This window comes from Vibrio cincinnatiensis (genome assembly GCF_022113815.1).
In the GTDB taxonomy this organism is placed as follows: Bacteria; Pseudomonadota; Gammaproteobacteria; order Enterobacterales; family Vibrionaceae; genus Vibrio; species Vibrio cincinnatiensis_A.
In genome coordinates this window covers 113,179-228,521 of record NZ_SGOM01000005.1, presented here as the reverse complement: position 1 = coordinate 228,521, position 115,343 = coordinate 113,179, and the positions used below count along the sequence as shown (strand labels likewise).

At 45.4% G+C, this 115,343-nt stretch carries 109 protein-coding genes and 1 pseudogene (2 of these 110 only partly in view); 62 read left to right on the top strand and 48 right to left on the bottom strand.

Annotated features, from left to right (window positions below; translation table 11 throughout):
- Positions 1-789, bottom strand: the 5' portion of a protein-coding gene (gene hslO / locus EXA13_RS08940) for an Hsp33 family molecular chaperone HslO (protein ID WP_238132888.1). Its footprint begins 87 nt before the window's first position; the window shows 789 of its 876 coding nt (coding positions 1-789); it begins with the start codon at positions 787-789; its stop codon lies beyond the left edge, outside the window.
- A 34-nt stretch (positions 790-823) separates the two neighbouring features.
- Complete coding sequence (gene hslR, locus EXA13_RS08935) at positions 824-1,210, bottom strand: ribosome-associated heat shock protein Hsp15 (RefSeq protein WP_238132862.1); 387 nt, start codon at positions 1,208-1,210, stop codon at positions 824-826.
- 295 nt (positions 1,211-1,505) lie between these two features.
- Here hslR and gspC point away from each other — a divergent pair, with 295 nt between their 5' ends.
- From gspC to EXA13_RS08875, 12 genes are read left to right on the top strand one after another with little or no spacing between them, the layout of a single operon-like run.
- Complete coding sequence (gspC, locus tag EXA13_RS08930) at positions 1,506-2,387, top strand: type II secretion system protein GspC (protein ID WP_238132887.1); 882 nt, start codon at positions 1,506-1,508, stop codon at positions 2,385-2,387.
- Between the two features lie 35 nt (positions 2,388-2,422).
- Positions 2,423-4,447 carry a type II secretion system secretin GspD gene (gene gspD / locus EXA13_RS08925; protein WP_238132861.1) on the top strand — a complete coding sequence of 675 codons (2,025 nt, stop codon included), beginning with the start codon at positions 2,423-2,425 and terminating at the stop codon, positions 4,445-4,447.
- Complete coding sequence (gene gspE, locus EXA13_RS08920; protein WP_238132860.1) at positions 4,447-5,949, top strand: type II secretion system ATPase GspE; 1,503 nt, start codon at positions 4,447-4,449, stop codon at positions 5,947-5,949. The genes gspD and gspE overlap by 1 nt, the downstream gene beginning before the upstream one ends.
- Positions 5,949-7,169 carry a type II secretion system inner membrane protein GspF gene (gene gspF / locus EXA13_RS08915; RefSeq protein ID WP_238132859.1) on the top strand — a complete coding sequence of 407 codons (1,221 nt, stop codon included), beginning with the start codon at positions 5,949-5,951 and terminating at the stop codon, positions 7,167-7,169. The genes gspE and gspF overlap by 1 nt, the downstream gene beginning before the upstream one ends.
- Positions 7,170-7,204: 35 nt before the next feature.
- Complete coding sequence (gene gspG / locus EXA13_RS08910) at positions 7,205-7,648, top strand: type II secretion system major pseudopilin GspG (protein WP_238132858.1); 444 nt, start codon at positions 7,205-7,207, stop codon at positions 7,646-7,648.
- 40 nt (positions 7,649-7,688) lie between these two features.
- Positions 7,689-8,270 carry a type II secretion system minor pseudopilin GspH gene (gene gspH / locus EXA13_RS08905; RefSeq protein WP_238132857.1) on the top strand — a complete coding sequence of 194 codons (582 nt, stop codon included), beginning with the start codon at positions 7,689-7,691 and terminating at the stop codon, positions 8,268-8,270.
- Positions 8,260-8,613, top strand: a complete 354-nt coding sequence (gene gspI, locus EXA13_RS08900) for a type II secretion system minor pseudopilin GspI (protein ID WP_238132886.1) — start codon at positions 8,260-8,262, stop codon at positions 8,611-8,613. Before gspH ends, gspI begins: the two co-directional genes overlap by 11 nt.
- Positions 8,600-9,241, top strand: a complete 642-nt coding sequence (gene gspJ, locus EXA13_RS08895) for a type II secretion system minor pseudopilin GspJ (RefSeq protein ID WP_238132856.1) — start codon at positions 8,600-8,602, stop codon at positions 9,239-9,241. Before gspI ends, gspJ begins: the two co-directional genes overlap by 14 nt.
- Entirely contained in the window at positions 9,225-10,238 is a 1,014-nt protein-coding gene (gene gspK, locus EXA13_RS08890) for a type II secretion system minor pseudopilin GspK (protein ID WP_238132855.1), read from the top strand. Before gspJ ends, gspK begins: the two co-directional genes overlap by 17 nt.
- Positions 10,207-11,436 (top strand): type II secretion system protein GspL, encoded by a 1,230-nt coding sequence (gene gspL, locus EXA13_RS08885; protein ID WP_238132854.1) that lies wholly within the window; start codon positions 10,207-10,209, stop codon positions 11,434-11,436. Before gspK ends, gspL begins: the two co-directional genes overlap by 32 nt.
- The gene (locus EXA13_RS08880) at positions 11,433-11,927 is read left to right on the top strand and encodes a type II secretion system protein M (RefSeq protein WP_238132853.1); all 495 of its coding nucleotides are present in this window, start codon (positions 11,433-11,435) and stop codon (positions 11,925-11,927) included. The genes gspL and EXA13_RS08880 overlap by 4 nt, the downstream gene beginning before the upstream one ends.
- Position 11,928: 1 nt before the next feature.
- On the top strand, positions 11,929-12,687 hold the full coding sequence (locus tag EXA13_RS08875) for a type II secretion system protein N (protein ID WP_238132852.1): 759 nt from the start codon (positions 11,929-11,931) through the stop codon (positions 12,685-12,687).
- 28 nt (positions 12,688-12,715) lie between these two features.
- On the opposite strand, the gene cysQ is transcribed toward EXA13_RS08875, so the two are convergent.
- From cysQ to EXA13_RS08855, 4 genes are all read right to left on the bottom strand, one after another.
- Positions 12,716-13,543, bottom strand: coding sequence for a 3'(2'),5'-bisphosphate nucleotidase CysQ (gene cysQ / locus EXA13_RS08870; RefSeq protein ID WP_238132851.1), 828 nt, complete (start codon positions 13,541-13,543; stop codon positions 12,716-12,718).
- Between the two features lie 8 nt (positions 13,544-13,551).
- Positions 13,552-14,115 (bottom strand): ADP compounds hydrolase NudE, encoded by a 564-nt coding sequence (nudE, locus tag EXA13_RS08865; protein ID WP_238132850.1) that lies wholly within the window; start codon positions 14,113-14,115, stop codon positions 13,552-13,554.
- Between the two features lie 105 nt (positions 14,116-14,220).
- On the bottom strand, positions 14,221-14,808 hold the full coding sequence (nfuA, locus tag EXA13_RS08860) for a Fe-S biogenesis protein NfuA (protein ID WP_238132849.1): 588 nt from the start codon (positions 14,806-14,808) through the stop codon (positions 14,221-14,223).
- An 81-nt stretch (positions 14,809-14,889) separates the two neighbouring features.
- On the bottom strand, positions 14,890-15,609 hold the full coding sequence (locus EXA13_RS08855) for a phosphoribosyltransferase family protein (RefSeq protein WP_238132848.1): 720 nt from the start codon (positions 15,607-15,609) through the stop codon (positions 14,890-14,892).
- An 86-nt stretch (positions 15,610-15,695) separates the two neighbouring features.
- Here EXA13_RS08855 and bioH point away from each other — a divergent pair, with 86 nt between their 5' ends.
- Both bioH and EXA13_RS08845 read left to right on the top strand, forming a co-directional pair.
- Positions 15,696-16,478, top strand: coding sequence for a pimeloyl-ACP methyl ester esterase BioH (gene bioH, locus EXA13_RS08850; protein ID WP_238132885.1), 783 nt, complete (start codon positions 15,696-15,698; stop codon positions 16,476-16,478).
- Positions 16,479-16,595: 117 nt separating this feature from the next.
- Positions 16,596-17,066, top strand: a complete 471-nt coding sequence (locus EXA13_RS08845) for an ATP-dependent Lon protease (protein ID WP_238132847.1) — start codon at positions 16,596-16,598, stop codon at positions 17,064-17,066.
- 85 nt (positions 17,067-17,151) lie between these two features.
- On the opposite strand, the gene EXA13_RS08840 is transcribed toward EXA13_RS08845, so the two are convergent.
- Both EXA13_RS08840 and EXA13_RS08835 read right to left on the bottom strand, forming a co-directional pair.
- On the bottom strand, positions 17,152-19,461 hold the full coding sequence (locus EXA13_RS08840; RefSeq protein WP_238132846.1) for a Tex family protein: 2,310 nt from the start codon (positions 19,459-19,461) through the stop codon (positions 17,152-17,154).
- A 78-nt stretch (positions 19,462-19,539) separates the two neighbouring features.
- Complete coding sequence (locus tag EXA13_RS08835; RefSeq protein ID WP_238132845.1) at positions 19,540-20,163, bottom strand: hypothetical protein; 624 nt, start codon at positions 20,161-20,163, stop codon at positions 19,540-19,542.
- A gap of 138 nt (positions 20,164-20,301) precedes the next feature.
- Here EXA13_RS08835 and greB point away from each other — a divergent pair, with 138 nt between their 5' ends.
- Both greB and EXA13_RS08825 read left to right on the top strand, forming a co-directional pair.
- Complete coding sequence (greB, locus tag EXA13_RS08830) at positions 20,302-20,793, top strand: transcription elongation factor GreB (RefSeq protein WP_238132844.1); 492 nt, start codon at positions 20,302-20,304, stop codon at positions 20,791-20,793.
- Between the two features lie 23 nt (positions 20,794-20,816).
- The gene (locus EXA13_RS08825) at positions 20,817-21,815 is read left to right on the top strand and encodes a LacI family DNA-binding transcriptional regulator (protein WP_238132843.1); all 999 of its coding nucleotides are present in this window, start codon (positions 20,817-20,819) and stop codon (positions 21,813-21,815) included.
- On the opposite strand, the gene edd is transcribed toward EXA13_RS08825, so the two are convergent.
- Both edd and EXA13_RS08815 read right to left on the bottom strand, forming a co-directional pair.
- Positions 21,816-23,627, bottom strand: coding sequence for a phosphogluconate dehydratase (gene edd / locus EXA13_RS08820; RefSeq protein ID WP_238132842.1), 1,812 nt, complete (start codon positions 23,625-23,627; stop codon positions 21,816-21,818). It abuts the gene before it with no gap.
- 2 nt (positions 23,628-23,629) lie between these two features.
- Positions 23,630-24,145 carry a gluconokinase gene (locus EXA13_RS08815; protein WP_238132841.1) on the bottom strand — a complete coding sequence of 172 codons (516 nt, stop codon included), beginning with the start codon at positions 24,143-24,145 and terminating at the stop codon, positions 23,630-23,632.
- A gap of 158 nt (positions 24,146-24,303) precedes the next feature.
- Between EXA13_RS08815 and EXA13_RS08810 the strand changes: the two genes are divergently transcribed.
- The 4 genes from EXA13_RS08810 (at position 24,304) to envZ (ending at position 28,660) form a co-directional block, all read left to right on the top strand.
- A complete protein-coding gene (locus EXA13_RS08810) occupies positions 24,304-25,677 on the top strand; it encodes a GntP family permease (RefSeq protein WP_238132840.1) in 1,374 nt (457 codons plus the stop codon).
- Between the two features lie 9 nt (positions 25,678-25,686).
- Entirely contained in the window at positions 25,687-26,295 is a 609-nt protein-coding gene (locus tag EXA13_RS08805) for a bifunctional 4-hydroxy-2-oxoglutarate aldolase/2-dehydro-3-deoxy-phosphogluconate aldolase (protein WP_238132839.1), read from the top strand.
- Positions 26,296-26,490: 195 nt separating this feature from the next.
- Positions 26,491-27,213 (top strand): osmolarity response regulator transcription factor OmpR, encoded by a 723-nt coding sequence (gene ompR / locus EXA13_RS08800; protein ID WP_238132838.1) that lies wholly within the window; start codon positions 26,491-26,493, stop codon positions 27,211-27,213.
- Positions 27,214-27,358: 145 nt separating this feature from the next.
- Complete coding sequence (gene envZ / locus EXA13_RS08795; protein ID WP_238132837.1) at positions 27,359-28,660, top strand: two-component system sensor histidine kinase EnvZ; 1,302 nt, start codon at positions 27,359-27,361, stop codon at positions 28,658-28,660.
- A gap of 88 nt (positions 28,661-28,748) precedes the next feature.
- On the opposite strand, the gene EXA13_RS08790 is transcribed toward envZ, so the two are convergent.
- From EXA13_RS08790 to gmk, 7 genes are all read right to left on the bottom strand, one after another.
- A complete protein-coding gene (locus tag EXA13_RS08790; protein WP_238132836.1) occupies positions 28,749-29,306 on the bottom strand; it encodes a hypothetical protein in 558 nt (185 codons plus the stop codon).
- Positions 29,307-29,501: 195 nt separating this feature from the next.
- Positions 29,502-30,899 carry a uracil-xanthine permease family protein gene (locus EXA13_RS08785; protein WP_238132835.1) on the bottom strand — a complete coding sequence of 466 codons (1,398 nt, stop codon included), beginning with the start codon at positions 30,897-30,899 and terminating at the stop codon, positions 29,502-29,504.
- 213 nt (positions 30,900-31,112) lie between these two features.
- Positions 31,113-33,191: an ATP-dependent DNA helicase RecG gene (gene recG, locus EXA13_RS08780; protein WP_238132834.1), complete on the bottom strand. Its 2,079-nt coding sequence runs from the start codon at positions 33,189-33,191 to the stop codon at positions 31,113-31,115.
- A gap of 69 nt (positions 33,192-33,260) precedes the next feature.
- The gene (gene trmH, locus EXA13_RS08775; protein ID WP_238132833.1) at positions 33,261-33,947 is read right to left on the bottom strand and encodes a tRNA (guanosine(18)-2'-O)-methyltransferase TrmH; all 687 of its coding nucleotides are present in this window, start codon (positions 33,945-33,947) and stop codon (positions 33,261-33,263) included.
- A 121-nt stretch (positions 33,948-34,068) separates the two neighbouring features.
- A complete protein-coding gene (gene spoT / locus EXA13_RS08770) occupies positions 34,069-36,189 on the bottom strand; it encodes a bifunctional GTP diphosphokinase/guanosine-3',5'-bis pyrophosphate 3'-pyrophosphohydrolase (RefSeq protein ID WP_238132832.1) in 2,121 nt (706 codons plus the stop codon).
- A gap of 37 nt (positions 36,190-36,226) precedes the next feature.
- Positions 36,227-36,499, bottom strand: a complete 273-nt coding sequence (gene rpoZ / locus EXA13_RS08765) for a DNA-directed RNA polymerase subunit omega (protein ID WP_238132831.1) — start codon at positions 36,497-36,499, stop codon at positions 36,227-36,229.
- 102 nt (positions 36,500-36,601) lie between these two features.
- Positions 36,602-37,225, bottom strand: coding sequence for a guanylate kinase (gene gmk / locus EXA13_RS08760; RefSeq protein ID WP_238132830.1), 624 nt, complete (start codon positions 37,223-37,225; stop codon positions 36,602-36,604).
- Between the two features lie 357 nt (positions 37,226-37,582).
- Here gmk and EXA13_RS08755 point away from each other — a divergent pair, with 357 nt between their 5' ends.
- Complete coding sequence (locus EXA13_RS08755; protein ID WP_238132829.1) at positions 37,583-38,257, top strand: 7-cyano-7-deazaguanine/7-aminomethyl-7-deazaguanine transporter; 675 nt, start codon at positions 37,583-37,585, stop codon at positions 38,255-38,257.
- 63 nt (positions 38,258-38,320) lie between these two features.
- Here the strand turns inward: EXA13_RS08755 and EXA13_RS08750 are convergent, their stop codons facing one another.
- The gene (locus EXA13_RS08750; protein ID WP_238132828.1) at positions 38,321-40,024 is read right to left on the bottom strand and encodes a sodium:solute symporter family protein; all 1,704 of its coding nucleotides are present in this window, start codon (positions 40,022-40,024) and stop codon (positions 38,321-38,323) included.
- Between the two features lie 13 nt (positions 40,025-40,037).
- A complete protein-coding gene (locus tag EXA13_RS08745) occupies positions 40,038-40,304 on the bottom strand; it encodes a DUF4212 domain-containing protein (RefSeq protein WP_238132827.1) in 267 nt (88 codons plus the stop codon).
- 390 nt (positions 40,305-40,694) lie between these two features.
- On the opposite strand from EXA13_RS08745, the gene EXA13_RS08740 reads away from it, so the two are divergent.
- Positions 40,695-42,440, top strand: coding sequence for a potassium/proton antiporter (locus EXA13_RS08740; RefSeq protein WP_238132826.1), 1,746 nt, complete (start codon positions 40,695-40,697; stop codon positions 42,438-42,440).
- Here the strand turns inward: EXA13_RS08740 and EXA13_RS08735 are convergent, their stop codons facing one another.
- Positions 42,441-43,070 (bottom strand): response regulator transcription factor, encoded by a 630-nt coding sequence (locus EXA13_RS08735; RefSeq protein ID WP_238132825.1) that lies wholly within the window; start codon positions 43,068-43,070, stop codon positions 42,441-42,443. It lies immediately after the preceding gene.
- 171 nt (positions 43,071-43,241) lie between these two features.
- Entirely contained in the window at positions 43,242-45,008 is a 1,767-nt protein-coding gene (locus tag EXA13_RS08730; RefSeq protein WP_238132824.1) for a protein-disulfide reductase DsbD, read from the bottom strand.
- A 187-nt stretch (positions 45,009-45,195) separates the two neighbouring features.
- Between EXA13_RS08730 and pdxY the strand changes: the two genes are divergently transcribed.
- Complete coding sequence (gene pdxY, locus EXA13_RS08725; RefSeq protein WP_238132823.1) at positions 45,196-46,068, top strand: pyridoxal kinase PdxY; 873 nt, start codon at positions 45,196-45,198, stop codon at positions 46,066-46,068.
- 83 nt (positions 46,069-46,151) lie between these two features.
- Here pdxY and EXA13_RS08720 read toward each other — a convergent pair.
- Both EXA13_RS08720 and aspA read right to left on the bottom strand, forming a co-directional pair.
- Positions 46,152-47,451: pseudogene (locus EXA13_RS08720) on the bottom strand (anaerobic C4-dicarboxylate transporter family protein).
- A 207-nt stretch (positions 47,452-47,658) separates the two neighbouring features.
- Positions 47,659-49,110, bottom strand: a complete 1,452-nt coding sequence (aspA, locus tag EXA13_RS08715) for an aspartate ammonia-lyase (RefSeq protein ID WP_238132822.1) — start codon at positions 49,108-49,110, stop codon at positions 47,659-47,661.
- A 462-nt stretch (positions 49,111-49,572) separates the two neighbouring features.
- On the opposite strand from aspA, the gene EXA13_RS08710 reads away from it, so the two are divergent.
- Positions 49,573-50,064, top strand: coding sequence for an FxsA family protein (locus tag EXA13_RS08710; RefSeq protein WP_238132821.1), 492 nt, complete (start codon positions 49,573-49,575; stop codon positions 50,062-50,064).
- A 286-nt stretch (positions 50,065-50,350) separates the two neighbouring features.
- Entirely contained in the window at positions 50,351-50,563 is a 213-nt protein-coding gene (locus EXA13_RS08705; RefSeq protein ID WP_078927125.1) for a cold-shock protein, read from the top strand.
- Between the two features lie 102 nt (positions 50,564-50,665).
- Here the strand turns inward: EXA13_RS08705 and EXA13_RS08700 are convergent, their stop codons facing one another.
- Genes EXA13_RS08700 through EXA13_RS08690 form a run of 3 tightly spaced genes read right to left on the bottom strand, consistent with a single transcriptional unit; the run spans position 50,666 to position 53,247 of the window.
- Positions 50,666-51,139 carry a tRNA (cytidine(34)-2'-O)-methyltransferase gene (locus EXA13_RS08700; protein WP_238132820.1) on the bottom strand — a complete coding sequence of 158 codons (474 nt, stop codon included), beginning with the start codon at positions 51,137-51,139 and terminating at the stop codon, positions 50,666-50,668.
- A 42-nt stretch (positions 51,140-51,181) separates the two neighbouring features.
- On the bottom strand, positions 51,182-52,561 hold the full coding sequence (gene cpxA / locus EXA13_RS08695) for an envelope stress sensor histidine kinase CpxA (protein WP_238132819.1): 1,380 nt from the start codon (positions 52,559-52,561) through the stop codon (positions 51,182-51,184).
- Positions 52,561-53,247, bottom strand: coding sequence for a response regulator (locus tag EXA13_RS08690; RefSeq protein ID WP_238132818.1), 687 nt, complete (start codon positions 53,245-53,247; stop codon positions 52,561-52,563). Before EXA13_RS08690 ends, cpxA begins: the two co-directional genes overlap by 1 nt.
- Positions 53,248-53,470: 223 nt before the next feature.
- Here EXA13_RS08690 and EXA13_RS08685 point away from each other — a divergent pair, with 223 nt between their 5' ends.
- The 3 genes from EXA13_RS08685 (at position 53,471) to pfkA (ending at position 56,339) form a co-directional block, all read left to right on the top strand.
- Complete coding sequence (locus tag EXA13_RS08685; protein ID WP_238132884.1) at positions 53,471-54,004, top strand: CpxP family protein; 534 nt, start codon at positions 53,471-53,473, stop codon at positions 54,002-54,004.
- A gap of 202 nt (positions 54,005-54,206) precedes the next feature.
- Positions 54,207-55,115, top strand: coding sequence for a CDF family cation-efflux transporter FieF (gene fieF, locus EXA13_RS08680; protein WP_238132817.1), 909 nt, complete (start codon positions 54,207-54,209; stop codon positions 55,113-55,115).
- 261 nt (positions 55,116-55,376) lie between these two features.
- Positions 55,377-56,339 (top strand): 6-phosphofructokinase, encoded by a 963-nt coding sequence (gene pfkA, locus EXA13_RS08675; RefSeq protein WP_238132816.1) that lies wholly within the window; start codon positions 55,377-55,379, stop codon positions 56,337-56,339.
- Between the two features lie 79 nt (positions 56,340-56,418).
- On the opposite strand, the gene glpX is transcribed toward pfkA, so the two are convergent.
- The gene (gene glpX / locus EXA13_RS08670; RefSeq protein ID WP_238132815.1) at positions 56,419-57,426 is read right to left on the bottom strand and encodes a class II fructose-bisphosphatase; all 1,008 of its coding nucleotides are present in this window, start codon (positions 57,424-57,426) and stop codon (positions 56,419-56,421) included.
- Between the two features lie 313 nt (positions 57,427-57,739).
- Here glpX and zapB point away from each other — a divergent pair, with 313 nt between their 5' ends.
- Positions 57,740-57,982 carry a cell division protein ZapB gene (gene zapB / locus EXA13_RS08665; RefSeq protein ID WP_078927117.1) on the top strand — a complete coding sequence of 81 codons (243 nt, stop codon included), beginning with the start codon at positions 57,740-57,742 and terminating at the stop codon, positions 57,980-57,982.
- Between the two features lie 74 nt (positions 57,983-58,056).
- Here zapB and metF read toward each other — a convergent pair whose 3' ends face one another.
- The 3 genes from metF to EXA13_RS08650 all read right to left on the bottom strand — a co-directional run bounded on the left by metF (position 58,057) and on the right by EXA13_RS08650 (position 62,802).
- On the bottom strand, positions 58,057-58,944 hold the full coding sequence (gene metF, locus EXA13_RS08660) for a methylenetetrahydrofolate reductase (protein ID WP_238132814.1): 888 nt from the start codon (positions 58,942-58,944) through the stop codon (positions 58,057-58,059).
- Between the two features lie 286 nt (positions 58,945-59,230).
- On the bottom strand, positions 59,231-61,642 hold the full coding sequence (locus EXA13_RS08655; protein ID WP_238132883.1) for a bifunctional aspartate kinase/homoserine dehydrogenase II: 2,412 nt from the start codon (positions 61,640-61,642) through the stop codon (positions 59,231-59,233).
- A complete protein-coding gene (locus tag EXA13_RS08650) occupies positions 61,636-62,802 on the bottom strand; it encodes an O-succinylhomoserine (thiol)-lyase (protein ID WP_238132813.1) in 1,167 nt (388 codons plus the stop codon). Before EXA13_RS08650 ends, EXA13_RS08655 begins: the two co-directional genes overlap by 7 nt.
- Before the next feature lie 247 nt (positions 62,803-63,049).
- On the opposite strand from EXA13_RS08650, the gene metJ reads away from it, so the two are divergent.
- Positions 63,050-63,367: a met regulon transcriptional regulator MetJ gene (gene metJ / locus EXA13_RS08645; protein WP_078927113.1), complete on the top strand. Its 318-nt coding sequence runs from the start codon at positions 63,050-63,052 to the stop codon at positions 63,365-63,367.
- A 64-nt stretch (positions 63,368-63,431) separates the two neighbouring features.
- Here metJ and EXA13_RS08640 read toward each other — a convergent pair whose 3' ends face one another.
- On the bottom strand, positions 63,432-64,709 hold the full coding sequence (locus tag EXA13_RS08640) for a malic enzyme-like NAD(P)-binding protein (protein WP_238132812.1): 1,278 nt from the start codon (positions 64,707-64,709) through the stop codon (positions 63,432-63,434).
- Positions 64,710-64,967: 258 nt separating this feature from the next.
- The gene (gene rpmE, locus EXA13_RS08635; RefSeq protein ID WP_078927111.1) at positions 64,968-65,186 is read right to left on the bottom strand and encodes a 50S ribosomal protein L31; all 219 of its coding nucleotides are present in this window, start codon (positions 65,184-65,186) and stop codon (positions 64,968-64,970) included.
- A 244-nt stretch (positions 65,187-65,430) separates the two neighbouring features.
- Here rpmE and priA point away from each other — a divergent pair, with 244 nt between their 5' ends.
- The 7 genes from priA to rraA all read left to right on the top strand — a co-directional run bounded on the left by priA (position 65,431) and on the right by rraA (position 73,330).
- Entirely contained in the window at positions 65,431-67,632 is a 2,202-nt protein-coding gene (gene priA, locus EXA13_RS08630) for a primosomal protein N' (RefSeq protein WP_238132811.1), read from the top strand.
- Positions 67,633-67,889: 257 nt separating this feature from the next.
- Complete coding sequence (gene cytR, locus EXA13_RS08625; RefSeq protein WP_238132810.1) at positions 67,890-68,894, top strand: DNA-binding transcriptional regulator CytR; 1,005 nt, start codon at positions 67,890-67,892, stop codon at positions 68,892-68,894.
- Between the two features lie 123 nt (positions 68,895-69,017).
- The gene (locus tag EXA13_RS08620; protein WP_238132809.1) at positions 69,018-69,560 is read left to right on the top strand and encodes an SPOR domain-containing protein; all 543 of its coding nucleotides are present in this window, start codon (positions 69,018-69,020) and stop codon (positions 69,558-69,560) included.
- Positions 69,561-69,801: 241 nt separating this feature from the next.
- Positions 69,802-70,356, top strand: a complete 555-nt coding sequence (gene hslV / locus EXA13_RS08615) for an ATP-dependent protease subunit HslV (protein WP_238132808.1) — start codon at positions 69,802-69,804, stop codon at positions 70,354-70,356.
- A 38-nt stretch (positions 70,357-70,394) separates the two neighbouring features.
- Complete coding sequence (hslU, locus tag EXA13_RS08610) at positions 70,395-71,726, top strand: HslU--HslV peptidase ATPase subunit (protein WP_238132807.1); 1,332 nt, start codon at positions 70,395-70,397, stop codon at positions 71,724-71,726.
- An 89-nt stretch (positions 71,727-71,815) separates the two neighbouring features.
- Complete coding sequence (locus EXA13_RS08605) at positions 71,816-72,733, top strand: 1,4-dihydroxy-2-naphthoate polyprenyltransferase (RefSeq protein ID WP_238132806.1); 918 nt, start codon at positions 71,816-71,818, stop codon at positions 72,731-72,733.
- Positions 72,734-72,808: 75 nt separating this feature from the next.
- Positions 72,809-73,330, top strand: coding sequence for a ribonuclease E activity regulator RraA (gene rraA, locus EXA13_RS08600; RefSeq protein ID WP_238132805.1), 522 nt, complete (start codon positions 72,809-72,811; stop codon positions 73,328-73,330).
- A gap of 54 nt (positions 73,331-73,384) precedes the next feature.
- Here rraA and EXA13_RS08595 read toward each other — a convergent pair whose 3' ends face one another.
- Both EXA13_RS08595 and tpiA read right to left on the bottom strand, forming a co-directional pair.
- A complete protein-coding gene (locus tag EXA13_RS08595) occupies positions 73,385-74,728 on the bottom strand; it encodes an MATE family efflux transporter (protein WP_238132804.1) in 1,344 nt (447 codons plus the stop codon).
- Positions 74,729-74,898: 170 nt separating this feature from the next.
- Positions 74,899-75,672 carry a triose-phosphate isomerase gene (gene tpiA, locus EXA13_RS08590; protein ID WP_238132803.1) on the bottom strand — a complete coding sequence of 258 codons (774 nt, stop codon included), beginning with the start codon at positions 75,670-75,672 and terminating at the stop codon, positions 74,899-74,901.
- Between the two features lie 220 nt (positions 75,673-75,892).
- Between tpiA and EXA13_RS08585 the strand changes: the two genes are divergently transcribed.
- Both EXA13_RS08585 and EXA13_RS08580 read left to right on the top strand, forming a co-directional pair.
- Positions 75,893-76,240: a 5-carboxymethyl-2-hydroxymuconate Delta-isomerase gene (locus EXA13_RS08585; RefSeq protein ID WP_238132802.1), complete on the top strand. Its 348-nt coding sequence runs from the start codon at positions 75,893-75,895 to the stop codon at positions 76,238-76,240.
- Between the two features lie 46 nt (positions 76,241-76,286).
- Positions 76,287-76,718, top strand: a complete 432-nt coding sequence (locus EXA13_RS08580) for a DUF805 domain-containing protein (protein ID WP_238132801.1) — start codon at positions 76,287-76,289, stop codon at positions 76,716-76,718.
- On the opposite strand, the gene EXA13_RS08575 is transcribed toward EXA13_RS08580, so the two are convergent.
- Positions 76,715-77,053, bottom strand: a complete 339-nt coding sequence (locus tag EXA13_RS08575; protein WP_238132800.1) for a DUF3135 domain-containing protein — start codon at positions 77,051-77,053, stop codon at positions 76,715-76,717. The genes EXA13_RS08580 and EXA13_RS08575 overlap by 4 nt on opposite strands.
- Positions 77,054-77,200: 147 nt before the next feature.
- On the bottom strand, positions 77,201-77,818 hold the full coding sequence (locus EXA13_RS08570; protein ID WP_238104803.1) for a helix-turn-helix transcriptional regulator: 618 nt from the start codon (positions 77,816-77,818) through the stop codon (positions 77,201-77,203).
- Between the two features lie 243 nt (positions 77,819-78,061).
- Between EXA13_RS08570 and EXA13_RS08565 the strand changes: the two genes are divergently transcribed.
- From EXA13_RS08565 to EXA13_RS08555, 3 genes are all read left to right on the top strand, one after another.
- The gene (locus tag EXA13_RS08565) at positions 78,062-78,352 is read left to right on the top strand and encodes a co-chaperone GroES (RefSeq protein ID WP_238104801.1); all 291 of its coding nucleotides are present in this window, start codon (positions 78,062-78,064) and stop codon (positions 78,350-78,352) included.
- 52 nt (positions 78,353-78,404) lie between these two features.
- The gene (gene groL / locus EXA13_RS08560; protein ID WP_238104799.1) at positions 78,405-80,042 is read left to right on the top strand and encodes a chaperonin GroEL; all 1,638 of its coding nucleotides are present in this window, start codon (positions 78,405-78,407) and stop codon (positions 80,040-80,042) included.
- 127 nt (positions 80,043-80,169) lie between these two features.
- Positions 80,170-81,645 (top strand): ATP-binding cassette domain-containing protein, encoded by a 1,476-nt coding sequence (locus tag EXA13_RS08555; RefSeq protein ID WP_238132799.1) that lies wholly within the window; start codon positions 80,170-80,172, stop codon positions 81,643-81,645.
- Between the two features lie 15 nt (positions 81,646-81,660).
- Here the strand turns inward: EXA13_RS08555 and EXA13_RS08550 are convergent, their stop codons facing one another.
- Together EXA13_RS08550 and epmB are read right to left on the bottom strand one after the other, a co-directional pair.
- Entirely contained in the window at positions 81,661-82,134 is a 474-nt protein-coding gene (locus EXA13_RS08550; protein WP_238132798.1) for an MgtC/SapB family protein, read from the bottom strand.
- A 122-nt stretch (positions 82,135-82,256) separates the two neighbouring features.
- Positions 82,257-83,279 (bottom strand): EF-P beta-lysylation protein EpmB, encoded by a 1,023-nt coding sequence (epmB, locus tag EXA13_RS08545; RefSeq protein ID WP_238132797.1) that lies wholly within the window; start codon positions 83,277-83,279, stop codon positions 82,257-82,259.
- A gap of 32 nt (positions 83,280-83,311) precedes the next feature.
- On the opposite strand from epmB, the gene efp reads away from it, so the two are divergent.
- On the top strand, positions 83,312-83,878 hold the full coding sequence (efp, locus tag EXA13_RS08540) for an elongation factor P (protein ID WP_099610518.1): 567 nt from the start codon (positions 83,312-83,314) through the stop codon (positions 83,876-83,878).
- Between the two features lie 102 nt (positions 83,879-83,980).
- Here the strand turns inward: efp and frdD are convergent, their stop codons facing one another.
- The 4 genes from frdD to frdA are packed head-to-tail and all read right to left on the bottom strand — an operon-like array spanning position 83,981 to position 87,285.
- Complete coding sequence (gene frdD / locus EXA13_RS08535; RefSeq protein WP_238132796.1) at positions 83,981-84,343, bottom strand: fumarate reductase subunit FrdD; 363 nt, start codon at positions 84,341-84,343, stop codon at positions 83,981-83,983.
- A 10-nt stretch (positions 84,344-84,353) separates the two neighbouring features.
- A complete protein-coding gene (gene frdC / locus EXA13_RS08530; protein WP_238132795.1) occupies positions 84,354-84,737 on the bottom strand; it encodes a fumarate reductase subunit FrdC in 384 nt (127 codons plus the stop codon).
- Positions 84,738-84,739: 2 nt separating this feature from the next.
- Positions 84,740-85,480, bottom strand: a complete 741-nt coding sequence (locus EXA13_RS08525; protein ID WP_238132794.1) for a succinate dehydrogenase/fumarate reductase iron-sulfur subunit — start codon at positions 85,478-85,480, stop codon at positions 84,740-84,742.
- The gene (gene frdA / locus EXA13_RS08520) at positions 85,480-87,285 is read right to left on the bottom strand and encodes a fumarate reductase (quinol) flavoprotein subunit (RefSeq protein ID WP_238132793.1); all 1,806 of its coding nucleotides are present in this window, start codon (positions 87,283-87,285) and stop codon (positions 85,480-85,482) included. Before frdA ends, EXA13_RS08525 begins: the two co-directional genes overlap by 1 nt.
- A 312-nt stretch (positions 87,286-87,597) precedes the next feature.
- Between frdA and epmA the strand changes: the two genes are divergently transcribed.
- The 5 genes from epmA (at position 87,598) to cysE (ending at position 91,833) form a co-directional block, all read left to right on the top strand.
- Positions 87,598-88,572, top strand: coding sequence for an elongation factor P--(R)-beta-lysine ligase (gene epmA, locus EXA13_RS08515; RefSeq protein ID WP_238132792.1), 975 nt, complete (start codon positions 87,598-87,600; stop codon positions 88,570-88,572).
- 71 nt (positions 88,573-88,643) lie between these two features.
- Positions 88,644-89,078: a rhodanese-like domain-containing protein gene (locus tag EXA13_RS08510; RefSeq protein ID WP_238132791.1), complete on the top strand. Its 435-nt coding sequence runs from the start codon at positions 88,644-88,646 to the stop codon at positions 89,076-89,078.
- Between the two features lie 167 nt (positions 89,079-89,245).
- A complete protein-coding gene (gene secB / locus EXA13_RS08505) occupies positions 89,246-89,716 on the top strand; it encodes a protein-export chaperone SecB (RefSeq protein WP_099610512.1) in 471 nt (156 codons plus the stop codon).
- 156 nt (positions 89,717-89,872) lie between these two features.
- The gene (gpsA, locus tag EXA13_RS08500) at positions 89,873-90,907 is read left to right on the top strand and encodes an NAD(P)H-dependent glycerol-3-phosphate dehydrogenase (protein WP_238132790.1); all 1,035 of its coding nucleotides are present in this window, start codon (positions 89,873-89,875) and stop codon (positions 90,905-90,907) included.
- Positions 90,908-91,011: 104 nt separating this feature from the next.
- A complete protein-coding gene (cysE, locus tag EXA13_RS08495) occupies positions 91,012-91,833 on the top strand; it encodes a serine O-acetyltransferase (RefSeq protein ID WP_238132789.1) in 822 nt (273 codons plus the stop codon).
- 78 nt (positions 91,834-91,911) lie between these two features.
- On the opposite strand, the gene EXA13_RS08490 is transcribed toward cysE, so the two are convergent.
- From EXA13_RS08490 to argE, 3 genes are all read right to left on the bottom strand, one after another.
- A complete protein-coding gene (locus tag EXA13_RS08490) occupies positions 91,912-92,451 on the bottom strand; it encodes a PadR family transcriptional regulator (RefSeq protein WP_238132788.1) in 540 nt (179 codons plus the stop codon).
- Between the two features lie 361 nt (positions 92,452-92,812).
- Positions 92,813-95,446 (bottom strand): phosphoenolpyruvate carboxylase, encoded by a 2,634-nt coding sequence (gene ppc / locus EXA13_RS08485; protein WP_238132787.1) that lies wholly within the window; start codon positions 95,444-95,446, stop codon positions 92,813-92,815.
- 225 nt (positions 95,447-95,671) lie between these two features.
- A complete protein-coding gene (gene argE, locus EXA13_RS08480; protein ID WP_238132786.1) occupies positions 95,672-96,808 on the bottom strand; it encodes an acetylornithine deacetylase in 1,137 nt (378 codons plus the stop codon).
- Positions 96,809-96,965: 157 nt separating this feature from the next.
- Between argE and argC the strand changes: the two genes are divergently transcribed.
- From argC to argH, 4 genes are all read left to right on the top strand, one after another.
- Positions 96,966-97,970 (top strand): N-acetyl-gamma-glutamyl-phosphate reductase, encoded by a 1,005-nt coding sequence (argC, locus tag EXA13_RS08475; protein ID WP_238132785.1) that lies wholly within the window; start codon positions 96,966-96,968, stop codon positions 97,968-97,970.
- Between the two features lie 10 nt (positions 97,971-97,980).
- On the top strand, positions 97,981-98,769 hold the full coding sequence (gene argB / locus EXA13_RS08470; RefSeq protein ID WP_238132784.1) for an acetylglutamate kinase: 789 nt from the start codon (positions 97,981-97,983) through the stop codon (positions 98,767-98,769).
- Between the two features lie 92 nt (positions 98,770-98,861).
- Entirely contained in the window at positions 98,862-100,079 is a 1,218-nt protein-coding gene (locus EXA13_RS08465) for an argininosuccinate synthase (protein WP_238132783.1), read from the top strand.
- A gap of 231 nt (positions 100,080-100,310) precedes the next feature.
- Entirely contained in the window at positions 100,311-102,185 is a 1,875-nt protein-coding gene (gene argH / locus EXA13_RS08460; RefSeq protein WP_238132782.1) for an argininosuccinate lyase, read from the top strand.
- Between the two features lie 139 nt (positions 102,186-102,324).
- Here argH and EXA13_RS08455 read toward each other — a convergent pair whose 3' ends face one another.
- On the bottom strand, positions 102,325-102,579 hold the full coding sequence (locus tag EXA13_RS08455) for a DUF3624 domain-containing protein (protein ID WP_238132781.1): 255 nt from the start codon (positions 102,577-102,579) through the stop codon (positions 102,325-102,327).
- Between the two features lie 96 nt (positions 102,580-102,675).
- Positions 102,676-103,407 (bottom strand): glutathione peroxidase, encoded by a 732-nt coding sequence (locus EXA13_RS08450; RefSeq protein ID WP_238132882.1) that lies wholly within the window; start codon positions 103,405-103,407, stop codon positions 102,676-102,678.
- 145 nt (positions 103,408-103,552) lie between these two features.
- On the opposite strand from EXA13_RS08450, the gene oxyR reads away from it, so the two are divergent.
- Positions 103,553-104,440, top strand: coding sequence for a DNA-binding transcriptional regulator OxyR (gene oxyR, locus EXA13_RS08445; protein ID WP_238132780.1), 888 nt, complete (start codon positions 103,553-103,555; stop codon positions 104,438-104,440).
- A 53-nt stretch (positions 104,441-104,493) separates the two neighbouring features.
- Here the strand turns inward: oxyR and EXA13_RS08440 are convergent, their stop codons facing one another.
- Positions 104,494-106,968, bottom strand: coding sequence for a penicillin-binding protein 1A (locus tag EXA13_RS08440; protein ID WP_238132779.1), 2,475 nt, complete (start codon positions 106,966-106,968; stop codon positions 104,494-104,496).
- A gap of 140 nt (positions 106,969-107,108) precedes the next feature.
- Here EXA13_RS08440 and pilM point away from each other — a divergent pair, with 140 nt between their 5' ends.
- The 9 genes from pilM to EXA13_RS08395 form a co-directional block, all read left to right on the top strand.
- On the top strand, positions 107,109-108,131 hold the full coding sequence (gene pilM, locus EXA13_RS08435) for a type IV pilus assembly protein PilM (RefSeq protein WP_238132778.1): 1,023 nt from the start codon (positions 107,109-107,111) through the stop codon (positions 108,129-108,131).
- On the top strand, positions 108,121-108,714 hold the full coding sequence (locus tag EXA13_RS08430; RefSeq protein ID WP_238132777.1) for a PilN domain-containing protein: 594 nt from the start codon (positions 108,121-108,123) through the stop codon (positions 108,712-108,714). Before pilM ends, EXA13_RS08430 begins: the two co-directional genes overlap by 11 nt.
- On the top strand, positions 108,707-109,297 hold the full coding sequence (locus EXA13_RS08425; protein ID WP_238132776.1) for a type 4a pilus biogenesis protein PilO: 591 nt from the start codon (positions 108,707-108,709) through the stop codon (positions 109,295-109,297). The genes EXA13_RS08430 and EXA13_RS08425 overlap by 8 nt, the downstream gene beginning before the upstream one ends.
- A complete protein-coding gene (locus tag EXA13_RS08420) occupies positions 109,287-109,805 on the top strand; it encodes a pilus assembly protein PilP (protein ID WP_238132881.1) in 519 nt (172 codons plus the stop codon). Before EXA13_RS08425 ends, EXA13_RS08420 begins: the two co-directional genes overlap by 11 nt.
- A 24-nt stretch (positions 109,806-109,829) precedes the next feature.
- The gene (locus EXA13_RS08415; RefSeq protein ID WP_238132775.1) at positions 109,830-111,551 is read left to right on the top strand and encodes a type IV pilus secretin PilQ; all 1,722 of its coding nucleotides are present in this window, start codon (positions 109,830-109,832) and stop codon (positions 111,549-111,551) included.
- Between the two features lie 186 nt (positions 111,552-111,737).
- Positions 111,738-112,256 (top strand): shikimate kinase AroK, encoded by a 519-nt coding sequence (gene aroK / locus EXA13_RS08410; RefSeq protein ID WP_099610495.1) that lies wholly within the window; start codon positions 111,738-111,740, stop codon positions 112,254-112,256.
- A 27-nt stretch (positions 112,257-112,283) separates the two neighbouring features.
- Positions 112,284-113,369, top strand: coding sequence for a 3-dehydroquinate synthase (aroB, locus tag EXA13_RS08405; RefSeq protein ID WP_238132774.1), 1,086 nt, complete (start codon positions 112,284-112,286; stop codon positions 113,367-113,369).
- A 29-nt stretch (positions 113,370-113,398) separates the two neighbouring features.
- A complete protein-coding gene (locus EXA13_RS08400; protein WP_238132773.1) occupies positions 113,399-114,871 on the top strand; it encodes an SPOR domain-containing protein in 1,473 nt (490 codons plus the stop codon).
- Positions 114,872-114,940: 69 nt separating this feature from the next.
- Positions 114,941-115,343, top strand: partial view of a Dam family site-specific DNA-(adenine-N6)-methyltransferase gene (locus EXA13_RS08395; protein WP_238132772.1) — the 5' portion only. The gene runs 419 nt beyond the window's last position; 403 of the gene's 822 nt are visible here — the first part of the coding sequence; its start codon is at positions 114,941-114,943; its stop codon lies off the right edge, out of view.

Sequence of the window (115,343 nt, the reverse complement as noted above, 5' to 3'; positions counted from 1 at the left end):
ATCACAGTGCAGCGCGACAACGCCTTCTTCTGCTAAAATGGTATTAATTTGCTCTCTGTCGATGGTGACAATAGCGGCTGCGCTGCGCTCTCGTGAGCAGCCACATTTGAATTCAACCGCTTGTGGAGTAAACAACTGAACCTTTTCCTGATTATAGAGGCGGTATAAAAGTTCATTGGCTTCTAGGCTAAATAACTCTTCATCTTTAACCGTATTGGTTAGCTGCTCTAGGTGTTCGAAATCATGCTCCGTACCAGTACCATCGGGCATGACTTGTAGCAACATACCTGCAGCATGCGGTTTTCCTGCGTGTTCGCCGGTTCGAATCCATAAGCGAGTTTTTAACTGTTCAGAACGTAAGAAATAGCTTTCTAAAACTTGAGCGAGATTATCGCCTTCTAATCCGACTACGCCTTGATAACGTTCACCTTTTTTCGGTTCAATGGTAATGACTAAATGCCCTTTCCCCATCAATTGATGTAAGTTGGCATTGTCCGCAATCTCTCCTTGCCAGCGAGCAACACCACGTACTTTCTGTTGGTTATCCCCATTGATCACAGCAAGAGATACCGGGCCATCACCTTGCAACTGTAGGGTGATTGAGCCTTCAAATTTTAGCGTTGCCGTCAATAATGTTGTTGCCACCAGTAGTTCACCAAGTAGAGTTTGTATCGGCTGAGGATACTCTTGGCTGGTGATGATCTGTTGGAATACGTCATCCAGTTGGACCAGTTCGCCACGTACCGACAAATCTTCAAATAGGTAGCGATGTAATTGGTTATTGGCCATGGTTTTTGTTGTCATAGGGAGTAATCCGGCTAATTTATTGATGTTTGAACTTGAGAAGATCGCGGCGTTGTTTTTTATCTGGGCGTCGATCCGGACTCGGGTTATGGGCGTTAAGTTTACGAGCCAATGCTTGACGTTCACGTTTAGCGATACTGTCACTGGTTTCTCGATAAAGGGTTTGAGCTTCAGGAGCCCCTCGTCTTTGCTCTGATAATTGTTCCACTATAATGGTTTTTTCTTCATTGCCCTGACGTAAGGTTATGGTTGCTCCAATTTCAACGATTTTACTGGGTTTGCTTCGCTGCCCATTATAGTGGACTTTCCCACCATCAACCATATTTCGCGCGACTGAGCGAGTTTTATAAAATCTTGCGGCCCATAGCCATTTATCCAGCCGAATCGCTGCTGAAGGGGAACTCATCTTGAAAAATTACCTCTAATGGTTCTAATTGCGTGCTGAAACCTTTCTTAACCTGAACGTATCTGAATCAATCAGCCACTTGTCGGCAAGGCAAGTAGAAGGGAGACGCATAGTTCTCAACACAATGGTGACCATTTAGCCATTTTTCAAGTGGAATGCCACACTTATCACAAGAAAATTAAGGCATCTGTCGCACTGGTTATTGTGCTCATGTATATTAACCGATTGAATTTAAAGTTATACCGCGACGTCATTTATATTAATGAAATATCATTAGGAATAGAGTGTGAAACGAATGGACTTTAACCGATGGAACATAAATGGATGTTGGCCTTTGATCTTACGTTGGCAATCGCCAATCAGCCAAGTGCTCACTATCGTCGGAATCGCGCTAGCAGCGTGGTTAGTGGGGCAGAGTCTATGGCTGATTTTACAGCCTAAACCGAGTGTAATGTCATGGACATCAACGAGTGTTTCCTCTGTATCAACGCCTTTTCGTCTCAACATACAGTCGCTGAAAAATAGCGATTTATTTGGCCGTTACGTTGTACAAACTGCCTCTCCAGTCACAACTACAGTAAAAGTAGATGCGCCGCCGACTCGTCTTAACTTAACATTGGTTGGTGTTGTGGCAAGTACAGAACAAGCGCGCAGTTTGGCCGTTATTGCTAACCGAGGTCAGCAGAATACTTATGGGTTGAATGAGGAAGTTGAGGGAACACGGGCGCAATTAAAAGCGGTGTTTGCTGATCGGGTGATCATTGATAATGCAGGGCGAGATGAAACCTTGATGCTGGAAGGCCGAGACTATCAAGCCCCTGTCATTCAAACACCAGACCGCTCAACATCAACGCTAACATCATCAATTGAAGACAAACTGACCTCCATTCGAACCGAAATTAGCCGTAACCCACAAGAAGTTTTTAAATATGTCTCTCTATCGCAGGTTAAACAGGATGATCAGGTCATCGGCTATCGGGTTAGCCCGGGTAAAGATCCTGCGTTATTTGAAGCAGTTGGGTTACAGGCCGGTGATATTGCCATTCAACTGAATGGCTTAGATTTAACCGATCCCAGTGTCATGACTCAGGTATTTGAATCCGTATCGGATCTGACCGAACTTAACCTTACGGTAGAGCGTGATGGACAACCACATGATATCTATATTCAATTTTAATGGCCAAGTGGCAGTAATTAATCAGGGAGTGTTGTGTGAAGCATTGGCTTAATAAAAGTGTATGGCTGCTAGCTGGAAGTTTACTTGCTTCACCCATCGCCTTCGCAAATGAAGCATTTAGTGCCAGTTTTAAAGGTACGGATATTCAAGAATTTATTAATATTGTTGGTCGAAACTTAGAAAAAACCATCATTGTTGATCCATCAGTGCGAGGGAAAATTGATGTTCGCAGCTATGACACATTAAGTGGTGAGCAATATTACAGCTTCTTTTTGAATGTACTGGAAGTTTATGGTTTCGCCGTGGTTGAGATGGATAACGGTGTCCTTAAAGTTATTCGGGCTAAAGATGCCAAAACCTCAGCCATTCCCGTTTTAGGCAGTGATGATCGTGCTAACGGCGACAATGTCATTACACAAGTGGTTGCGGTTAAAAATGTCTCGGTACGAGAATTATCCCCATTGTTGCGTCAATTGATTGATAACGCAGGCGCTGGGAACGTTGTTCACTATGACCCGGCCAATATTATTTTGATCACGGGACGTGCAGCGGTGGTCAATCGCTTAGCCGATATCATTCGTCGAGTGGATCAAGCGGGTGACAAAGATATTGAAATGGTGGAACTGAAAAATGCCTCTGCCTCAGAAATGGTTCGTATTGTTGAAGCGCTGAGCAAAGCGAGTGATTCAAAAAATACCCCAGAATTTTTGCAGCCAAAATTTGTTGCAGATGATCGCACGAATGCGATTCTGATTTCTGGCGATCCTAAAGTGCGTGAACGGTTGAAACGGTTGATCAAACAACTGGATATTGAAATGGCGACCCGAGGCAACAACCGCGTGGTCTATTTAAAATACGCAAAAGCTGAAAATTTAGTCAATGTATTGCAAGGCGTGTCTGAGAATTTACAAGCAGAAAAGCAGAGCGGGCAAAAATCCGGCTCATTGCAAGGCGGAAAAGTGATGATAGCCGCTCATGCGGATACGAACTCAATTGTGATTACGGCACCGCAAGACATTATGAATGCCTTATTAGATGTGATCTCACAATTGGATATCCGCCGAGCTCAAGTGTTAATTGAAGCCTTAATTGTTGAAATGGCGGAAGGCGATGGCATCAATTTAGGCGTTCAGTGGGGCTCACTTAAAGATGGTACCGTCATTCAATACGGTAATACCGGAGCACAAATTGGCCAAGTGATGGTCGGTTTAGAAGAAGCTAAAGATCAGACCACCACTGAATATTATTATGATTCAGATGGTAATCGACGTCCTTACACGAATACAGAATCCGGTGATTACTCAACACTGGCTTCTGCATTGTCGGGTATTAATGGTGCCGCGGTTGGCATTATGATGGGAGACTGGACAGCGCTAATTAGTGCCGTATCAAGCACCTCTAGCACCAATATTCTCTCTTCTCCAAGTATTACCGTGATGGATAACGGTGAAGCCTCATTCATTGTTGGTGAAGAAGTGCCTGTGCTTACGGGCTCTACCGCTGGCTCAAACAATGACAACCCTTTCCAAACCGTAGAACGTAAAGAAGTCGGTATTAAGCTAAAAGTCGTGCCTCAAATCAATGAAGGGGATTCGGTTCAATTATCAATAGAGCAAGAAGTGTCCAATGTCTTGGGGGCCAATGGGGCGGTTGATGTTCGTTTTGCCAAGCGTCAGCTCAATACCTCGGTCATGGTACAAGATGGACAAATGTTGGTGCTTGGAGGCTTAATTGATGAACGTACCGCAGAAAGTGAATCAAAAGTACCACTACTGGGGGATATCCCCTTTTTAGGGCAACTTTTCCGCTCAACCAATACTCAAGTGGAAAAGAAAAACCTGATGGTCTTTATCAAACCGACCATTATCCGTGATGGCATGACCGCCGATGGTATTACCCAACGCAAATATAATTACATTCGTGCCGAGCAACTGTTTAAAGCCGATCAAGGGTTGAAGTTGATGGATAATAGCCATATTCCTGTCCTGCCTGAATTTGGTGAAGAACGTCGTCATGCAGCAGAAATTCAAGCATTTCTTGATCAAATGGATGCTCAATAATGAGTAGTGAGTTATCGGATAAACCACGGCTTCGCCGCTTGCCTTTTAGCTTTGCGAATCGCCATAAGTTAGTGTTGGAATGGGATGCTCAGCAAGAGCAAGCCATTCTTTACTACGTTGCTCCTATTGCATTATTGGCATTGGTTGAAGTGAAACGAGTGTTAAGAAGCCCGTTTGTACTTACGGCGTTGAGCGCAGAGATTTTCGAAGCTAAGTTGACCGAAGTATATCAGCGGGACTCCTCAGAAGCGCGTCAGCTAATGGAAGATATTGGGGCTGATAGTGATGATTTTTTCTCGCTTGCCGAAGAGCTTCCACAAAGTGAAGACCTACTGGAATCAGAAGATGATGCTCCGATCATTAAATTGATTAATGCCATGCTGGGTGAGGCGATTAAAGAAGGCGCATCGGATATTCATATTGAAACCTTTGAAAAAACACTCTCTATTCGCTTCCGGGTTGATGGCGTATTACGAGAAGTCTTATCACCCAGCCGCAAACTGTCTTCGCTATTAGTCTCTCGCGTCAAAGTCATGGCTAAACTCGACATTGCTGAAAAGCGGGTGCCGCAAGATGGTCGAATTTCACTCCGTATTGGGGGCCGTTCAGTCGATGTCCGCGTGTCAACCATGCCTTCCTCTCATGGAGAGCGTGTAGTGATGCGTTTGCTTGATAAAAACGCAACACGGCTTGATCTGCACAGTTTAGGAATGACGGCGCAAAACCAAGCCGACTTCCGTCATTTAATTGAACGTCCTCATGGTATTTTTCTGGTAACGGGCCCAACGGGATCGGGGAAATCAACCACGTTATATGCTGGCCTACAAGAGCTAAACAGCAGTGAACGTAACATTCTTACAGTAGAGGACCCTATTGAGTTTGATATTGATGGCATTGGTCAAACTCAAGTTAATCCGAAAGTAGATATGACGTTTGCTCGCGGATTGAGAGCTATTCTTCGGCAAGACCCAGATGTCGTGATGGTTGGGGAAATTCGTGATCTCGAAACCGCTCAGATCGCGGTTCAAGCCTCATTAACGGGGCACTTAGTGATGTCAACCTTACACACCAATACCGCGATTGGTGCCATTACCCGTTTGCGTGATATGGGTATTGAACCATTTCTTATCTCATCCTCCCTACTTGGGGTACTGGCCCAACGTTTGGTTCGCACGCTATGCCCAGATTGTAAAGAACCTTATGAGGCGAATAAAGAACAGAAGAAATGGTTTAACTTGGGCAAAAAAGAAGCATTGACGTTGTACCGAGCCCATGGGTGTGAAAAATGTAATTTTAAAGGCTACCGCGGGCGAACGGGTATCCACGAACTCATGTTGGTTGACGATGAAGTACAAGCTTTAATTCACCGTGAAGCGGGAGAGCAAGCCATTGAACAGGCAATCCGCAGTAAGACGCCCAGTATCCGTGATGATGGTTTAGATAAAGTTCGCCAAGGCATGACTTCTTTGGAAGAAGTCATGCGAGTGACCAAGGAGTCGTAATGGCGGCATTTGAATACAAGGCCCTGGATACTAAAGGAAGGCAGAAGAAAGGCATCATCGAAGGTGACCATGCTCGTCAGGTGCGTCAGCGCCTAAAAGAGCAGGGGATGATCCCTATCGAAGTGCTGGAAACACAAGCGAAAGCGGCCAAAGCGCGACAAGCCCGTTGGACAAAACCGAGGGGAATCAGCACGCCGGATTTAGCCTTACTTACGCGTCAGCTTTCGACATTAGTGCAATCTGGTATGCCCCTTGAGGAGTGCTTGAAAGCTGTTTCTGAACAATCAGAAAAGCCCAAAATTCGTAACATGTTGGCCGCTGTGAGATCAAAAGTGACTGAGGGATACACGCTAGCCGATAGCTTGGGTGATTACCCTCATGTTTTTGATGATCTTTTTCGCTCTATGGTCGCTGCGGGAGAAAAATCAGGGCATTTAGATGCCATTTTACAACGGTTGGCCGATTATGCTGAGAACCGACAAAAAATGCGTTCAAAGCTAATTCAAGCCTTGTTGTACCCGATTGTTCTAGTTGTCTTTGCGGTTGGGATAGTGGCATTTTTGCTGGCGGCCGTTGTGCCGAAAATTATTGGGCAATTTGTGCAAATGGGCCAAGCATTACCGGCTTCCACCCAGTTTTTGTTGTCAGCCAGTCATTTTATTCAGCAGTGGGGGATAATTTTGTTGCTGCTGATACTGGGACTTATCTCTTTAGCTAAGTGGTTACTTGGTAAGCCGCACATTCGACTCTATTGGCATCAAAAACTGTTGTATTTGCCCCTGATAGGCAAAATTGCACGAGGTTTGAATACCTCACGCTTTGCTCGCACTTTATCAATTTGTACCTCGAGTGCCATTCCCATTCTTGATGGAATGCGTGTTGCGGTTGATGTGATGACGAATCAGTATGTTAAACAGCAAGTGTTATTTGCCGTGGATAATGTTCGAGAAGGGTCAAGCCTACGTAATGCCTTGACTCAGACGAAACTGTTTCCTCCGATGATGCTGCATATGATCGCCAGTGGTGAGCAAAGTGGAGAGCTGGAAAGCATGCTGACACGAGCAGCAGATAACCAAGATGCCAGCTTTGAGTCTACCGTTAATATTGCATTAGGTATCTTTACGCCCGTGTTGATTGCACTGATGGCGGGCTTAGTTCTATTTATTGTGATGGCCACATTAATGCCAATTTTAGAAATGAATAATTTAATGAGCCGTTAGTTGGCGAGTGATGATGAGAGCAAGATGGAGTAATTATGAATAAAAGAGCAAATAGACAATCAGGCTTTACTCTACTGGAAGTGATGGTCGTGGTTGTTATCTTAGGCATTCTTGCCAGTGTCGTGGTTCCTAATTTGTTGGGAAACAAAGATAAAGCCGATCAGCAAAAAGCGATCACCGATATTGTGGCGCTAGAAAATGCATTGGATATGTATCGATTGGATAACAGCCTCTATCCAACCACCGATCAAGGATTAGAGGCTTTAGTGAGCAAACCGTCTAATCCAGAGCCAAGAAATTATCGTGCGGATGGGTATATTCGTCGATTACCGAAAGACCCTTGGGGAAATGATTACCAATATTTAAGCCCGGGTGAACATGGTCGTGTTGATGTTTTTACTTTAGGCGCGGATGGTCAGGAAGGGGGAGAAGGGGCGAATGCCGACATTGGTAACTGGAATTTGCAAGATTTTCAGTAATCATGCATTTCTTGACGGTAAAGGTATTGGGTGATGTTCGATGAGATGGCAGCGCGGTTTTACCCTGCTCGAAATTATGCTGGTGTTAGTTTTACTCTCGCTCAGTGCTGTTGCTGTGATTGCCACCTTACCGGCTAAACAAAGTGATGAAATTGAAAAAAGTGCGCAAAGCCTTTTTCAACGTTTGCAATTACTGAATGAAGAAGCGCTATTAAGTGGTTTGGATTTTGGACTCCGAGTGGACGAAAAAAAACATCGCATTAGTTTTTTGCAATTCAACGAACAGGGGTGGCAACCGATAGATAAAATTGGCTTTGCTGCGCAGTTAGCGTTAGATGAGGGGCTCGGTCTCGAATTTTCGGTTGGCGGAGGCGCTTGGCAGGACAAAGACAGGTTATTTATCCCCAGTTCTTTATTCGATGATCAGATGTTTGCGGAATACAAAGAGCAGCAAGCACCGCCTGAACCTCAAGTGTTTATTTTATCAAGTGGCGAGATAACACCGTTTCATCTCTCCATTTATCCTCTCCAGCAAAATATAGATACAGGCTGGCAGGTCATAGTGGAAGACAACGGACAAATACGTTTACTTGCACCGGGAGAGCCACATGATAAACCATAAACGAGGGTTTACTTTATTAGAGGTGTTGGTTGCTTTAGCCATTTTTTCGACCGCCGCTATCAGTGTGATTCGAGCGGTGACCCAACACGTTAATACAATTAGCTACCTAGAAGAAAAAACTTTTGCGGCTATGGTGGCTGATAATCAGATGGCAAAAGTGCATCTAAATGCAAAGTCGTTAGCCCAACGTGAGGGACGAGAGGAACTAGCAGGAAGAACATGGTATTGGCGAGTGTCTCCGGTCAAAACGTCAAATTCAATCTTGGCGGCATTCGATGTGAGTGTGGCGGCTGAGGCAAAAGGCTCTCCGATTGTAACGGTAAGAAGCTATGTGGCGAAGTAAAGCGAAAACACAGGGCTTTACCTTAATCGAGGTTTTGGTTGCAATGGCGATTTTTGCCAGCCTGAGTGTGGCAGCTTATCAGGTGCTGTATCAAGTTCAGCAAAGTAATCACGTTTCTGCTCAACGAGAAGCTCGGTTGAGTGAGTTGCAGCGGGCAATGATTATCATGGATACGGATTTTCGTCAGATGGCATTGCGATCTTTTCGTAGTCAAGGGGAGTCAGCCTCTGCTCAACTTGTGCAATGGCAGGATTACCTGCTGGATTCAGACACGAAAGGCCTGCGTTTTACACGCCTTGGCTGGCACAACCCTCAGCAGCAATTTCCTCGTGGGGAAGTGTTGAAGGTCGGCTATCGAATAAAAGATCAGGTATTAGAGCGGGTATGGTGGCGCTATCCTGATACGCCAGCGGGACAAGAACCCATCGTTGCACCTCTCTTAAGGGGTGTTGAAACTTGGTCGGTTCGTTTCTATGTCGATGGGCAATGGTCGGAAAAATGGGAAATGGAACACGCTCTGCCTCAAGCGATTTCGGTGGGTTTAACTTTAAAAGATTATGGCGAAGTTGAGCGCGTTTATTTGTTAACGGGTGGTGCGCAGGGAGAGATGAATGATTCGTCATCATAATCAGCGTGGCGTGGCACTCATCATTGTTTTATTGTTATTGGCCGTTATGGTTTCTATTGCGGCAACCATGTCTCAGCGGATGTTCAGCCAGTTTCAACGAGCTAATCATCAAATGGGCTATCAACAAGCCTATTGGTATTCGATCGGGGTTGAAGCTTTGGCGAAAGCGGCGATTGAACAAAGTTATAAAGACAACGACACCATTAACCTGAATCAGCCTTGGGCACAAAGCCAGCGTACTTATCCACTCGATTACGGCCAGGTAACGGGAAGTATTGTTGATAAGCAGGCGTGTTTTAATATCAATGTTTTTTCTGGATTGGCGCTCAGTAGTAATAATACGCCTCCTTATGTTTATCGAGTTTGGCGCGCCTTGTTGGACGAGCTGGAGGTTGAGAATTACCAAGCAGAAACGATTGCCGATGCGACGTGGGATTTCATTGATGCAGATGATCGGGTTAATCGGGCCAATGGGGCTGAAGATGCATTATATGAATCCATGACTCCAGCTTATTTGGCTCCGAATGGGTTATTAGTCGATAGCAGTGAGCTTCGGGCCGTTTATCAAATGGGGGGCAAAACGATGAGTTTACTCGCACCTTATGTCTGTGCGTTGCCCAACCAAGATTGGCGGTTAAATATCAATACTCTTGCACCAGAGCAAGCAAAGTTACTGGTTGCAATGTTTAGCCCATATTTAAATGAATCGAATGCTAAAGCCGTGTTAGAGTCTCGTCCCTTTGATGGTTGGGACAGTGTTGCAAGCTTTTTGGCTGAATCACAAATTGCGGCAGTCGAGAAGGCTCGTCGAGAAGAAGCTCGAGCTTACTTAAGTGTGGATAGTCAATATTTTGAATTGGATGCACAGGTCAAGGTGGATACGTCACAGGTACGAATTCGCAGCCTGTTTTATAGTCGTAATAAAAAGGATGCAACGGTGATACGCCGTCGCTATGGAGGAGTCAGTGAGCGAGAGCTTAATCGTTCGGCTGAGTAGTCAACAAAATGCGACAATCCCTTGGTTTGTCTGGTCTTCCTCACAACAGGAAGTGCTAGACCATGGAGAGCTGGCCAGTTGGCAACAACTTGAACAGTTGGCCCCGCATGCGGCACAGCGTTCAACCACTGTCTTATTAGCCAGCAGTGATGTGCTGTTAACTGAAGTCATGATTCCATCAGGAGCCAGTCGCCAATTTTCGTCTATCTTACCGTATTTACTGGAAGATGAATTAGCTCAGGATGTGGATGAGCTGCATTTCTCCGTATTGGATAGGCAGGGCGATCATGCTTTTGTCGCAGTCATGGATCGAGTTTGGCTACAATCGATGCTGGATCATCTTGAACGATGCAGCCTAGCGGTAAAACGTGTGGTTCCTGATGTGTTTGCCATACCGGTTAATCATGAAGGATTGAGTGCGCTGCAGATGGGGCAGCATTGGCTGATTCGTAAAGGCGAGCATGCTGGTGTTAGCGTCGAACAAGAGTGGTTAACGTGGTTTTGTCGTACTGATTGGGTGAAGGGGCCGGATAAGTCTCTTTCTCTTATCGCTTATACGCCGTTACCTGATTTGCCTTTATCTGAAGAGCAGGTATGGGGAGAAAGTCTCGAAAAACCCTTAGCTTCACAGCTTTGCGAAGAAATCTTTCGTCATAAAATCAATGTGTTGACCGGAAGCTTTAAGCCTAAATCCTCGTGGATGAAATATTGGTTTATTTGGCGTAAAGCTGTCGTGGCGGCCATTCTCTTACTGATCATTCTTGTTGTCAGTCAAGGGTTACATGTTCATCAAGATAGTGTCACCGCACAGGCTTATCGCAGCGAAAGCGAACGTATTTTTAGAACTATCTTCCCAGATAAACAACGTATCCCTACGGTGAGCTATTTAAAACGACAAATGAGTGATGAATTAAAGGCTCTGTCGGGCGGCTCACAAGAGGAAGTCGTACTTCACTGGCTTAACTTGTTACCTGGCAGTATTGGGCAGGTGAAAGCGATGGAAATTCAAAGCTTACGTTTTGATGCTAATCGTGGGGAACTGCGTATTGAAGTCAGCGGCCCAGATTTTCAAACTTTTGAGCAGGCGAGAGTAAAGTTAGCGCAAGATTTTACGGTTGAACAGGGGCCATTAAATAAGAATGCTGATCGAGTATTGGGTTCCTTTGTACTTAAAGCTGTGGCAGGGCGTAAAGAATGAAACAGAGACTAATGACTCTGGCATTATGGTGGCAGAGCATCAGCCAGCGTGAGCAGCGATTAGTGCTGATTGGCGGTGGTGCTGTATTGCTGGGTTTACTTTATTGGGGAGTGCTTGCTCCATTGAATCAGCAGAGTGAAGCCGCAAAAGTGCGGATGAGTACGGAAAAACAACTGCTTCAGTGGGTAGAAAAGACGGCGGATCAGATTGTCAGCTTGCGCCAGAAGGGGGGTGTGGTTCGCTCAACTCAACCGTTGAATCAGGTGATAGCATCATCCACCGGGCAATTTAAGATTGAACTGATCAGAGTGCAGCCGCGTGATGATAGGATGCAAGTTTGGATTCAACCGCTTCCTTTTTCTCAATTGGTGGCATGGCTGGCGTATTTAAAAGAGCGGCAAGGTATTGATGTTGAATTTATGGATCTCGAACGAGGAAAAACCTCGGGTATGGTTGATGTCAAACGTTTGCAGTTCAAACGGGTAGGATGAGATGAAACCGATAGTGGGTTATATCAGCGTATTTATATTGGTTATGTTAATCAGTGCGGTCGTGCATTTACCTGCCCAGGTCGTTTTTTCGTACCTTCCGTTCCCCTCTCACTTATCAGTACAAGGTGTGAGTGGAACGATGTGGAATGGCAGTGCCAAGCAGGTGCGTTGGCAACAGACAAATTGGGGAGAACTACAGTGGCAATGGGAATGGTCAGCCATATTAAAGGCTAAAGCGCAGCTTAATGTTCGTTTTGGCCGAGGAAGCGATCAACGCCTACAAGGTAAAGGCGTGGTGGGATATGACTTTTCGGGCCCATTTGCTCAGAATATGGTGTTTTCTTTACCTGCTGAGCAGGTACAACCTTACTTAAGGCTCCCTGTTCCCGTGACGTTACAAGGGCAAATAGAGCTCACGTTACGAGATTACCGCTATCAATCTCCTTGGTGCGCTCAAGCGGAAGGGATGTTGGCTTGGACTCAAAGTGAAGTTGGGACTCCGTTGGGTAAATTGTCGCTGGGGCCAGTTATGGCAGATTTGTCCTGTCAACAAAATGTATTGACGATACACGGTAGTCAACAGAATACGCAGATGAGCAGTGAATTCTCGGCGGAGGTACAAGCGGATCAGCGTTTCAGTACTCAAGCTTGGTTTAAACCGGGCGTAGATTTTCCTACAAGCTTGGGACAACAGTTGAAATATTTACCGACTCCTGATGGGTTAGGTCGCTATTCATTTAATCAGCAAGGGCGTTTCTAGTAGGGCAGGGCGAGATGCCCTGCTTCAGTCAATTTTTACCCGTTAAGATTTCATGCCAAGGTAAATCCGCATCCCCCAGAACAATGAAATTGGGGTTTTCTAGTGTATCCCGTTCATTATAAGAGAGAGGGTCGAGCTGAGTATCGAGAATACGCCCTCCGGCTTCTTCCACAATACATTGGGTGGCGGCGGTATCCCATTCACCGGTTGGGCCCAGCCTTAGGTAACAGTCAACGGCCCCTTCTGCCACTAAGCAGGCTTTGAGTGCCGCTGAACCAAGGGGGACTAACTCATAGTTCCATCGTGCACTTAAACGTTGCGTAATACGATTAATATCTTGTCGGCGGCTAATCGCAATAGCGATAGATTGACCGGGAAGTTCATGTTTGTGGCTATGAATTCGTAAGCTTTCTGACATGTCTGGAATTTTCCATGCCCCTTTTCCTTTGTAGGCATAATAGGTCACACCAGACACTGGCCCATAGACTACACCCATGACGGGTTGATGATGTTCAACCAAAGCTATAACGGTGGCAAAGTCACCACTGCGTGCAATGAATTCTTGAGTGCCATCTAAGGGATCGACCAACCAGTATCGTTGCCAAGTTTCACGGGTAGTTAAACTGATGTCAGCCGCTTCTTCTGATAATACTGGGATGTCGGGGGTGAGTTCTTTTAACCGTTCAGTCACAAGCTTGTGTGCCGCAAGATCGGCGCTTGTAACAGGGGTATTATCCATTTTCGTGAACGCTTCATAGGATTTATTTTCATAAATATCCAGAATCAGCTGCCCAGCAGAGCGCGCAATGCTGATCACTTCAGGTAATAAATGGGCAAGATCTTTGACAGTTGGCATACTCTTTCCTATCGCTGAATGTGAGAGGCCGATAAACAACGGAGAGTAAGCAGCAGAGCACTAATACTGCGAGCTTCACTAAAATCGAGATGAGTCAGCAAATCTTCTGCTTGAGCTAAAGGCCAGCGAACGACTTCTAATGGTTCCGGTTCGTCACCCTCTAACTGTTCTGAGTATAGCCCCTGAGCAATAAAAAGGGTCATTCGGCTGGAAAAATAAGACGGTGCTAGTACGACTTCTTTCAATGGTGTGAGTTGGGTCGCTCCCATACCGATTTCTTCTTTTAATTCTCGGATGGCGGCTTGCTCTGGAGATTCTCCAGGATCTATTAAACCTTTGGGAAAGCCGAGTTCATACTGCTCTGTCCCGACGGCGTATTCCCGCACTAATAAAATATCGCCTTGTTCAGTAATTGGAACCATCATAACGGCATTACGCCCACTGGGTTTCATGCGCTCATAGGTTCGTTCTTCCCCGTTTGAGAAGCGGAGATCAAGCGCCTCTATCGAAAAAAGCTGAGATTGAGCAACGGTACGCTGCGTCAAAATTTCCGGTGGGGTTTTAGAGGGCATCGACGAACTCCTTCATAGACAAATCTTTCTTAATATATGAGAAAAAAAGGTCTGTGAGAATAAAAAAAGCTGATGCTAGGCATCAGCTTATCGGCAAAACCAGCATTAGTAATAAGAGTGCTCACCCCGGTCATGTTCAGTGGAATCGCGTACTGCCGTTAGCTCCCCTTCAAATTGAGCGAGAAGTTCTTTTTCGATCCCTTCTTTTAACGTGACATCAACCATTGAACAGCCGTTACAGCCGCCACCAAATTGCACTAAAGCAATGCCATCATCGGTAATGTCGATTAGGCTGACATGCCCGCCATGTCCGGCTAGTTGAGGGTTAACTTGTGTCTGAATTGCATATTCAACACGGGCCATAAGAGGAGCATCATCGGCCACTTTACGCATTTTAGCGTTAGGGGCTTTAAGCGTGAGTTGCGACCCCATTTTGTCGGTCACAAAGTCAATTTCTGCCTCTTCAAGAAAGGGAAGACTGAGTTCATCAACATAAGCGGAAAAACCGGTAAAGGTGATTTCTGTATCCGTAGCTTCTACGGCTTCTGGTGGGCAGTAAGAGACACCACATTCTGCATTCTGTGTTCCTGGATTAACCACAAACACCCGAATATTCGTTCCTTCAGGCTGCTGAGCCAGAAGTTTAGCGAAGTGGGACTGGGCAGATTCTGTAATAGTAATAGTATTTGACACGACGAATACCTGAGTAATTTTGTAGGCTATTTAGTCACCATTCTACTCCTGTCACGCAGAGGATCCAGCCCTTTTTTATCATTAAGGGAGTATGGGAGTGCTCGGTTCAGGAGTGCGGCATAGACAGTAAATATCAATCCTTTCGATGCCGACTTCAAGTAGTAAATGACATAATTGTCGCATGGTGCTGCCTGTGGTGACCACATCATCGACAATCGCAATATGCGAATATTCTGGGATCTGTTTGAGCTGAAATACCCCCATTAAATTACGTTCTCGTTGCTGTTTGCTCAATGATTGTTGGGCCGGTGTTGCTAGCCGACGAGTAAAGATCGTTGGAGAAAAATGACTACCAAGTTGTTTTGCCATTTCTTGTGCCAATAACTCACTTTGATTAAACCCTCTGTACCATTGCCGACGCCAGTGAAGAGGAACAGAGGTGATTAAGGGAGCGGGGTGTTGTATTTGCTGGGCAAGACGGATGGCGAGATGATGAGCTTGCCAGAATTGGCGTTGATATTTGAACTGGTGAATGGTGTGGCTGAGTGGGAATTGATAGTCACCAATGCAAAATAGCTGTTGCCAAGGAGGGGGGGAATGTAAACAGTGGCCGCATGGCTCGGTAGCTGTTAAGCAGGGAAGCCCACAGCGGGAGCAGCGCTGGATGGGAGCAAACCAAGCTTGGCAAGCGGAGCAGACACCATATTGCGCTTGATGATCTAAAGGAAGGTGGCATAAAGTACAGGCTGGAGCTAACCATGCTCTCATTTTTTGGAGCGGAGCGATGAAATAAGGGGACATGTTTGGCCTCAAAGGGGATTGACCTATCTCTATTTTGCCGTTTTAGTGGATGAACAAGGCTGGTTTTGGTAGGAGAAAAGGTGAACATGACAACAGATCTCTATTGGCAAGTAAAAGGTGAAGGACCGGATCTGGTGCTGGTTCATGGCTGGGGAATGAATGGAGCGGTGTGGGAGCAAACCTGTGAGCAATTACAGGCCAATTTTCGAGTGCATATGGTTGATCTCCCTGGTTACGGATACAGTGCAGAGCTTCATGCCGATGATTTAGCTCAGATAGCGCAAGCATTAATAAGGCAAGCACCTCGACAAGCGGTTTGGTTAGGCTGGTCGTTAGGGGGATTGGTCGCGACTTATATGGCGCTGAATTATCCGGATTATGTCGTCAAGCTGATCACCGTCGCCTCTTCTCCTAAATTTTCGGCAGCAGAGCAAGAACATCCCATGTGGCGTGGTATTAAACCTCATGTGCTCACGGCTTTTACGGAACAATTATTAATCGATTTCCACCCCACCGTGGAACGCTTTTTGGCTTTACAAGCGATGGGAAGTCCTTCAGCACGACAAGACATTAAGCGATTAAAGCAAGCCGTTTTATCTCGCCCCGCGCCCAATCCCGCCGCGTTATTGGCTGGATTAAAGATTTTGGCGCAGACAGATTTGCGCTCTCAGTTAGCCCATCTTTCGATTCCTACTTTGCGATTATATGGACGATTAGATGGCTTAGTACCCGTAAAGATTGCACAAGAATTAAACGACTTGATGCCAGAAAGTGGCGTGCATATTTTTCCGCTCTCAGCCCACGCCCCATTTTTGACCGAGCTGAATGATTTCTGTCAGCAAATCATTCATTTTGCAAATAGAGTGTAAATTTTGTTTCCAACCCGTAAATTAGCCCTAAATTTTTTCTTTAACTGGCCGATAATTAAGCTAACCCGAAAGCGTTGAAGCGCGTGAGGGACGGGCGATGCTGAGGAGGTTTCGGCTATGATCGTGTCACCAACTAATGTTAGTGTGCCACTTATCGCCCCATCAGTGAATGTGCAAACAGAGCAAGCGTCTCGAGACAATCGTATTCGCGCGCCTGTGACGGCAACCGTAGAGCTGACCAAATCTCAGGCCGAACGTAAAATCAAAGCAGATGATAAGCGACGTAAACAATCGGCTTGGGACCCTGCTGAACATCCTGGCTATGAGAAGGAAAGTGAACAAGAGACCACTGAGTTATTGCGTGAGGAATCGCGTAGTGAGTTAGATCGCTTGTTTGATTTGTTAGCCTTAGCTTCTTATAGCGAAGAGCAAGGTAAAGGCTATGCGATGCGCTTTCGATTGCCAAAGCGAATCATTGATGCTGCGATAGCTGAGGGCAGAATGGCTCGTCGGCGTACTGTGATCAAGTTCTATTACGGACACGCTGTCGCACCGAATACGCCATCAGATGTGATAGCGGTCTTGTAGTTATCATCACAAAGTGATGATAAAAGACAAAAATCCCCACAGACGCTGGTCTGTGGGGATTTTCTTTTGAGCTTTTTGTCCGTGATTATTTTTTCGCTTTTGCAAAAGCGGCAGCAAAAGCCCCACTCATTGCGCCACCTTGATGATTCTCTTCATTGCGACGTGCCGTTTTTTCTGGGCGAGGTGATGAAGGGCGGGCAGAACGTGGAGCATGTTGTCCGGGTTCATCGGCTAAGCGCATAGAGAGGGCAATTCGCTTACGTTGTGCATCGACTTCCATCACTTTCACTTTGACGATATCACCCGCTTTCACCACTTCTCTAGGATCAGAGACAAATCGATCCGTTAGGGCTGAAATATGAACCAATCCATCTTGATGGACGCCAATATCCACAAATGCACCAAAGTTGGCGACATTGGAGACGACACCTTCGAGCACCATCCCAATTTCTAGATCCGCCACACTGTTGACGCCGTCTGCAAAGGTCGCAGTTTTAAACTCAGGACGAGGATCTCGTCCCGGTTTATCCAACTCTTTAATGATATCGGTAATGGTAGGCACACCGAAAAGCTCGTTGGTGTAATCTACGGCTCGCAGGGAACGGAGGAACTCACTATTCCCAATGAGCGATTTGATCGCTTGACGATTTTTCTCGGCAATGGCTTTTACAACCGGATAGGCTTCAGGGTGCACAGCGGAAGCATCTAGTGGATTTTTTCCATCCATAATGCGTAAGAATCCAGCGCATTGTTCAAAGGCTTTAGGCCCAAGGCGAGGTACTTTCTTCAAGGTGCTACGGCTATCAAAGCGACCATTGTCATCACGATAATCGACAATATTTTGGGCTAAGGTGGCTGATAACCCTGCTACACGAGTTAATAGTGCTGCCGACGCCGTATTGACATCGACACCAACAGCGTTCACACAATCTTCTACTACGGCATCGAGGCGTTTTGCCAACAATGCTTGACTCACATCATGTTGATATTGACCTACCCCAATGGATTTAGGATCAATTTTAACTAGCTCAGCTAAGGGATCTTGCAGACGGCGAGCAATGGAGACGGCACCTCGTAGTGAGACATCCATATTAGGGAATTCTTTTGCCGCCAGTTCTGAGGCTGAGTAAACCGAGGCTCCCGCTTCACTGACCATGATTTTTTGAACGTTGAGATTTCCACGTTTGATTAAATCAGCGGCAAAGCTGTCGGTTTCTCGTGAAGCGGTCCCATTGCCGATGGCGATCAAATCAACATGATGTTTTTTGACCAATGTGGCAACCGTTTGCATGGCGCGATCGTATTGATTTTGTGGTTGATGAGGATAAATGGTGTCGGTAGCGAGCACTTTTCCTGTTGCATCAACAACGGTGACTTTACAGCCTGTACGTAGCCCAGGATCGAGACCAAGCGTTGCTCTTGGGCCAGCAGGCGCAGCCATTAATAGGTCTTTAAGGTTGGTGGCAAAAACATCAATGGCTTCGATTTCCGCTCGCTCTTTCATCGCCCCCATCAATTCGGTTTCCATATGCATAGAAACTTTAATTCGCCATGCCCAACTGATCACTTGTTTACGCCAAGAATCAGCCAGTGCTTGGCTAAGAGGTAAGCCATAATGCTCTGCAATCAGTGTTTCACAATAGGAGTGGCGGAGTGTTTCTTCTTGTTCTGGGTCAGCATTGAGGCTTAGCGTTAAAAAACCTTCATTGCGACCGCGCAGCATGGCTAATGCTCGATGGGAAGGCACTTTGCTGATCGGCTCTTGATGCGCAAAATAATCTTTAAACTTTTCTCCCTCTTGCTCTTTACCACTGACAACCAATGAAACAATTTCTGCGTGACGTTGAAGGTATTGACGTATTTTGGCCAGTAGGTCAGCATCTTCGGCAATTCGCTCCATAATGATGGCGCGAGCGCCATCTAGGGCAGCTTTGGTGTCGGTGATGCCTTTATCGGGATCGAGGTAGTGGTTTGCTTCTTGCTCAGGATCAACATCGGCTTTTTGCCATAAGCGGTCTGCCAGAGGTTCAAGCCCAGCTTCAATGGCAATTTGGCCTTTAGTTCGGCGCTTGGGTTTGTAGGGTAGATAGAGATCTTCTAGGCGAGTTTTACTATCTGCAGAGAGAATCGCTTGTTCTAATTGGGCCGTTAATTTGCCTTGTTCTTGAATGGATTTAAGGATGGATTGACGACGATCATCCATCTCACGTAGGTAAGTCAGGCGGCTATCTAAATGACGCAGTTGTGTGTCATCTAAACCGCCCGTCACCTCTTTACGGTAACGGGCGATAAAGGGAACGGTATTACCATCGTCAATTAGGGTTACAGCGGCGATCACTTGCTCGGAGCGAACACTCAACTCCTCGGCAATCTGTTGGCAGATAGCTTGGCTCATCCGTAGTCTCTCTGTTTATCAATTATGTACAGATTGTACGTAGCCAGTCATCTGCTGCAATGCCTTTTCGGTGATTGGTTAGTTTTGAGAACGATTTTTAACAAAACTCAGACATGCTGAGTAAAAAATGAGAGCATAACCCAGTAACTCTAACCCTTCTTGGAGCGCATTTTTAAAGCCATGTTCGTAGGCTGAGCCAACAATTCGAGTCCAGAATAGGCTGCCACTACCAAACACACGACTAAATACTAATAGCACTAAGATGCCAATTAACAAAAAGGGGTAAGATTTTGTGTGAGTAAAGTTTGCCATTGCTTGTAACACGGTACCTTGGCAACGCAATTTGGCATAACCTATTGCAAGTAGAGCGCAAAGCAACGCAGGAATAACCCAGAATCCATGCCAGATAAGGTCAAATAATTGATCCAGTTCTCGGATCACAATGCATAAGAAAAAGCCTGCAACAAGGGTATAGAAGCCACGTTCTTGTGGTTGTTTGTACGCTAGTTGAGCAAATAGTAATGCACTGAGTAAAGCAAACAGTTCTTGGGTAATCTCAGTGGCTCCAATCTCTGGTACTCCGTGCTGAAATATGTTGAGATCGATAAAAACCATCACAGGGCCGGTCAGCACGAGAAGCATCAATAATAGCGCTTCTAAACTGCGACGCTGGAGGGTTTGCCAAGCAGTAGGCGTTGTCATGGTGATTATCCTAGTTGTGGGAAAGATAGTGGCCTGTCATTATATGAACGGTGTTTTTAATTTCAAGTTTTTGTGTGATATTCATCACGCGAATGAATTGTTTTGAACTGTTTAATTATCTTGTTATTGAGGTAGATATTGAAAACCAAACTCATCACTCGTGCTGGGTACAATCAGCTTAAGCAAGAGCACGATCATTTGTGGCACGAGAAGCGTCCGGAAATTACTAAAATAGTGACTTGGGCGGCCAGCCTTGGCGATCGTTCAGAAAATGCGGATTACACGTTTAATAAGCGTTTATTGCGCCAAATTGATCGTCGAGTGCGTTATTTACGTAAGCTGTTGCCAGAATTGACCATTGTTGACTATTCCCCTCAGCAAGAAGGACGGGTATTTTTTGGAGCTTGGGTTGAAATAGAGAATGAAGCGGGAGAGAGAAAAACTCTGCGTATTGTTGGACCAGAAGAGATTTATGGTGAGGCAAAAGGGTATATTTCGATTGATTCTCCGATGGCGCGAGCGCTATTAAAAAAGCAAGTGGATGAAGAAGTCACCGTAAAAACCCCAACTGGTGATAAACTCTGGTTTATTAATGCTATTCGTTATGAGAAAGAGCCGGCTAGCCAATAATATGGCTGGGGGCTAGGAACTGTATGCAAAAGAAAACGAGACCCACCTTGCAAGATATTGCCGATCAGGTTGGTATTACTAAGATGACCGTATCGCGTTATTTGCGAGACCCCAGCTCGGTTGCCGAAAAAACGCAAGAGAAAATCGCACAAGTGATTGAACGGCTGGGTTATATTCATAATCGAGTTCCGTCCATTATGTCCAAGTCTTCCAGTCGGGCGATTGGTATTATTCTTCCTTCACTGTCGAATCAGGTCTTTGCTCATTTGGTGCAGGGGGTGGAAGAAGTCACTCAAGCGGCGGGGTACGATACCTTAATTGCGCATACGGGGTATAACGCGCAAGCGGAGGAAGAAAAAATTGCCGCCTTTCTTTCTTATCGGGTGGATGCGTTGATTTTAACGGAGACCAACCATACTGAACGCACTTTGCAGATGCTTAAATCAGCGGGTATTCCGGTGGTGGAGACAATGGAGATCCCAACCCAGCCGATTGATATGGCCGTCGGGCTTAATCATGAACAGATCTCCTATGAAGTGATACAGCAAATGATAGCGCGTGGTCGACGGAGAATTATCTACCTCGGAGCGCGGCTGGATACACGGACAAAACTTCGGATGCAAGGCTATCAGCGAGCGATGGAGGAGGCGGGGTTATTACCAATCCAAGTTTCCACAGGAGAACACTCGAGCTTTACCTTGGGTGGCGAATTACTGCAACAAGCGCTACAGCAATACCCCGATATGGATGCAATTTTCTGCACCAATGATGATGTGGCGATAGGTGCCATGATGTATTGTTCGCATCATGGTATTGCGGTGCCTCACCAAATTGCGGTAGTGGGATATAATGCGTTGGATATAGGTCAGGCGATTATTCCTAAATTAACCAGTGTGGAAACGCCTCGTTTTGAGATTGGTAAAAAAAGTGCCGAGCTATTGCTAGCGGCACTTTCTGGTCAAACGGTTGAACCCAAAGTCTATGATTTAGGTTATCGACTGACTCCTGGTGAAAGCTGGTAATCAAGGCTTGAGCGGAGCAAAGAGGAAGGTGGCTCCTTGATCGGCGGGGGTCACGTGTTGACGGGCAATCGTAAACAGTTCACGCCCCCAGCTCTGTTGCTCTTGCTCAGTGGGTGGAACCATGGGTTCGCGCCCAGCTAACGTTTCCAAGCAGATCAACTCCCCATGCTGAGCATCTAACCGTAATCGATCACCATCACGGAGCAGCCCTATTGCGCCGCCACGTAACGCTTCTGGAGAGACATGTATCGCTGCCGGAATTTTTCCTGAAGCGCCAGATAAACGTCCATCGGTCACTAACGCAACTTTATAGCCGGCTTTTTGTACGTTGCCGAGAATCGGCATTAATTTATGCAGCTCTGGCATACCATTGGCGGCTGGTCCACTATAACGGACGACAACGATGCAGTCTTGATTCAGCTTTCCGGCCTGATAAGCCGCTTCGACATCATGTTGTGAGTCAAATACTTTGGCTGGTGCTTCAATGTAGTGATGCTCGGCTTTGACGGCTGAAATCTTAATTACCGCTTGTCCAAGATTTCCTTTCAGTACTTTGATTCCACCGCTGGTTTGGAACCGTTGCTTTTGCGCCGCGATCACTTGTGGGTCTTGGCTATCTTGGCACGCTTGCCAGCGTAGCTGTCCATCAATCAGAGTCGGGCGTGTTAATTGATCACTAAATTGACCAAAGGCAGGCGTTGCATCAGTGTGTAATAGATGCCGTTCATGTAAACGAGTCAGGAGCATGGGAACGCCGCCTGCCTGTTCGAAGGCATTGATGTCTGCACTGCCGTTCGGGTAAACATTGGCAAGTAGGGGAACCACTTGAGATAAATCACTGATGTCTTGCCAAGTCAGAATCAAGCCAGCTGCACGGGCGAGTGCTACTAAATGAATCGTATGGTTAGTGCTACCGCCAGAAGCTAATAGAGCAACCAAACCGTTGACTAAGCTTTTTGCTGTTACGACATGACTGAGTGGACGATAATTGGGGGTTCCCGGAGCCATTGTCGCAATCATTTTGGCGGCATATTCGGTTAATGCATGGCGCAGCGGAGTATTGGGTGCCACAAATGCTGACCCAGGGAGCATTAATCCCATCGCTTCAAAGACTAATTGGTTGGTATTGGCGGTGCCATAAAAGGTGCAGGTACCCGGTGAGTGATAAGAGCTGCACTCCATGTTAAGTAAGGCTTCTCGGCCGACTTGCCCTGCACTGTATTTTTGCCGAATATCAACTTTCTCTTCATTGCTGATCCCGGTTGACATCGGACCCGCAGGAATAAAAGCGGTGGGAAGGTGAGCGTAACTGAGCGCTCCCATCAATTGTCCCGGAGCGATTTTGTCACAGATCCCAAGGATAAGCGTGCCATCAAACATATTGTGGCTGAGTGACATTGCAGTCGCTTGAGCAATCAGATCTCGGGAAAATAGCGACATATCCATGCCCGGTTGACCTTGGGTAACGCCATCACACATGGCTGGTACGCCGCCGGCTACTTGCGCGGTATGCCCACTCGGCTGTAACGCGGCTTTAATTTGTTCGGGATAGTCTTGATAGACTTGATGAGCACTGAGCATGTCATTATAGGCTGTGATGATCGCCACGTTGGATTTGGTTAGATCAAGAATATGAGACTTTTCACTTTGACAGGAAGCGGCAATGGCATGTGCTAAGTTGCCACAGGATAGACTGGCTTTACCTTTTCCTTTTGCTCGTTGCTGCTCAGTGCGAGCTAAAAATTCTCGACGTAATGTTTGGCTTCGAGCGGTGATTCGGCCTGTGACGTCTAAAACCGTTTTATCCATCATGCTCATGCCTCCTGCTGTTTTAGCGCCGTGATCGCCTGCTCGACGACACGGTCAATATCACTAGCAATACTGATGGTAAAAACATCGGTTTCTTCTGCACTAGGGCGCTGTAAGGTAGCAAATTGACTCTCTAACATGTCAGTTTTCATAAAATGCCCCTTGCGTGCTCGCATACGCTCGATGATGAGGGCTTTATCGCCGTCGAGAAAAAGGAAGGTGACATTTTGATTCCCATCTCGAATCTGATCTCGATACGCTTTTTTGAGTGCTGAACAGACAATAATGCCTTGTTCACTTTTGTTTTCTAAGCTGAATGCCGCATCTCGGATGCGTTCTAGCCAAGGGGCTCGGTCATGATCATTCAAAGGCTCTCCTCGGCGCATTTTTTCAATATTTGCGCGAGGATGCAGATCATCGCCATCAATAAATTTTGCGCCAAGGCGTTGGGCGATCAATGCGCCAATTGTACTTTTTCCGCAACCACTGACGCCCATCACAATAATGCTGTTACCCGTCATAGCGACTCCTTAGTGAGAGATCTGAGCCAGATCTCAATTTTGAACTTTGCCGTAAGAATTGGCTTTATCTTAGTGCTGTTATCGGTAACATGTTACCCGTAACTTATAGATTTGTGAACTGAGACACAAACATCCTATCCTTGATAAAGGTGAACAAAATGGAACAACTCGCACATAGCCCTACCTATCTATTATTGATAGCTGTCTGCGCCATCCTTGCTTTGTTGGTGCTGATCATGAAGTTAAAAGTCCACGCCTTTGCGTCACTTACTTTGGTGAGCTTTGGTACAGCCTTAGCAACGGGTATTCCTGCTGAAAAAGTCGTTCCCAATATGATGTCAGGCTTTGGTGGCACTTTAGCCTCCGTTGCTTTACTGGTTGGCCTCGGTGCCATGATTGGGAAAATTTTAGAAGTCACGGGCGGGGCGAAAGTTTTGGCCGATACTTTAATTGGCCGATTTGGAGAGCAACGCGCTCCATTGGCATTAGGGGTTGCCTCATTGATGTTTGGTTTTCCGATCTTCTTTGATGCGGGCTTAATCGTGATGATGCCGATTTTATTTAGTGTTGCGAAACGATTCGGTGGCTCACCACTTAAGTATGCTTTACCTGCTGCAGGGGCTTTTGCCGTTATGCATGCTTTTGTTCCACCTCATCCAGGCCCCGTAGCGGCTTCTGAACTACTTGGTGCCGATATTGGTTTATTGCTGGTCGTTGGGCTGTTGGTGGCGATTCCTACTTGGTATTTAGGTGCCTATTTGTTTGGCTTATATTGCGGCGAAAAATTCAACATCCCACTTTCAAAAGCTTTTTTAAACACAGAAGTGATGTTTAAAGATAAATCGGACTTGCCGAAATTCTCGACCGTGTTGATGATTTTGGTTCTGCCTGTGTTATTAATCTTCATGGATACAGGCCTTAATACCTTGGCCGTGGCAGGGATGATTGATGGTCAACATCCTGTTGTCGAATTTTTGCGTATGCTGGGTAAAACACCGATAGCCCTTCTCATTACTTTATTAGTCTGTCTATTTACCTTTGCAGGTAAATATGGCATGAGCAAATTGGAGAAATTGTGTACGGATGCTTTGGCACCGATTTGTGCCGTGATCTTGGTGACAGGGGCAGGTGGAATGTTTGGTGGTGTGCTGCGCTCAAGCGGTATTGGTCAAGCATTGGCAGATGTTCTTGCCCATACGGGGATGCCTGTGATTGTGGCTGCCTTTGTTATCTCGACCTGTTTGCGTGTTGCGCAAGGTTCTGCAACGGTGGCTCTGACAACGACAGCCGCACTGATGGCTCCCATTGTATCGCAAACCACGGGTTTGTCTGAATTAGATTTGTGTTTTATCGTGATTGCGATTGCCGGTGGGGCAACCGTACTGTCACACTTTAACGATTCAGGATTCTGGCTCGTCTCTCGCCTACTTGAGATGGATGAGAAAACCACGCTCAAAACGTGGACGGTAATGGAAACTTTGCTTGGAACTATCGCGTTTATTATTGTCGCGACCCTGAGCTTTATTTTGTAAGGTTTATCTATGACAACACTAGAACAACGTTTAGCTGAGATAAAAATTGTCCCAGTCATTGCAATTAATGATGCCAAACAGGCACTTCCATTGGCCAAAGTCTTGGTGGAGAACGGCTTGCCTTGTGCTGAAGTCACTTTTCGTACCGAAGCGGCGGAAGAGTCTATTCGACTGATGCGCGAAGCCTATCCTGAGATGTTAATTGGGGCCGGAACCGTCCTAACAACAGAACAGGTAGACAAAGCGCAGCAAGCAGGAGCGGATTTTATTGTTAGCCCTGGGTTTAACCCCACTACAGTGAAATATTGCCAACAACGGGGCATTGCTATTGTTCCGGGAGTGAATAACCCTAGCTTAGTTGAGCAAGCGATGGAAATGGGGCTGAAAACATTAAAATTCTTCCCAGCAGAGCCGTCAGGAGGAATGGCGATGTTGAAATCACTGGCTGCTGTATATCCGATACAGTTCATGCCTACCGGAGGAATCAATCCGAGTAATGTTCAAGATTACCTAGCCTTAAAATCGGTCATTGCTTGTGGAGGAACTTGGATGGTGCCGACGGAGTTAATGGATAAAGGCGACTGGGATTCCTTAGCGAAACTGATACGCGCATTATAATGTGAAAAGCCAGCCGCAAAGGTTGGCTTTTTTGTATTGCTAGGAGCTTGATACTGCCTTCCTAGATAATCTACGTTATGATATTGATAAGTAATAAATGCTAACAATTCTTTGAATTGTTCACGCAGGAACAGTGTTACATTTTGATGGACTAACCTGTTTGGGTGTCATCTCTTTTTCGTGGGATCTGTGAACATGCAAGAAAACTATAAAATCTTAGTGGTTGATGATGATGCGCGATTACGCGCACTGCTGGAACGTTACTTATCCGAGCAAGGTTTCCAAGTCCGTAGTGTTGCGAACAGTGAACAGATGGATCGCTTACTTACGCGTGAAACGTTTCACTTGATGGTATTAGACCTAATGCTGCCAGGCGAAGATGGTCTATCGATTTGTCGCCGCTTGAGACATGCCAACAATTCAATCCCAATTTTGATGCTCACAGCAAAAGGGGATGAGATTGATCGTATTGTTGGATTAGAAGTGGGGGCTGATGATTACTTGCCAAAACCGTTTAATCCTCGTGAATTATTGGCTCGAATTAAAGCTGTCTTGCGTCGTCAAGTGGTTGAAGCACCGGGTGCTCCTAGTGCTGATGACACTGTGGTCGAATTTGGTGAGTTTCGGTTGAATTTAGGGACTCGGGAAATGTTTCATGGTGAAGAACCCATGCCTTTAACTTCGGGGGAGTTTGCCGTTCTTAAAGCTTTGGTCACCAATGCTCGAGAGCCGCTGTCTCGAGATAAATTGATGAATATGGCTCGTGGTCGAGAATATTCTGCCATGGAACGGTCGATTGATGTACAGATCTCTCGCTTAAGAAGAATGCTGGAAGTCGACCCTAGTAAACCACGCTATATTCAAACGGTATGGGGCTTAGGTTACGTATTTGTGCCGGATGGGAAAGTGGCCAACTAGTTTATTGGCAAGCCAGTTAAGGGATTGGGTAACTGGCTTTCTCCACAGCAATCTCTATCTTCATCTCTTATCATGAACCAGCAATGCCCATCGTTTGGGTATACAATCTTCATTTCTGTTTCATCCCATTGATCGTAGGTGTCTCATGCGTATTCGCAGCTCCTTTACCCAAACTATTCTGCTTTTTTTTACTCTGTTGATTGCCAGCCAAGCCTACTCTTATTATGCATTAATCAACTACGCCATTATTCCGAGTTTGCAGCAGTTTAATAAAATTCTCAGTCATGAAATCAGCTTGATGTTGGATGATTCATTCACTCATGTAGAGAATGAGCTCGATACCTCAATGCGTTTACGGGTGCTCGAAAAGCTGGGTGTTGAGTTATTTCGTGACGATGGCCCCGCGGGAGATGAATTTCAGCGAGCGATCAATATTGATTTGATGAGCGAGGAGATGACCGAAGAACTCGGCTCTGTCACAGAAGTGCGCATGGGGGTTGGGGAGGAAAGTTATCTCTTATGGATGAAGATCGAATTACTGCCGGGAAAAATATTACGTATTCCCCTTTCCGAGTTGCGAGAAGAGGATTTTGCACCGTTATTTCGTAACAGTATTGTGATGGCAATTTTAATCTTGGTGGGTGGGTGGTTATTTATTCGCTTACAAAATCGTCCGTTGAGTACGTTAGAAAAAGCGGCCTTATCGGTCGGTCGTGGTGAAATCCCACCGCCCATTCCTGAAAAAGGCGCGAGTGAGATTCGGGCGGTAACTCGCGCTTTCAACCAAATGTCTCAAGGCATTCAAGCGTTAGAGGAAGATCGCGCACTACTAATGGCTGGCATTAGTCATGATTTACGAACACCATTGACCCGTATTCGCTTAGCAACAGAAATGATGTCTCCTGAAGATAGCTACTTAGCTGAGGGAATTATCGGTGATACCGAAGAGTGCAATGAAATTATTAGCCAGTTTATGGATTATTTAAAACCAGTCGATAAGCAAGCGTTTCAAGATGTAGATTTAAATGAAATAGCACGCGATGTAGCTTCTTCTGAAGGTGGGTATGAAGTTCAGATTGAAGCTCAACTACCACAATCGATAGAGCCGGTTTTTGGCAATCCTATTGCGATTAAGCGAGCGGTGAGTAATTTGGTGGTCAATGCGCTTCGCTATGGCAATGGTTGGGTAAAAGTTAGTACTGGAATCACTGCTGATAAGAAAATGGCGTGGGTTTGCGTCGAAGATAATGGCCCTGGGATAGAGCCGAGCCAAGTTAATAAAGTGTTTGAACCTTTTATCCGTGGGGATACGGCACGTGGAAGTGAAGGGACCGGGCTAGGGCTTGCTATCGTTAAACGGATTGTGAGCCAGCATCATGGTTCTGTTGTGCTCAATAATCGTGCAGAAGGCGGATTGAAAATTCAAATCAGTTTTCCAACAAGATAACGGTACTTTCCTACTGGATGTGGGAATGTCTATCTGCTTTCCGTCGTTTTGATAACTACCATTCCCGTGTAGACGCAATGCTGTTCGATTAAGAATACTCCTTCTTCTTTCGGCTACTCTTTAAAGGATATTTATTGGGCCTTATCTTGACCGACCGTTCATAATTTGGGCGGTCTGGTTTGGGGAGAGTTAAATCTTTCAGGTCATCAGTTAAATCTTTGAGTCGTGCTGGTATCGACTGTAAGTTTCTCGTCTGACATATCGCTGTATAGTCATACAAAACCACCTTAAAACCGAGTTTAAAGCTAATTCTCAGGGGGCTGACTTTCGCTTCCTTAGCCGCTAGTGCCATTTCGTAGCGGATCAGGTTATAGGCAAGCAACAACCCATATAACTCCTGATAAACTAAAGTGATTTTCTTGCTTCTTAGGGCGATGGCTTTACGAAGCATCGTACATTTTATTTCACGATACCCAAGTTCAACACGAAATTGAGTCCCGTCAATGGCATAGACTCTGAGACCTTCCCATTTACCCACCTCAACCTGTCCGCTCCAATGACTGGCACTTTGATGGAATAACCACGGTACAGGCTCAACACCCAACCGTTTACGAGCTTCGGTGAGAGAGCTTTTAGCTGATAGCAAAGCGTTGTTTAATTGCTTGGAATTTAAGGATCGTTCAAGTTATTCATTCTCCTTAAACGATCAGCATTGCGTGTAGACGGGAATCTAGCATAAAGTACAAAAGGTAGAATGGATCCCCACTTTCGTGGGGATAACTCGCAATAAGAGCGAGTCGTAATAAGACAATAGCGAGTATTGGTATTCTCTTTACCCTTATTACTTTTCCAAAACTTGCTCGGTGGTTTCTTCTTCATTCATTGAGCGATGTTCTGGTAATAGTAAATTCAGAAGAATTGCAGTAATGCCTCCAGCAGCAACGCCAGAGGAGAAAATACTCTTAATAAACTCCGGCATAAACTGAAGAATCTCGGGTTTTTGTGCAATCCCTAGTCCCATTGAAAAGGAGAGCGCCATAATTAAAATGGCTCGTCTGTCTAGCTCAACACGAGAAATGATTCTTACCCCTGCAGCGGCAATGGTGCCAAACATGACGATGGTTGCCCCGCCAAGTACAGGTTCCGGAATCAACTGTACGAAACTCGCCACGCCGGGGAATAAGCCAAGCAGGACCAGCATGCCAGCAATAAAGTATCCCACATAACGGCTGGCCACACCGGTCAGTAAAATGACCCCATTATTTTGACTGAAGGTTGAATTGGGGAAGCTATTAAACACGGCGGCCAGCGCAGAGTTCAGGCCATCCGCCAATACACCACCCTTAATCCGTTTCATATAAACGGGGCCTTTAACGGGTTCACCAGAGACTTCTGAAGTGGCGGTAATGTCTCCAATGGCTTCTAAAGCCGTGATAAGGAAAATCAGTACCAGAGGAATAAATAAAGACCAGTCAAAGCTCAAACCATATTGCATCGGGATTGGAAGCGCGATCAAACCGCTTTGCGGTTTTTGGCTGGTATCCACCATTCCCATCAAATAGGCCATCACATACCCCACCACCATGGCAATCACAATCGAGGCAACACGAATGTATGGGTTACGGGCGCGATTTAGGATCACGATCAGGGCTAAGACAGTTCCGGCTAGTGCCAATTTATCTAAGCTACCGAACGTTCCATCATTTAATGCAGCGTAGCCTCCGCCCATAGAAACAAGGCCGACTTGCACTAAGGTTAAGCCAATTAAGGTCACCACAATTCCGGATACCAACGGGGTAATAATGCGTTGTGCAAATTCAAGGACGCGAGAGAGTAAGATTTCGGCAAAGGAGGCAACTAGAATGGTGCCAAAAATGGCTGCCATCATGGTGGAAATATCCGCTCCCCCTGCCTTTAACGCTAAACCTGCACCAATAATGGGGCCTAAGAAGTTAAAACTGGTACCTTGAATAGAGAGTAAACCTGAGCCAATCGGACCGAAGGTTCGGATCTGAATAAAAGAAGATAGACCAGAAGCAAACAGCGACATACTGATGATGGTATTGGTTTGATCGGCTGGCACTCCTAGTGATTGACAGATGATCAACGATGGTGTGATAACCGCAACAAACATCGCGAGTAAGTGCTGCAATGCTGCAAAGAGTGTTTGTGGCAAGGGGGGGCGATCGTTTAATTGATAGATTAAATCCGGTTGACGTGAAGCGTGTGGCTTACTCATGTTGATTTCCTAATAATGTCTGGCTGAGTGCGCTGAATGGGCAGTAACCGTCGAGTTGAGTATTGACCTGTGATTGCTGTTAATCAGGCTCAACTCTGAATGCTGATAACCATAAGGTTATTTTGGGCGGCGATTATAGAGGTTTTTATCAAAAAAGCAAACGATTGCTCTTGGGCCGGGGAACACTTTGGCTATAAAGAGAAAGGTGGAATGTTAGGCTTTGGCATAAACGTCGCGTTCTCCTAACCAACGCTCAATGATCGCTTTAGCATTAATGGGGTAGTGATCGTGAATATGACGGGCAAGACGTTGAACTTCTGGTATCAGTCGTTGATCGCGGACTAAGTCTGCAATTTTAAAATCAGCTAAACCAGTTTGTTTGGTGCCAAGCAGTTCGCCGGGGCCTCGGATTTCTAAGTCACGTTGTGCGATGACAAATCCATCATTACTTTCTCGCAATACCCCAAGGCGTTTCTGGGCGGTTTTTGAGAGTGGCGCATGGTAGAGCAAAACGCAGTGACTGGCGACAGATCCTCGCCCGACTCGGCCGCGTAGCTGATGCAGTTGTGCCAAACCTAAACGTTCAGGGTTTTCAATGATCATTAAGCTGGCATTGGGAACATCGACCCCGACCTCGATAACCGTGGTGGCAACCAACAGGTGCAGTTGGTTATCTTTAAAGGCCTGCATCACTTGCTGCTTTTCTGTGGGCTTCATTCGCCCATGCACTAGCCCTATGTTAAGTTCGGGTAATTGTTGTTGTAACTCTTGTGCGGTGTCAGCGGCTGCTTGGGCTTCTAACACTTCTGATTCGTCGATTAAGGTACAAACCCAATACGCTTGCTTCTGTTCATTGAGGCAAGCGTGGCGAACTCGCTCAATGATGTCTGCTCGTTTGGTATCAGGAATCGCCACCGTTTGAATAGGGGTTCGACCAGGAGGCAGTTCATCAATGACAGAGGTTTCTAAATCCGCATAAGCCGTCATGGCTAAGGTGCGTGGAATCGGTGTCGCTGTCATGATCAGTTGATGTGGATAAGTGCCTTGCTTGGCCCCTTTTTCTCGCAGCTCAAGACGCTGGTGGACGCCAAAACGGTGTTGTTCATCAATAATGACTAAGGCGAGGTGATGGAACTCGACCTGCTCTTGAAAGAGCGCGTGCGTACCCACCACCATTTTTGCTTCGCCACTAGCAATACGGGCCAGTTCTGCTTGTTTTGCCTTGCCTTTGAGTTTCCCCGCCAGCCAACCAACAGCAATTCCCATCGATTCAAACCACTGACTAAAGTTAATAGCATGTTGTTCTGCTAGCAGTTCGGTAGGAGCCATGAGTGCAACTTGATAGCCGTGTTCAATGGCTCTGACCGCTGCTAAGGCCGCGACTAAGGTTTTTCCTGAACCGACATCCCCTTGAACTAAGCGCATCATTGGATGCGGTTTAGCGAGATCAGCTTCTATTTCACTGACGACCCGAGACTGAGCTTGTGTTGGGCTAAACGGCAGCTGTGCCAATAGTTGATGTTTTAATTGATGACATTCCGCCAAGGGAAGGGCGACATCCTGTTGTCCTTTACTGCGTACCGCTAGCATGGATAAATTTTGTGCTAATAACTCTTCCATAATCAGACGAAGCTGGGCAGGGTGGCGTCCCTCATCAAAGAGTGTGAGATCGATATCAGCCGAAGGTCGATGAACGGTGTGCAACGCTTGGGCGAGAGTCAGTTGATTGGGGTATAAACCCGAAGGTAATAGGTCGTTAACAGCCGCTTTATCGAGCAAACTTAACGCTTGTTCAGTAAGATTGCGCAGCGTGGTTTGTCGTAACCCTTCCGTCGTGGGGTATACAGGGGTTAAGTGAGTTTCTGTTACGCTCTCTTGAGTGGAGGCAAAAAATTGGTAGTCGGGATGGATAATTTCTAATCCCTGATTACCTCGCTTGATTTCACCGTAGACATAAATTGGCTTACCTTCAGCAAAGTTATTTTTCATCGCTGCCGTAAAGTTAAAGAAGCGTAAGGTTAGCGTGCCATTTCCATCACTGATTTTGACCGTGAGCATCTTCCGTCGACCAAAGTGGGTATCCACCGCCATCACTTTGCCTTGTACTGCCGCCCATAAGCCGGGATGGAGTTTGATGATGGGATAAATACGGGTGCGATCTTCATAACGCAGTGGTAAATGGAAAAGCAGATCCTGTACTGTGTTTAATCCAACTTTAGCCAATTTTTCAGCGACTTTAGCGCCGACACCAGAGAGTGACGTTAACGGAATTGCTGAAAGAAGTTGCGACATAAGATCAACCACAGAGTTAGGCTCAATGGGCTTTATTCAACCATTGAGCTGTGTATTTGTACAGGAAAATTATCCGCGTTGCATCGCGTTCCACCAATTTGAGTCGGCGATAATCTCCCCTTGTTCATCTAAAGTGGGATAGGGTAGCCCTTTGCGCTTGGCCACTTTCGCTAATACTGGATGGCCTCGTTCAAATAAAATGCGCTGAATGGTTTGCTCTGGGAGTAGGCTTTGCTTACGTTGATACATTCCGGCTTGTTGCCGTTGCCGTTGGGCTTCATACAAAATGAGCGCGCAGGCGACGGAGACGTTGAGCGACTGCACCATCCCGACCATGGGAATAACAATATCTTGATCGGCTAAGGCTAAGGCTTGTTGAGAAATGCCCGTTTTTTCACTCCCGACAATGATGGCGGTGGGTTGGGTATAGTCAATTTCTCGAAAATCCACAGCATGCTCAGACAGATTGGTGACTAGCACTTGCATACCTTGCGCTTTTAGATGAGTAACGGCCTCTTGAGTACTATTGTGGGTTTCTACTTCCACCCAATTACGAGCACCGGCTGAAGTATGGGTGAGAGTTCGCATTTGTTCATTAGGCCAGATGGCGTGAATCTGATGTAGCCCTACCGCATCTGCGGTTCGAATGACCGCAGAAACATTATTCGGTTTATGGACCTCTTCCAAACAGACGGTTAAATCGGGTTGGCGCGCTTTAAGCACTTCTTGAATACGTTGGTAACGGTCTAAATTCATAGCAAGTTTGCGTCATCTCTCTTCTCTGAATCAAAGTGAGCTTAACTACTTAAGTGGCACTTTGACACATGGGTCAATAAAAAAGCCCTTGCGTTAGTCAAGGGCTCAATCCGTAGTATGGTTAGTATTTTCTGCGCCGTACTTTGAGCGTATTAGGCATCACACGAATTTTTCGCATAATCCCTGCTAAATGAACGCGATCTTTGGTGGTGAGTAATACTGTGACCGTATATAAGCGCCCATCTCGCTCTTCCGTCGATAGGCCATGAATGTTGGAACCAGTATTCGAGATCACATTCGTCAAATCTGCCAAGGCACCTTGCCGGTTGTTCATATCTACTCTTAACTCGGTAATGAACTCTTGATCGTAATCTTTCGTCCACTCAACCGCCATATACTTATCGGGTTCTTTCTGATACCCGCGAACATTAGGGCAGGTTTCTCTGTGCACAACTAATCCACGGCCAGGGGAGACATGAGCAATAATAGAATCATCAGGAATCGGATGGCAGCAGTTGGCAAAGGTTAATAAAATGCCTTCTGCACCACGGATAGGCAGTTTTTTCTTCGGTGAACCATCTTTATTGGTGCTCTCTGTCAATTCATCCGCATCGCCTAATAAGCGACGCGCAATGACAATGCTCATTAACTCACCTAACCCGATGGCAGCGAGCAAGTCATTCTCACTCGTGAGTTTAAGTTCAGTTAAAACATACTCGATATTTTCTTGACTAATATCACTCAGAGAAAGATCACCTAAAGCGTGATTGAGTAATCGACGACCTAACGTGACCGATTCTTCTCTACGCATGGTTTTTAACACTTGGCGAATTTTAGTTCTGGCTCTTGAGGTTACTACATAGTTGAGCCAAGCGGCATTTGGCCTTGCCCCTGGTGCGCTGATGATTTCGACCGTTTGACCATTTTTTAGTGACTTACTAAGAGGGTAAGGTGTGCGATCTACGCGAGCGCCAACGCAAGTATTCCCAACATCGGTATGGACGGCATACGCAAAGTCGACCGCTGTCGCTCCAACGGGTAGCTCGACAATACGTCCTTTGGGAGTGAAAACGTAGATCTCATCAGGGAAGAGATCAGATTTTACGTTTTCAATAAATTCAAAGGAGTTGCCCGCACTTTGTTGCAGTTCCAACAAACTTTGCATCCAACGCTGAGCTTTGACTTGTGCCGTTGTACTGCCGCGCTCCCCGTTAGTTTTATAAGACCAGTGTGCCGCGACCCCTTTGTCAGCCATTTGATCCATATCTTCGGTACGGATCTGAACTTCAACCGGAACGCCATGTGGCCCAACCATTGAAGTATGTAGAGATTGATAGCCATTGGCCTTAGGGACTGCAATATAATCTTTGACTCGATTCGGGCGAGGCTTATACAAACTATGTACTTGGCCTAATACTCGATAACAAGTATCTGCGCTATCCACGATGACCCGAAATGCATAAATATCCATAATGGTATGAAAACGCTGTTCTTTGGTTTTCATCTTGTTGTAGATGGAGTAGAGGTTTTTTTCTCGTCCAACGACTCGTGCAGGCAGCCCAACATCATGCAGGCGACCTTCGATTTCACTATGGATCCGTTGAATCATTTCTTTACGGTTGCCCCGTGCCGCTTTGACCACTTCTTTTAGAACGCGATAGCGGTTGGGATACAAGGCTTCAAACCCCAGCTCTTCCAGCTCAGTTTTGATATTATGGATGCCCAATCGGTGTGCCAGCGGTGCGTAGATTTCTAACGTTTCCCGAGCAATCCGACGCTTTTTATCAGGGCGTAATGCCCCTAAGGTACGCATATTATGCGTACGGTCAGAGAGTTTGATCAGAATAACGCGGATGTCTTGCACCATGGCAAGTACCATTTTGCGAAAGTTTTCCGCTTGTGCTTCTTTACGATCACGAAATTTAAGCTTATCCAGCTTCGAAACACCATCGACCAATTCAGCAACGGCTGTGCCAAATTTGATTTCTAGTTCTTCTTTTGTCGCTGGCGTGTCTTCAATAACATCATGGAGGAGGGCAGCTTGTAGCGTTTCTAAATCCAAACGCATTTCCGCCAGAATTCGAGCGACGGCAACGGGGTGGATAATATAAGGTTCCCCGCTTGAGCGGGTTTGCCCTTCGTGGGCATCTCTTGCCACGATATAAGATTGGCGCAGAGCCTCTATTTGAGGCTCTGTGAGATATTCCTGGGCAACATCTTTGAGGCTATCGAATAGATACAAATTTCAGGCCCGAATGTTGAGTCATTCTGATACAGAATTAGCGGTTGTGCACGATGCTGCTGACTGCGGCTAATTCTGCTGCTTCTTGCTCTTGTTGCTCTTGGCGTTCACGAGCATCCAGTACGTCTTTCGTGATAAGGCCTTCTTCGATTTCGCGTAGAGCGATAACCGTAGTCTTATCGTTCTCTTCTGGCACTAGAGAGTCTTTACCGCCAGTTTGCATTTGACGAGCGCGGCGAGCCGCAATCAGAACTAAGTCGAAACGGTTGCCAACTTTTTCAACAGCGTCTTGAACAGTTACGCGTGCCATGAGAACTCCAAATAGTTAACTAAAATATGATTGACGAGAAAGTATACAACCTAACGCTAATAGATACTAGCGACAGGCGATGACCAATTTATTATTACGGAATTAGTCCGCTAAAAGAGCGGTGAGCATACTGCTATATTTAGCAGCTTGCTTATCTTGCTTCAATCTTTCCGCACGCAAGATGGCTTTAAAATCGACCAACGCGGCATCGAAATCGTCATTGATAATGACATAATCGTATTCGCGGTAGTGGGATATTTCTGAACGAGCTTCACTCATTCGTTTGGCAATAACCGCCTCACTATCTTGACCGCGAGTGTTTAGCCTACGTTCTAATTCTTCTTTTGAAGGTGGAAGAATAAATACACTTCTTGCTTGTGGCATCTGTTCTCTGATTTGACGAGCACCTTGCCAATCGATATCTAGGAAAACATCAATACCTTTGCTGAGCATTTCTTCAATCCACACTCGAGACGTTCCATAGTAGTTGCCAAATACTTCGGCATACTCAAGAAATTCGCCTTTTTCAATCAGTGTTTCAAAATGGGCTTTTTCTACAAAATGGTAGTGTACACCGTCTTGCTCACCAGGGCGCATATTGCGTGTGGTGTGGGAGATCGAAACCTTCATTGCGTAAGTGGGATTTTGTTCCAATAACGCCGCGATCAGGCTCGATTTTCCTGCGCCACTTGGTGCAGAGACAATATAAAGAGTACCTTTACCCATTTGTTTGATTCCACTTTTGGTTGGGAGATAAGTGAAAAACTACGCTTCCACTACGCTAAAGTTAGCACTGACCAAGTTACATTGACACAGAAAGTGGTTATTTTGGTCAGAAAAATGGAGGCGAAGGTTAGCATGATCTTCAGGATCTTCTCAAGTAAAAGCTGAGAATAACCCCGTGTCTTTCTGAAGTAAGGGTCAAACGTTTGCGTTAAGTTAAGGGCTTGCAGGGCGTTTTAGTTAAGGTATAATCGCCGCCCTTGATGGGAAATGCTCTCGATTTCCTGTGCGATTAATGAGTGACAGCTTCGGCTGCGATTTGGGTTCCCTCACCCCCAAACCAAACTAAAAAGGTTCAATATGAGTCATTTTACCCCTGCGCAGCAGCGCAAAGCCCTTACTTATTTAGTTCTTTTTCATTTAGTCATTATTGCTTCTAGTAATTACTTAGTACAAATCCCTTTTACGATTGCCGGTTTTCATACCACGTGGGGCGCATTTACTTTTCCATTCATTTTTTTAGCGACTGATTTGACGGTGCGAATCTTTGGTGCGGGGTTGGCTCGGAAAATTATTTTTTGGGTGATGCTGCCTGCTTTAGTGGTTTCTTATCTGCTTTCCGTGGTTTTTTTTGAAGGGCAGTTTCAAGGTCTTGCGCCACTGAGCGATTTCAACTTGTTTGTCGCTCGAATTGCAGCCGCCAGTTTTATGGCTTATTTATTAGGCCAGATCATGGATGTTCATGTGTTTAACCGTTTACGGCAGATGAAGCAGTGGTGGGTAGCGCCGACCGCTTCTACTTTATTTGGTAATGCACTAGATACGGTGGCTTTCTTTGCTATTGCTTTTTATCAAAGTCCAGATCCATTTATGGCGCAACACTGGACAGAAATCGCACTGGTTGATTACAGCTTTAAACTGATCATCAGCTTAGGTTTATTTGTGCCTATGTATGGGGTGCTGTTGAATTATCTGATTGGTAAACTGACCTTAGTTAACCCAGCATTATCATCGCAGCAAGTGCCCACTAACTAAAAACGAAAGAATCAAAAAGCCCAGAGGATTTCTGGGCTTTTGGGTTGCGAAACAACGAGATCCTTAATGGTTATGTGCTGCACCCGCACCTTTAGGATAACGAATGGACTCTACCATTTCTTGCACATCATCAGGAACTTCAGCAGTAAATTTATTAACCACAATCGCTACGACGAAGTTTAAACACATGCCGAGTGTACCAATCCCTTCGGGACTGATCCCAAACCACCAATTATCCGGCGAGCTAGCGGCTGGGTTGATAAATTTGAAGTAGATAATGTAAGCCGCGGTAAAGATGACACCGACGACCATGCCACTCACAGCACCTTCTTTGTTCATCTTTTTATAGAAAATGCCTAAGATAATCGCAGGAAAGAAGGAGGCCGCCGCTAACCCAAAGGCGAAGGCCACGACTTCAGCTACAAAGCCGGGAGGATTAATGCCAAGATAGCCCGCTCCCACAATCGCTACTGCTGAGGCAAGCCGAGCAGCCAGCAGTTCTTGTTTATCCGTCATGTTGGGCTTAAAGCCTTTTTTAAGCAGATCATGAGAGATGGCGGTTGAAATCACAAGCAAAAGTCCTGCGGCGGTGGAAAGGGCCGCGGCGAGGCCACCAGCGGCAAGCAGTGCCACTACCCAGTTTGGTAATTGCGCCAGTTCAGGTGAGGCTAACACAATGATGTCTCGGTTGATTTGCATCTCATTGCGCTCATCACCAGAGTAAAACATTTTGCCATCACCATTTTTATCTTGCCAATTGACTAGGCCCGTACTTTCCCAGTTTTGATACCAACTGGGTGCTTCAGCCGCAGCCACGCCTTGCATGTCAGGGCCATTAATCGTGTCTATCATGTTGACCCGAGCAAATGCGGCAACTGCGGGAGCGGTGGTGTATAAAAAGGAGATAAACAGCAGTGCCCAACCTGCAGAAATGCGAGCATCGGACACTTTAGGCACGGTAAAAAAGCGAATGATAACGTGTGGAAGCCCTGCCGTTCCGACCATCAGTGCCGCACAGATAAAGAACACATCCACCATGCTCTTGGTGCCATCAGTATAGGCCGTAAAGCCTAGTTCTTGGGTTAATCCATCTAAGCGAGTGAGTAAGTACTCATCACTACCTGAAAGGGTTGAGCCAAAGCCGATCTGTGGTACAGGATTACCCGTCATCATCAGGGAGGTGAAAATAGCGGGCACCATGAAGGCAAAAATGAGAACACAATATTGAGCGACTTGCGTGTAGGTAATGCCTTTCATGCCTCCCATGACAGCATAGAAAAAGACAATCGCCATACCGATAATAATGCCTAGGTTAATATCAACTTCTAAAAATCGAGCAAAAACGACCCCAACTCCCCGCATCTGTCCGGCGACGTAGGTGAAAGAGACAAAAATAGCGCAGAAGACTGCAACCATTCGAGCGGTGCGGGAGTAGTAGCGATCCCCGATAAAGTCAGGGACAGTAAATTTGCCAAATTTACGTAAATAGGGTGCTAAGCACAGGGCCAGTAAGACATAACCGCCAGTCCAGCCGAGTAAGTAAACCGTACCATCATAACCGACAAACGAGATGATGCCTGCCATAGAAATGAAAGAAGCCGCTGACATCCAGTCGGCTGCAGTTGCCATGCCATTGGCAACTGGGTGAACGCCACCACCCGCTACATAAAACTCACTGGTTGAGCCTGCTCGTGCCCAGACGGCAATCCCAATGTAGAGCGCGAAAGTGATACCGACCAGAATAAAGGTCCAAGTTTGAATATCCATATGATCCGCCTTTTTAGTCTTCCTGAACTTGGTATTTTTTATCAAGCGCATTCATACGCCAGACGTAGATGAAGATTAAGGCGACAAAGGTGTAAATTGCGCCTTGCTGTGCAAACCAAAATCCCAATTTAAAACCGCCGAATTGAATATTGTTCAGTGCTTCGACGAATAGAACGCCAGCCCCGTAAGACACGGCAAACCATATAGCCAGTAACGAGCCCATAATGGTTAAGTTTTCTTTCCAGTAGGCTTGTGCGTGTTTCGTTGATTCGAACGCCATGACCTTCTCCTTTGCTATTACGATGAAGTGTTAATGAGTTGTTATCAATTGTAGGTTAGCAGCCTTTGGTCAAGGGATCTGTGCAACTTTAGTCTGGCACTTTTCAAATTTATTTTATTTATTTTCAATTAGTTGATGGTATTTATTGGTTTTGTTTCTTGTTATTGAGTTGTTAATTTAGCCGAAAGTATAATAAATCTGTTCAATGGATAACTGAGCAGACCACTGCTTGAGTGTCAGGTATTGGCAAGGGGAATGAAGGAAGGTAAGAAATTGTTTACATAAAGTTTTCGTTAAGATGCCATGAATTAGTGCACAATACATCGTTAAATCATATTAACATGTTTACTAACATAGTTAGGGTGTGATCAATAAGAATAGGGAGGATGAGTGGACGCAATAACAATTAATAGCTTTTTTCTGGTTGGTGCCTTGCTGATCGCATTAAGTGTGTTGCTAAGCCCCGTTTCTTCTAAATTGGGCATCCCTATCTTATTAGTCTTTCTGGCGGTCGGCATGCTCGCTGGGGAAGATGGGGTTGGTGGTATTATTTTTGATAACTACTCCCTCGCCTACTTAGTTAGTAACCTTGCCCTTGCCATTATTTTACTTGATGGGGGAATGCGTACCCGTGTTGCCAGTTTTCGTGTTGCATTTTGGCCTTCGGTATCGTTAGCGACATTGGGAGTCGCCCTGACTACGTTATTAACGGGGCTAATGGCTACTTGGCTGTTTGATTTAACCCTATTACAAGGTGTGTTAGTTGGAGCCATTGTCGGATCTACTGATGCTGCGGCAGTTTTCTCCTTATTAAAAGGGCGTAGCTTAAACGAGCGGGTTGGGTCTACGCTGGAAATTGAGTCGGGGACCAATGACCCGATGGCTGTGTTTTTAACGGTTACCTTGATCAGTGTATTGGGTAATCAAGGCTTGGAGCTAAGTGCTGGCTTTTTAGCCTTCAGCTTTTTGCAGCAATTTGGTCTTGGTGCACTGTTGGGATTGGTTGGGGGTTGGTTACTCTGGAAATTGATTAACCAGACTCAATTGCCGGAAGGGTTGTATTCTATTTTGACCGTCAGTGGCGGGTTAATTATTTTTGCGCTTTCCAATACCTTGGGGGGCAGCGGCATCCTTTCGATCTATTTGGTGGGGTTGTTATTGGGTAACCGCCCAACCCGTAGTCGTCATTCGATTTTGAACGTGCTTGATGGTATGACATGGCTGGCACAAATCGGAATGTTCTTAGTTCTTGGCTTATTGGTAACACCGTCAAATTTGATGGATATTATGTTGCCGGGATTAGCATTAGCGTTTGGTATGATCTTCTTTGCCCGGCCACTATCCGTCTGGATTGGGTTATTACCCTTTAAAAGTTTTACCTCTCGTGAGAAATGGTTTGTTTCTTGGGTTGGGTTAAGAGGAGCTGTACCGATTATTCTCGCTGTCTTTCCTATGATGGCTGGGTTACCTGAAGCCCAGATCTATTTCAATTTGGCTTTTTTCGTCGTTATGGTTTCGCTGGTGGTGCAAGGTGGGACACTAACAAAAGCGATGAGTTTAGCGAAGGTAGAACTGCCTCCGAAGCCTGAGCCTATTTATCGTACGGGTGTGGAAGCTTTTCCAACCAGTGAATGGGAGCTTTTTGTTTATACGTTAAAGCAAGATAAGTGGTGTATTGGTGAGCCGTTGCGGAATTTATTTATGCCAGAAGGGACTCGGATCGCTGCCGTTTTTCGTCAGCAGCAACTGTTACACCCATCAGGGAGTACTCAGTTGCAAGAAGGGGATATTCTATGTGTTTTAGGTCAAGAAAAAGATCTTCAGGCTTTGAGCCAGCTGTTTAGTGAAGCACCGGAAAAAGCCTCTTTAGCTCGTTTCTTTGGTGACTTCTTCTTGGATATTGAAGCAAAGTTAGTCGATATAGCCCCACTTTATGGGTTAGATCTTGGAGAGGTTGATCGAGAGATGACCCTGAAAGAATTAGTCACGGAACATTTAGGTGCAACGCCTGTGTTAGGTGACCAGTTTGAGTGGTATGGCTTGCACTGGATCGTCGCCGATGTGGTCGACTGGCAGGTCACTAAGGTTGGGTTACGCTTACCGCCGGAAGAGTCAGAGGGAGATTTGGATTTTTAACTACTCATGAACTTGTTTTAACAAAATGACGGCTTGAGTTCGGTTTTTAACACCTAACTTACGGAAAATCGCTGTCATATGCGCTTTGATGGTCGCCTCTGAAACATTGAGTTCATAGGCGATCTGCTTATTGAGTAGCCCATCGGATAACATACCTAAAACTTTATATTGTTGTGGCGTTAACGCTGCAATTTTCTCTGCTAAATCATCACAAGCGGCATGATTGGCAATGAGCCCTTCTGGAAAATAAGGGTCGCCATTGAGCACTTGATTGAGTGCACTGATTAAGGTTTTCATATCGCTGGATTTAGGAATAAAGCCGAAAGCACCATGGGTTTTCACTTGTGACACAATGGTGGGTTCTTCATTGGCAGAGATCACCACAATGGGCAATTCTGGATATTCTGAACGCAGTTGGATTAGCCCCGACATTCCATTCGCTCCTGGCATTTTTAAATCCAGTAAGAGTAAGTCTGGCTCGGTGTGTTTATTCAATAAACTGAGCAAGGCATCGAGCGAATCCGCTTCCAGAAGGTTGGCCCCACTGACCGCCATATGCACCGATTGAAATAACGCATTACGAAATAGCGGATGATCGTCAGCAATGATGATGGTGTAGGTTGAGTCCATAATGTTAAGCACTTTTGAATATTTGGTTATGGAAATTATTGCCCTCTTTAACCACAGGGACAATCGCTAGACATGAAAACTCTGAACTGTATCCCTCTTTTTCGTGATTCTTTGCAAAACAACCGCGCCAAACGAGTCAGACCTAGTGTGGCGCTGAATGTATCTGTACCGTTAACGTTGGAATTGTTGGAGATGAGCGAGAAAACGTTCTTCAGGCATAAAGCCACTGATCCGTGCTTGAGGGAGGCTTTGGCCTTGAGCATCCCAAAAATCAATCGTCGGTAAGCCCAATACTTGTCGATGTTGCAATAACTCAATATCTTGTGGTCGATTTTTCGTCACATCCGCTTGCAGTAGTACAAAGGACTGTAGCTCGGCTTTAACCGTGGGTTGATGGAAGGTATATTTCTCAAATTCTTTGCACGCCACGCACCAATCAGCATAAAAATCTAACATCACTGGTTTTCCGGCTGCTTTGGCCAATGTCAGCTGCGTTTCTAACTCTTCAATATTATGGATTCGTTGAAACAAGGGGGCGGCTTGTTGTACTGGGTACTTTTCAGGACTCAACCAGTGGTTGAATAAGGGTTGAGCGGAAGCCAACAAGCCTAGAATGGCAATAATGCCAAGCAAACTTTGCTTCCATCCGGCAAAAGGCAGGTGATTTTTGATGTGATACAACCAGCCGAAGGCCGACAAACCAAGTAAAGACCACAACAGAGTGGACCAAAAAGAGGGAAGGATTCGTTCTAGTAAGAAAATCGGAGCGGCTAGCAAGACAAAGCCAAATAATACTTTGACCCGATTCATCCATTCGCCAGCTTTGGGAAGCAGTCTATTTCCAAACACCGCCACCAGTATGAGTGGGATCCCCATTCCCAGTGCTAAGGCATAAAGAGCAAAAGCGCCAGTGAGTTGATCACCACTTTGTGCTACGTACAGTAAGGCGCCCGACAGAGGTGCGGTGGTACAAGGTGAACAGACTAAGCCAGAAATAATACCCATAACAAAGACGCCACCTAGGCGTCCACCTTGTTGTTGCTGGCTAAATTGGCTGAGTTTGGTTTGTACTGCGTTAGGAAGCTGTAGGTGATATAAGCCAAACATGGAAAGTGCGAGCGCAATAAAGAGCAGGCTTAAACCAATGAGAACGTAAGGGTGTTGGAGGGCAGCCTGAAACTGTAAACCAGCAGAGGCAACCAGTAACCCGAGTAAGGTATAAGTCACGGCCATCCCTTGCACATAAATAAAGCTTAATAGCAGGGCGCGGCGGTGAGACAGTGCTCCACCACCGAGTACAAGGCTGGTGAGAATGGGATACATTGGTAGAACACAAGGCGTAAAGGCAAGCCCAACTCCGAGCAGCAAGAAAAGCAAGATAGTCCAACGGCTTTGAGCCAATTGGTCAGTCAGTGAGCGGGGAGAAGAGGGCGAGGTTATGCTTTGTAAAGGTGGTTTATTGGTATCACGGATGCTTGAGTTTTGATTGTCAAAGGGCTCGACTCGAATGATGCGTGTTTCTGGTGGGTAACAAAAACCCGCTTTGGCGCAACCTTGATACTCAACAATTAATTGTGCGCCGGGTTGATAGCCGCTTAATGGTAACACCAGAGAGAGTGGCGAGTCATAAATGGTCACATCGCCAAAAAATTCATCCTGATAAGGCTGGCCTGCGGGTAAGGTGTACTCTCCCAACTGTGCTTTTTCTACATGAATAGTCAATCGATCTTGATATAAGTAATAGCCCTCTTTCACCTGCCAATCGAGAAAAAGCTGATCATTTTGTTGAAAGAAAGCGAACGGAAAAGCGCTATCGACCGAGACAAAGCGGTTTTGAGTATTCAAGTCGAAGTTATTCTTGGTATCAAATGCAGCGAACAGAGAGGAACTCGCCACCGTCGTTAAGATTAATAACAGAGAAAGATATAGACGCATCATTCACACACGTTGAGTAAACCGAAAGCGCTACTATATACGAGGTCTGGTTGAAGATACAGCGAGGGGGTTGGCTTAATATTTTCTTACAAATAAGTTAGAAAATAACCGATAGTCAGATACACTAGTCGTTTTGCGATTTTACGCTGGTCGCTGTCTTTGAACTATTGATAATAAAAGGTTAGGAACGATGCAAGGTATCCTCACTATCCAGTCACACGTCTCTTTTGGCCATGCGGGTAACAGCAGTGCTGTGTTCCCAATGCAACGGATGGGGTTTGAAGTGTGGCCAATTCACACGGTACAGTTTTCTAACCATACGCAGTATCCACAAGGATGGACCGGGCGAGCTTTCACTGCGGATGATATTCGTGAGTTGGTGCGTGGGTTAGCCAATATCGGTGCATTAGAAAAATGCCAAGCGGTACTGACTGGCTACCAAGGCAGTGCGGAACAATGTTTAGCAGTAGAAGAAACCGTCGTGCAGGTTAAACAAGCCAATGTGGACGCTTTATATATTTGTGATCCGGTGATGTCTGCACCAGACAAAGGGTGCATTGTCGCTCCTGGGATTAGTGAATATCTATTGACTCGTTTGATGCCGATGGCCGATGTGATCGTTCCAAATCAGTTTGAACTTAGCCAGTTTGCTGAGATGGAGATTCAAACGTTAGACGATGCACTGCTTGCTTGCCAACGTGCTTTGGCTAAGGGGCCGAAAATGGTGTTAGTGAAACACTTATACTGTTTGTCAGATACAGAATTTCACATGCTGTTAGCTACGCAAAATGGGGTATTCTTAGCCAAACGACCTCAATTTGAGTTTGCTAAATCTCCGGTGGGAGTTGGGGATTTGATCTCAGCGGTGTTTACCGCCGGCTTGCTCAAAGGCTGGAGTCCAAAACAGGCTTTTCAACACTGCCATGATGCTTGCTATGGCGTCTTGGCTGCCACTTATCAGGCAGAAGAATGGGAACTGCAAACCATTGCTGCGCAGCAAGAATTCATGCAACCTAGCCTGCATTTACCTTTAGAAGAGATAAAACAGGTAAATGCCGCTTAAGGTTTGAGTAGACGAATAGGCGAGTGATAAAAAAGCCGCGAGGATTCACCCTCGCGGCTTTTTTTACCAGCGTTAAACGCTCATTAGAGTAGAATATTGGAAAGCAGTAGACCGAAACCAATACTAAACACCATGCTCAATAAGCCCGGCAGCATAAAGCTGTGGTTAAAGATGTACTTACCAATCCGAGTGGTGCCGGTCCGGTCAAAGTCTATGGAAGCAATGATGGGGCCGTAGTTCGGAATAAAGAAGTAACCGTTAACTGCCACAAAGACGGCAATAATAATAGCTGGTGGCAGGCCAAGCGTAATCGCAACTGGTACTAATACGGCGGTGGTTGCACCTTGGCTGTTTACCATCACAGAAAGAGCAAACAGTGCGAAGGCAAACGTCCATGGCGCGACTTCAACCAAGCCTGATACGGCTTCTTTGACCATATCGCTGTGACCAGCAATAAAGGTGTCACCTAACCAAGCAATACCGAAAATAGCGACAATAGCGCGCATACCAGCATGGAATAATGGCATTACCATCAGGTTTACAGGTTAAGATGATCAGAGCGGCAATCGACAACATAACGATTTCAATCGTATGAGCCATACCCATAGGCGAACCATCGAAATGAGGACGTAGGCTTGGAATCGCCCCCATAAATACAACGATAATGGCGCCAAATAGGAAGAGAGAAACCGATTTTTTCGCTTGTGGTGTGATCTCGATATCTTCTACTTTCACCTCTTGTTCCATTTCTGCACGGAATTCAGGATCTTGTAGACGGCGTTGATATTCAGGATCGTCTTTTAGCTCTTTGCCTATCTTATTAACAAAAATACAGGCACAAGCCAAACCAAGGAAAGTACTTGGAATGGTCACCATCAGTACATCACCTAAGGTAATGCCTTGTGGTTCTAAAAAGGCAACCAGCGCTACCACAGCTGCGGCAATAGGGCTTGCTACAATCGCAAACTGAGAGGCAATGACCGCCATACCTAGTGGACGCTCAGGGCGAATACCACTACGACGGCTGACTTCTGCAATAACGGGTAATACCGAATATGCCACATGCCCAGTGCCAGCCATCATCGTGAAGAAGTAGGTGACTAAAGGAGCGATAAAGGTAATTTGGCGAGGGTTTTTGCGCAAAATATTGCTGGCAATTTTGATTAAATAATCAAGGCCACCGGCAGCTTGCATAGAGGCAGCAGCAGCAACAACCGCCATGATCATTAACATAACATCGATAGGTGGGCTGGTTGGGTGCATACCGAAACCGAAGCTCAGTATCGCAAGGCCAATCCCCCCCATGACACCCAGTCCGATACCACCAATCCTTGCACCAATTAGGATACATCCTAATACGATAAGGAACTCAATTATGAACATCTTATACTCCTAAAGATTATGAATAATTCCTACTCCCTGCTATGACTAATGGCTGAGCGAGCTCATCACATTAGCCAAAGGGAAACTCATTAACGACAGAAAACAAAAAAACGATTATGCCATGACATAGAATAAGTTTTTTCCATTTTTTGACCGTCAGAAAGTAAGAAGGCTCTGTGAGTCAGAGCCTTCGGGTATAGCTTTCGATTATTCGTAGCGTTTTGCTTTATATTGAGGATGCATGAGGTTCTCTACCGAGAAGATATCATCCAATTCTTCTGCGCTGAGTAGCCCACGTTCAAGAACCACTTCCCGAACACTCTTACCTGTTTCGGCACAGATCTTACCGACGATATCGCCTTCATGGTGACCGATATAAGGGTTGAGATAAGTCACAATGCCGATAGAGTTGAAGACATAGTTCTCACAGATTTCTTTATTCACGGTGATGCCATCGACACACTTGTCGCGTAAGTTAACGCAAGCGTTAGAAAGCAAAGAAATGGATTCAAACATCGCTTGTGCAATCACAGGTTCCATGACGTTCAATTGTAGTTGACCTGCCTCTGCGGCATAAGTGATCGTATTGTCGTTACCAAACACTTTAAAGCACACTTGGTTAACGACTTCAGGAATCACAGGGTTCACTTTTGCCGGCATGATAGAAGAACCCGCTTGCAACTCTGGCAAGTTGATTTCATTTAAACCTGCACGAGGGCCGGAAGAAAGCAGACGTAAATCATTACAGATTTTAGACAGTTTCATGGCAAGGCGTTTAAGCGCACCATGTGTCATTACATACGCACCACAGTCAGATGTTGCTTCGATTAAGTCTTCAGCAGGAACCACGTCAAGACCGGTTACTTCTGCTAAGTGTTTTACTGCGGCCACTTGGTAACCTGGTGCGGTGTTTAGCCCGGTACCAATTGCTGTAGCGCCAAGGTTCACTTCCAGGAGCAATTTTGATGTGTATTGTAGCGCACGAATTTCTTCATTAAGCGTTACAGCCCAAGCGTGGAATTCTTGACCAACCGTCATAGGTACGGCGTCTTGTAATTGGGTGCGGCCCATTTTGAGTACATCTTTGTACTCTACGGCTTTGAGTTCGAAAGCACCTTTAATATATTCAACAGATTCAATCAGTTTAAGTACGCTGTTATAAACGGCAATACGGAAGCCTGTTGGATAAGCACAGTTGGTTGACTGGCTTTTATTGACGTGGTCATTAGGGTTAATGAATTCGTATTGGCCCTTTTCTTTACCCATTAATTCCAGTGCGACGTTAGCGATCACTTCGTTGGTATTCATGTTAACAGAAGTGCCAGCGCCACCTTGGAAGACGTCAGATGGGAATTGATCCATGCATTTTCCGGTGTCTAAAATGAGATCACACGCTTGGATGATGTAGTTCGCTACCTCTTTTGGAATAACCCCTAACTCTTTGTTTGCTAATGTTGCCGCTTTTTTGGTCATGACCATGCCACGCACAAATTCAGGGACATCAGAAATCGTCACATTAGAAATGTTGAAGTTCTCAATCGCACGTAGTGTGTGGATACCATAGTAAGCGTCCGCAGGAACATGACGTTGACCTAGTAGATCTTCTTCGATTCGAGTTGCTTTAGGGGTAGTGATAGAGGCATCGGATAGGGTAGCCATAACAGGATCCTTAAGATAATAATTCTAACTTTAGATTGATAATGCTTAGCCACTTCTGCCTTAAGAATCCATTCATCAGAATTTGGGGCTGAAAAATCTGTCCTGACTTCTTCGGGCATAATACTTGAGTGGTATATAAAAAATAGGAACTGGATCACTTTTTCTGCTAATTGAGTGAAAAGATTTACCGGATATCAATCGGTGATCTCAGTCTGTGTATGAAAGGGAAGGCATGTTCGCTAATCGACTGAAAATATGAATGATTCGTCTTAATGATTGCCAGATCTTTTTTAAAGTGATAGGGGAAGTATAAGGAGAATAAGATGGAACAGTTGCAGTCCTTCTTTCATCACGTTACCGTTGTAAGTTCTCCCATTATATTGATCAATGATGGAAGGGTCTCTTTATTTACCTGTAGCGCTAAGCCGTTTAGGTACCGAGTGTTTTAGTTAAGGAGCGGTTGTGTTTCCTATTTTGCTGGTTGCATTTATTACTTTACCGATTATTGAAATCGCCGTATTTATTCAATTGGGTAGCATTATTGGGCTGTGGCCGACCATTGCTTTTGTGCTGTTAACGGCGATTGTGGGAGCCTCATTGGTCCGTAGTCAGGGAATCTTAACCTTGGCGGTGGTGCAACGGCGAATGCAACAAGGTGAACTTCCAGCACAACAGATTATGGAAGGGGTGATGCTTGCGGTGGCTGGGGTATTGCTGCTCACGCCGGGTTTTGTGACGGATACATTGGGTTTGGTCATGCTGTTACCAGCACCGCGTGCACGATTAGCGACGTATTTGATGAGCAAGGTGGTTGTCAATACGAGAAGTGGAGGCTCTTTTTCTCATTCGGATACTTCTTTTTACCACCATACCCAGCAGGGCAAGACCTTTGAAGGTGAGTTCCAACGTAAAGATGACGATGACGATGATTCTTCGCCACGGCTTCATGAGTGAGTACGCTTATCTACGGTAGAGAAGTAGAAGATGTATCACGGAGAATTATTTTTCAGTTTCGGAAGAAAACATTTGCTTATTACTTCATAACCGCCTATAGTGATCTGGCTCTATAGTTAAGAGTTATTAATGAAATCAAAAGTAAAAGTAAATTCTTAGTATCCCATCGTAAAAGTTGTTGTCCTAATATTTCCCTTACCTGATTCGTTACATTAAATAATTCATGCTAAAGCGAATTGGCGCATCAGCGCATCATTCAATGAATTTTATAAATAAGGGACAAATTATGTCTAACAAAGCAACTGGCACAGTAAAATGGTTTAACGAAACTAAAGGTTTTGGTTTCCTATCTCAAGACAACGGCGGCGCAGATGTATTCGTACATTTCAATGCTATCGCTTCTGAAGGTTTTAAAACTCTTATCGAAGGCCAAAAAGTATCTTTCATCGTTGAAAATGGTCAAAAAGGTTTACAAGCTGCTCAAGTTGTAACTCTATAATAGACTGATACTTATCAGAATATATAAAAGGTCGCTTAGGCGACCTTTTTGCTTTTCTCGTCTGTCTCTATTTTGTGTATGAGCGTTGATTGCCGAGGTGTATTATTGAGCGCCGGTAAACCCCATTTGTCGCCATGCTTCAAAAGCAATGATCGCCACAGCGTTAGATAAATTGAGGCTTCGAGCTTCAGGCATCATCGGAATGCGAATTCGCTGAGCCATCGGTAGGTTCTCAATGAGATCGGCAGGTAATCCTCGCGTTTCTGGACCAAATAGTAATACATCCCCTGCTTGAAATTGTGCATCAACATGATGCCCGGTGGTTTTTGTCGTACAAGCAAAAATACGATAATTGCCCCGCGTGGCGAGATAATCGAGAAATGCCTGATAGTTTTTATGGCGTGTAACTCGCGCTAAATCATGGTAGTCCAAGCCCGCACGGCGAACTTTTTTTTCTTCCAAATCGAAACCTAAAGGTTCAATCAGGTGCAAGTTCGCCCCACAGTTGGCCGATAAGCGGATGATGTTACCGGTATTGGGAGCAATTTCTGGTTCATAAAGAGCAATATCAAACATAGTGCGCTACTTATTTTTGTGGAGTCGGCAAGTATACCTGACTCAAGGTTGGATCGGTAATGTCACTTGAACTTTCAGCCCACCTAATGAGCTCCGGCTGGCGATAACTTGGCCACTGTGTTGACGAATGGCACTTTCTGTAATGGCGAGCCCTAATCCGGTGCCTCCGCTGTGCCGATCGCGAGCGGTTGAGACTCGATAGAAAGGTCGGAATATTTCATTTAATTCATTATCGGGAACACCTGGGCCATTATCTTCGACTGTTATAGTGACGTGCTGAGGCGTTGTCATAAAGTGCACTTCAATGTGATCAGTACTATAAGATATGGCATTGCGAACAATATTTTCCAAAGCACTCATCAATAATTTGGGACTGCCGGAAATGAACCGCTCTGGGATGGGATCTCGAGAGAGGGTCTTGTGCATTTGTTCGGCTTCAAATTGTGCATCGTCTAAGATTTCTTCCCATAAACTGCTTAATGGTTGAACCTCTCGGTTTAGGTGACTATTGGTTTGCATGCGAGACAGTTCAAGCAGTTCGCCTATCATTCGTTCCAGTCGCTGCGCTTCGGTATCAATGCGTTCTAATTCACTGCTTTGCCCTTGTTTTCGGCTCGCTAACGCATTGGCCATTCTTAGGCGAGTTAACGGTGAACGCAATTCATGAGAAATATCCGAGAGCAGTCGTTGTTGGCCTGAAATGATGAGATTGACGGCTTCCACCATCTGGTTAAAACTGCGCCCAGCTTGGCGAAACTCAGTGGTCCCTCTTTCTAACTCAGGATCAACAACAAACTCCCCCCTTGCCACTCGCTGTGCCGCTGAAGCAAACCGTTGTGCTGGTTGACTTAATGCCCAAGCGAGCCAGAGTAATAATGGAGTGCTGACCAGCATCACGGACAGTAAAAGATGCAGGGGCTTATCAAATAAGCGCAGTAAGAAAGGTGGTGGCTCATCCCAACGTAAACCGATATACAATAATAAATTTTGTTGGGCGAGTTGAATCGGCACGGGGCCTGAAATCATATAACGTCCATATAAGCGCTGTTGAGGCTGATCAATCGATTCAATGCTGGTGGTGAAATTTCTTAGCGCTTTGAGTTTAAAATCTTCATGCCGTTTGGTGGTGAGGATATTGCCTTCTTGATCTGCAATAAAAATGCGAGGGCGTGTGTCATTGTGCATGCTTCCCATCGATTCAAGCTGAGCAATGATTCGAGATAACTGAGTTTGGTTGCGAAATCTATCTTCAATACTCTGTTTATAGGCGAGCATTCGTTGATGGCTGCTGGCCGGTAAATCTCTCGATTTTCTGGGGTCGAGATGAGGTAAAGAGAGGACCGCGATAATGACCAGTAACATGGTTAGCCAGAAAATTGCAAAAATACGTCCGTATAAATTGTTGATTTTGGGAAGACGCATTAATCCTCCTGAACCATTAAGTAGCCTCGGCCACGTAATGTTTTAATTCGAGGTTTATTATCGGTGCGCTCAGGCAGCTTTTTTCGTAAATTTGAGACATGCATATCGATGGCTCGGTCAAAGGCTGCGAGTCGTTTACCTAATACATCTAGGCTGAGGCCTTCTTTGGTTAAGGTTTCCCCAGGGTTTTGCACAAAGTGAGCCAGCAGGGCAAACTCGGTACTGGTTAAGTCTAACAGTTGCCCTTGGCAATAGGCTTCTTGTTTACCGGGGTAGAGCTGTATATCTTGGCACTCAATGACATCAGACGATTTATTGGTGAACGGGGTTTGTGTGCGACGTAAAATAGCACGGATACGGGCCAGTAGCTCTCTATCACTAAAGGGTTTAGGAAGGTAATCGTCGGCCCCCAGTTCTAAACCGATCACCCGATCGATCTCTTCACCTTTTGCCGTAAGCATGAGAACCGGAGTTTGCCATTGCTCACGCAGTCTTTTCAGGGTTTCCATTCCATTTAATTTAGGCATCATGACATCAAGTAAAATTAGATCGACACTCTCATCGAGGGCTTCAAGCCCAGATAATCCATCATTGGCTTCTGATACCTCAAACCCTTCATAGCTCAGTACTTCGTTGAGCAAACTCGTCAGTTCTGTATCGTCATCAATCAGAAGAATATGTGCCATAACCGCCTCTTTATTGGTCTTGGATTAGCGATAGTTTACTGTGAAAGTAAAGAAAGCAGCAGCAGAGAGTTCACTCTTTACGATTCTTTACGCTCTCTAAACACCACTTTACCTATCAGGGTCTATTCTACACTTAAGTACTGCATAGGCAGATTTTCTTATCGTGACAGACTTGAAGTGATAGAAGAGGCTGGGCGGTAACCTTCAAAGAGAGGAAATGATGATGAACATGACAAAAAAAATGGTGTTAGCGGCAGTTGTCTTACCTTTAACTCTTGGTAGTGCGAGTGTTTTTGCCTATGGCGGCAAAGGAAAACCGAACCACGATGGCATGTGTGGTATGCATAATGAACGAGCGATGACAAGAGAGTTGAAGTTAACGCCAGAACAACAGAGCCAAATGAAAGCGCTGCGTGAGCAAAATCGTCAAACAATGCAAGAGAAACGTAAATCTGGCCCTCGTGATGAAATGCGTTCGATACGTGAACAAGAACGTAACTTGATGCTGGCCCCAGACTTTGATCAAGCAGCCGCGACGGAATTGGCAAAACAGATGGTCGATATGCACGTTGAGCGTCGGGTTGAAATGATGAAAAACCGCCATCAAATGATGAGTATCCTGACCGATGAGCAGAAAGAAAAATTACAAACATTGCAGCAAGAATGTATGGATGAAAACTGGCAGAAAGGCCCAAGAGGAAACGGTGAGGGTCCTCGTGGAAATAATGACGGTTCAAAAGGTAAAGGCCGTTCTTAATTGAGATAACGTTGAGTTAACATAAACAAAGGCAGCACACTAAGTGCTGCCTTTGTTTATTGTATGCGGGTACTCAAGTGCATCTCTACCGTTTTTTGGCCTTATCATACGGTTGGTTTTATTCTTGTGGAGTGGGAAACCTGCTGTTTACATGACTTAATGTGTATAATTACTCTTTTGTATTTTGTGACGGTGAGAAGCGATGAAACAGGAATACGCACGTTTAGTAACACTCGCTGCCTGGACGGCAACTATTGTTGCTAGTTTCCTATTGCTGGTGAAAATTGCCGCGTGGTGGGTCACAGGCTCAGTCAGTTTATTGGCATCCGTCGTTGATTCTTTGCTCGATATTGCTGCTTCAGTGGTTAATTTAATCGTTGTTCGTTATGCCCTGCAACCCGCTGATCGAGAACATGCCTTTGGACACGGTAAAGCGGAGTCATTGGCGGCATTAGCTCAAGCAATGTTTATCTCTGGCTCGGCCTGCTTTTTAATTTTGAATGGTGTTGAGCGTTTTTTCCGTCCCCACGAGTTACAGTCACCGGAATACGGTATCTATGTCAGCTTGTTTGCCATGTTGGTCACTTTTGCATTAGTGATGTTTCAGCGCTATGTGGTGAAAAAAACGGCAAGCCAAGCCATTGCGGCAGATTCACTTCACTATCAAACCGATCTATATATGAACGCGGCCATCATTGTGGCATTAGGGTTAAGCTGGTTTGGGTTCAAACAAGCGGATGCTATTTTTGCCATCGGTATCGGTATTTACATTCTTTATAGCGCTTTTCATATGGCGTATCAGGCAGTGCAAACCTTATTGGATAGAAAGCTACCCGATGAGGAACTGGCTCAGATTCAAGCCATTTCTTTATCGGTCGAAGGGGTATTAGGAGTGCATCAACTGCGTACTCGAATGGCGGGTCCGGTGCGATTTATTCAACTGCATCTAGAGCTAGAAGATCAAATTCCCTTGATTGAGGCTCACCATATTTCCGATCAAGTAGAAGACAAACTACGTAAAACTTTTCCCGGTGCCGATGTCTTGATCCATCAAGATCCTTATTCTGTGGTGTTTGGCGTGGAGAAAAAGCAGAAACATCATGCTTGGTGAGGAAAGGTTGTCAGAGTTTGACTATCTTTTAGTCAATTAAACTAAAAAACACGATCCTGATGTGAATCAACAAAGCTATTCCGCAAAGCTGTAATACTCTTACAGAAGTAGTAAAGTTACAAAATAGGCTCAAATAACAGTAGTATTCCTGCTTGGGCAAGGTAACATAACGCACAGTTTAAACAGATTTTGTTGCTCTTCTTGTCGTTAGTGAGCAACGTTAAAAATGAGTATTAAATTCTCAAAAAATCGAGGGTGAGCATGATTAAGAATATCGGTGTTTTGACAAGTGGTGGTGATGCACCAGGCATGAATGCTGCAATTCGCGGCGTTGTTCGTACCGCATTAGGTGCCGGCTTGGGTGTTTACGGTATTTATGATGGTTATCTAGGTTTATACCAAGATAATATCAAACAACTAGACCGCTACAGTGTTTCAGATGTGATCAATAAAGGGGGAACATTTCTTGGTTCAGCTCGTTTCCCTGAGTTTCGTGATGAAGAAGTTCGTAAAAAAGCCATTGAGAATCTAAAGAAACACAACATCGATGCTCTTGTCGTGATCGGTGGTGATGGCTCTTATATGGGAGCAAAAAAGCTGACTGAAATGGGTTTCCCATGTGTGGGTGTACCGGGCACGATCGATAACGATATTGCTGGTACGGATTACACGATTGGTTACCTTTCTGCGATCAATACCGTTATTGATGCGATTGACCGTCTACGTGATACCTCTTCTTCTCACCAGCGCATTTCGATTGTAGAAATCATGGGTCGCCATTGTGGTGATCTGACACTGATGTCTGCGATTGCTGGTGGGTGTGAGTATGTGATTACGCCTGAAACAGGTCTAGATATGGATCAACTGATCTCCAACATTCAAGATGGGATCACTAAAGGTAAAAAACACGCGATCATTGCGCTCACAGAGCTAATGACTGATGCCAGTCAGTTGGCGAAAGAAATTGAAAAAGCGACAGGCCGTGAGACTCGTGCAACGGTTCTAGGCCATATTCAACGTGGTGGTCGCCCAACCGCATTTGACCGTATTCTTGCTTCTCGCATGGGGAACTACGCGGTTCATTTATTGTTAGAAGGGCATGGCGGTCGTTGTGTCGGTATTCAAAAAGAAGAACTGGTTCACCACGATATCATTGAAGCGATTGAAACGATGAAACGCCCAGTGCGCCAAGATCTATTCAAAGTTGCAGAAGAGTTGTTCTAATTAACACTCTTTATGTGTGATGAATCTAAAAAGACCGCCGCAGCGGTCTTTTTTATGGCTGTTGGCCAATCCAGTCATACTACAAAATGATTTCTCGTACTTCTGGATCTTTTCGCTCTAGATAGTGCGTGGATTTAATTCGACGAATCGTGCGACAGCGGCCACGAATCAGTAAGGTTTCGGTTGTTGCAATATTACCTTGACGAGTGATCCCTTCCAGCAGATCTCCTTTCGTGATCCCTGTGGCTGCAAAAATAACATTATCACTGCGTGCCATTTCTTCTAAACACAGAACCTTATTCGCCTCAACGCCCATTTCTTGGCAGCGAGCCAGTTCTTTTGCACCCCAAATACGGTTATCTTCCGTTTCGCCTTTGACTTGGTGGCGAGGTAGAAGACGGCCATGCATATCACCGTCTAAAGCACGGATAGCCGCCGCAGAGACAACCCCTTCTGGTGCGCCACCGATACAGTACATTGCATCGACTTCGCTATCTGGCATACAAGTGAGGATAGAAGCGGCCACATCACCATCTGGCACGGCAAACACTCGAACTCCCATGTTTTGCATGTCACTGATCACTTGGTCATGACGAGGTTTTGCTAAGGTTATGACGGTCAACTGGTTGAGTGGTTTATTCAGTGCACTGGCAATATTGGTTAGGTTTTCAGCCAATGGTTTATTTAAGTCAATACAACCTTTCGCACCAGGACCAACAACCAGCTTTTCCATATACATATCAGGGGCTTTTAAGAAGCTGTCTTTTTCTCCAGCGGCCAGTACCGCTAGAGCATTGGATTGCCCCATAGCCGTCATTCGTGTACCTTCAATGGGATCAACCGCAATGTCAACTTCATCACCACCTAGCCCGACTTTCTCTCCGATATACAGCATTGGGGCTTCATCAATTTCACCTTCCCCAATCACAATTTCACCTTTTATTTCGGTTTTATTCAGTAAGGCCCGCATGACCTCAACGGCGGCCCCATCGGCGGTATTTTTATCACCACGGCCAAGCCATTTATAGCCGGCTAAAGCCGCACCTTCGGTTACTCGAGAAAAGGCCATTGCTAAATCGCGTTTCATGATCACTCCAAGCAGAGATTAGAAAGAGGGGAAAAATTTGCGCGAATTTTAGCATACTAATAAGAAAACGTTTGCTATTTACGAGGGCCGAGAGTTGCATTGGATCAAAATCAAGTACAAAAAAGCCTTGGATCTTGGTCTTTTTTTGTCAGTGAAAGGGAGGAATCTTCGCATCTTATAAAATTATGGCTTTTTTTTAACCAAATGGTGAGAAAGATCGAATATAGTGAGTGTTTCTCTGCGCTTGGCTGAGTAGAATGGAGCGATAAAGTGAAGATCGTTCACTCAACTGAATCAATAAAGGGTAAGTACCATGTCTTTTGAAGTACTAGAGCAACTAGAAGCAAAAATTCAAACGGCGGTTGATACAATCGCCTTACTGCAAATGGAAGTTGAAGAGCTAAAAGAAGAAAAACAAAAATTAGCGGAAGAAGCGAATGAGCTAAAATCAAGCCGCGAAGCTCTAGAACAGAAAGCGCAGCAAATGGAACAAGAACATGCACAGTGGCAAGAGCGCATTCGCAGCCTATTGGGTAAAATGGAAGAGGTTGAGTAAGGTCACTTTGACTTTAACAGACTGAATCAATAAAAAACGCCGCATCTAAGAGCGGCGTTTTTTATATCGAGAATTTATAGAGTAGGGCGAACGCCTAGCGTGTGGCAAAGTGCATAAGTCATTTCAGCTCGATTGAGAGTATAGAAATGGAAATCTTTCACTCCTTCACGGCTCAAAATACGGATCATATCGATCGCTTGGCTAGCCCCTACCAATTGACGAGTGACGGGGTCATCATCCAAACCATCAAATTGTTTCGCCATCCACTGCGGTACTTTGACATGGTTTTGTGCAGCAAAGCGAGAGGCTTGCTTAAAATTCGAAACCGGTAAAATACCCGGTACAATTTCTACATCAATGCCAGCGGCGACACAGCGATCTCTAAATCGTAAATAGCTTTCTACATCAAAGAAGAACTGAGTGATGGCTCGGTTTGCTCCTGCTTCGACTTTTCGTTTTAGGTTGAGAAGATCGGCTTGGGCACTTTTGGCTTCAGGGTGCACTTCTGGAAAGGCTGCAACTGAAATATCAAAATCATGGCGAGATTTGAGCAGAGTAACCAGATCTGAGGCATACATTTCGGGTTTACCTCCTCCAGGAGGAATGTCACCTCGAAGAGCAACAATGCTTTGGATGCCATTGTGCCAATAATCATCAGCAATGGAAATGAGCTCATCTCGGTTAGCATCAATGCAGGTGAGGTGAGGTGCAGCAATGAGCCCGGTTTGCTCTTTAATTGCTTTGATAATGGAATGGGTACGATCTCGCTCGCCAGAGTTGGCACCATAAGTCACAGAGACAAATTTCGGTTTCAGGTTTTTTAGTCGATGAACAGAGTTCCACAAGGTCTCTTCCATTTGAGGCGTGCTGGGTGGAAAAAATTCAAAAGAGACATTGATATCTGAAACTTCAGCAATACTCTGATTTAAAGAGTCGATATGACTGGCGTGCGTGTATCCCATTTTTCTCTCCCTGTACCAATGCCTTAACGCGAACATTGATAAATTTACGTATAGACGTCCATATGTCTGTAGGATGTATTGAATTGATTTTAATGTCAACATTAGCATCATGAAGATTATTCATCTTGATCGTGAGGTTATTTCAAGCTGAGTGAATGTGTTATTCGATAATTCATGAATGCATGGTGAACCTAACTTAGCGTGGAATTACGGGTTTGTCTCTGTTTGTTAAAAGAAAAAGCTCACTATGATTCGTGAGCTTGAAAGTGATCGTGTTGTGGGGGGGCTAGAGCAAGCTTGCCAGTAAATTGATATCTGATTGAATGGCCCCAGCAGTAACTTCTCGTCCGGCCCCTGGGCCTCGAATTACCAGCGGGTTATCTCGATACCATTTACTTTCAATCGCAAAGATGTTGTCACAAGGCAGCAGGTTGGCTAAAGGATGTTCGCGTTCTAAAGCTTCGACGCCAACCGTGGCTTTGCCATTTTTCTCTAGCCTTGCTACATAACGCAGTACTTTCTCTTCTCGCTGCGCACGAGCGAGACGTTTGGCTAGGTTTTGGTTGAGTTGCTGGCTTTGATCTAAAAAATCATCCAGTGATAAAGGGTGTAGGTCGTCTGGAACTAAGGATTCTACTTTGACTTGTTGAGGTTCAATGTCTAGCCCAGATTCTCGCGCTAAGATCACTAATTTACGCATCACATCCGAACCGTCGAGATCATGACGAGGATCGGGCTCTGTTAGCCCTTGTTGCCATGCAAGGTCGACTAATTCATTGAAAGGAATAGAGCCATCATATTGCTGAAATAACCAAGAGAGGGTGCCTGAAAAAATCCCCGAGAGTGCGGTGATTTCATCCCCACTTTCTCTTAGATCTCGTACGGTATGATTGATCGGCAAGCCCGCCCCTACCGTCGCATTATAGAGCCAATGGCGGCCAATTTTGCTAAAGGCTTCTTTGACTTGCTGGTAGTATTCACTACTGGCTGAACCAGCGATTTTATTGGCGGAGATCAGGTGCAGCCCTTGTTGAGCTATCTCCAAGTATCGATAAGCAAGTTCTTCACTTGCGGTCACATCCAACACGATGACTTCATCATAGCCAGATAAGTGACCTAGCTGCATTAACCACGTTTTTCCATCATTAGGTTGGGCTTCATCTTGGTAATAATCATGGACTTTGCTGGCATCTATCCCTTGTTCATTAAACCAATAGGTTTGACTGTCAATAACTGCAACGAGCTCAAAATTCATACCGTAGCGTTTTTCCAGCTCGGTTTTTTGTTCTGCAAACAGCTTTAACCAGCTTGAACCAATATTGCCTTTACCACATAAAGCAATTGCAACGCGTTTCTGTGCTTGGAACAGTTGAGTATGCAGTTCAATCACGCGTTGATTCAATGGGGTACTGCGTAATATGGCGACCAAGCTGAGTTCCGATTCTGCCGCACTGATAAACTCGACGGGCGCATTTTTTAGCTGTTGATAAAAACCAAAGCTGTGCTGGGCATTACGGGTTACACCAGCTCCGACTGCGGCCAGTAAGCTATAACCTTCTTTGAGCCGGCTTTCGGTTGCTAAAGCGGAGTCTTGTAAATAGGTAAAGACTTCACTGGCCATTTCTCGGGTATAGGCAAGGCGCAATTGGTGTTGGTCGGCTTGAATGTCAAAAGCCAGAGGTTCGAGCTGAGCGCGTTGTAGGCGTGCTTGTATATCTTGTTGTAGGCGTTGGAAGCCTTGTCCTGAGGGTAATTGTAATTCAATCAGTAATACATCATCTAATGATGTAATAATTTTTGCCCCTCGTCCTGAAGCCAAAATACGTTCAATATGGGTTGATCCCGATTCCGGCTGATAGCTGCAGCGTAAGTATAAGTCCATTGTGCTTTGTGCGACGGGCTGTAAGGTTCGACTATGCAAAACAGGAGCAGCAAGGCGAGCCAGTTCATTGGCTTCATCTAAGCGTAGCAGTGGCAGTAGGCAGGCATCTTCAACCATTCGTGGATCGGCACTGTAGACTCCCGCCACATCACTCCAAATCGTTACGCGGGAAACGTTCGCTAAAGCACCGATGACCGTTGCGGAGTAGTCGGAGCCATTTCTCCCTAGCAATACAGTGTCGCCTTGATCATTTTGTGCCATGAATCCGGTGATCACGATACGTTGCTGCGCATGTTGTGCTAACGCTTCTTTAAGCAATGGGTAGGAGCGAGCTCGGTCAACTTCGGGTTGTGGACCGCTTTCTGCACGTAGGAATGCGCGGGCATCTTGGGCAACGGCGGGAAGCTGCTGCTGATTTAATAAAGCGGCTAATAATCGTGCAGACCACACTTCACCATGGCCAAGCACGGCGGCTCGTTCTGTGCTGGAAAGAGGGGCAGACAACTCACCCAGTACTGAGCACTCATGATGAAGTTTTTCCAACAAGGTGATAGCCAAATCATCCTGTAATAAGTCTTCAATCAGCTTGCTTTGGTATTGACGTAACGATTGCAATAATTCATGAGCGATGCGGCCATCGGTTTCTAGATGTTCTAAAAAGGCGATCAGTCGATTGGTGGTTTTTCCTGCGGCTGAGACAACAATCAGATCTTCGGCTTGTGAATACGTTTTAAGAATACTGATGACTCTTTGGTAACAAGCCGCATCGGCAAGGCTGCTTCCTCCAAATTTATGCAGTTGTCTCTCCATTAACAGCTCTCCTGTACTTGCTTAAAGGCTTGATCCAGATCCGCAATTAAATCTGCCACATCTTCTAAGCCAACCGATAAACGTAATAATTGTTCTGAAACGCCTGCTTTTGCTAATGCTTCTTCACCCATCGCTCGATGAGTCATCGAGGCGGGATGACAGACTAAGCTTTCCACTCCACCCAATGATTCGGCTAATGAGAAAAGAGAAAGGTGACCCACGAAAGCTTTGAGTTGTTCAAATGAGCCTGCAAACTCAAAACTGAGCATAGAACCAAAGCCGGTTTGCTGCCTCTTGGCGATAGCGTGGCCTGGATGAGAGGTTAAACTGGGATGATAAATGGTGGCGACGAAAGGTTGGCTTTGTAAATAAGCCAAAATATGTTGGGCACTCTCTTCATGCACCCGCATTCTTGCTGCCAAAGTGCGTAATCCACGCAGTGTCATGTAACTATCGAACGGTGTACCAGTGGAACCGAGGCAGTTACCCCACCAAGCGAGTTCTTCTGCGTGTTTGCTCGTTTTACTGATAATCACGCCACCGATGACATCCGAGTGACCGTTGAGGTATTTGGTTGTGGAGTGAATCACGAAATCCGCCCCTAAAGTTAGGGGTTTTTGGTAAATCGGTGTGAGGAAGGTATTGTCGACCGCGACTAAGGTACCCACTGCTTGGGCTTGCTGGCAAATGTTGGCAATGTCGACAACTCGGACCAATGGGTTGGACGGTGTTTCGATTAGCAGCAGTTTAGGGTTGAGCGCTAATGCATCAGTCAAAGCTTTCGGATCGGATTGGTCGATGAATAATACCTTAAAATCCCCTTTTTTTGCTCGAGAATTGAGTAATCGATAGGTGCCGCCATAGCAATCATGTGGTGCAATAATCCATTCTTGCGGGGTAAGAAAGGTGGAGATCCACAGGTTAATAGCGGATGTGCCGCAGTTGGTTACAATGGCATCTTCCCCGCATTCTAATTCAGATAAGGCCTGTTCAAGCAGCCCTCGGTTTGGGTTACCTGAGCGTGTATAGTCATAGGTTGGCACTTCACCAAATGCAGGAAAGCCATAGTTGGTTGATAAATAAATGGGGGGAACAACGGCGTGGTATTGAGTGTCTGATTCAATACCGGTTCGAACCGCAATGGTGGCTGACTTGCGAAGGGTCATAACTGTTTCCTTTCCTGATAAGCGTCCGATACGAGTGTAAGTACGTTAATTCACGCAACTTATCTCATAGTTGTGGTTATGAATAACGTTATTTTTTTATCCTAGCGATAAGGTTTACACTTTACTTATCAAAAAATGAGACGTCAATACTTCTGGATGTCTATATGTCTTTGCTTATGGCAGTAAATCCCGCTAAAATTAGGGTCTTTGATTATTTAGATTCGAATGCAAACAACGAAGGTGCGCAATGGCAGACTGGAATGGCGAATATATTAGCCCGTATGCGGAGCATGGGAAAAAGAGTGAACAGGTAAAAAAAATCACGGTATCAATTCCACTAAAAGTACTGAAAGTACTGACTGATGAACGTACTCGTCGTCAAATCAATAACTTACGCCATGCAACCAACAGTGAGTTATTGTGTGAAGCCTTTTTGCACGCCTACACCGGTCAGCCGTTACCAACTGATGAAGACTTACGAAAAGATCGCCCAGATGATATTCCCACCGAAGCGAAAGCATTAATGACCGCGATGGGAATTGAATTCGAAGCCTATGACGAATAAGCACCAATAAAAAAACCTAGCAGCGCTAGGTTTTTTTATTCTGGTCAGAAGGTCCAGTTCAGTTTTAGCCTTGCATATAGTTTTCTGGCATGTCGATACGAGCAACCCCAGAATCGACGGCAGCTTGTGCAACCGCTCTTGCTACGCGAGACAATAGGCGTGGATCCATTGGTTTAGGAATGATGTATTCTGCGCTAAAGCTGAGTTTTTCTACCCCCGCCGCTTGTAGTACGGCCTCTGGCACGGGCTCTTTTGCCAATTGACGAATTGCTTCAACCGCTGCTAGTTTCATCTCATCATTAATTTCGCTGGCTCTTACATCCAAAGCTCCCCGGAAAATAAACGGGAAGCAGAGTACGTTATTCACTTGGTTTGGATAATCACTGCGGCCTGTTCCCATGATCAAATCATGACGAACTTGATGCGCTAATTCTGGTTTAATTTCTGGGTCAGGGTTAGAACACGCAAAAATTACGGGTTTGTCTGCCATCAGTTTCAAGGCGTCAGGAGGCAGTAAATTTGGGCCTGAGACTCCAAGGAATAAATCAGCACCAGCAATGACATCTTCAAGCGTACGTTTATCGGTGTTGTTGGCAAATAAGGCTTTATATTCATTGAGATCATCTCGACGGGTATGAATCACCCCTTTGCGATCCAGCATATAAATTTTTTCGCGCATAGCGCCACATTTAATCAGCAGCTCCATACAGGCAACTGCTGCTGCACCTGCGCCTAAGCAGACAATAATGCAGTCTTTGAGCTCTTTTCCTTGCAGCTCAATGGCGTTGAGCATACCTGCGGCGGTCACAATCGCAGTACCGTGTTGGTCATCATGAAAAACAGGTACATCACAACGTTCGATCAGGCGACGTTCGATTTCAAAGCAGTCTGGCGCTTTTATGTCTTCTAAATTGATACCACCAAAAGAATCTGCAATATTCGCAACAGTATCGACAAATTCATCAATGGTGCGGTGTTTTACTTCAATATCAATTGAATCTAGGTTAGCAAACCGTTTAAACAGAAGCGCTTTCCCTTCCATAACCGGTTTAGAGGCCATTGGACCGAGGTTACCTAAACCAAGGATGGCCGTTCCATTTGAGATAACGGCAACCATATTGCCTTTCCCGGTGTATTTGTAGACGTTGTCAGCATTTTGTGCAATTTCACGTACAGGTTCGGCAACACCTGGACTGTAAGCCAGTGCAAGGTCAGCAGCGGAATCAGCCGGCTTTGTTAAAGCAATTGCAATTTTCCCCGGAGTGGGTAACGCGTGATAATCAAGGGCACTTTGGCGGAATGCTTCTTCCGGAGAAAGGTCTTGGTGATGGTCTTCTGGCATAGGGGCGGTTCTCTTATTGTTTTGTTAACGAACAACTCATTCTAAAGGATGTCAGGCAAACTGCCTAGGCGGGATTGTATTCAAAGTGAACAAAGGGAGCGTCATTTAATCTGATAAGACCAGCTTACTCGCTATATTCTTTGGGTAGTAAGTCAATCTGTGGTGACTGAAAGGGCGAAAGAGGAAAAGAGGGAGTGAATCCATACAAACAAAAAGGACGCCGTAGCGTCCTTTGGTAATCTTTGCTTAAAGCAGGAATTACTTCTTGCTTGATAGTGCGCCGAAACGTTTGTTGAAGCGATCAACACGGCCACCAGTATCAACGATACGTTGTTTACCAGTATAGAATGGGTGGCATTTGTCACAAACGTCAAGGTAGATGCTTTCTTTACCAAGAGTTGATTGGAAAGTGAAAGCGTTGCCGCAAGAGCAAGTTGCGCTAACTTCTTTGTATTCTGGGTGGATACCAGCTTTCATGGGATAACCTCAAATGTAGGCCGTGTCGCTATCCGAATCTTTGCCGGACACCACACGTAATGTTAATGATACTGTTCAGATGCCAGTAAGATACCAAGCATCTTTAAGGCGCGATATAGTAATGAATCCTCGCTGTAGGATCAACAGGTTTCGGCGCTATTTTCACCACTTTTGTTAGTCGAATTTCTTTGCGTCATCCAGTAGACTGTGCTTTCTGCTCCTTTTTGACGGCTGACGGATAGTTATGCGCCCAACCATTGCTCGTGTTGCTTTGCCTGTTCCTCTTGATAAGCAATTCGACTACTTGATTCCCTCTCACCTCTTTCCATTGATTGGAGGGCGAGTGTTGGTGCCTTTTGGTCGTCAAACGTTAGTGGGCATTGTCACCGCGTTGGTGTCCGAGTCGGATTTTCCGCTGACGCAGCTCAAATCGATTCAATCGGTATTAGATACTCAACCACTTTGGCCAGATAAGCTGTACGCGTTACTTCAGTGGTGCAGCCAGTTCTACCAATATCCTCTTGGTGAAACGTTAGCTAATGCGCTGCCGAGTGCTTTGCGTAAAGGAAAGGTGGCCGAGTTTGCGGTTAGCAAAGAGTGGCGCTTAACTGAATTGGGGCGAAACCAATTCATGCAGGGGTTTGGTCGTGCGGTCAAGCAAGCGCAAGTGATGAATTTGCTGCAAGTCGGTCCTTTGTCTCATCAAATGTTGCTAGATGAAGGGGTGAGTAGTAGCACGCTCAATGCTCTACGGGACAAGCAGTGGATTGAAGTTAAAGAGCAAGCACCACAATGTGAGCCTTGGCCTGAACAAATTGAAGCGAACGTTGATAAACCGAAGTTAAATCAAGAACAGGCGATTGCTATTGCCACGGTCAATAGCCAGGCGGGGTTTGCTTGTTATCTTTTACAAGGCGTAACGGGTTCTGGAAAAACGGAAGTTTATCTTAATCTAATAAAACCGGTCTTGGAGCAGGGCAAACAAGCACTAGTCCTTGTTCCTGAAATCGGGTTAACTCCGCAAACGATCCAACGTTTTCGTGAGCGTTTTACGGTTCCGGTTGTAGTGATTCACTCTGGGCTGAATGACACTGAGCGCCTTAATGCATGGCTGGCTGCGCGAGATAAAGCCGCAGGGATCATCATTGGTACGCGTTCTGCGTTGCTGACGCCTTTTTCGGAACTCGGCATTATTATCGTCGATGAAGAGCATGATACCTCTTATAAACAGCAAGATAGCTTACGCTACCATGCGCGAGATGTCGCGGTCATGCGGGCAAACCTTGAGCAAGTGGCCATTGTTTTAGGCAGTGCTACCCCAGCCTTAGAAACATTGCATAATGCATTAATTGGTAAATACCACCACCTACAATTGACCCAGCGGGCTGGAGTGGCACTACCAACGAAAAACCGAGTGTTGGACATTAAAGGTGAGTATCTAGAAAGTGGTTTATCTGCGCCTTTGATTGCCGAAATGCGTCGTCATTTATCGCAAGGGAATCAGGTATTGCTGTTTTTGAATCGGCGTGGATTTTCCCCCGCACTCATGTGTCATGAATGCGGCTGGATTGCTGACTGCCAGCGTTGCGACGCTTACTATACTTATCATCAATACAGTAACGAAATTCGTTGCCACCACTGTGGTTCGCAAAGAGCGGCTATTCAGCAATGTCAACAGTGTGGTTCTACTCATCTTGTCACCGTTGGGGTGGGTACTGAGCAGCTTGAGCAGCAGCTAGCTCAAGTTTTTCCTGACTATCAAACCATTCGCATTGATAGAGACAGTACGCGCCGCAAAGGCAGTCTAGAGTCAGCTTTAACGGCCATTCGTGATAATCAGTATCAAATATTGATCGGGACTCAGATGTTGGCTAAAGGTCACCATTTCCCTAACGTTACTTTAGTGGCTCTACTGGATGTCGATGGTTCACTATACAGTAGCGATTTTCGTGCTGCTGAACGTTTAGCTCAGCTATTTATTCAAGTTGCTGGTCGTGCTGGTCGTGCCAGTAAACCTGGAGAAGTGGTGTTACAAACGCATCATCCAGAGCATCGCTTGTTGCAAGCTTTGCTGCATAAAGGGTATGACGATTTTGCGCATACCGCCTTAGCTGAGCGGCAAATGGCTCAACTTCCCCCTTACACCTATTTAACGCTATTTCGTGCAGAAGCGAACCAATCCGCTATGGTTGAAACTTTTCTAAGGCAAGTGCGAGAAACATTGCAAGTCCATCCACTGTTTGCACAAGGTGCGGCCGTGTTGGGGCCCACTCCTGCACCATTGGCCAAGCGAGCGGGGAAATATCGTTGGCAGTTGCTTTTACAAACGCCAACGCGCAGCATGATGCAACGTTTGTTGACCAGCTCAAAATCCGCCATTCAGTTATTGCCCTTAGCCAGCAAAGTGCGTTGGAGCATGGATATTGAGCCTCAGGATTTAAGTTGAGAAATGTGATGCGTGTGGTTGGGGGGAGAAACTGAAAACTCCTTGTTCGTGATAATGGTCACACTTGCAATGCAAATTTTGTTAATTAAGCCGTAACTTTCTCTACAGAAAACAATACACTATCAACATGATAGCGTTAGTGAATCGTTTTCGTAAGGCAGACTAAAGCTGAATCGATGACATTGTTGGTCGCTTGTGCCGGATCAACAGCGAGACGCTGACCCAAAGATAAAGAATAAAGAGAGGATAAACTTAACATGGCGACAATGAAGGATGTTGCCCAGCTTGCAGGTGTTTCTACCGCAACGGTTTCTCGTGCGTTGATGAATCCTGAAAAAGTCTCTACTTCGACCCGAAAACGGGTGGAAGAGGCGGTTTTAGAAGCTGGCTATTCCCCCAATTCTTTAGCACGTAATTTACGACGTAATGAATCCAAAACCATTGTGGCGATTGTTCCTGATATTTGTGACCCGTATTATACCGAGATCATCCGTGGTATTGAAGATGCGGCTATGGAACATGGTTACCTCGTGTTATTAGGGGACAGTGGTCAACAGCGAAAACGCGAAAGTTCCTTTGTCAATTTAGTGTTCACGAAGCAAGTGGATGGCATGTTATTGCTAGGTGCTGACTTACCGTTTGATGTCAGTAAATCAGAACAGAAGAATTTGCCACCCATGGTGATGGCGTGTGAATATGCCCCTGAACTTGAATTGCCGACCGTACACATTGATAACCTGACCTCTGCATTTGAAGCGGTTAACTATTTAACTCAAATGGGGCATAAGCGTATCGCTCAGATCAGTGGCCCAGAAGGTGCCGTTTTGTGCGAATTTCGTCAGCAAGGTTATCAGCAAGCACTACGTCGAGCGGGCTTGACAAAAAATCCAACCTACCATGTTGTGGGCGATTTTTCCTTTGACTCTGGTGCAAAAGCCGTGCGTCAACTACTGGCTTTATCTGAGCCACCTACGGCTATTTTCTGTCATAACGATGCGATGGCGATTGGTGCCATGCAGGAAGCCAAACGGTTAGGGTTGCGTGTTCCACAAGATTTATCGGTAGTGGGATTTGATGATATCCAGTTTGCACAATATTGCGATCCACCATTAACCACCATCTCACAGCCGCGGTATGAAATTGGCCGTCAAGCCATGTTAATGATGTTAGAACTACTGCGTGGGCATGATGTAAGAGCGGGCTCTCGCTTGCTAGAAACCCATTTAGTGGTTCGAGACAGTGCTGCGCCTCCGAGAATGTGATAATAGAGATTTTCCTTAATACTTGGAGAGTATGATTTGCTCGCTTGCTGACGTTTTGGTGCTGTTATCTGTACGCAAACTACATTAACATGTGGGCCAAATTGTCAACGTTTGAATTTGTCTGTGGCTAATAAAGATTATGTAAGACGTGGTCGTAGTCCCAAAAAGCCGACCAAGAAAACAGCACCCCGCCGTAAACCTTGGCGCAGTGGGTTACTGGCACTCATCTTATTGAGTGGGTTTATCTATGGTTTGTATCGGTTAAGCTTGGAGCCTGAGCCGCCTGCACCGAAAAGTACCAGTGTGTCGAAAAGCAAACCGAAGGTAACACCGACCGAAACCATTCCTCCTCCACCTACCGAGAAATGGGATTATGTTGAGTCGTTACCGAATCGTGAGATCGAAGTCATTGCCAAAGAGCAAGAGATTTCAGATATTCCATACATTATGCAGTGTGGCGCTTATAAAACAATGCATCAAGCGGAAGCGCGTAAATTGGATATCGCTTTTCAAGGCCTGACCAGTAAAATTCGGAAGAAAGAAGACAGCAGTTGGTATCGAGTCGTTTTAGGTCCTTATACCTTTAAGCGTGAGGCTGAACGCGATCGACATAAATTACAGCGTGCTAAAATCGAACCTTGTGCTATTTGGAAAGAACGTCAATAAAATCAATAAGTGTGAGAAGGCAAAGCCGTAGGGTGATGCCTTCTTTGCTTTTATCTACCCCCCAGCGTTTGTGGTACTTAGCGGTCATTTAATCTTACTGGGATTCAGTCATCATTCATTATAAGCCATCGTTAAGCGGGGGATCTCATTACGAGAAGCAAGGTTTTTCCCTTGAAATGTTTTCTCCTTATCCTCATATACTCTCTAACATCCTAGTGAAAAGCATAAAAGAGGTCCTCACGTGACTACCATCGTATCTGTACGTCGTAATAATAAAGTGGTGATTGCCGGAGACGGGCAAGTCTCACTGGGCAATACCGTCATGAAAGGCAATGCGCGTAAAGTCCGTCGACTATACAACAATAAAGTTCTTGCGGGGTTCGCTGGTGGCACTGCGGATGCTTTTACTTTATTTGAGCGCTTTGAAAGCAAATTACAAATGCATCAAGGGCACTTGACCAAAGCCGCGGTAGAACTGGCGAAAGATTGGCGAAGTGATCGCGCTTTACGCCGCCTAGAGGCGATTTTGGCCGTTGCGGATGAAACCGCATCATTGATTATTACTGGTAATGGGGATGTGGTTCAGCCTGAACACGATTTGATCGCCATTGGTTCTGGGGGTAACTTTGCTCAGGCTGCCGCGATCGCTTTGCTAGAAAATACAGAGCTAGATGCGAGAGACATTGCTGAGAAGGCCCTTAATATTGCCGGTGATATCTGTGTATTTACCAACCATCAGCACACCATTGAAGAGCTGGAAATCCCTCAAGCGTTGATCGCTCAGGAAAACCAATAACTCGGTGCCTACCGAAAGCGAATGTTAAGGAATCGATCATGTCAGAAATGACTCCTCGTGAGATTGTTCACGAATTAAACCGTCATATTATCGGTCAAGAGAAAGCCAAACGCGCGGTAGCCATTGCTCTGCGTAACCGTTGGCGTCGTATGCAGCTTGATGAAAGCTTACGTGTCGAAGTGACGCCCAAAAATATTTTGATGATTGGCCCAACAGGGGTCGGTAAAACGGAAATAGCTCGCCGTTTAGCGAAGCTGGCGAATGCTCCTTTTATTAAAGTTGAAGCGACTAAATTCACCGAAGTGGGGTATGTTGGTAAGGAAGTTGAAACCATCATCCGTGATTTAACCGATGTTGCCGTAAAACTGACTCATCAACAAGCTATGGAAAAGGTCAAATTCCGAGCGGAAGAGTTGGCAGAAGAGCGGATTCTCGATGCGTTATTGCCCCCAGCTCGTGATGCTTGGGGTCAATCAGAGCAAAGTGAAGAGTCCTCTTCTACTCGCCAAGTTTTTCGAAAGAAACTGCGTGAAGGCAAGCTGGATGATAAAGAGATTGAAATCAACGTAGCGGTGCCACAAATGGGGGTTGAGATCATGGCTCCTCCCGGTATGGAAGAAATGACCAACCAGCTACAAGGTTTATTTCAAAACCTCGCGGGTGATACCAAGAAAAAACGCAAGCTGAAAATTAAAGATGCATTGAAGGCGTTAGTGGAAGAAGAAGCGGCGAAGTTGGTGAATCAAGAAGAGTTAAAAGATCAAGCCATCTACAATGTGGAAAACAATGGCATCGTCTTTATTGATGAAATCGACAAAATTTGTAAACGCGGTGAAAGTTCTGGCCCTGATGTTTCTCGTGAAGGGGTGCAGCGTGATCTTCTTCCGTTGATTGAAGGCAGTACCGTTTCGACCAAGCATGGTATGGTCAAAACCGATCATATCTTATTTATCGCTTCGGGGGCTTTCCAAGTAGCCAAACCTTCAGACCTGATTCCTGAATTACAAGGGCGTCTTCCGATTCGAGTTGAGTTAGAAGCACTATCTAGTGATGACTTCAAACGTATTTTGACTGAACCCAAAGCGTCCTTAACTGAGCAATACATTGCGTTGATGAAAACGGAAAATGTGCAAATTGCCTTTACCGAAGATGGTATTAAACAAATTGCAGACGCCGCATGGCAAGTGAATGAAAGTACTGAAAATATTGGTGCCCGCCGCTTGCATACTGTGATGGAACGTTTAATGGATGAGATCTCTTATGACGCGACAGAAAAGTCGGGAAGTGAGTTCACGATTGACGCCGCTTATGTTCGCAGTCGTTTAAGCGAATTGGTCGAAGATGAAGATTTAAGCCGCTTTATCTTGTAATTTCTCAGCCCACCTTGATCTGGTGGGCTTTTTTATCCGCCCCATTTACGCGTATACTGGGCCTCCATGTTCAGTTATATTTTATCGTTATGAATAACTCTTTACGTATTTGGGTGGATGCTGCAAGGCCAAAAACACTTCCTCTCGCGCTGGTTTCTATCTTTACTGGCACTGCTTTGGCTTTTTCATCTGGGCATTTTTCGGTGCCAGTTACCCTGTTGGCGTTATTAACGGCGACTTTACTGCAAATTTTGTCGAATTTAGCCAATGATTATGGTGATGCGGTAAAAGGGACGGATAACGAAAAACGTCTGGGGCCGATACGGGCGATTCAGTCGGGAGCGGTCTCTCTGAGCGATATGAAACAGGCGATGGTGATCAATATTGTATTGACGATTCTTGCTGGTTTAGCGTTGGTATTTTATTCCCTAGACAGTTTACACAGTATTCTTGCTTTTATCGGCTTAGGTATTTTAGCTATGTTGGCGGCGGTGGCTTACACTGTTGGTAATAAACCGTATGGCTACGTTGGGTTGGGTGACCTCTCGGTATTCCTCTTTTTTGGTTTACTTGGGGTTTCTGGCAGTTATTTTCTGCATACTGGTCACATTGAGTGGAGCCTCTTTTTGCCATCACTTGGCTGTGGTTTATTAGCCGTAGCAGTACTCAATGTGAATAATATGCGCGATATTGAAAATGATGCCGAATGTGGTAAACGTACGATTCCGGTTCGTTTGGGGCAACAACGCGCTAAAACATATCATTTCTTACTGCTGTCGGGGGCGATGTTCTCGTTTGCCAGTTATCTATTGATGCAAGATAAGCCGCTTTGGATAAGCCTACCATTCCTATTAAGTGTCATTGTTGTTCTGCAACATGGCCGTGCGGTATGGGCAACAAATAAACCCGCACAGATTGCACCGATGCTTCCGGTTGTAGTGAAATGTTCTTTGATCACCAACCTTTTATTTGTTGGAGTGGTGATCGCTCAAACTCTCACGAGTTAATTTGCGTTCTGTCATTGCATTGACTTACTGACACTATATACTCGTGGGATAACGGTTCGTTAAGAGAGTAAAGCTATGGAATACAACACCTCTGCGCTATGCGATATCTATCTCGATCAGGTTGATGTGGTAGAACCCATGTTTAGCAATTTTGGAGGCTGCGCATCCTTCGCTGGACAAGTCACTACCATTAAATGTTTTGAAGACAACGGCTTAATCCGTGAGGTTTTGGAGCAAGACGGTGTTGGACGTATTCTATTGATTGATGGTGGTGGTTCTTTACGCCGAGCATTGATTGATGCTGAGTTGGCTGCCATAGCTGAAGAAAACGAATGGGAAGGCATTGTCGTTTACGGCAGTGTGCGTGAAGTAGATGAACTCGAAGAGATGAGTATTGGCATTCAGGCATTAGCTTCTATTCCTGTTGGGGCAACGTCTCTTGGCATTGGTGAAGTGGATGTGGCGGTGAACTTTGCTGGTGTCACTTTCCTACCTGAAGATTATCTGTATGCGGATAACACGGGGATTATTCTTTCACCTGAACCACTCAATGTTGATTTAGACGTGGATACGGAAGAAGAGTTAACCGAGCATTAATTTCCTTTCGGAGATTTGATAAAAGCCGATCGTTTACATCGGCTTTTTTTGTAGCTATGGCGTAGCCATCAAACATCGATGTCGCAACCACAGCGCATATAAGTATCCGAATACCCCTCCACTGATATTGCCAAGAGCAATACCAATAAATAATCCTTCTACGCCATACCAATATGAGCCAAGCCACGCTGAGGGCAAAGTGAAAATAAATAGGCGCATAAAACTCCACTGAAAAGCTTTAATCGGTAAGTGCAGTGCATTGAGTGCTGAAACCAGCATCATGACAATACCTTGGAAGCCATAGCTAATCGGCACGACTAATAAATAGTGCCAGAGTAAATCGCGAACGGCTTGTTCTTGAGAAAATAACGCCGCCAAGGGAATGCTGAGCGGCACCATCATCATAAAGATCATCAGTTGAAATAGAATGGAAAAGCGCATGCCAATGAACAAGCCTGCAAAGCTACGTTTAGGTTGTTTAGCGCCCAAGTTTTGCGCCATAAATGGAGTTAAGGCTGAAGTGAGAGACATCAACACTAACAGTAGAATTGACTCAATACGTTGAGCTGCACCAAAAGCCGCCACAGCTGTAGTGCCGTGTTGAGAAAGAATGATCATCAAGAGTGCCCCACTGATTGGGGTCATCGCACTGGAAAAAGCCGCTGGAGTTGCAATGCGTAAAATTTGCCGCCAATCTTGGGAGATCAGTGCCAATTTTGGCAAAATTAGCAATTTTTCTCGCTTAATTAATACGTATAGCGAACAGAATAACGCACCAAGCCATGAACAGGCACTGGCAATCGCCGCTCCTTGAATTCCCAATGCGGGGATAGCACCATAGCCAAAAATGAGTAGCGGATCTAACCCCCCATTAATGATTCCCGCTAATAACATGATCTTGGCTGGAGTTTTGGTATCTCCGGTTGCTCGGATAGCACTACTACCTGCCATGGGGATGACTAATAACGGAATCGTGAAATACCAGACTTGCATATACTGTTTAATGAGCGGCACAAGTTCAGCCTGTGCGCCGAGCAATGGGAAAAGTTCATCTATCGTTGCCACACCCAGTATTGCCGCCAACATGACTAAGCTTACGGCTAACAATAGCCCGTGGCTGCTGAGTCGAGCAGCTTGCTGAGTTTCCCCTCGGCCTAAGGCTCGTCCAATACAGGTTGATAAACCGACACCTATTCCCATGGTGATGCAGTTCAAGCCGAATGTCACAGGAAAGGTATAACTGATGGCCGCTAAAGATTGAGTACCGAGTAGGGAGATAAAAAAGGTATCCACGAGGTTAAACATGAGCACCGCTACCATGCCAACCGTCATAGGAAGCGTCATCTGACGTAATACTTGAGGGATAGGAGCGGATAATAAGCCGTGTTTATCATGCATAGCGGACAACAAGGTAAAGAATGAAGGGATAAGGATACTTGATCTTATTAAAGGGGACTAGGGCGAAACCCTCTTTCATACTTTCTACACCAGAGGCTCTTTGGGAAGGTGGATAGGGGAAAATAATAAGGCCAGCAATGCTGGCCTTATTCACCATAACCTAAAGCGGTTTATGCGTTTTTCATTTTTGCTGCTGCTTTAGCGATAGCTGCAAAGCTTTTCGCATCAAGAGACGCACCACCAACCAATGCACCATCGATGTCTGGTTGTGAGAAATACGCTTCAGCGTTTTCAGGTTTTACGCTGCCGCCGTATTGAATGATCACTTGTTCTGCTACTGCGGCATCTTTGGTTGCGATAAGGGCACGGATAGACGCGTGAATGCGTTGTGCATCGTCTGCGGTTGCTGCTTTACCTGTACCGATTGCCCAAATTGGTTCATAAGCGATGATCGCACCATTGAATGCTTCAACACCACATGCGTCGATGACAGCATTGATTTGGCGAGCACATACGGCTTCGGTTTCACCCGCTTCGTTTTGCGCTTCGGTTTCACCAATACAGAAAACAGGGGTTAGGCCATTTTCTTTTAGGAACGCAAATTTTTTCGCAACGAATTCATCAGATTCATTGTGGTAATCACGACGCTCTGAGTGGCCAATGATGATGTGAGAAGCACCGAAATCTTTCAGCATTGCAGGAGACATATCGCCCGTGAATGCACCACTGTTGTTAAGATCAGTATTTTGTGCACCAAGAATCATCTTGTTGCCACCTTCTTTAATTAGGCGCTCAGCAAGATCTAAGTAAAGTGCTGGTGGGGCAATGGCCACATCAACACCAGTGACACCTTCTAATTCAGCATTAAGACCGGTGAGCAGCTCAGTCACCATTGCTTTGCTACCGTTAAGTTTCCAGTTACCCATCACTACAGGACGACGCATAGGAATATCTCCAATTTCAATTGATAAAAAAAATCGACTGGCGAAGAATATAACAGATAAAACAGCGCAGATCATGATTATGGTCATGACTTTCTGGGATCCTATTTTCTCTGCCGTTAAGGCTATGCCGTGATTCATTAGACAGAAACTTAATGCAAGGCTCTGACTTTGTGCTTCACTTGGGTATAGTGAAGGTTGGCGAATAAACAAGGAGTCAGTCATGCCTAATCTTGTATTGGAATATTCGAACTCGGTGGAAGAGAGAGTGAATATTCAAGGTTTATTAGAAGATCTACATCAAGTCACGCTACAGAGTGGGTTATTTGAAGCATCTTCAGTTAAATCTCGTACTTTACGTTGCCATCATTGGCTTATTGGTGATCAGGGAAACAGTGCCGATTTTATTCACCTTAACGTTGAATTACTGGATGGCCGAACGGAGTCGCAAAAACAGCGATTGGCGCAGCAACTGATCCAGGTGCTCTCAGAGCAAGCTAGCCAAGTCTATTCTTTAACAGTGAATATTCGTGACATGGATAGCGCATGTTTTCAAAAAGAGACTCATTAAATCATGGGGAATCCCCTCGTCTTATCAAGCGTAGGTAACAAAAGCGATGTCATTACAACAACTCCTTTTTTCTTTTCAGGGGCGAATCAACCGCCAAACTTTTTGGGTTTGGAATGCGTGTTACTACTTGTTTATCGCTATTTTTATCTTAATGGCTAACCGTTGGTTTCCTAACTGGGCTCCGTCGTTATTACCTGTGGTTATGTTAGTTATCTTACTACCCGATCTGGCGGTCACCGCTAAACGCTGGCATGACCGAGATAAATCCAGTTGGTGGTTACTGCTCAACCTGCCTCTAGTTTTTGGGCGTATGAGTGTACCAGTGGGAGAAGCAAGCCTTGCTAGCTCACCGAACGGGTTTGACAGTTTGATTGCTTTCGCTGCGCTCAGTTGCGGGAGTTGGATCTTGGTGGAATGTGGTTTTCTGGTGGGGACTCAAGGGGATAACCGATTTGGTAAAGATCCCTTATTGCGTTAGCACCAGTGGGAGTGCCTAGGGCGAAATGGAATAATCTCTGCGTTGAGTTTATTGTTTGCATCGCCTTCCAATACGTCACGAAATCGAACCATTTGCAGCCGTAGCTCCCGCATTAAAATAACATTGGCGTGGGTTGGATTCTTACAGTGACTAAGGACTCGATCAATATGGCTTTGTTGTGCACGCAGCCTATCTTGCATTGTAGAAGATGAAGCATCAATCAATGCATTACATAAGCTTTGTTTCAATTGAATAAAAGCTTGAGAATCGTGTTGAGCCAGTGAAACCAGCTCATCAAATGAAGGTAGCTCTTGTGAGGTATCAGGGGGAGTCATCCATCTCTCCTTGTATAGATAACATAATTCGTTCGGGGAACATCGAATGTGAGTATAGATGAGATAGAGAGATGAAACTGGAAGGAGTATCGATATTCTTAATATTGAGAAGTACGTCAATAATGGGTCATACATTGATAGGCTGTATTAATGAGGGGTAATTCGGTAGGCACAGCGATGTTGCCCTGCAATGATGTGTTCACTACGCTCAATCGTACACTCATCACCCAATAAACGCTGAAAAATATGAAGTTCAGATTGACACAAAGCCGGGCATCGTTTCGCGGCTTTGCAGATAGGGCAGTGATTTTCAAACAGCATAAATCCCCATTCCGTGACTTCAAGCTCAGCCATATACCCCTCTTGCTCGCGCAAAGCGACCAAGGTTGTTAATTTACTGGTTAACGAATGACAGGCTTGCAGAGCGAATTGGTAATTAGAGAATGTCTGAGCTTCACGCTCAGCGGTGACTTTAGCTAATCCTTCTTGGCCAAATAAGTGCTCAACGGCTTCAATCACTTGAATGGTTAATTCACCGTGGCGATCTGCAAATTGATTATGACCTTTTTGGGTGAGTGACCAGTGTCGAGTCGGGCGGCCAATTTTTACTTTAACATCATGAAAAGCAAGAATGCCGTCTTGCTCTAAGCTTTGTAAGTGCTGACGAGCGCCCATCGTTGTGATCCCCAAATCGTTGGCGAGCTGCTTGGCTGTGACCGCACCTTCACGCTTGATGGTATGTAATATCCGCTCGATGGTCTTCATAATCTTCCTCTTTATACTGTGACTATTATGGATAAACCGCTTAATAAAGCAAAGAATTTACAATCTTGTTACGGAATGGGTTCGGCATACTCAAGAGAATTTCCAGACAAATTTGTTAATTAGATCACATTTTTTTTGCGTTTCCCCCTTGGGTTATGGGGTTCTCTCCCCCACATATCACTCACAAGCTGGTCAATCAGCGTTTTATTAACCAAACGGAAATCTATTCAGGAGAGAGGACCGATGAATATTCGTCCATTACATGATCGAGTTATCGTTGAACGCCAAGAAGTTGAATCAAAATCTGCTGGTGGCATTGTTCTCACTGGTTCTGCGGCTGAGAAATCCACTCGCGGTACCGTACTTGCCGTAGGCAAAGGTCGCATTCTTGAAAATGGCACCGTACTGCCTTTGGATGTAAAAGTCGGTGATACGGTAATTTTTGCTGAAGGTTACGGCACTAAGACCGAAAAAATCGACGGCAAAGAAGTTCTCATTTTGTCTGAGAACGACATTTTGGCAATCGTTGAGTAATTGCTCACAGCAAAACTAACCGATCAAAAACGAATTCTAGAGGAAATACAAAATGGCTGCTAAAGACGTAAAATTTGGTAATGACGCTCGAGTAAAAATGCTGGAAGGGGTTAACGTTCTAGCGGATGCAGTAAAAGTGACATTGGGCCCTAAAGGTCGCAACGTTGTATTAGATAAATCTTTTGGTGCTCCTGTGATCACTAAAGATGGCGTTTCTGTGGCTCGTGAAATTGAACTGGAAGATAAATTCCAGAACATGGGTGCACAAATGGTTAAAGAAGTGGCTTCACAAGCGAATGATGCGGCGGGTGATGGTACGACAACAGCAACGGTTTTAGCTCAATCTATTGTCAATGAAGGCCTAAAAGCGGTAGCGGCGGGCATGAACCCAATGGACCTAAAACGGGGTATTGATAAAGCCGTCGTGGCAGCAGTGGAAGAGTTAAAAACACTCTCTGTACCATGTGCTGACACCAAAGCAATTGCCCAAGTCGGTACTATCTCTGCAAACTCAGATTCAAGTGTGGGTAACATCATTGCTGAAGCGATGGAAAAAGTAGGCCGTGATGGCGTCATTACGGTTGAAGAAGGTCAAGCACTACAAGACGAGCTAGACGTTGTTGAAGGTATGCAGTTCGACCGTGGTTACTTATCTCCTTACTTCATTAACAACCAAGAAGCTGGAAGTGTGGATCTAGAAAATCCATTCATCCTATTGGTGGACAAAAAAGTTTCTAACATCCGTGAACTGCTGCCTGTACTAGAAGGCGTAGCCAAAGCCTCTCGTCCATTGCTGATCGTTGCTGAAGATGTGGAAGGTGAAGCTTTAGCGACACTGGTTGTCAACAACATGCGTGGTATCGTAAAAGTTGCGGCAGTGAAAGCTCCCGGTTTTGGTGACCGCCGTAAAGCCATGTTACAAGATATCGCAGTCTTAACTGGCGGTACTGTGATCTCTGAAGAGATCGGTCTGGAGCTAGAAAAAGCCGCTCTAGAAGATCTTGGTCAAGCGAAACGTGTCACGATCACCAAAGAAAATACCACCATTATCGATGGTGCTGGTGAAGAAGAGGCGATTAAAGGTCGTGTGACGCAAATTCGTCAACAAATCGAAGAAGCAACGTCTGATTACGATAAAGAAAAACTGCAAGAGCGTGTGGCGAAACTGGCTGGCGGTGTTGCTGTTATCAAAGTCGGCGCAGCAACTGAAGTTGAAATGAAAGAGAAAAAAGATCGCGTAGAAGATGCATTGCATGCAACGCGTGCTGCGGTTGAAGAAGGTGTTGTTGCGGGTGGTGGTGTAGCATTAATCCGTGCAGCCTCCAAACTGACTGAGCTAACGGGCGATAACGAAGAGCAAAACGTCGGTATTCGTGTTGCATTACGTGCGATGGAAGCTCCGATTCGTCAAATTGCGAAAAACGCTGGTGATGAAGATTCTGTCGTGGCTAACAACGTAAAAGCGGGTGAAGGTAACTACGGTTATAACGCGGCTACGGGTGAATACGGCGACATGATCGATATGGGTATTTTGGATCCAACCAAAGTGACTCGTAGCGCGCTACAATTTGCGGCATCGATTGCTGGCTTGATGATCACAACAGAAGCGATGGTCACTGACCTACCAAAGAAAGATGCGCCAGCGATGCCTGATATGGGCGGAATGGGTGGCATGGGCGGCATGATGTGATGCGGGCTTAGTCTCTATCTCTTAAAAAACCGGGGTTTTTACTCCGGTTTTTTTATGGCAAAAAAATGGCTAGCCAAGTGGACTTAAGTTTTGCACACTAAATTGACGTTTCTAAGGAAGGAATAGTATGCATATTCAAAAACTTAAACATCACACCGTCTCGGTGGATGTGAGTATTGACCAGTGGACATTGGCGGCAGGGCAACATTGGGGCGTCTTTTCTACTCACAGTCATGCGGCCTCTTTACTCGTTAAGATACTCAGTGGGGAGATCACGCCACAACAGGGAGAAATGACGGAGCTTCCGGAGGGGGTCGCTTGTGTTTCTCTTCATGAGCAACAGCGTTTACTGGATTTTGAGTTAGAGAACGATGAAACGGATTTTATGGATCAGATTGATTATGGTTCAACCGTAGAAGAGTTACTGGTGGATGCGGGATGTGCGCGTGATGATCTTGATGAATTACTGGCTAAAACAGATTTGTTGGCAATTCGTCGACGGGGTTTTCGTCAATTATCAACCGGAGAAACTCGTCGTGTGATGTTAGCACGGGCCATAGCAGGCAAACCGCAGTTACTGATTTTGGACGAACCCTATTCAGGTTTGGATGCTGCACATCGAATTCAGCTTACGGCGTTGCTCACTGAACTCGCTCAATCCTTGTCACTGTTGATCGTTACTTCTCGTGAGGAAGAACTGCCACCATTTATTACTCATGTTGCTCTTTTTGACGAAAAAACATTGTCGCAAACGTTGACTCGTGAAGCTTGGTTGTCTCATCCGGTGATGGCACAGATGAAAGCATTGTCACAGGAGAAAAGTGAGGCAATGTTAGCCTTGCTTCATGCTCATCAAGCTCCTCATCCATACCCTAATCCTTTGGTTATGATGAAGGATGTTTCTGTGAAATATGTTGATGCTTCGATTTTTCATGGCGTCACTTGGCAAATTGAGCTGGGGCAGCATTGGCAGATTCGTGGCCCTAATGGGTGTGGTAAAAGCACCTTACTGGGATTAATTTTGGGAGATCATCCACAATGTTACAGTAACGATATCACTGTACTTGGTATGAAACGGGGGAGTGGTGAAAGTATTTGGGATGTGAAACGGCATATTGGCGTGGTTTCATCGGCTTTGCATCTCCAATATCGGGTTAACTGTAGCGCATTGGAAGTGCTAGTGTCGGGTTTTTATGACTCAATTGGTCTTTATCAACAACCCAGTAAAAAAGAAATTTTGTTGGCGCGTGAGTGGTTGAGTATTCTGGAGATGAGTGAGTTTGAAAAGGTCGGTTTCCGTCAACTGGATTATGGTCAGCAGCGATTATTGTTGATCGGGCGTGCGTTAATTAAACAGCCCGCATTATTGATTCTTGATGAGCCTTATCAAGGACTTGACTATCTTAATCGTAAGTTGATCTTCCATGCTCTTAATCGAATTGCCTCTAGCCAATTGAGTCAGTTGTTGTACGTGACTCACTATGATGAAGATCGGTTGGATGCCATTCATCACTTTATTGATTTTGTTGGGCCGGATGAACATGGTTATCAGGTCCAGATACATCAAACATCGCCAGCAAGGACGTATGAGAGGCGTCAATAAAGACGCGCTCTTCCTTTAGTGACGACGACGTAACCTCTGATGAACGCCTCGACGTAGGCTTTGAAAGGTATTTTCGACTTTATCTACCCCATAGAGCACGCTTAATGCTAACAAGGTGATGACGACCGATTGTCTCCAATAACCTAGGCCAATCATTAATCCTAGCGCTGCCAGTACCCAGATCACTGCCGCAGAGGTGACGCCATGAATTTTTCCATCTTGAGTCATCATGACACCAGCACCTAAAAAACCGACACCAGTAATGATTTGTCCTAGTACACGTGCTTGATCCAGTGTGTTTGGCGAAAGAGAAACGGCCATCGCCATAAAACAGTAAGTACCGGAAATGATTAAGATAGACGTTCGAATGCCGACGGGTTTTCCTCGGGTTTGTCGTTCTACCCCAACCAGTAACCCATTAAGCGCACAGCAAAAGAGAGCCGGCCAATGAAAAGGGCCAAGGTCTAATAATACATCTAAGTTCACCACGTTCTTCTCCGGAAAATCAATCGGCAAGCGAGCAGTATGCCTTAGCCATTGACGATGTAAATGGCGAATACCATAAGGGTAGATAAAAGATTTTTAGCGTGACGATAGGTCAAAACAGGGTGTCACTCTAGGTGTAAGTCCAACGGTGTCTTACTGGGTCGGCCACCGATTTCACGGGTCAGTTTCGGTACCAGATAACCGGAAACTTGCTCTATAACGCCTGACATAATGGCTCTTGCTTGTTCATCGCTGACGTAGAAATGAGCCGCGCCTTGCACTTTATCCAGTACGTGTAAGTAGTAAGGCAGAATGCCAGCATCAAACAGTGCTTCACTCAAGGCAACCTGAGCTTCAATAGAATCGTTCACTCCTTTAAGGAGTACACCTTGATTGAGCAAAGTGACGTGCGCTGCGCGTAATCGAGCCAGTTGCTGTGTGAGTTCCCCATTAATTTCATTAGCGTGGTTGATGTGCGTGACCAGTAATACTTGCAAAGAGCTATTGGTGAACAGGGCCACCAGTTCATCGGTAATTCGAGCTGGAATCACGACGGGCAAGCGGGAATGGATCCGAAGTCGTTTAATATGGGGAATAGCGGCAATACGTTCGAGCAGCCAAGCAAGTTCGTGATCTTTAGCCATTAAAGGATCGCCGCCAGAGAGGATGACTTCATTCAATTGGGGGTGTTGAGCAATGTAATCTAAGCTTTGTTGCCAAGCATGCTTATTGCCTTTGTTCTCTTGGTAAGGGAAGTGGCGCCGAAAACAGTAGCGGCAGTTAATCGCACAACCGCCTTTGACGATCAGTAAGCAACGGTTACGGTATTTATGTAACAGGCCTGGAATTGGATTTTTTTGTTCTGCTAAAGGATCGGTTGAGTAGCCTTCATGTACCTCAAACTCGGCACTGAGCGGTAACACTTGACGCAGTAGAGGATCGTGTGGGTTGCCCTTCTCCATTCGCTCAACAAAACTGAGCGGCACCCGCTGGGCAAATAAGTCACGAGCTTGGAAGCCGGCTTGCCAAGGGGTGGGATCAATGTCAAGCTGTGTGAGTAATTGACCCGGATCAGATATCCCATTTGCTAGCTGTTGTAGCCAGTTTTGCTCAACAGATTGGACTTTTCGGGTTATTATGTGCGGCATTGAATTTAACTCGAAGAATGTAAGAGGAAATAATGGCTACTGTTAGCACGAATGAATTTAAAGGCGGTCTCAAAATTATGCTTGATAACGAGCCTTGTGTCATTCTCGAAAACGAGTTTGTTAAACCAGGTAAAGGTCAAGCGTTCAACCGAGTACGAATCCGTAAACTACTTTCTGGCAAAGTACTCGAGAAAACCTTTAAGTCAGGTGATAGCGTAGAAGTTGCAGATGTTATCGATATCGATCTTGATTATCTGTACAACGATGGTGAATTCTATCACTTTATGAACAACGAAACCTTTGAGCAAATTGCAGCAGACCTTAAAGCGGTTGGTGATAATGCTAAGTGGTTGGTTGAAAATACAACCTGTACATTGACCTTGTGGAATGGTAACCCAATTTCAGTGACACCACCAAACTTCGTTGAATTGGAAGTGACGGAAACCGATCCTGGTCTGAAAGGGGATACGCAAGGAACAGGCGGTAAACCCGCTACATTATCAACCGGTGCTGTGGTTCGTGTTCCGCTCTTTATTGCGATTGGCGAAGTGATCAAAGTAGACACTCGTAGCAGTGAATACGTTAGCCGCGTAAAATAAGGTAATCAGCCTCTATAACTTATAGGGGCTTGATAGATTGAAGACATAGTAAAAAGAGCCAGCATACGCTGGCTCTTTTATTTTCTATCCATAACGCTTGGGTTAAATCAGGAAGATAAACACCACGGATAAGATAGAAATTAATGCTGCAAATGCATAGCATGCAATTTTACCCGCAAGCCCAGTATGGAATTTCAGGTCATGCATACCATGGTGCAAACGGTGCATCGCATGCCACATCGGTAATGAGAGGGTAGCAATGATAAACAGTGCGCCAATAATACTGGTGGCAAATTCAGCTACTCGCTCGTAGCTCATAGCTTCTGCATCAATAATCCCCAGAGGGGCAAGAATGCCAAGCACGAGAATGGTGATAGGGGTAATCATGGCAAACCAAGTGCCGCCAGCCCCAAATAGGCTCCACCATACAGGTTCATCTGAACGTTTTGGATTGGTATTAATCACAATAAGCTCCTTACACCACAATGAGAACGATCAGTGAAATAATGGCCACTGCCGCCCACTGAGTCAAAACGATGATTCTTTTATCCAGCAATTTACCTTTGATACGAATAGGCACCACTTGTGGCATCATGCTGAAGAAGGTTTGGGCATGGAATAGGCTACCCGCTAGCGCAACAATATTGATGGCGATAACCAGTGGGTTTGCCATAAAGGCAAGCCAGCTATTCCAAGCTTCTGGCCCTTTGACCAGCGCGCCCAAGCCTACGGTTAAAAATAGCGTAAATAGAATGAGCGGAAGTACCGTCGCTTCACGCACCATGTAGAAACGGTAGAAGGGGTGATCTTTCCACCAAGTACGTTTCATTTCACGAACATAAGGTTTACGGTTACTCATCCTCAAGCCTCCTGTGGTTTCAGCATAGCAATGACGAAGTCCATTGAAGACTCAACTTTACCTTGGTTAACCGCCGCTGCTGGGTCAACGTGTTTCGGACACACTTCAGAGCAGTAGCCCACAAAAGTACAACCCCAAGCACCATTTTCACCGTTGATTAGCTTCATGCGTTCAGCTTTACCATTATCACGGCTATCAAGGTTGTAACGGTGTGCCAATGTTAATGCTGCAGGGCCGATGAACTCAGGGTTTAAGCCAAACTGAGGACAAGCGGCATAGCACAAACCACAGTTAATACAGCCAGCAAATTGCTTATAACGAGCCATCTGTTCTGGCGTTTGTAGGTTGGTACCATCTTCTGGTTTACGGTCATTACCGATAATGTAAGGTTTGATGGCTTCTAGACGTTCGATAAACGGAGTCATATCGACAATCAAATCTTTTTCGATCGGGAAGTTGGCCAATGGCTCAATTTTCACGCCATCAGGATAGTCGCGTAAGAAGCTCTTACAAGCCAATTTTGGTACGCCATTCACCATAATGCCGCAAGAGCCACAAATTGCCATTCGGCATGACCAGCGATAAGAAAGATCTTTATCTAGGTGATCTTTTACATAGCCAAGCGCATCCAGCACTGACATGGTGTCATCAAATGGGACTTCAAATGCTTGTAGACGCGGCTCGGCATCTTTTGCTGGGTCATAGCGTAGAATTTCTACTTTCTGAATTCGATTCGCTGACATTATTTTTGCTCCTCTGCGCTTTGCTTCGCCTCTGCTGCCGCCGCTTGTTCTGCTGCTTCACCGTACAAACGCGCTTTAGGTTGCGACTTAGTAATGGTGACAGGGCTGTAATCGATCTTCGGCGCCTGATCTTCTTGATAGAAAGCCAATGAGTGTTTTAGGAAGTTCACATCATCACGCTCAGTACAGCCTTCGTCTAGACGCTGGTGAGCACCACGAGACTCTTTACGTAACAGCGCCGAGTGCGCCATGGCTTCCGCAACTTCTAGGCCATAGCCAACTTCGATAGCGTAGAGTAGGTCGGTGTTGAATACTTTGCCTTTATCTTTGATGCTGATACGCTTATAACGCTCTTTCAGCTCGGCCAGTTTGGCAATCGTGGTTTCCATTAAGTCTTGCTGACGGTAGATACCACACCCCGCTTCCATGGTGTGACCCATTTCAGTTCGGATGGTGGCCCAGTTTTCATCGCCTTCTTGGTTCATCAGAGCGTTAAGACGGGCTTCTACCGCTTTCACTTGTTCTGCGATAGCTTGATCATTCCAGCCTTTGAATGCTTCGGCACGTTGTACGGCATGTTCACCCGCCACACGGCCAAAGACCACAAATTCTGCCAATGAGTTTGAACCTAAACGGTTGGCACCATGCAAGCCAACAGATGCACACTCACCCACAGCAAAAAGACCCTGGATACGAGTTTCACATTGACCATTGGTTTCAATGCCCCCCATGGTGTAATGCACGGTTGGGCGAATTGGAATCGGCTCTTTGGCTGGATCGACGTTGACATAAGCTTTCGCCAGTTCACAGATGAACGGCAGACGCTCTTGCAGATACTCTTCACCTAGATGGCGCAGATCAAGGTGTACCACATCACCCAGTGGGTGTTTAATGGTGTTACCTTTTTGTTGTTCATGCCAGAAAGCTTGTGACACTTTGTCTCGTGGGCCAAGTTCCATGTATTTGTTTTTTGGCTGGCCAACAGGGGTTTCAGGGCCCATGCCATAATCTTGCAGATAACGGTAACCATTTTTGTTGACGATGATACCGCCTTCACCTCGACAACCTTCAGTCATCAAGATGCCTGTACCTGGTAAGCCAGTGGGGTGATATTGAACAAATTCCATATCACGTAGCGGTACGCCATGACGATAAGCCATTGCCATACCATCGCCTGTTACAATACCACCGTTGGTATTACAGTGATAAACACGCCCCGCACCACCAGTTGCAAGCACAACGGATTTAGCTTTGATCGTGACCAGTTCACCTTCTGCCATATGAATAGCGATCAGGCCTTGAACTTCACCTTCTACCACCAACAAATCCACCACAAAGTACTCATCAAAACGGTTGATTTGTGGGTACTTCATTGAAGTTTGGAATAGAGTATGTAGCATATGGAAGCCAGTTTTATCGGCAGCAAACCAAGTTCGCTCGACTTTCATACCACCAAAACGGCGTACGTTGACTTCCCCGTTGTCTTTACGACTCCAAGGACAGCCCCATTGCTCCATTTGGATCATTTCACGTGTTGAATTCGCAACGAAATATTCTACGACATCCTGTTCACACAACCAGTCACCACCACCAACGGTATCGTTGAAGTGGTTATCTAAGCTGTCTTCTTCCTTGATAACTGCTGCGGAGCCACCTTCGGCAGCGACCGTATGAGAACGCATTGGATAAACTTTGGAAATAAGCGCGACTTCCAAGTTTGGGTTTGCTTCAGCCGCTGCAATAGCAGTACGAAGACCAGCGCCACCAGCGCCGATGACTGCGATATCTGTGGTAATAGTTTGCACAGTTATCCTCCAGTGTAGTGATTATTATGGGGATCAGTTGTTGTCCCTGATTATGATGTGCAGCGTGATTCGATTCGAAGAGGCTCTTCTGTCTGTTCTCGCTACTTGTACCAAAGTGGTAGTGGCTAGTTTAGAAGAGGAGGGGTAAGAAAAAATTGATTTTGTTAGGCTTTTGCTCCGGTAATGCAAGGACAAGCATACTTATTATTCTTTGTGTGATGTAAATCACAAAAATACCCTTTGGTGAGTTAGTTGGGTTTTCCTTTTTAAGCGAGTAAAATGCCCCTTCCTGAGAATTAGCCGATCGTATTTATGAACCAGTCATCATGGATGCCTAGCGCATCAATTCAACAACTTCAGCAGCGTGCGCGTTTATTGCAGGGGATTCGTCAGTTTTTTGCTGAGCGAGAGGTGTTAGAGGTTGAAACTCCGGCTATCAGCCATGCGACAGTGACGGACATTCATTTGCAAACGTTTCAAACCGAGTTTGTGGGCCCAGGTTATGCGCAAGGGAAAAAACTCTACTTAATGACCAGCCCTGAATTTCATATGAAGCGGTTGTTGGCGGCAGGAAGTGGTTCCATTTATCAATTGGGTAAGGCCTTTCGAAATGAAGAAAATGGCCGTTACCATAACCCAGAATTTACTATGCTTGAGTGGTATCGAGTCGGCTTTGATCATCATAACTTAATGGATGAGGTCGATGCGCTATTGCAAACGGTTCTTTCGATTTCAAGTGCAGACCGAATCACCTATCAGCAGGCGTTTCAACGAGTGTTATCGGTATGCCCGTTAGAAAGTACCATGACGGAACTTAAGCAAGCCGCTGAGAGGTTGGGGTTGAGTGATATTGCGCAGCCAGAGCAAGATAGAGATACTTTATTACAGTTGCTGTTTAGTATCGGGATTGAACCGCATATTGGTCAGCAGGTGCCGATTTTTGTCTACGATTTCCCAGCATCACAGGCAGCGTTAGCCAAAGTTAACAGTCAAGATCCTCGTGTGGCGGATCGCTTTGAAGTTTATTTTAAAGGGATCGAGTTAGCGAATGGGTTTCATGAATTGGATAACCCGCAAGAGCAGCGCTCACGTTTTGAACAAGATAATGCAAAGCGCCTTGCGATGGGCTTGGTTGAGCAGCCGATTGATGAGCATTTAATTGCAGCATTAGAGGCTGGTTTACCAGCTTGTTCGGGGGTTGCTTTGGGAATTGATCGACTGATCATGCTGGCTTTAGACGAAGATCATATCGATAAGGTCACGGCTTTTCCGTTTCCTCGTGCTTAGCGCTCGCGTCAGGCTAGCAACCTCGTTATACTTCATCACTATTTTGAACCACCATTGCAAGAGCACAGGATATGCAAGAGTACATACAGTTTTTCCAACAGAACATGATTTTATCTCTCGCTTGGGTAGGCGTTTTAGTTGCATTGATTCTTAATATTTATAAGTCATCAACGGCAGCTTTTAAAGAAATTAGCCCCTCTCAAGTGACTCACTTGATGAACCGTGAGAACGGTATTGTGATCGATATTCGAACAAAAGATGAGTTCAAACAGGGCCATATTACCGATGCGGTTCACATTTTACCGTCGGAAATTAAAGCGGGGAACTTCGCTGGGATTGAAAAACATAAAGCTGACCCCATCATTGTGGTATGTAAAACAGGCCATACAGCGCGTGAGATTGCTGCCGTGCTAGTTAAAGCTGGTTTTGACAATGTTAGCCTGTTAAAGAATGGGTTAGTCGCCTGGAGCGACGCGAAGTTACCTCTTGTTCGCGGTAAGAAATAGCTCTTATCGTGGGGCTCTGCTGGCGCTGATAAATAAATCAGCGCCGATTCGTTCGAGTTGTGATGTTTGCCACGTATTCGGTTTTTCATCTAGTGATTTCATTCACACTCGTTTAGTCTCAGGGCATTAACTTTATATCCGAATTGATCAGTATTAAGGACGAAATCATGGCTGAAGCCGCACAACAACAAGCACCACAACAAAATTTTGCCATTCAACGCATTTTTCTAAAAGATGTGTCTTTTGAAGCGCCAAATTCACCCACTATGTTCCAAAAAGAGTGGAACCCTGATGTGAAGTTGGACCTTGATACTCAAAGCCGCGAACTGGGCGAAGGCGTATATGAAGTCGTGTTACGCTTGACCGTTACTGTGAAAAATGCAGAAGAGACCGCTTTCCTGTGTGAAGTTCAGCAAGGTGGTATTTTTACTGCAGAACAGATGGAAGCGGGTCAATTGGCTCATTGTTTGGGGGCGTTCTGTCCTAACATTCTGTTCCCTTATGCGCGTGAAACCATTTCTAGCCTGGTGGTGAAAGGTACTTTCCCACAATTAAACTTGGCTCCGGTCAACTTTGATGCGCTCTTTATGAACTACCTACAGCAGCAAGCCGCTAGCGAGACGCCAAGCGAGGCGTAATCCATTACGGCTTTTTGCCCAATGTAAGGTAAAATACAATGCACAGAGCAGCTCATTGAGTAATGCGATGTGCATTTTTATTTCTTCCAGAATCAAGTGACGTTTCCTGTTTATCGATTTTGGCAACAACACGATGGCTATCTATCAGGCGGAAAGATGACAGATCCAAAGACAAATAATGTCTACGCAAAAGCAATTAGCATGACGGTGATCGGTGCCGGTTCTTACGGAACCTCTCTGGCTATTTCTTTGGCTCGTAATGGAGCAAATATCGTGCTATGGGGGCATGAACCTGAACACATGGCGCGCTTACAAGCCGATAGAGCAAACCATGAATTTTTACCAGGAATCGATTTCCCGCCCAGCTTAATCGTGGAGTCCGACCTTGCTAAAGCCGTACAAGCTAGCCGAGATCTGTTAGTGGTTGTACCCAGTCATGTCTTTGGTATTGTCTTACATAGCTTGCAACCTCACTTGCGTGAAGATAGTCGAATTTGTTGGGCAACCAAAGGGTTAGAACCCGAAACGGGACGATTACTACAAGAAGTGGCTTATGAAGTGGTAGGACGCAAGATGCCTCTGGCCGTTTTGTCGGGGCCAACCTTTGCTAAAGAGCTAGCGATGGGAATGCCAACGGCGATTTCAGTTGCTTCTCCTGATGCGCAGTTTGTGGAAGATTTACAGGAAAAAATCCACTGTAGTAAAACATTCCGTGTTTATGCAAATAGTGACTTTATCGGCATGCAGCTTGGTGGCGCAGTCAAAAATGTGATCGCCATTGGTGCGGGGATGTCAGATGGTATTGGATTTGGCGCGAATGCGCGCACCGCTTTGATTACCCGAGGTTTAGCTGAAATGTGTCGGTTAGGCGCTGCATTGGGTGCACAAGCCGAAACCTTTATGGGAATGGCTGGATTAGGTGACTTAGTGTTAACCTGTACCGACAATCAGTCTCGAAATCGGCGTTTTGGCCTGGCGTTGGGGCAAGGAAAAGAAGTGGAAACCGCTCAGCAAGAGATTGGTCAGGTGGTGGAAGGCTACCGCAATACGAAAGAAGTGTGGTTGTTGGCTCAGCGAATGGGTGTTGAAATGCCCATCGTTGAACAAATTTATCAAGTATTGTATCAAGGAAAAGATGCTCGCTTAGCGGCGCAAGATTTGCTTGCCCGAGATAAAAAAGCAGAGCGATAACCCTAGGGAATGCCTGTCGACAGGTGGTGGATGAATTAAAAGCGAAGTAAACAGCAGCGATGAATGAGAACCTCATACTGCTGCTTCGCAAAGGCAGAATAAACATGAAACATTGCGCACAAGTCAAAGTTTGGCAAACCATTATCAAAGAAGCGCGTGAGCAATCTGAGCAAGAGCCAATGCTGGCGAGTTTTTATCATGCGACGATCATCAAACATGACAGTTTACCTGCCGCATTAAGTTATATTTTGGCGAATAAGCTGAGTACGGCATCGATGCCTGCGATGGCGGTGCGTGAGGTGGTTGAAGAAGCTTTTGCTTCAGATCCTAAAATTGCTGAGTCTGCGGCTTGCGATATATGCGCAACGGTCAATCGAGACCCAGCGGTTTCCATGTATTCTATGCCGTTGCTTTATCTAAAGGGCTACCATGCACTACAAGGTTATCGAGTGGCGAATTGGTTATGGAAGCAGGGGCGAATTGCGTTAGCGACCTATTTACAAAATCAAATATCTGTCGCTTGTCAGGTGGACATTCACCCTGCCGCGAAGATTGGTCGTGGCATCATGCTTGACCATGCCACGGGTATCGTTATTGGTGAAACGGCAGTGGTGGGGAATGATGTGTCTATTTTGCAAGACGTGACCTTAGGGGGAACGGGTAAAGAAGGCGGTGATCGCCATCCCAAAATCCGTGAAGGGGTCATGATTGGTGCGGGGGCCAAAATACTTGGTAATATCGAGGTCGGGGAAGGGGCAAAAATCGGCTCTTGTTCAGTGGTGTTACAACCAGTTCCAGCTCATACAACGGTGGCAGGTGTGCCCGCTCGAATCGTTGGACGACCTAAAACCGATAAACCCTCATTAGATATGGATCAGCAGTTTAATGGGCGATCACAGACCTTTATGGGTGGTGATGGAATTTAAGCATCAATGCTAGGTTATGGAATACCAAAAAAAAGATGATGTCTTTACGACATCATCTTTTTTTCTTTAGGCTTGACTTCAGGCCATGTGCTCAAATTCATCAATCACTTCTTCTGCCCAACGAATCCAAGCTTGGCGAGTAAGTAAATTGCGGCGTAGCGTTAAACGTTCTAAGCGTTGCTGCTTATCCATTTCGGTTGGGTTAGCATAGTAAGCGGCTTCAATTTCTTGATAATGAGCCACTAATTTGCGTGACTCTTCAACCAATTCACGCAATTGAGTTAGATAAGGCGTGGCAGACTGCACCGAGCAGGCCATGAGTTTTGCGCTAAATTCATCTCTAACGGTTGGGTGTGCGGTAGGTTGATCAAACCATTCGCCTAATGCTGCTCGGCCTGCCTCTGTAATGGAATAAACTTTACGATCAGGTTTACCTTCTTGAGGCTCTAGCACACAAGTCACTAAACCTTGTTGACCCATTTTGTTCAGCTCACGATAAACTTGTTGGTGGCTGGCTTTCCAGAAATAGCCGATGCTAGCAGAAAACTCTTTAGTAATATCGTACCCAGTGGCATCACGAGTACTAAGAACGGTGAGTATAACGTGTGGTAATGACATATCTTCAATCCAAATGGTTAATAAACTTCGCAAATAGACTTAACCATCTCGTGAGCTTCTATTGGCACACTGTGACGTAAGGCATCAGTCTTTTCCCAGTAATCCATACTGGGGTTGTGTCACCTTTAAAGCCGTTTATCACCTAAAATTGATATGTCTTTGCATATCTGACTGCGATTTGGAATATTTAAAAGAATATCGCAAGAGCGCAGTAGTATATCTAAATAATAAGCATAAAGTAGAATAAAAAATCATTTACTTCAAAAAAACTGATATTATTCTCAATAAAATATAGCTATAAAAATAAAAGGCCACAATGATGCGGCCTTTTGGTAAAAGTTAGCGTTTTATGCTGGTTAGGTTAACCTGTGTTACGCATCCCAGCAGCAATCCCTGCGATGGTGACCATGAGGGCTTCTTCTAACTCAGGATCAGACGTTTCAGACTGACGAGTTCGATACAAGAGCTCGGCTTGCAGCATGTTGAGTGGCTCAACATAGATATTACGCAGGCGGATTGATTCGTGTCCCCACGGATCACTTTGCATCAAGTTCTCATTATTTTCGACGTTTAAGACGGCTTTAATGTCTTTTTGTAGCTGAGCGCGTAATCGCTCACCCAGTGGGCGCAAAGAAGCTTCGACCAGACGTTCATCGTAGTAGCGAGAAATATCAATGTTACACTTGGTGTACACCATTTCCAGCATCCCTAAACGTGTGGAGAAGAATGGCCACTCACGGCACATTTCTTCTAGCAAGGCTTGATGGCCTTTATCGATGGAGTACTGAATCGCTTCACCTGCACCAAGCCAAGCGGGTAACACCAAACGGTTTTGGCTCCATGAGAAGATCCATGGAATGGCACGCAAGCTTTCTACACCACCGCTTGGGTTTCGTTTTGCTGGACGAGAGCCGAGTGGTAGTTTGCCAAGCTCTTGTTCTGGTGTCGCTTGACGGAAGTATGGAACAAAGTCTGGCTCACCGCGAACCACTGCTCGGTAGGCTTCGCAAGAGACTTCAGATAACACTTCCATCAGATCGCGCCATTCCTGTTTTGGCTCGGGAGGCGGTAGTAGATTTGCCTCTAAAATGGCACTGGCATAGAGGTTAAAGCTATTTACCGCGACTTCAGGTAAGCCAAGTTTAAAGCGGATCATTTCCCCTTGTTCGGTAACACGTAGCCCACCTTGTAAACTTTTCGGTGGCTGAGAAAGTAGTGCGGCATGAGCTGGAGCACCACCACGGCCAATGGTACCGCCACGTCCGTGGAAGAGTGTCAGTTCAACACCTTCTTCTTCAGCGACTTTCACTAAGGCTTCCATTGCGCTGTACTGAGCCCAGCCAGCTGACATGACGCCGGCATCTTTTGCTGAGTCAGAATAGCCGATCATTACCATTTGATGGTTTTGGATAAAGCCACGGTAAAGGTCAATGCTCATTAATTGTTTAATGACGCTTTCTGCATTGTTTAAATCTTCTAAAGTTTCAAACAGTGGGCAGACATCCATGCGGTATGGGCAGCCGGATTCTTGTAGTAGTAAGTGGACGGCTAAGACATCAGAGGCGGTTCTTGCCATCGATATCACATAAGCACCAAAGGCATCACGCGGTTGAGCTGCGATGATTTTACAGGTATCTAATACTTCTTTTACTGGTTCGGATGGTTCCCAGTCGAGAGGTAATAGTGGCCGCTTAGAACTTAATTCATTGGTTAAGAAAGCGATTTTATCTTGTTCGCTCCATTGATCATAATCACCAATGCCCAAGTAGCGAGTTAATTCAGATAATACATCCGAGTGACGAGTGCTTTCTTGACGAATATCGAGACGAACTAAATGTACACCGAATGCTTTGACTCGGCGAAGGGTATCAAGCAAGGAACCATCGGCAATGACACCCATTCCACATTCGTGTAGTGAGCGGTAACAAGCATAGAGAGGATCCCAAAGCTGGCTGATATCTTGTAATGGTGCTTTGACCGCAAGCTTCTGACCATGAATTTTACTATCTAAAATCGCCAGAGTGTCTTGTAGCAGTGAACGAATGCCTTTGAGTACCGCACGATAAGGTTCGTGAACATCTTCGCCTGCCAATGCGCGCAAGGCGTCATTGCATTTGGTCATAGAAAGCTCACTGATTAACTCATTGATATCCGAAAGATATAAATCAGCCGCTTTCCAACGAGAGAGCAGTAACACTTCACGAGTTATGGTGTGGGTAACAAATGGGTTTCCATCTCGGTCTCCCCCCATCCACGATGAGAAGTGAACAGGGCGAGCATCAATCGGAAGCCCTTCACCTAAGTAACCTTTTACGCTTTCATCCAACTCACGTAAAAACTCAGGAACCGCTTGCCACAATGAGTTTTCAACCACAGCAAAGCCCCATTTCGCTTCATCAAGCGGAGTTGGGCGTTGTTTGCGAATCACATCTGAATGCCAACCTTGGGCGATAAGTTGTTCTAATCGACGTTCAGTTTTATGGCGCTCTTTCTCAGAAAGATCGGTCAGTTCTAGTTCAGACAGGCATTCGTTGATTTTGACCAAGTTGTTAATCATGGTACGGCGAGTGATTTCTGTCGGGTGAGCGGTTAGCACCAATTCAATATTGAGATCACGGATCGCTTGTGCGCTGTCTAATTTACTGACGCTGTTATCGGCTAATTTTGCGAATAAACTTTGCAGTGCATCAGGTTCATTTGAGTGCTCACCACCATGACGAGAAATAGTATGGTATTGATCGGCAATATTGGTGAGGTTGAGGAATTGGTTAAATGCTCGAGCAACCGGAGTCAGTTGGTCGTTATTGAGATTTTTGATTTCTTCGATGAGCTGTTCTCGGTCAGCTTGATTGCCTGCACGAGCCGATTTCGATAATTGTCGGATGGTTTCTACTTTTTCTAAAATAACGTCACCATCGGCATCTTGGATTGTTTGGCCCAATAGTCGGCCCAACATGCTCACGTTACTTTTCAGTGCGGCGTACTTTTCGTTCATTGTCATCCTGCCTTGTAAAAAAATTACATCCAATGTTCTTCTGTTTAATTACACAATCTAGCGAAGTTTGTCCAGTATAGTCAAACAAAGTAGACTAAGATTTCATTTATCGCAGCGGAATAAATAGTGGACGATGTGTAATAAAATGTCAGATATTGTTGAAATTTTCTTACAATAACCCCTGATGGGTAATTCATCGCTCAGGGGCTATATGGATTCTAGATATTAAAAGCAGTATTTCCGCATCGCTTGGCAAAGGATATGAATCGTAGGTTCGATAAATTCAAAAGCTAAAAACTCATCTGGCTGGTGAGCTTGATCGATGGAACCTGGACCTAATACTAAGGTTGGGCATACCTGCTGTAAAAATGGCGCTTCAGTGCAGTAATTTACGGTTTGAGCTGGTTGCTGACAAAGTTCACTGACACCATGAATAAAGGGGTGATCATGTGGGCATTCATAACCAGGGATAGCATCATGCAACGGTTCGATAGCAATACGGCCGGGCCATTTCTCTTGCACTTCTTTTAGGGCCCCACGAAGTAAATTATCTAACCCATCTAAACTGATGCCAGGCAGTGGGCGAACATCATAATGGAGCTCACAACAACCACAAATTCGGTTTGGGCTATCACCACCATGAATATGACCAAGATTTAAGGTGGGATGTGGAATCTCAAAGCCAGGGTGGTGATACTCTTTTATCAATTTATCGCGCAGTTTCATCAACGCAAACATCACCTCATACATGATCTCTATCGCATTGACCCCTAACGCCGGGTTGGAAGAGTGACCCGATTGGCCTGTTACTCGAATTGCATTTGCCACATGGCCTTTATGCCCATAAACCGGAATTAAACTGGTGGGTTCACCAATAATGCAGTAATCGGGTTGGCAAGTGGTGTGCTGAGTAAAATGGCGAGCTCCCAGCATGGTGGTTTCTTCATCACAGGTGGCCAATACGTATAACGGTTTTTTCTGCTGGCTCCAATCGAGTGTTTTCACGGCCTCAAAAATAAAAGCAAAGAATCCTTTCATATCGGCGGTCCCTAGACCGTAAAAACGATTATTGGATTCTGTTAGCGCATGAGGATTAAAATTCCAACGTCCTTCATCAAAAGGAACAGTATCACTGTGGCCAGAAAGTAATAACCCTCCATCACCATCCCCTTTTTTACCGAGCAAGTTGTATTTGCCAGGGGCAATTTCACTGACCTCTACCTTAAAACCGAGCGTAGTTAGCCAATCAGCCAGTTTGGTGATGACCGATTCGTTACCTTGATCCCACTTTGGATCGGTGGAGCTAATCGATGAGGTTGAAATGAGACCTTCATAGACCTCAAGGAAACTGGGTAATGGCATATTATCTTTGCTCCTACTATTGACAGAATAACGCTGAGAATGTAAAACACATATTAAATCACTTTTAATGAATAAAAAACCAGTTAAGGTGGTGTTTGTTTAAATTAATAATCACTTTCTTAATATGGCTTTTTACCCTAATGTTGGATGTGTTGAGATGCTAAAAACGACAATCATCGGTGCAAGCGGTTATACCGGAGCGGAGCTCGCTCTTATGGTAAAAAAACACCCAAAGCTCACGCTATCAGGTTTATATGTTTCCGCCAATAGTGTTGATGCAGGAAAGTCCATCAGCCAGTTGCATGGCAAACTAGCAGGCTTGCTGGATATGCCTGTACAGCCTTTGGTGGATGTCGAACACGTCGCTCAATCATGTGATGTTGTTTTTTTAGCGACGGCTCATGAAGTTAGCCACGATCTTGCGCCACTCTTTCTGGCACAAGGTTGTCAGGTTTTTGATTTATCTGGTGCTTATCGGGTTCAGGATGAAGCTTTCTATACACAATTTTATGGGTTTAAACATCAGCATCATGCATGGTTAGAGAAAGCCGCTTATGGCTTGGCAGAATGGAATGCCTCTGCGATTGCTGAAAGCCAGTTAGTCGCGGTAGCGGGATGTTATCCCACCGCTTCTCAGTTGGCGGTGAAACCTTTACTGGTTGAAGGGCTTATAGATGAAACTCAGTGGCCTGTGATTAATGCCGTGAGTGGGGTTTCTGGTGCTGGTCGTAAAGCCAGCATGACTAACAGTTTTTGTGAAGTGAGTTTGCAACCTTATGGCGTTTTTACTCACCGTCATCAACCTGAAATTGCCGCTCATCTGGGCTGTGATGTGATATTCACTCCGCATTTAGGAAACTTTAAACGGGGGATCTTGGCGACGATTACGATGAAGTTAGCTCAAGGGGTCAACGAATCACAGGTCGCGCAAGCCTTTATGAAGGCTTACCAAGAGAAACCAGCCGTTCGTTTACACAGTACCACATTGCCTCGTATTCAAGATGTGGAATTAACCCCTTTTTGTGATATTGGTTGGAAGGTCAGTGGTGAGCATATTATTGTGGTTTCCGCGATCGATAACTTGTTGAAAGGGGCGTCAAGCCAAGCGATGCAGTGCTTAAATCTTCATTACGGTTTTGATGAACTCACCGCTTTAGTGTAAGGGATTAAACATGACGGATAAGCAAAATCCACTGGTCGTTAAATTAGGCGGCGCAGCACTCTCTTGTGCTAAGACATTAAGTCAGTTATTTGGTGCCATCGCTCAGTATCAGACACAAGCCCAGAGGCCAATCGTAATTGTTCATGGTGGTGGTTACTTAGTGGATGAGCTGATGGACAAGCTGCAACTCAAAACCGTGAAAAAAGACGGCCTAAGAGTGACGCCTTATGATCAGATTCCTGTGATTACTGGTGCACTTGCTGGAACGGCCAATAAAATGTTGCAAGGGCAAGCAATCAAAGATGGGCTTAATGCCGTTGGCCTGTGTTTAGCCGATGGGGGATTATGCCATATTGAACAACTTGACCCAGAACTAGGGGCGGTAGGGCAGGCCACGCCAGGTAATCCCTCAGTGGTTCAAGCCTTGTTAGCGGTTGGAGTGGTACCGATCATCAGTTCGATTGGTTTGACTGACGATGGCGAGATGATGAACGTCAATGCAGATCAAGCCGCGGTAGCAGTCGCGGGAGCATTGGATGCGGAATTGGTGTTGCTCTCTGATGTGAGTGGTGTGCTAGATGGAAAAGGGCATGTACTCGCAAGCCTTGACGAGCAACAAGCAGATGCTTTGATTGTTGGAAAAGTGATTACTGATGGCATGATCGTTAAAGTCAAAGCAGCGCTGGGCGCGGCGAATGATCTTGGTCGCCCTATTGAAGTGGCGAGTTGGCGATACCCTGAAAAATTGAGTAAGTTGTTTGCTGGAGAGAGTATCGGAACCCGCTTCCTACCTCGATAGCGGATCGATTTAATCGTAAAAACATAGTGAATTAATGGACGTCACCCTGAGCACTGACCGCCAAGCGCAGCGCCAGGATTTGGAGAAATAAAATGAGTAAAGTACAAGTAAAAAAAGTGGTTGTTGCATATTCTGGCGGTCTAGATACCTCAGTCATTATCCCATGGCTTAAAGAAAACTATGGTTGTGAAGTGGTCGCTTTTGTGGCGGATGTGGGGCAAGGTGCAGAAGAACTGGTTGGCATTGAAGAAAAAGCCATCGCCTCTGGTGCTTCTGAATGTTATGTGGTGGATCTCAAAGATGAACTTGTTAAAGACTACATCTACCCAACCTTAAAAACAGGGGCTTACTATGAAGGTAAATACCTACTTGGCACCTCCATGGCACGTCCTGTTATTGCGAAAGCACAAGTAGAAATTGCACGTAAAGTGGGTGCGGATGCACTGGCGCATGGTTGTACTGGTAAGGGGAATGACCAAGTTCGTTTTGAAGGTGCTTTTGCGGCATTGGCTCCTGATTTACATGTGATTGCGCCATGGCGTGAGTGGGATCTCGTCAGTCGGGAAGCGTGTCTTGATTACCTTGCTGAGCGTAATATTCCTTGTGCTGCTTCACTCACCAAAATTTATTCGCGTGATGCAAACGCATGGCATATCTCAACCGAGGGTGGCGTGTTAGAAAGTACATGGAATGCGCCGAACGAAGACTGCTGGGTGTGGACGGTTGATCCTGAGCAAGCACCGAATGAGGCTGAATATGTAACTCTCAAAGTCGAAAAAGGGGAAGTCGTTGCGGTTGATGGACAAACACTTTCTCCTTACCAAGCTTTGGTTTGCTTAAATGAAAAAGGAGCGAAACACGGAGTTGGACGTATTGATATCGTAGAAAACCGTTTAGTGGGAATGAAGTCTCGTGGTTGTTATGAAACCCCAGGAGGCACCATTATGATGGAAGCACTACGTGCGGTTGAGCAGTTAGTCCTAGATAAAACCTCTTTTGAATTCCGTGAGGAACTCGGTATTAAAGCTTCGCATCTTGTTTATGATGGTCGTTGGTTTACTCCATTACGTCAGTCTGTTTTTGCAGCAGCAGAAGCGTTAGCAGAAGATGTGAATGGTGAAGTGGTCATTAAACTTTACAAAGGGCAAGCGACAGCCACACAGAAACGTTCAGAAAATAGCTTATACTCTGAAGAGTTTGCAACTTTTGGGGCAGATGATGTTTATGACCAAAGCCATGCTGGCGGCTTTATCCGTCTTTACTCCTTGTCTAGTCGTATTAAAGCGTTAAACGCGGCAAGCAAGAAATAGTATTAAAATAAATAATCAAAAATAGCGCATTGATGGTGGCCCGTTTGCTTTGCAAGCGGGCTTTATTTTTAATGTTGAATGTGATTGGTTGAATAAATATGTTTCAAAAGTGAATTTTTACTTTATTTTTTGTTCAACTTACCGTAACTTTGCAAGAAGCAATAATTGCCTGATTCAGGCTAGATAACATTGTAGTATAGCAAGTGAATAGTGAGCATTAGGAGACACGCAATGGCATTGTGGGGCGGAAGATTTACCCAAGCGGCAGATACAAGATTCAAAGAGTTTAATGATTCATTGCGCTTCGACTATCGATTGGCTGAGCAAGACATTGTCGGCTCCATTGCTTGGTCTAAAGCTCTGTTATCGGTCAACGTTTTGACGGAAGAAGAGCAGCAAAAGTTAGAGCTTGCACTTAATGAATTAAAGCTAGAGGTGATGGAAGACCCTCAACAAATTTTACTCTCTGATGCAGAAGATATTCACTCATGGGTTGAACAGCAACTGATCAGCAAAGTGGGGGATTTAGGCAAAAAATTGCACACCGGTCGCTCGCGTAACGATCAAGTCGCTACTGACCTTAAACTGTGGTGCCGCCAGCAAGGGCAGCAATTGTTGCTGGCTCTTGATCGTCTTCAGAGCCAGATGGTCTCTGTGGCACGCGCTCATCAAGGCACAGTGTTACCAGGGTATACCCATTTACAGCGTGCTCAGCCCGTAACGTTTGCTCACTGGTGTTTGGCTTATGTTGAAATGTTTGAACGGGACTATTCACGATTACATGATGCTATTCAACGCTTGGATACTTGTCCTCTGGGCTCTGGTGCATTAGCAGGAACGGCTTACGCCATTGACCGTGAAAAATTAGCCTATAATTTAGGTTTTCGTCGCGCCACTAGAAATTCATTGGATTCAGTTTCAGACCGTGACCATGTGATGGAATTGATGTCAATCGCATCGATTTCTATGTTGCATCTTTCTCGCTTAGCGGAAGATATGATTTTCTACAACTCTGGAGAATCTGGTTTTATAGAATTAGCAGATACCGTGACATCGGGCTCTTCTTTAATGCCACAGAAGAAAAACCCAGATGCTTTAGAGTTGATTAGAGGAAAAACAGGTCGGGTCTATGGTGCTTTGGCTGGCATGATGATGACAGTAAAAGCACTCCCTCTCGCCTACAACAAAGACATGCAAGAAGACAAAGAAGGCCTATTTGATGCACTGGATACTTGGAATGATTGCATGGAAATGGCGGCCTTGTGCTTTGATGGAATCAAGGTGAATGATGAGCGCACCTTAGAAGCGGCAAAACAGGGCTATGCGAATGCAACAGAGTTGGCAGACTATTTAGTTGCGAAAGGCATCCCATTCCGTGAAGCACACCATATCGTCGGCGTGGCGGTGGTTGGTGCGATAGGTAAAGGTTGCGCATTAGAAGAGCTGACGCTTGAAGAGTTAAAATCGTTTTCTGCGGTCATTGAAGATGATGTGTACGCGATATTGACCATTGATTCTTGTTTAGAAAAACGTAGTGCCTTAGGTGGTGTTGCTCCTCATCAAGTCGCTTATGCTGTGGATGAAGCTGAGAAACGTTTAGCAAAACGGGATACGACTTCAGTAAAAGTTCGTCCGGCTCGTTTAACCGATATTGAAACCCTAGAAGGCATGGTCGCTTATTGGGCAAACCTAGGAGAAAATTTACCTCGTTCACGTAATGAAATTGTGCGTGACATCGGTTCTTTCGTGGTCGCAGAGCATAATGGTGAGATCACGGGGTGTGCTTCATTATATGTCTACGATTCTGGATTAGCGGAAATTCGCTCATTGGGAGTGGAAGCCGGTTGGCAGGGGCAAGGGCAAGGGTCTGCTATTGTTGATCACTTAGTGAGAAAAGCACGGCAAATGGCGATCAAAAAAGTGTTTGTGCTCACTCGTACGCCAGAGTTTTTTATGAAGTTAGACTTTCTCCCCACCTCAAAAACCTTGTTGCCTGAGAAAGTTCTGAAAGACTGCGGCCAGTGCCCACGTCAGCATGCTTGTGACGAAGTGGCATTAGAAGTGAACTTGGTTGAACGAATGATCATCAAGACCGAATTGGTATGAGGTTGGTGATGATCCTGCACAGAAAAAAAAGATCAAGAAAGATCGATTTTTGGGGAACCATTAAGAAAAAGCTGAGTCTATAACTGTACCACTGCTTTTTCTTAGAATTATCTAAGAGAGCCCTAGAACTCCTTTCGTTTTAGGGCTTTTTTGTTTGATGTCGGCGTCGAGGCAATACCACAAACTTCATCCATAAGTGCAGAAAGAGCAAGCCATTAAATGCAAAACCTGCAAAGAGCAAGCTAATCGAGCTTATACTGCGTGGGTTTTCTCTAAATAGCCAAAACCACCCCACCCAGCAAGCGACCGATAACAGAGTGAGCTGATCCATACAGCGCTGGCAGCGGCCTATTTTTTTCCAAAACCAGTGTTCACGACAGTCATTGCAAGCCATAGTCTACTTTGCTCATGATAAAAAATGGAGTATACGAGATGTCGATGAAAAAGAAAAAACCCAGTTATAAACTGGGTTTGAAGAAGGCATTAAAGATTACTTTTGTAAAAAGGCTTCTAAGTCTTCACTACCGCCGATATGTTTCCCGCCAATAAAAATCTGTGGCACGGTCGTGCGACCAGTAATTGCACGTAAACTAACACTGGTCGCATCTTTGCCCAGTACCACTTCTTCATACTGCAGGTTCGCATCAATCAATAATTGCTTAGCTTTGGCACAGAATGGGCAGCCAGGTTTACTAAAGACTGTAATTGACTCTTGAGTTTTGTACTCTGGCGCAACATAGTTGAGCATCGTGTCAGCATCAGAGACTTTAAATGGGTCGCCGGGTTCATTCGGTTCAATAAACATTTTTTCGATCACACCATCTTTAACCAGCATACTGTAGCGCCAAGAACGCTGACCAAAACCAAGATCCTGCTTATCGACCATCATGCCCATTCCTTGTGTAAAGTCGCCATTACCATCCGGAATAAAGGTGATATTGTTCGCTTCTTGGCTCTCTTTCCAAGCATTCATCACAAACGTGTCATTGACTGAAACACAAAGAATGTCATCAATGCCGTATTCTTTGAAAACAGGAAATAGCTCATTGTAGCGAGGTAAGTGGCTAGAAGAACAGGTTGGAGTAAATGCACCAGGTAAACTGAATACGATGACGGTTTTACCGGCAAATAGCTCATCGCTCGTGACATTTACCCAACTGTCTCCTCGGCGAAGCGGGAAGGTGACTTGTGGAATGCGTTGGCCTTCTTTTGATGCAAACATCATGATTTCCTTATTAGTCTTAACAACAGTGAATGAGCTTAGCGAATATTGCTCAACATTATTGTGACCATTATACAGAAAACCTTTGATAGATCTAATCGTAAAATGTTATGGTTTTGATAGGTAAACCCTATCTGGAAAGAAGATGAACATTCGAGACTTTGAATACTTAGTCGCTCTGGCGGAACATAAACATTTTCGTAAAGCGGCAGAAGCTTGTTTTGTAAGCCAGCCGACATTGAGCGGGCAAATTCGCAAGTTGGAAGAAGAATTAGGCACCGTATTACTGGAACGAAGCAGTCGTCGTGTGCTGTTTACGGACTCTGGGCTACAACTGGTTGATCAGGCAAAACGTATTTTAGCAGAAATTAAGACCTTCCGAGATATGGCGAGTCAACAGGGGGGCGCGATGAGTGGCCCGATGCATATCGGTTTTATCCCAACGTTAGGCCCTTATTTGTTGCCGCGCATTATTCCTAGCCTTAAAGAACACTTTCCTGAACTGACGTTGTACCTGCATGAAGCGCAGACACATCAACTGGTGCAACAATTGGAAGAGGGGAAATTGGACTGTTTAGTACTTGCTTCGGTGGAAGAAACGGAGCCTTTTAAAGAGATTGATATTTTTTGTGAAGCGATGAGCATTGCGGTTCCGTGCGACCATGAGTGGGCGAACCGGAATGAAATCGAGATGTTAGAACTCAAAGGCAAAACCGTGTTAGCACTAGGTGACGGTCACTGTTTACGTGACCAAGCACTGGGCTTTTGTTTTGCCGCTGGGGCGAAAGATGACGAACGCTTTAAAGCCACCAGCTTAGAGACTTTGCGTAATATGGTTGCCGCTGGATCAGGCATTACTTTATTGCCGCAACTTTCTCTACCGGGGGAAAAGATTAAAGATGGGGTTTGTTATATCAAAGCGGTGAATCCTGAGCCGTCACGTAGAATCGTATTAGCTTATCGTCCTGGGTCACCTCTTCGACAACGTTTTGAGCAGTTAGCGGAATCGATGAAAGCGTGTCTTGAGCGTTAATCGCCCTTGTATTGGATGTCTATGGCCACCCTAGTCGGGTGGCCATATAAGGTTTAAAAGAGCTCTTCACCCTCATCAGATGAGTAGATATTTTGTGTTTCTTCTACCACATATTCTGTGGGCTCCGTTCCTTGAATAAAGTATTCAAATACTGAGCTGGCATCGAGTTTGTTGGTTAATAAACCACTGTCTCGATCGATTCTTACTCGCACAATTTTTTGCGGAACAGAAGTACTCTTTACTGCGACATCTTCTAGTGCTGAACGCATGAAATCGATCCAAGCGGGTTGCGCGGTTTTAGCGCCCGCTTCAGCTCCGGAAATATCATCTTCAATATTTGGGTTGGGAATACTTTTCCCGAGTTTTCGGTTGTGATCATCGAAGCCTACCCAAGCAGTGGCAACAACACCAGGGCCAAAACCGTTATACCAAGCATCTTTCGAATCGTTGGTGGTGCCCGTTTTTCCGCCAATATCACGGCGTTTTAATACCTGAGCACGCCAGCCTGTCCCGTTCCATCCGGTTCCTTCTCTCCAGTTTCCTCCACCCCATATGTTGCTGTAGAGCATTTCTCGAACTAAAAAGGCATTTTGTTCTGAGATAACTTGAGGCGCATAGAATGTGTCTGCATCTTGTTCATTAAAGCCATGAGTCGGTGCTGAACAGCCTTGATGGCACACCGTTTTGGGCGAGGCGGAAAACGCCAGTTGTCCATAGGTATCTTCGACTTTATTGATGTAGAAGGGTTCGACATAGTACCCGCCATTTGCAAACACAGAGTAGCCTTGAGCCATTTTTACGGGGGTTAAACTCCCTGCGCCTAAGGCGATGGTTTCAGAACGAGGAACTTGATCTAATTCGAAACCAAAGCGGGTTAAATATTGACGCGTTTCATCTAAGCCAACTTCGCGGAGCACTCGAACCGCCATGACGTTTTTCGATTGAGCTAAACCGATACGTAGGCGAGTTGGGCCAACATAAGTTGGTGGTGAGTTCTTTGGTCTCCATGCGGTACCTTGGCTTTCATCCCACTGGTTGATCGGTGCGTCGTTGATTAACGTAGCTAAAGTCAGCCCTTTATTGAGCGCTGCAGAATAGATAAACGGTTTGATACTTGAACCCACTTGTCGAACCGATTGGGTGGCGCGGTTAAACTTGTTATGAACAAAGTTAAAACCACCCACCAACGCTAAAATAGCCCCATTGTCTGGGTTCATTGCCACAAAGGCGGTATTGGCATTGGGGACTTGGCTCAGTTTCCAATGCTCTTTTCCGTCTTCAGCGAGTGGTATAGGGCGAACCCAAACTTGTTCACCCGCAGCTAAAATGTCACTGGCTTTCGTTGGGAGTGGGCCTTGTCGATCATCTGTGATGAAGCGGCGCGCCCAATTCATCTCTTCCCAACCGATCGTGACCATACCAGTATTTTTCACCCAAACCTGCGCTGACTTGGCTTCCACTTTTAATACAACGGAAGGGAATAAATCCCCATAAATGGGCTCATTTTTTAGGTGATGATCAATTTTTTCTTGGTCCCATGCTACTTGTTTAGGGTTCCAAAGAACTTTCTCGGCTCCTCGGTAACCGTGTCGTTCATCGTACGCTAATAGATTGTTGATAGCGGCTTGATTTGCCGCTTGTTGTTGTTTGGCATTGATGGTGGTGTATACATTCATGCCTGAGGTGTAAGCCTCTTCACCATAACGTGACACCATCCAAGCGCGAGCGATCTCTGCAACATAAGGAGCATGCAATTCAATCTCTGCGCCATGGAATTGACCATCAAGCACCTCATTACGAGCGAGTTCATATTCTGGTTCGGTAATGTAGTGTTCAGATAACATGCGAAGCAGCACCACATTGCGACGTTGAGTCGCTCGTTCCACAGAATAGATCGGGTTCATGGTTGAAGGGGCTTTAGGCAAACCGGCAATCGTGGCCACTTCACCTAAGGTTAAATTTTGCGCTTCTTTACCAAAATAAGTTTGAGCGGCGGCACCAATACCATAAGAACGGTAACCGAGGTAGATCTTATTTAGGTAAAGCTCAAGGATTTCATCTTTACTTAACAGTTGTTCGATGTGAATGGCGATAAATATCTCTTTGATTTTTCGCATAATTTTCTTCTCATTGGATAAGAAGAAGTTACGAGCTAACTGTTGAGTGATGGTACTCGCACCTTGGGATGCACTGCCGGAGGCAGCAACGGCAAAAGCCGCTCGAGTAATACCGATGGGGTCAAAACCGTAGTGTTCGTAAAAGCGGGAGTCTTCAGTGGCAACAATGGCTTCCAGTAGTGTTTTTGGCATCTCTTCCAGCTTTAGAGGAATCCGTCGCTTTTCACCAAATTGTGCAATTAATTTCCCGTCTTGGCTAAAGACCTGCATGGGAGTTTGCAGTTGAACTTCTCTTAATGTTGCCACATCGGGCAGATCCGATTTCACATAAAAATAGAAGCCAAAGATTGTAGTGACTCCAAGAATAATGCAAATCAATGAAAATATAAGTAAACGCTTTATGAACTTCACCGGAGAATCCCTGTTTAGTAGAGGCTGTCTTAATGCAAACCCCTGTACTCTAGACTAAAACCTCAGCACTTAAAAATAGTGAGCGATGATTTTTTAAAAAATCTTCGCTCCATGCTGGTGTTGTTACTGGAGTTAATGGCATGAGTAAATCACTAGTTACAGGTGTTGATATCGGTCACCACAGCATTAAAGCGGTGGTTTTAAAGCTAAGTGGCGAAACATACTCGCTGGTTAGCTATAAGGAAATCGTCGTAACCGACGACATTTTCGCCGATAACTACACGCTGGATTATCAGAAAATTGTAAAGAAACTCAAAGAACTAAAAAAGAGCTTACCGTTGTTTAGCCGTAAGGTGTCGATCTCGGTGCCGGATAACGCGGTGATCAGCAAAGTTTTGCAGATAGAGAGTGAGCTAGATCTAGCAGAGCAGGAGTTTGCCATCTATCAAGCTTTTTCTCATCAATCGCCCTTACCGATTGAAGAGTTAAGCTTAGATTTTATTAAAGTGTCAGACAAAGCTCTGGGACGAAACAGCAGTGAAACCTACCAAGTTTATGCCACGCGTCGTGAAGTGGTAGAAAGCCGTGTGAGTGCTTCTGAAAAAGCGGGCCTTGAACCCGTTCTCCTTGATGTTCAGATGCACAGCTTAGTGCGAATTTGGCAGCACGTTAGTCAAATTCAGCAGAGAACGAATTGGATGTTGCTCGATATTGGTTATAGCCAAAGTTCTTTGTGCCTCGACTTCATGGATAAAGCCCCATTTTGTAAAGATATCCCATTGGGGACTCGCTGGTTTAATCAAACTGGGCAGTTAGAGGGAAGCTGTCATGCTGCATTACAGGAAAGCTCGACTGGTGTACAAGCGTTTAATCAAGAATTTGTTGAACGATTGGCTCGGCAAATTCAGCTATTTACTTCAGTGCATGGTGCGCAAAGTTTAGCGGGAATATGGTTGTCTGGTGGGGGGGCGGTGATCGCCGGGTTAGCGGAAGCTATCAGCGAACGATTGGCATTACCGTGTGAGTTATTTACACCGCTATCTGTCTTTAACCATAAATTGAGTAAACGCCGGCGAACCTTAAGTGAGCAGCAACGGTTTAGTACTGCTGCAGGGTTGGCGTTACGAGGAATCGAATGGTTGGAGAGTGATCATGCTGCATAACATTAACTTGTTGCCGTGGCGAGAAGCGCAGCGTGAAGCCTATCGGCAGCATTTTATCCACTTACTGATCTTAGGTGTACTTTTGGCGCTGGGTGCACAATGGTTAGCTGGCAGTTACCTAGACCAGCAGAAACAGCAGCAACAGGGGCGGCTTGATTTTCTTAACCAGCATATTCGGCAGTTAGATGAACGTCTTCATGCCTTAAAAGTGACAGAGCAAGAACATAAGGCCTTATTAACCCGCTTAAAAGTGGTGGAGTCTTTACAGCAGAAACGCAATAAAAGTACTGAATTTATGCACCTTATGCCCGACTTGATTCCGGAAGGCGTTTATGTCGATAAAATCAAAATGAATGGGCAAGATGTGGAAATGAGCGGTATTAGTGATAGTACTGCTCGCCTCGCGACTATGTTGGATAATTTGGAGAAATCTCCCCAGTTATCATCGGTGGGGATGCATTCTATTGTGTCGGGCAATCGTCGTTTCGGTAAGCAATTTCAGAGTTTTAAAGTTTCTTTCCTCTTTCATGCTTCCGAGCAAGTCGCTCAAAAGCCAATACAAGAGGAGGCCTCTCATGACTAAAGCTCGTGATTTAGATTTTGATGAGGTCATGGAGTGGCCTAGAGCGGCGCAGTTGGTGGTGATCGCCCTGCTGATTATGGTGATTCAAGCGGCAGGCTATTGGTTTTACCTATTGCCAAAACAAGAGAACTTAGAGGGGCTAAAGCAACAAGAGCAAACGCTCAAATCTACCATTCGGATTAAAGCCAGCAAAGTGGCAACCTTGCCGCAATTACAAGCACAGTTAGATGAATTGACTGAGCGTTATGACTTTTTGCTGCGTCAATTACCCGTGCAGCAAGAGTTAGCCAGCATGTTGGCTTCGGTGAATGAGTTGGGGTTACAAAACTCGTTGACCTTTACCCGAATTGATTGGGGAGAAAAGCTCAATCAAGAATTCCTATACCGTCTGCCACTTAATATCGAACTGACAGGCAATTATCACAATATTGGTGACTTCTCAGAAGCGATAGCCAAGTTACCCCGAATTATTAACTTCGATGATGTGGACTGGCAAAGAGTCAGCCAAGAAAGCAGTACGTTGCACTTTAGGGTTCGCGCGTATACCTACCAGTTTAAATCGGAGGTTAATGATGAAAAATAATCTCAGGTTTCTAGGCTGGTTATGCCCTTTGTTATTGGTTGGGTGTCAAGCGAATGATGACTCGTTAGAGGATTATTTACTTGAGGTGGAATTGCAGACAAAAAAAGAAGTCGCTCAGCTTGCACCAGTGGTGCAGTTTCAAGCTTTTCATTATGGGCAGCATGGCAAACGTGAGCCGTTTGTCTTACCGCAAGAAGCGCTAGTACAAAATCAGTCAGTCGTTAAGTCGGACTGTTGGCAACCGGTATCACGCAGTAAAACCGGAACGCTGGAACGTTATCCCCTTAATCAGTTGCGTTTAAGGGGGGTGATGAGTAGTGGTGGCAGTATTTCCGCCTTGGTACAGACCCCGAACGGTACGGTCGTTAATGTGAAAGCAGGCCAGTACCTTGGGTTAAATAACGGCCGAATCACTCGGGTTGCCGATAATTATCTGCTGATAAAAGAAACCTTGCCCGATGGCTTAGGGTGCTGGAATCAGCGTAATGTCAAATTGGCTTTGAAGTAAGTTTTTCAGTTTAGAGACCTAACTATGATTAAAGGATTAAATTCGACGGTGGTACGTAGTTTGCGTTACCTGTGTATAGGGTTATGGGCACTGTCAGCCGTTAGTGTTGTTGCCAGTGAATTAACAGGTGCGAATCAATTGAAAAATATTGATTTTCGTTTAAATAAAAATAAAGAAGCCGTTTTGATCGTCGAACTGGCTTCCTCCTCAACCGTGGTGGATGTGCAAAAAACAGAGCAAGGTTTAACAATTGACTTACTCAAAACCGATGTGGCGGATGAACAACTTTACTTATTAGATGTGAAAGATTTTGCGACTGCCGTGGAAAGTGTGGAGGTTTTTCGCCAAGAGCCAAGCACCTTGTTACAAGTGGCCATTCAAGGGGCATTTAATTATGAATATGCTTTACGAGGTCAATATCTAGAGGTTGTGATTGCCACCCTGAAGGAAGAAGAATCGGCTCCCGCACCGAACCTGATGGAAAAGCAAGGTAAACTTATTTCAATTAACTTCCAAGATATCCCCGTACGAAATGTTCTGCAGTTAATTGCTGATTATAACCAATTCAACTTGGTGGTTTCAGACTCGGTCAAAGGTAACTTAACCCTTCGCTTAGACGGTGTTCCTTGGCAACAAGTGCTTGATATTATTTTACAGGTCAAGGGGCTCGATAAGCGGGTTGATGGTAATGTGATTCTTGTTGCTCCGAAAGAGGAGTTGGATTTACGAGAAAAGCAGCAACTGGAAAAAGCACGTTTAGCGGAAGAGTTGGGGGATTTACAGTCTGATATTATTAAAGTGCATTTCGCCAAAGCTTCCGATATCGCGGACATGATAGGTGGGGCAGGAACCGTGAACATGCTTTCTGAACGCGGTTCTATTAGTATTGATGAGCGAACCAATGCGCTCTTGATCCGCGAGTTGCCTGAAAACATTAAAGTGATTCGTGACATTATCGAGTCGCTAGATATTCCCGTGAAACAAGTGCAGATTGAAGCCCGAATTGTCACCGTTAATGAGGGTAACTTGGATGAGCTGGGCATCCGCTGGGGTGTATCATCAACCAATGGTAATAATACCGTTGGTGGTTCTATTGAAGGGAATATGGAGACGATCGGTTTGTATGAACCGGAAGATGGGACCGAGATGATCAATAACTTCCTGAACGTTAATTTAGGAGCCACGGCAGCTAACGCCTCCAGCATTGCTTTTCAAGTTGCAAAACTGGGTTCAGGGACTTTACTTGATCTAGAGCTATCGGCTATGCAGCGTGAATCCAAAGCGGAGATCATTTCTAGCCCTCGCTTGATCACGACGAATAAAAAGCCAGCTTATATTGAGCAAGGAACTGAAATTCCGTATTTAGAGTCATCTTCCAGCGGGGCAACGACGGTAGCGTTTAAAAAAGCGGTGCTCAGTTTAAAAGTTACGCCACAAATTACCCCAGATAACCGTTTGGTACTGGATTTAAGTGTTACGCAGGATCGCCCTGGCGATGTGGTGAAAACGGGAACGGGTGAAGCGGTTGCGATTAATACTCAACGAATTGGCACTCAAGTACTGGTGAATAATGGGGAAACGGTTGTGCTTGGTGGTATTTTCCAACATAGCCTGACCAATACCATAGATAAAGTGCCACTATTGGGCGATCTTCCTTTTCTTGGCGCGCTATTTCGTCGTAGCTATCAGCAATTGGGTAAAAGTGAGTTGCTGATTTTTGTCACACCAAAGGTGGTGATTCAATAACTTAGCGGCATTATTTCCGCTAAAGTGAAATTAAAGTTGCATTAGTGGCACCTTATCTAGATAATTTCGGGTCTTATCACGAATTATCTGTGAGGAATAGGTGCCACAAGCATTCCCATCGCTGACACTAGTATGGCGAACTTTGTGGCGATGTCATTGAATTAACGTTGTAAATTACTGCTAAACATGGCTGAAAAACGCAATATTTTTCTTGTTGGCCCAATGGGTGCTGGCAAAAGTACAATTGGTAGACACTTAGCTCAACAACTGCATATGGAGTTTGTTGATTCTGATACTGTCATTGAAGAGCGCACCGGCGCAGATATCGCTTGGGTATTTGACGTTGAAGGTGAAGAAGGCTTCCGTAAACGTGAAGAAGCGGTGATCAATGATCTCACTGAAGAGCAAGGTATTGTTCTAGCCACGGGTGGTGGCTCGGTGATGAGCAAAGAAAATCGCAATCGCCTTTCTGCTCGTGGTGTGGTTGTTTACTTAGAAACCACAATCGAAAAACAATTAGCACGAACTAACCGTGATAAAAAACGTCCTTTGTTACAAACGGACAACCCTCGTGAAGTTTTAGAAGCACTGGCTGGTGAACGTAATCCGCTGTATGAAGAAATTGCGGATATCACAGTACGTACCGACGATCAAAGTGCAAAAGTGGTAGCCAATCAGATCGTAAAAATGCTAGAAGAACACTAACCAGTTCTTTTATTCGGAGTGCAAACCATGGAACGGATTACGGTCAGTTTAGGTGAGCGTAGCTACCCAATCTCAATTGGTGCCGGATTATTTAATAATCCGGCCCTTCTTCCTCTTTCTGCAAAGCAAAAAGTGTTGGTGATCACTAACCACACAGTTGCGCCCTTGTATGCTAAACAAGTACTGTCGTTACTTGAACAGCGAGGTTGTTTATCTGCCCTGCTGGAACTCCCGGATGGTGAGCAATATAAAAGTTTAGAGACTTTTAATACCATCATGAGTTATTTGCTTGAGCATAATTATAGCCGTGATGTCACGGTTATTGCTTTGGGAGGAGGGGTGATTGGGGATTTAGTCGGTTTTGCTGCCGCATGCTATCAGCGAGGAATCGACTTTATTCAAATACCGACCACATTATTGGCTCAAGTGGACTCTTCCGTTGGCGGAAAAACAGCGGTGAATCACCCCTTGGGTAAAAATATGATTGGGGCTTTTTACCAGCCCAAAGCCGTTATTATTGATACACACTGTTTAGCCACCCTCCCTGAGCGTGAATTTGCCGCGGGAATGGCGGAAGTGATTAAATATGGCATCATTTATGACTACGACTTCTTTGTTTGGTTAGAAGAGCATATAGAAGCTTTGTATGCGTTAGATGAACAAGCGTTGTCTTATGCGATAGCACGTTGTTGCCAAATTAAAGCGGAAGTGGTGGCTTTGGATGAAAAAGAGTCGGGAATCCGTGCGCTGCTCAATTTAGGCCATACCTTTGGTCACGCGATTGAAGCAGAGTTAGGTTACGGTTGTTGGTTACATGGTGAAGCGGTTGCCGCTGGAACCATGATGGCAACCGCAACGGCACAATTACAAGGGCTGATTACTGAGCCGCAGCAAGCTCGTATTCGGGCCATATTAGAAAGAGCACATTTACCCGTGCATACCCCAGACAGCATGACGTTTGAGGATTTTATCAAGCATATGATGCGAGATAAGAAAGTGTTGGCCGGTGAGTTGCGTTTGGTGTTACCAACTGCAATTGGCCGTTCAGAAGTGGTGAAAGGTGTTCCTCAAACGGTGATAAAGCAAGCCATTGAAGCGTGCCGAAACCAATAATTAATTAAGTGGGATCATTAGGATAGTTGATGAGTTTAGCACATGAATTAGAGTTAGATTCACAGACCGAGCTATTGGAGCGTTTACAGCTTCTGACTCGTTTTGGTTCCAACTTTGTCAATGTTTTTGGTAGGTTAGGTGCGGGCAAATCGTGGCTCGCTCAGCGTTATCTGGAACATTGGGCTGGGGACAAAAATCAGTCCCTACTGCTTTGTCATCCGAATCAAACCGATGAACAGCGTAGAACCACTCTCTTAAGTCAGCTTGTTTCTGATCCTCTTTTTAATCCTAGCGATGCTTTATTAGACAGTTTCTCCTATCTTATCGGTGAAGATGAGTGCGATATTGTTGTTGCCATCGATGATGCTCACCTCTTATCGGATACCTTACTTTCCGAATTGTGGATGTGGGTATTGGAAGCGCAAAACCATTCTCGCTGGACAATTAACGTTGTGTTATTTGCGCAGGCAAATAGCCTTGATGCTTTGCTGACTCGTCTAACTTATGGGCAAGAGCATAAGCCTGTGGAGTTAGACATTGAGCCACTGAGTCAATATGAGGCCGATCGCTTATTTGAACAGCGAGTGATGCGCTATATTGAACCAGAAATGGAACGTCAGGCACGTGCGGCCTACAAGAAAGTGAAACTGTTTCCGGGGGAGATCATGGCCTTAACCGAACAGAAAAATGAAAAACGGATTATCATTCGCTCCATTATTGCTTCACCGATGAAAATTGCTTTAGTGATCATGGTATTCCTACTGGTGATTGGAGGGGGTTATTGGTGGATGTGGTCACAACCTTCTGCGGATGAAAAAAGCCAGCAATTGATTCAGAGCCAAAAAAACATTGAGCAAACGGCGATTCCCACTTTAGCACAGGATGAATCCGAGTTGAGCCAAACTGAAGCTGTCGAGAAGGCTCCTTCAGTGGCCTTAGATCTAAGTGGGGTCGAAGATGATTCTGCGGCACTCCCTCCTGATGTCAAAGAAAGCTCAGAAGGCGTTGGCATTGCGGATTCCGATCATCAACGTGTTGTGATTAGCTCTGATGTGGTCGATGCCTTATTAGAGGGAAAACCAGAGCCGCAGGTTGAGCCAAAAGCGAACGACGATCTTGTGCTAGAAGAGGCTTTGCCTAATGATGAGAGTGAGCCCACGGATCGCGCGAGTACAGATGAACAACCAAGTTCGATTCGTTTCTCGTTTGCTCGAGATACACTGCTTGATATGTCTCCTCGTAGTTATACGTTACAACTGGCAGCGGTCAATTCGTTGCAAGAAGTCCAAGCGTTTATTGATCAATACCAGCTAGAAGGGCAGGTGAATGTTTATCCTACCTTACGTAATGAGGTTGACTGGTATATCGTCACCTACAGTAATTACCCAACCATTCAGTTGGCGCGTGATGCGGTAGCAACGTTGCCTGCGGCGATTCAAGCATTGGGACCATGGGCAAAATCACTTAGCCAAGTGCAACGAGAGATTGAGCGTGCGAAATAACGCTGAGTTTGAGCGGAAAATATGTTACATTCCGCTCCCTTATTTTTCGGTGATTGATTAGAGCGGTAGATGAAAAAGCAGCGTGCCTTTTTGAAATGGGCTGGGGGAAAGTTTGGCCTAGTCGAAGAGATCCAACGCCATTTACCCCCCGCCAAAGAATTGGTTGAACCCTTTGTTGGTGCTGGGTCAATCTTCTTAAATAGTGACTTTGAACATTATTTATTAGCTGACATTAATCCCGACTTAATCAACTTATACAACCTGTTAAAAACAGAACCTGCTCATTACATCCGTGAAGCAAAGCGGTGGTTTATTCCAGAAAATAATCGTAAAGAAGCCTATTTGGAGGTCCGTAAACAGTTTAATGGCTGTAATGATGTCATGTACCGTTCGCTGGCTTTTCTTTATATGAATCGTTTTGGATTTAATGGGTTGTGTCGTTATAACCAAAAAGGTGGCTTTAATGTGCCTT

Excerpts from the sequence above, each read along its gene's own strand:
- hslR (WP_238132862.1), bottom strand. The coding sequence starts at position 1,210 with ATGAGTTCCCCTTCAGCAGCGATTCGGCTGGATAAATGGCTATGGGCC.
- gspC (WP_238132887.1), top strand. The coding sequence starts at position 1,506 with ATGGACTTTAACCGATGGAACATAAATGGATGTTGGCCTTTGATCTTA.
- gspE (WP_238132860.1), top strand. The coding sequence starts at position 4,447 with ATGAGTAGTGAGTTATCGGATAAACCACGGCTTCGCCGCTTGCCTTTT.
- gspF (WP_238132859.1), top strand. The coding sequence starts at position 5,949 with ATGGCGGCATTTGAATACAAGGCCCTGGATACTAAAGGAAGGCAGAAG.
- gspG (WP_238132858.1), top strand. The coding sequence starts at position 7,205 with ATGAATAAAAGAGCAAATAGACAATCAGGCTTTACTCTACTGGAAGTG.
- gspH (WP_238132857.1), top strand. The coding sequence starts at position 7,689 with ATGAGATGGCAGCGCGGTTTTACCCTGCTCGAAATTATGCTGGTGTTA.
- gspJ (WP_238132856.1), top strand. The coding sequence starts at position 8,600 with ATGTGGCGAAGTAAAGCGAAAACACAGGGCTTTACCTTAATCGAGGTT.
- gspK (WP_238132855.1), top strand. The coding sequence starts at position 9,225 with ATGATTCGTCATCATAATCAGCGTGGCGTGGCACTCATCATTGTTTTA.
- EXA13_RS08880 (WP_238132853.1), top strand. The coding sequence starts at position 11,433 with ATGAAACAGAGACTAATGACTCTGGCATTATGGTGGCAGAGCATCAGC.
- EXA13_RS08875 (WP_238132852.1), top strand. The coding sequence starts at position 11,929 with ATGAAACCGATAGTGGGTTATATCAGCGTATTTATATTGGTTATGTTA.
- cysQ (WP_238132851.1), bottom strand. The coding sequence starts at position 13,543 with ATGCCAACTGTCAAAGATCTTGCCCATTTATTACCTGAAGTGATCAGC.
- nudE (WP_238132850.1), bottom strand. The coding sequence starts at position 14,115 with ATGCCCTCTAAAACCCCACCGGAAATTTTGACGCAGCGTACCGTTGCT.
- EXA13_RS08855 (WP_238132848.1), bottom strand. The coding sequence starts at position 15,609 with ATGTCCCCTTATTTCATCGCTCCGCTCCAAAAAATGAGAGCATGGTTA.
- bioH (WP_238132885.1), top strand. The coding sequence starts at position 15,696 with ATGACAACAGATCTCTATTGGCAAGTAAAAGGTGAAGGACCGGATCTG.
- EXA13_RS08845 (WP_238132847.1), top strand. The coding sequence starts at position 16,596 with ATGATCGTGTCACCAACTAATGTTAGTGTGCCACTTATCGCCCCATCA.
- EXA13_RS08840 (WP_238132846.1), bottom strand. The coding sequence starts at position 19,461 with ATGAGCCAAGCTATCTGCCAACAGATTGCCGAGGAGTTGAGTGTTCGC.
- EXA13_RS08835 (WP_238132845.1), bottom strand. The coding sequence starts at position 20,163 with ATGACAACGCCTACTGCTTGGCAAACCCTCCAGCGTCGCAGTTTAGAA.
- EXA13_RS08825 (WP_238132843.1), top strand. The coding sequence starts at position 20,817 with ATGCAAAAGAAAACGAGACCCACCTTGCAAGATATTGCCGATCAGGTT.
- edd (WP_238132842.1), bottom strand. The coding sequence starts at position 23,627 with ATGATGGATAAAACGGTTTTAGACGTCACAGGCCGAATCACCGCTCGA.
- EXA13_RS08815 (WP_238132841.1), bottom strand. The coding sequence starts at position 24,145 with ATGACGGGTAACAGCATTATTGTGATGGGCGTCAGTGGTTGCGGAAAA.
- EXA13_RS08810 (WP_238132840.1), top strand. The coding sequence starts at position 24,304 with ATGGAACAACTCGCACATAGCCCTACCTATCTATTATTGATAGCTGTC.
- EXA13_RS08805 (WP_238132839.1), top strand. The coding sequence starts at position 25,687 with ATGACAACACTAGAACAACGTTTAGCTGAGATAAAAATTGTCCCAGTC.
- ompR (WP_238132838.1), top strand. The coding sequence starts at position 26,491 with ATGCAAGAAAACTATAAAATCTTAGTGGTTGATGATGATGCGCGATTA.
- envZ (WP_238132837.1), top strand. The coding sequence starts at position 27,359 with ATGCGTATTCGCAGCTCCTTTACCCAAACTATTCTGCTTTTTTTTACT.
- EXA13_RS08785 (WP_238132835.1), bottom strand. The coding sequence starts at position 30,899 with ATGAGTAAGCCACACGCTTCACGTCAACCGGATTTAATCTATCAATTA.
- recG (WP_238132834.1), bottom strand. The coding sequence starts at position 33,191 with ATGTCGCAACTTCTTTCAGCAATTCCGTTAACGTCACTCTCTGGTGTC.
- trmH (WP_238132833.1), bottom strand. The coding sequence starts at position 33,947 with ATGAATTTAGACCGTTACCAACGTATTCAAGAAGTGCTTAAAGCGCGC.
- rpoZ (WP_238132831.1), bottom strand. The coding sequence starts at position 36,499 with ATGGCACGCGTAACTGTTCAAGACGCTGTTGAAAAAGTTGGCAACCGT.
- gmk (WP_238132830.1), bottom strand. The coding sequence starts at position 37,225 with ATGGGTAAAGGTACTCTTTATATTGTCTCTGCACCAAGTGGCGCAGGA.
- EXA13_RS08755 (WP_238132829.1), top strand. The coding sequence starts at position 37,583 with ATGAGTCATTTTACCCCTGCGCAGCAGCGCAAAGCCCTTACTTATTTA.
- EXA13_RS08750 (WP_238132828.1), bottom strand. The coding sequence starts at position 40,024 with ATGGATATTCAAACTTGGACCTTTATTCTGGTCGGTATCACTTTCGCG.
- EXA13_RS08745 (WP_238132827.1), bottom strand. The coding sequence starts at position 40,304 with ATGGCGTTCGAATCAACGAAACACGCACAAGCCTACTGGAAAGAAAAC.
- EXA13_RS08735 (WP_238132825.1), bottom strand. The coding sequence starts at position 43,070 with ATGGACTCAACCTACACCATCATCATTGCTGACGATCATCCGCTATTT.
- EXA13_RS08730 (WP_238132824.1), bottom strand. The coding sequence starts at position 45,008 with ATGATGCGTCTATATCTTTCTCTGTTATTAATCTTAACGACGGTGGCG.
- pdxY (WP_238132823.1), top strand. The coding sequence starts at position 45,196 with ATGCAAGGTATCCTCACTATCCAGTCACACGTCTCTTTTGGCCATGCG.
- aspA (WP_238132822.1), bottom strand. The coding sequence starts at position 49,110 with ATGGCTACCCTATCCGATGCCTCTATCACTACCCCTAAAGCAACTCGA.
- EXA13_RS08705 (WP_078927125.1), top strand. The coding sequence starts at position 50,351 with ATGTCTAACAAAGCAACTGGCACAGTAAAATGGTTTAACGAAACTAAA.
- EXA13_RS08700 (WP_238132820.1), bottom strand. The coding sequence starts at position 51,139 with ATGTTTGATATTGCTCTTTATGAACCAGAAATTGCTCCCAATACCGGT.
- cpxA (WP_238132819.1), bottom strand. The coding sequence starts at position 52,561 with ATGCGTCTTCCCAAAATCAACAATTTATACGGACGTATTTTTGCAATT.
- EXA13_RS08690 (WP_238132818.1), bottom strand. The coding sequence starts at position 53,247 with ATGGCACATATTCTTCTGATTGATGACGATACAGAACTGACGAGTTTG.
- EXA13_RS08685 (WP_238132884.1), top strand. The coding sequence starts at position 53,471 with ATGAACATGACAAAAAAAATGGTGTTAGCGGCAGTTGTCTTACCTTTA.
- fieF (WP_238132817.1), top strand. The coding sequence starts at position 54,207 with ATGAAACAGGAATACGCACGTTTAGTAACACTCGCTGCCTGGACGGCA.
- pfkA (WP_238132816.1), top strand. The coding sequence starts at position 55,377 with ATGATTAAGAATATCGGTGTTTTGACAAGTGGTGGTGATGCACCAGGC.
- glpX (WP_238132815.1), bottom strand. The coding sequence starts at position 57,426 with ATGAAACGCGATTTAGCAATGGCCTTTTCTCGAGTAACCGAAGGTGCG.
- zapB (WP_078927117.1), top strand. The coding sequence starts at position 57,740 with ATGTCTTTTGAAGTACTAGAGCAACTAGAAGCAAAAATTCAAACGGCG.
- metF (WP_238132814.1), bottom strand. The coding sequence starts at position 58,944 with ATGGGATACACGCACGCCAGTCATATCGACTCTTTAAATCAGAGTATT.
- EXA13_RS08650 (WP_238132813.1), bottom strand. The coding sequence starts at position 62,802 with ATGACCCTTCGCAAGTCAGCCACCATTGCGGTTCGAACCGGTATTGAA.
- metJ (WP_078927113.1), top strand. The coding sequence starts at position 63,050 with ATGGCAGACTGGAATGGCGAATATATTAGCCCGTATGCGGAGCATGGG.
- EXA13_RS08640 (WP_238132812.1), bottom strand. The coding sequence starts at position 64,709 with ATGCCAGAAGACCATCACCAAGACCTTTCTCCGGAAGAAGCATTCCGC.
- rpmE (WP_078927111.1), bottom strand. The coding sequence starts at position 65,186 with ATGAAAGCTGGTATCCACCCAGAATACAAAGAAGTTAGCGCAACTTGC.
- priA (WP_238132811.1), top strand. The coding sequence starts at position 65,431 with ATGCGCCCAACCATTGCTCGTGTTGCTTTGCCTGTTCCTCTTGATAAG.
- cytR (WP_238132810.1), top strand. The coding sequence starts at position 67,890 with ATGGCGACAATGAAGGATGTTGCCCAGCTTGCAGGTGTTTCTACCGCA.
- hslU (WP_238132807.1), top strand. The coding sequence starts at position 70,395 with ATGTCAGAAATGACTCCTCGTGAGATTGTTCACGAATTAAACCGTCAT.
- EXA13_RS08605 (WP_238132806.1), top strand. The coding sequence starts at position 71,816 with ATGAATAACTCTTTACGTATTTGGGTGGATGCTGCAAGGCCAAAAACA.
- rraA (WP_238132805.1), top strand. The coding sequence starts at position 72,809 with ATGGAATACAACACCTCTGCGCTATGCGATATCTATCTCGATCAGGTT.
- EXA13_RS08595 (WP_238132804.1), bottom strand. The coding sequence starts at position 74,728 with ATGCATGATAAACACGGCTTATTATCCGCTCCTATCCCTCAAGTATTA.
- tpiA (WP_238132803.1), bottom strand. The coding sequence starts at position 75,672 with ATGCGTCGTCCTGTAGTGATGGGTAACTGGAAACTTAACGGTAGCAAA.
- EXA13_RS08585 (WP_238132802.1), top strand. The coding sequence starts at position 75,893 with ATGCCTAATCTTGTATTGGAATATTCGAACTCGGTGGAAGAGAGAGTG.
- EXA13_RS08580 (WP_238132801.1), top strand. The coding sequence starts at position 76,287 with ATGTCATTACAACAACTCCTTTTTTCTTTTCAGGGGCGAATCAACCGC.
- EXA13_RS08575 (WP_238132800.1), bottom strand. The coding sequence starts at position 77,053 with ATGACTCCCCCTGATACCTCACAAGAGCTACCTTCATTTGATGAGCTG.
- EXA13_RS08570 (WP_238104803.1), bottom strand. The coding sequence starts at position 77,818 with ATGAAGACCATCGAGCGGATATTACATACCATCAAGCGTGAAGGTGCG.
- EXA13_RS08565 (WP_238104801.1), top strand. The coding sequence starts at position 78,062 with ATGAATATTCGTCCATTACATGATCGAGTTATCGTTGAACGCCAAGAA.
- groL (WP_238104799.1), top strand. The coding sequence starts at position 78,405 with ATGGCTGCTAAAGACGTAAAATTTGGTAATGACGCTCGAGTAAAAATG.
- EXA13_RS08555 (WP_238132799.1), top strand. The coding sequence starts at position 80,170 with ATGCATATTCAAAAACTTAAACATCACACCGTCTCGGTGGATGTGAGT.
- epmB (WP_238132797.1), bottom strand. The coding sequence starts at position 83,279 with ATGCCGCACATAATAACCCGAAAAGTCCAATCTGTTGAGCAAAACTGG.
- efp (WP_099610518.1), top strand. The coding sequence starts at position 83,312 with ATGGCTACTGTTAGCACGAATGAATTTAAAGGCGGTCTCAAAATTATG.
- frdC (WP_238132795.1), bottom strand. The coding sequence starts at position 84,737 with ATGAGTAACCGTAAACCTTATGTTCGTGAAATGAAACGTACTTGGTGG.
- EXA13_RS08525 (WP_238132794.1), bottom strand. The coding sequence starts at position 85,480 with ATGTCAGCGAATCGAATTCAGAAAGTAGAAATTCTACGCTATGACCCA.
- epmA (WP_238132792.1), top strand. The coding sequence starts at position 87,598 with ATGAACCAGTCATCATGGATGCCTAGCGCATCAATTCAACAACTTCAG.
- EXA13_RS08510 (WP_238132791.1), top strand. The coding sequence starts at position 88,644 with ATGCAAGAGTACATACAGTTTTTCCAACAGAACATGATTTTATCTCTC.
- secB (WP_099610512.1), top strand. The coding sequence starts at position 89,246 with ATGGCTGAAGCCGCACAACAACAAGCACCACAACAAAATTTTGCCATT.
- gpsA (WP_238132790.1), top strand. The coding sequence starts at position 89,873 with ATGACAGATCCAAAGACAAATAATGTCTACGCAAAAGCAATTAGCATG.
- cysE (WP_238132789.1), top strand. The coding sequence starts at position 91,012 with ATGAAACATTGCGCACAAGTCAAAGTTTGGCAAACCATTATCAAAGAA.
- EXA13_RS08490 (WP_238132788.1), bottom strand. The coding sequence starts at position 92,451 with ATGTCATTACCACACGTTATACTCACCGTTCTTAGTACTCGTGATGCC.
- ppc (WP_238132787.1), bottom strand. The coding sequence starts at position 95,446 with ATGAACGAAAAGTACGCCGCACTGAAAAGTAACGTGAGCATGTTGGGC.
- argE (WP_238132786.1), bottom strand. The coding sequence starts at position 96,808 with ATGCCATTACCCAGTTTCCTTGAGGTCTATGAAGGTCTCATTTCAACC.
- argC (WP_238132785.1), top strand. The coding sequence starts at position 96,966 with ATGCTAAAAACGACAATCATCGGTGCAAGCGGTTATACCGGAGCGGAG.
- argB (WP_238132784.1), top strand. The coding sequence starts at position 97,981 with ATGACGGATAAGCAAAATCCACTGGTCGTTAAATTAGGCGGCGCAGCA.
- EXA13_RS08465 (WP_238132783.1), top strand. The coding sequence starts at position 98,862 with ATGAGTAAAGTACAAGTAAAAAAAGTGGTTGTTGCATATTCTGGCGGT.
- argH (WP_238132782.1), top strand. The coding sequence starts at position 100,311 with ATGGCATTGTGGGGCGGAAGATTTACCCAAGCGGCAGATACAAGATTC.
- EXA13_RS08455 (WP_238132781.1), bottom strand. The coding sequence starts at position 102,579 with ATGGCTTGCAATGACTGTCGTGAACACTGGTTTTGGAAAAAAATAGGC.
- EXA13_RS08450 (WP_238132882.1), bottom strand. The coding sequence starts at position 103,407 with ATGTTTGCATCAAAAGAAGGCCAACGCATTCCACAAGTCACCTTCCCG.
- oxyR (WP_238132780.1), top strand. The coding sequence starts at position 103,553 with ATGAACATTCGAGACTTTGAATACTTAGTCGCTCTGGCGGAACATAAA.
- pilM (WP_238132778.1), top strand. The coding sequence starts at position 107,109 with ATGAGTAAATCACTAGTTACAGGTGTTGATATCGGTCACCACAGCATT.
- EXA13_RS08430 (WP_238132777.1), top strand. The coding sequence starts at position 108,121 with ATGCTGCATAACATTAACTTGTTGCCGTGGCGAGAAGCGCAGCGTGAA.
- EXA13_RS08425 (WP_238132776.1), top strand. The coding sequence starts at position 108,707 with ATGACTAAAGCTCGTGATTTAGATTTTGATGAGGTCATGGAGTGGCCT.
- EXA13_RS08420 (WP_238132881.1), top strand. The coding sequence starts at position 109,287 with ATGAAAAATAATCTCAGGTTTCTAGGCTGGTTATGCCCTTTGTTATTG.
- EXA13_RS08415 (WP_238132775.1), top strand. The coding sequence starts at position 109,830 with ATGATTAAAGGATTAAATTCGACGGTGGTACGTAGTTTGCGTTACCTG.
- aroK (WP_099610495.1), top strand. The coding sequence starts at position 111,738 with ATGGCTGAAAAACGCAATATTTTTCTTGTTGGCCCAATGGGTGCTGGC.
- aroB (WP_238132774.1), top strand. The coding sequence starts at position 112,284 with ATGGAACGGATTACGGTCAGTTTAGGTGAGCGTAGCTACCCAATCTCA.
- EXA13_RS08400 (WP_238132773.1), top strand. The coding sequence starts at position 113,399 with ATGAGTTTAGCACATGAATTAGAGTTAGATTCACAGACCGAGCTATTG.